At 44.5% G+C, this 97,773-nt stretch carries 94 protein-coding genes, 22 tRNA genes, 1 rRNA gene, 2 riboswitches and 4 other annotated features; of the genes, 103 read left to right on the top strand and 14 right to left on the bottom strand.

Translation table 11 applies throughout. The annotated features are described in order from the left end of the window. From rrf to EP58_RS00675, 28 genes are all read left to right on the top strand, one after another. A 5S ribosomal RNA gene (rrf, locus tag EP58_RS17845) occupies window positions 1–71 on the top strand; the annotation flags it as partial. Window positions 72–87: 16 nt separating this feature from the next. Further along, a tRNA-Val gene (locus tag EP58_RS00545) sits at window positions 88–160 on the top strand. A 9-nt stretch (window positions 161–169) separates the two neighbouring features. Continuing rightward, a tRNA-Thr gene (locus tag EP58_RS00550) sits at window positions 170–245 on the top strand. 31 nt (window positions 246–276) lie between these two features. Beyond that, window positions 277–349: transfer RNA gene (locus EP58_RS00555), tRNA-Lys, on the top strand. 5 nt (window positions 350–354) lie between these two features. Then, a tRNA-Leu gene (locus EP58_RS00560) sits at window positions 355–436 on the top strand. A gap of 12 nt (window positions 437–448) precedes the next feature. Beyond that, window positions 449–523, top strand: a tRNA-Gly gene (locus EP58_RS00565). 31 nt (window positions 524–554) lie between these two features. Beyond that, window positions 555–643 (top strand) — tRNA-Leu (locus EP58_RS00570). A 14-nt stretch (window positions 644–657) separates the two neighbouring features. Further along, window positions 658–731, top strand: a tRNA-Arg gene (locus EP58_RS00575). A gap of 4 nt (window positions 732–735) precedes the next feature. Further along, window positions 736–812: transfer RNA gene (locus EP58_RS00580), tRNA-Pro, on the top strand. 28 nt (window positions 813–840) lie between these two features. After that, window positions 841–916: transfer RNA gene (locus EP58_RS00585), tRNA-Ala, on the top strand. Window positions 917–954: 38 nt separating this feature from the next. Next, window positions 955–1,028, top strand: a tRNA-Met gene (locus EP58_RS00590). An 11-nt stretch (window positions 1,029–1,039) separates the two neighbouring features. After that, a tRNA-Ile gene (locus EP58_RS00595) sits at window positions 1,040–1,116 on the top strand. 22 nt (window positions 1,117–1,138) lie between these two features. Continuing rightward, window positions 1,139–1,228, top strand: a tRNA-Ser gene (locus EP58_RS00600). A 40-nt stretch (window positions 1,229–1,268) separates the two neighbouring features. Next, window positions 1,269–1,342 (top strand) — tRNA-Met (locus tag EP58_RS00605). A gap of 5 nt (window positions 1,343–1,347) precedes the next feature. Further along, window positions 1,348–1,420, top strand: a tRNA-Asp gene (locus tag EP58_RS00610). 10 nt (window positions 1,421–1,430) lie between these two features. Further along, a tRNA-Phe gene (locus EP58_RS00615) sits at window positions 1,431–1,503 on the top strand. A gap of 24 nt (window positions 1,504–1,527) precedes the next feature. After that, window positions 1,528–1,603 (top strand) — tRNA-Thr (locus EP58_RS00620). A 15-nt stretch (window positions 1,604–1,618) separates the two neighbouring features. Continuing rightward, a tRNA-His gene (locus EP58_RS00625) sits at window positions 1,619–1,691 on the top strand. Between the two features lie 20 nt (window positions 1,692–1,711). Next, a tRNA-Gly gene (locus tag EP58_RS00630) sits at window positions 1,712–1,782 on the top strand. A gap of 17 nt (window positions 1,783–1,799) precedes the next feature. Beyond that, window positions 1,800–1,876: transfer RNA gene (locus EP58_RS00635), tRNA-Ile, on the top strand. 6 nt (window positions 1,877–1,882) lie between these two features. Then, window positions 1,883–1,955, top strand: a tRNA-Asn gene (locus EP58_RS00640). An 18-nt stretch (window positions 1,956–1,973) separates the two neighbouring features. Next, a tRNA-Ser gene (locus EP58_RS00645) sits at window positions 1,974–2,064 on the top strand. A gap of 33 nt (window positions 2,065–2,097) precedes the next feature. Further along, window positions 2,098–2,169, top strand: a tRNA-Glu gene (locus EP58_RS00650). A gap of 72 nt (window positions 2,170–2,241) precedes the next feature. After that, a complete protein-coding gene (locus tag EP58_RS00655) occupies window positions 2,242–3,411 on the top strand; it encodes an MFS transporter (RefSeq protein WP_036088946.1) in 1,170 nt (389 codons plus the stop codon). A gap of 82 nt (window positions 3,412–3,493) precedes the next feature. Further along, window positions 3,494–3,599: riboswitch (SAM riboswitch) on the top strand. 102 nt (window positions 3,600–3,701) lie between these two features. Next, on the top strand, window positions 3,702–5,984 hold the full coding sequence (gene metE, locus EP58_RS00660; RefSeq protein WP_036088948.1) for a 5-methyltetrahydropteroyltriglutamate--homocysteine S-methyltransferase: 2,283 nt from the start codon (window positions 3,702–3,704) through the stop codon (window positions 5,982–5,984). Between the two features lie 73 nt (window positions 5,985–6,057). Further along, window positions 6,058–7,185: an aminotransferase class I/II-fold pyridoxal phosphate-dependent enzyme gene (locus EP58_RS00665; RefSeq protein ID WP_036089087.1), complete on the top strand. Its 1,128-nt coding sequence runs from the start codon at window positions 6,058–6,060 to the stop codon at window positions 7,183–7,185. Then, window positions 7,178–8,347: a cystathionine beta-lyase gene (metC, locus tag EP58_RS00670; protein ID WP_036088951.1), complete on the top strand. Its 1,170-nt coding sequence runs from the start codon at window positions 7,178–7,180 to the stop codon at window positions 8,345–8,347. The genes EP58_RS00665 and metC overlap by 8 nt, the downstream gene beginning before the upstream one ends. Then, the gene (locus tag EP58_RS00675) at window positions 8,347–10,203 is read left to right on the top strand and encodes a bifunctional homocysteine S-methyltransferase/methylenetetrahydrofolate reductase (protein WP_036088953.1); all 1,857 of its coding nucleotides are present in this window, start codon (window positions 8,347–8,349) and stop codon (window positions 10,201–10,203) included. The genes metC and EP58_RS00675 overlap by 1 nt, the downstream gene beginning before the upstream one ends. Before the next feature lie 45 nt (window positions 10,204–10,248). Here the strand turns inward: EP58_RS00675 and EP58_RS00680 are convergent, their stop codons facing one another. Next, a complete protein-coding gene (locus EP58_RS00680; protein ID WP_036088957.1) occupies window positions 10,249–11,193 on the bottom strand; it encodes a 1,4-dihydroxy-2-naphthoate polyprenyltransferase in 945 nt (314 codons plus the stop codon). A 197-nt stretch (window positions 11,194–11,390) separates the two neighbouring features. Between EP58_RS00680 and EP58_RS00685 the strand changes: the two genes are divergently transcribed. The 5 genes from EP58_RS00685 to EP58_RS00705 are packed head-to-tail and all read left to right on the top strand — an operon-like array spanning window position 11,391 to window position 17,579. Then, window positions 11,391–12,785 (top strand): isochorismate synthase, encoded by a 1,395-nt coding sequence (locus tag EP58_RS00685; protein WP_036088958.1) that lies wholly within the window; start codon window positions 11,391–11,393, stop codon window positions 12,783–12,785. Beyond that, window positions 12,772–14,514: a 2-succinyl-5-enolpyruvyl-6-hydroxy-3-cyclohexene-1-carboxylic-acid synthase gene (gene menD, locus EP58_RS00690; protein WP_036088961.1), complete on the top strand. Its 1,743-nt coding sequence runs from the start codon at window positions 12,772–12,774 to the stop codon at window positions 14,512–14,514. Before EP58_RS00685 ends, menD begins: the two co-directional genes overlap by 14 nt. Window positions 14,515–14,516: 2 nt before the next feature. Further along, window positions 14,517–15,341, top strand: coding sequence for a 2-succinyl-6-hydroxy-2,4-cyclohexadiene-1-carboxylate synthase (gene menH / locus EP58_RS00695; RefSeq protein WP_036088964.1), 825 nt, complete (start codon window positions 14,517–14,519; stop codon window positions 15,339–15,341). Next, window positions 15,341–16,159 carry a 1,4-dihydroxy-2-naphthoyl-CoA synthase gene (gene menB / locus EP58_RS00700; protein ID WP_036088967.1) on the top strand — a complete coding sequence of 273 codons (819 nt, stop codon included), beginning with the start codon at window positions 15,341–15,343 and terminating at the stop codon, window positions 16,157–16,159. Before menH ends, menB begins: the two co-directional genes overlap by 1 nt. A 16-nt stretch (window positions 16,160–16,175) precedes the next feature. Beyond that, window positions 16,176–17,579: an o-succinylbenzoate--CoA ligase gene (locus tag EP58_RS00705; RefSeq protein ID WP_036088971.1), complete on the top strand. Its 1,404-nt coding sequence runs from the start codon at window positions 16,176–16,178 to the stop codon at window positions 17,577–17,579. 49 nt (window positions 17,580–17,628) lie between these two features. Here the strand turns inward: EP58_RS00705 and EP58_RS00710 are convergent, their stop codons facing one another. Beyond that, window positions 17,629–18,579, bottom strand: coding sequence for a metal ABC transporter solute-binding protein, Zn/Mn family (locus tag EP58_RS00710; RefSeq protein ID WP_036088974.1), 951 nt, complete (start codon window positions 18,577–18,579; stop codon window positions 17,629–17,631). Window positions 18,580–18,816: 237 nt separating this feature from the next. Continuing rightward, window positions 18,817–19,074, bottom strand: coding sequence for a membrane protein insertion efficiency factor YidD (yidD, locus tag EP58_RS00715; protein WP_036089088.1), 258 nt, complete (start codon window positions 19,072–19,074; stop codon window positions 18,817–18,819). Between the two features lie 78 nt (window positions 19,075–19,152). Here yidD and ytkD point away from each other — a divergent pair, with 78 nt between their 5' ends. Together ytkD and EP58_RS00725 are read left to right on the top strand one after the other, a co-directional pair. Then, complete coding sequence (gene ytkD / locus EP58_RS00720) at window positions 19,153–19,629, top strand: RNA deprotection pyrophosphohydrolase (protein ID WP_036088977.1); 477 nt, start codon at window positions 19,153–19,155, stop codon at window positions 19,627–19,629. A 5-nt stretch (window positions 19,630–19,634) separates the two neighbouring features. Then, window positions 19,635–19,877 (top strand): DUF2584 domain-containing protein, encoded by a 243-nt coding sequence (locus EP58_RS00725; protein ID WP_036088980.1) that lies wholly within the window; start codon window positions 19,635–19,637, stop codon window positions 19,875–19,877. Between the two features lie 57 nt (window positions 19,878–19,934). On the opposite strand, the gene EP58_RS00730 is transcribed toward EP58_RS00725, so the two are convergent. Then, the gene (locus EP58_RS00730) at window positions 19,935–20,216 is read right to left on the bottom strand and encodes a hypothetical protein (RefSeq protein WP_036088981.1); all 282 of its coding nucleotides are present in this window, start codon (window positions 20,214–20,216) and stop codon (window positions 19,935–19,937) included. Between the two features lie 125 nt (window positions 20,217–20,341). Between EP58_RS00730 and EP58_RS00735 the strand changes: the two genes are divergently transcribed. The 6 genes from EP58_RS00735 (at window position 20,342) to EP58_RS00760 (ending at window position 28,937) form a co-directional block, all read left to right on the top strand. Beyond that, the gene (locus EP58_RS00735) at window positions 20,342–20,683 is read left to right on the top strand and encodes a thiol-disulfide oxidoreductase DCC family protein (RefSeq protein WP_036088982.1); all 342 of its coding nucleotides are present in this window, start codon (window positions 20,342–20,344) and stop codon (window positions 20,681–20,683) included. 75 nt (window positions 20,684–20,758) lie between these two features. After that, window positions 20,759–20,863, top strand: a riboswitch (SAM riboswitch). 191 nt (window positions 20,864–21,054) lie between these two features. Continuing rightward, on the top strand, window positions 21,055–22,269 hold the full coding sequence (gene metK / locus EP58_RS00740; protein ID WP_036088984.1) for a methionine adenosyltransferase: 1,215 nt from the start codon (window positions 21,055–21,057) through the stop codon (window positions 22,267–22,269). 158 nt (window positions 22,270–22,427) lie between these two features. Next, entirely contained in the window at window positions 22,428–23,204 is a 777-nt protein-coding gene (locus EP58_RS00745; RefSeq protein WP_036088986.1) for a carbonic anhydrase, read from the top strand. Window positions 23,205–23,521: 317 nt separating this feature from the next. After that, entirely contained in the window at window positions 23,522–25,387 is a 1,866-nt protein-coding gene (gene asnB, locus EP58_RS00750) for an asparagine synthase (glutamine-hydrolyzing) (protein WP_036088988.1), read from the top strand. 908 nt (window positions 25,388–26,295) lie between these two features. Beyond that, the gene (locus EP58_RS00755) at window positions 26,296–27,558 is read left to right on the top strand and encodes a glycosyltransferase family 2 protein (RefSeq protein ID WP_036088990.1); all 1,263 of its coding nucleotides are present in this window, start codon (window positions 26,296–26,298) and stop codon (window positions 27,556–27,558) included. 23 nt (window positions 27,559–27,581) lie between these two features. Beyond that, a complete protein-coding gene (locus tag EP58_RS00760; protein ID WP_036088992.1) occupies window positions 27,582–28,937 on the top strand; it encodes a nucleotide sugar dehydrogenase in 1,356 nt (451 codons plus the stop codon). Window positions 28,938–29,019: 82 nt separating this feature from the next. Here the strand turns inward: EP58_RS00760 and EP58_RS00765 are convergent, their stop codons facing one another. From EP58_RS00765 to mnmL, 3 genes are all read right to left on the bottom strand, one after another. Continuing rightward, window positions 29,020–30,081 (bottom strand): MupG family TIM beta-alpha barrel fold protein, encoded by a 1,062-nt coding sequence (locus EP58_RS00765; RefSeq protein ID WP_036088994.1) that lies wholly within the window; start codon window positions 30,079–30,081, stop codon window positions 29,020–29,022. Window positions 30,082–30,163: 82 nt separating this feature from the next. Then, window positions 30,164–30,754, bottom strand: a complete 591-nt coding sequence (gene mnmM / locus EP58_RS00770; RefSeq protein WP_036088996.1) for a tRNA 5-(aminomethyl)-2-thiouridylate-methyltransferase MnmM — start codon at window positions 30,752–30,754, stop codon at window positions 30,164–30,166. Next, on the bottom strand, window positions 30,751–31,710 hold the full coding sequence (gene mnmL, locus EP58_RS00775; RefSeq protein ID WP_036088998.1) for a tRNA modification radical SAM protein MnmL/YtqA: 960 nt from the start codon (window positions 31,708–31,710) through the stop codon (window positions 30,751–30,753). Before mnmL ends, mnmM begins: the two co-directional genes overlap by 4 nt. A 144-nt stretch (window positions 31,711–31,854) precedes the next feature. Here mnmL and EP58_RS00780 point away from each other — a divergent pair, with 144 nt between their 5' ends. The 22 genes from EP58_RS00780 (at window position 31,855) to EP58_RS00880 (ending at window position 55,142) form a co-directional block, all read left to right on the top strand. Then, window positions 31,855–33,261: an amino acid permease gene (locus EP58_RS00780; protein WP_036089000.1), complete on the top strand. Its 1,407-nt coding sequence runs from the start codon at window positions 31,855–31,857 to the stop codon at window positions 33,259–33,261. Between the two features lie 80 nt (window positions 33,262–33,341). Continuing rightward, the gene (locus EP58_RS00785; RefSeq protein WP_036089001.1) at window positions 33,342–33,974 is read left to right on the top strand and encodes a hypothetical protein; all 633 of its coding nucleotides are present in this window, start codon (window positions 33,342–33,344) and stop codon (window positions 33,972–33,974) included. 43 nt (window positions 33,975–34,017) lie between these two features. Then, window positions 34,018–34,228, top strand: a binding site (T-box leader). 60 nt (window positions 34,229–34,288) lie between these two features. After that, entirely contained in the window at window positions 34,289–36,703 is a 2,415-nt protein-coding gene (gene leuS, locus EP58_RS00790) for a leucine--tRNA ligase (protein ID WP_036089003.1), read from the top strand. Between the two features lie 144 nt (window positions 36,704–36,847). Further along, window positions 36,848–37,495 carry a response regulator transcription factor gene (locus tag EP58_RS00795; RefSeq protein WP_036089005.1) on the top strand — a complete coding sequence of 216 codons (648 nt, stop codon included), beginning with the start codon at window positions 36,848–36,850 and terminating at the stop codon, window positions 37,493–37,495. Next, window positions 37,488–38,861: a sensor histidine kinase gene (locus EP58_RS00800; RefSeq protein ID WP_036089007.1), complete on the top strand. Its 1,374-nt coding sequence runs from the start codon at window positions 37,488–37,490 to the stop codon at window positions 38,859–38,861. Before EP58_RS00795 ends, EP58_RS00800 begins: the two co-directional genes overlap by 8 nt. An 18-nt stretch (window positions 38,862–38,879) precedes the next feature. Next, window positions 38,880–39,023, top strand: coding sequence for a hypothetical protein (locus EP58_RS17405; RefSeq protein ID WP_156110611.1), 144 nt, complete (start codon window positions 38,880–38,882; stop codon window positions 39,021–39,023). After that, window positions 39,020–39,529 carry a transglycosylase SLT domain-containing protein gene (locus EP58_RS00805; protein WP_036089008.1) on the top strand — a complete coding sequence of 170 codons (510 nt, stop codon included), beginning with the start codon at window positions 39,020–39,022 and terminating at the stop codon, window positions 39,527–39,529. Before EP58_RS17405 ends, EP58_RS00805 begins: the two co-directional genes overlap by 4 nt. Window positions 39,530–39,665: 136 nt before the next feature. Continuing rightward, window positions 39,666–40,553 (top strand): N-acetylmuramic acid 6-phosphate etherase, encoded by an 888-nt coding sequence (murQ, locus tag EP58_RS00810; protein ID WP_036089009.1) that lies wholly within the window; start codon window positions 39,666–39,668, stop codon window positions 40,551–40,553. Between the two features lie 15 nt (window positions 40,554–40,568). Then, window positions 40,569–42,032, top strand: coding sequence for a PTS transporter subunit EIIC (locus tag EP58_RS00815; protein ID WP_036089010.1), 1,464 nt, complete (start codon window positions 40,569–40,571; stop codon window positions 42,030–42,032). A gap of 106 nt (window positions 42,033–42,138) precedes the next feature. Beyond that, window positions 42,139–42,987 carry a MurR/RpiR family transcriptional regulator gene (locus tag EP58_RS00820; protein WP_036089011.1) on the top strand — a complete coding sequence of 283 codons (849 nt, stop codon included), beginning with the start codon at window positions 42,139–42,141 and terminating at the stop codon, window positions 42,985–42,987. A 156-nt stretch (window positions 42,988–43,143) separates the two neighbouring features. Further along, window positions 43,144–43,812: a hypothetical protein gene (locus tag EP58_RS00825; protein ID WP_036089012.1), complete on the top strand. Its 669-nt coding sequence runs from the start codon at window positions 43,144–43,146 to the stop codon at window positions 43,810–43,812. Continuing rightward, the gene (locus EP58_RS00830; protein WP_036089013.1) at window positions 43,812–44,798 is read left to right on the top strand and encodes a nucleotidyl transferase AbiEii/AbiGii toxin family protein; all 987 of its coding nucleotides are present in this window, start codon (window positions 43,812–43,814) and stop codon (window positions 44,796–44,798) included. The genes EP58_RS00825 and EP58_RS00830 overlap by 1 nt, the downstream gene beginning before the upstream one ends. Window positions 44,799–44,848: 50 nt before the next feature. Further along, window positions 44,849–45,092 (top strand) — a binding site (T-box leader). Window positions 45,093–45,323: 231 nt separating this feature from the next. Next, window positions 45,324–45,566, top strand: a binding site (T-box leader). A gap of 67 nt (window positions 45,567–45,633) precedes the next feature. Further along, a complete protein-coding gene (gene trpE, locus EP58_RS00835) occupies window positions 45,634–47,001 on the top strand; it encodes an anthranilate synthase component I (RefSeq protein ID WP_036089014.1) in 1,368 nt (455 codons plus the stop codon). Next, entirely contained in the window at window positions 46,998–47,612 is a 615-nt protein-coding gene (locus tag EP58_RS00840; RefSeq protein ID WP_036089015.1) for an anthranilate synthase component II, read from the top strand. The genes trpE and EP58_RS00840 overlap by 4 nt, the downstream gene beginning before the upstream one ends. Next, window positions 47,584–48,603: an anthranilate phosphoribosyltransferase gene (gene trpD / locus EP58_RS00845; RefSeq protein WP_036089016.1), complete on the top strand. Its 1,020-nt coding sequence runs from the start codon at window positions 47,584–47,586 to the stop codon at window positions 48,601–48,603. Before EP58_RS00840 ends, trpD begins: the two co-directional genes overlap by 29 nt. Continuing rightward, entirely contained in the window at window positions 48,600–49,364 is a 765-nt protein-coding gene (gene trpC / locus EP58_RS00850; protein ID WP_036089017.1) for an indole-3-glycerol phosphate synthase TrpC, read from the top strand. Before trpD ends, trpC begins: the two co-directional genes overlap by 4 nt. Continuing rightward, window positions 49,361–49,957: a phosphoribosylanthranilate isomerase gene (locus EP58_RS00855; RefSeq protein WP_036089019.1), complete on the top strand. Its 597-nt coding sequence runs from the start codon at window positions 49,361–49,363 to the stop codon at window positions 49,955–49,957. Before trpC ends, EP58_RS00855 begins: the two co-directional genes overlap by 4 nt. Before the next feature lie 2 nt (window positions 49,958–49,959). Then, complete coding sequence (gene trpB, locus EP58_RS00860; RefSeq protein ID WP_036089021.1) at window positions 49,960–51,162, top strand: tryptophan synthase subunit beta; 1,203 nt, start codon at window positions 49,960–49,962, stop codon at window positions 51,160–51,162. Then, window positions 51,159–51,914 carry a tryptophan synthase subunit alpha gene (gene trpA / locus EP58_RS00865; protein ID WP_103034930.1) on the top strand — a complete coding sequence of 252 codons (756 nt, stop codon included), beginning with the start codon at window positions 51,159–51,161 and terminating at the stop codon, window positions 51,912–51,914. The genes trpB and trpA overlap by 4 nt, the downstream gene beginning before the upstream one ends. A 347-nt stretch (window positions 51,915–52,261) precedes the next feature. Beyond that, entirely contained in the window at window positions 52,262–53,884 is a 1,623-nt protein-coding gene (locus tag EP58_RS00870) for a putative polysaccharide biosynthesis protein (RefSeq protein WP_036089022.1), read from the top strand. Between the two features lie 18 nt (window positions 53,885–53,902). Continuing rightward, window positions 53,903–54,100, top strand: a complete 198-nt coding sequence (locus EP58_RS00875; RefSeq protein WP_036089024.1) for a hypothetical protein — start codon at window positions 53,903–53,905, stop codon at window positions 54,098–54,100. Between the two features lie 586 nt (window positions 54,101–54,686). After that, complete coding sequence (locus tag EP58_RS00880; protein WP_036089026.1) at window positions 54,687–55,142, top strand: hypothetical protein; 456 nt, start codon at window positions 54,687–54,689, stop codon at window positions 55,140–55,142. A gap of 51 nt (window positions 55,143–55,193) precedes the next feature. Here the strand turns inward: EP58_RS00880 and EP58_RS00885 are convergent, their stop codons facing one another. Continuing rightward, the gene (locus EP58_RS00885) at window positions 55,194–56,036 is read right to left on the bottom strand and encodes an NAD(P)H-hydrate dehydratase (protein WP_036089028.1); all 843 of its coding nucleotides are present in this window, start codon (window positions 56,034–56,036) and stop codon (window positions 55,194–55,196) included. A 119-nt stretch (window positions 56,037–56,155) separates the two neighbouring features. Between EP58_RS00885 and EP58_RS00890 the strand changes: the two genes are divergently transcribed. The 10 genes from EP58_RS00890 to EP58_RS00935 all read left to right on the top strand — a co-directional run bounded on the left by EP58_RS00890 (window position 56,156) and on the right by EP58_RS00935 (window position 64,728). Then, complete coding sequence (locus tag EP58_RS00890) at window positions 56,156–56,563, top strand: NUDIX hydrolase (RefSeq protein WP_036089029.1); 408 nt, start codon at window positions 56,156–56,158, stop codon at window positions 56,561–56,563. 82 nt (window positions 56,564–56,645) lie between these two features. Further along, on the top strand, window positions 56,646–58,058 hold the full coding sequence (pepV, locus tag EP58_RS00895; protein WP_036089030.1) for a dipeptidase PepV: 1,413 nt from the start codon (window positions 56,646–56,648) through the stop codon (window positions 58,056–58,058). A gap of 134 nt (window positions 58,059–58,192) precedes the next feature. Next, the gene (gene dat, locus EP58_RS00900) at window positions 58,193–59,056 is read left to right on the top strand and encodes a D-amino-acid transaminase (protein ID WP_036089032.1); all 864 of its coding nucleotides are present in this window, start codon (window positions 58,193–58,195) and stop codon (window positions 59,054–59,056) included. A 69-nt stretch (window positions 59,057–59,125) separates the two neighbouring features. Beyond that, a complete protein-coding gene (locus EP58_RS00905; RefSeq protein ID WP_036089034.1) occupies window positions 59,126–59,476 on the top strand; it encodes a nuclear transport factor 2 family protein in 351 nt (116 codons plus the stop codon). A 158-nt stretch (window positions 59,477–59,634) separates the two neighbouring features. Then, window positions 59,635–60,078: a MarR family winged helix-turn-helix transcriptional regulator gene (locus tag EP58_RS00910; protein WP_036089036.1), complete on the top strand. Its 444-nt coding sequence runs from the start codon at window positions 59,635–59,637 to the stop codon at window positions 60,076–60,078. Beyond that, window positions 60,075–61,550 (top strand): multidrug efflux MFS transporter MdrM, encoded by a 1,476-nt coding sequence (gene mdrM / locus EP58_RS00915; protein ID WP_036089039.1) that lies wholly within the window; start codon window positions 60,075–60,077, stop codon window positions 61,548–61,550. The genes EP58_RS00910 and mdrM overlap by 4 nt, the downstream gene beginning before the upstream one ends. 472 nt (window positions 61,551–62,022) lie before the next feature. Continuing rightward, complete coding sequence (locus EP58_RS00920) at window positions 62,023–62,835, top strand: phosphotransferase family protein (protein WP_036089040.1); 813 nt, start codon at window positions 62,023–62,025, stop codon at window positions 62,833–62,835. Further along, complete coding sequence (gene trmB / locus EP58_RS00925; RefSeq protein ID WP_036089042.1) at window positions 62,826–63,467, top strand: tRNA (guanosine(46)-N7)-methyltransferase TrmB; 642 nt, start codon at window positions 62,826–62,828, stop codon at window positions 63,465–63,467. The genes EP58_RS00920 and trmB overlap by 10 nt, the downstream gene beginning before the upstream one ends. A 67-nt stretch (window positions 63,468–63,534) precedes the next feature. Next, a complete protein-coding gene (locus EP58_RS00930; protein WP_036089044.1) occupies window positions 63,535–64,401 on the top strand; it encodes an MBL fold metallo-hydrolase in 867 nt (288 codons plus the stop codon). A 93-nt stretch (window positions 64,402–64,494) separates the two neighbouring features. After that, window positions 64,495–64,728, top strand: coding sequence for a metal-sensing transcriptional repressor (locus EP58_RS00935; RefSeq protein WP_036089045.1), 234 nt, complete (start codon window positions 64,495–64,497; stop codon window positions 64,726–64,728). Window positions 64,729–64,771: 43 nt separating this feature from the next. Here EP58_RS00935 and EP58_RS00940 read toward each other — a convergent pair whose 3' ends face one another. Beyond that, a complete protein-coding gene (locus tag EP58_RS00940) occupies window positions 64,772–65,083 on the bottom strand; it encodes a PepSY domain-containing protein (RefSeq protein WP_036089047.1) in 312 nt (103 codons plus the stop codon). Window positions 65,084–65,270: 187 nt separating this feature from the next. Here EP58_RS00940 and EP58_RS00945 point away from each other — a divergent pair, with 187 nt between their 5' ends. Together EP58_RS00945 and EP58_RS00950 are read left to right on the top strand one after the other, a co-directional pair. Further along, on the top strand, window positions 65,271–66,344 hold the full coding sequence (locus tag EP58_RS00945; protein ID WP_036089049.1) for a M42 family metallopeptidase: 1,074 nt from the start codon (window positions 65,271–65,273) through the stop codon (window positions 66,342–66,344). Beyond that, entirely contained in the window at window positions 66,337–66,561 is a 225-nt protein-coding gene (locus EP58_RS00950) for a hypothetical protein (RefSeq protein ID WP_036089050.1), read from the top strand. The genes EP58_RS00945 and EP58_RS00950 overlap by 8 nt, the downstream gene beginning before the upstream one ends. 21 nt (window positions 66,562–66,582) lie before the next feature. On the opposite strand, the gene EP58_RS00955 is transcribed toward EP58_RS00950, so the two are convergent. After that, the gene (locus tag EP58_RS00955) at window positions 66,583–67,026 is read right to left on the bottom strand and encodes a YtoQ family protein (RefSeq protein ID WP_036089052.1); all 444 of its coding nucleotides are present in this window, start codon (window positions 67,024–67,026) and stop codon (window positions 66,583–66,585) included. Window positions 67,027–67,160: 134 nt separating this feature from the next. Here EP58_RS00955 and EP58_RS00960 point away from each other — a divergent pair, with 134 nt between their 5' ends. The 5 genes from EP58_RS00960 to murC all read left to right on the top strand — a co-directional run bounded on the left by EP58_RS00960 (window position 67,161) and on the right by murC (window position 73,063). Then, window positions 67,161–67,472 (top strand): thioredoxin family protein, encoded by a 312-nt coding sequence (locus EP58_RS00960; protein ID WP_036089053.1) that lies wholly within the window; start codon window positions 67,161–67,163, stop codon window positions 67,470–67,472. Between the two features lie 21 nt (window positions 67,473–67,493). Next, window positions 67,494–68,291, top strand: coding sequence for a DUF1444 domain-containing protein (locus EP58_RS00965; RefSeq protein ID WP_036089055.1), 798 nt, complete (start codon window positions 67,494–67,496; stop codon window positions 68,289–68,291). 5 nt (window positions 68,292–68,296) lie between these two features. After that, window positions 68,297–68,908, top strand: a complete 612-nt coding sequence (gene ytpR, locus EP58_RS00970; RefSeq protein WP_036089056.1) for a YtpR family tRNA-binding protein — start codon at window positions 68,297–68,299, stop codon at window positions 68,906–68,908. 255 nt (window positions 68,909–69,163) lie between these two features. Further along, the gene (locus EP58_RS00975) at window positions 69,164–71,431 is read left to right on the top strand and encodes a DNA translocase FtsK (protein WP_036089057.1); all 2,268 of its coding nucleotides are present in this window, start codon (window positions 69,164–69,166) and stop codon (window positions 71,429–71,431) included. 294 nt (window positions 71,432–71,725) lie between these two features. Beyond that, window positions 71,726–73,063, top strand: a complete 1,338-nt coding sequence (gene murC / locus EP58_RS00980) for a UDP-N-acetylmuramate--L-alanine ligase (protein WP_036089058.1) — start codon at window positions 71,726–71,728, stop codon at window positions 73,061–73,063. A gap of 107 nt (window positions 73,064–73,170) precedes the next feature. On the opposite strand, the gene EP58_RS00985 is transcribed toward murC, so the two are convergent. Then, entirely contained in the window at window positions 73,171–74,283 is a 1,113-nt protein-coding gene (locus EP58_RS00985; RefSeq protein ID WP_036089059.1) for an aminopeptidase, read from the bottom strand. Window positions 74,284–74,512: 229 nt separating this feature from the next. Between EP58_RS00985 and EP58_RS00990 the strand changes: the two genes are divergently transcribed. The 6 genes from EP58_RS00990 (at window position 74,513) to EP58_RS01015 (ending at window position 80,406) form a co-directional block, all read left to right on the top strand. After that, entirely contained in the window at window positions 74,513–74,971 is a 459-nt protein-coding gene (locus EP58_RS00990; protein ID WP_036079392.1) for a DUF948 domain-containing protein, read from the top strand. 22 nt (window positions 74,972–74,993) lie between these two features. Next, window positions 74,994–75,521, top strand: a complete 528-nt coding sequence (locus EP58_RS00995; protein ID WP_036089060.1) for a YtxH domain-containing protein — start codon at window positions 74,994–74,996, stop codon at window positions 75,519–75,521. A gap of 262 nt (window positions 75,522–75,783) precedes the next feature. Beyond that, entirely contained in the window at window positions 75,784–76,869 is a 1,086-nt protein-coding gene (locus tag EP58_RS01000) for a bifunctional 3-deoxy-7-phosphoheptulonate synthase/chorismate mutase (protein ID WP_036089061.1), read from the top strand. Between the two features lie 470 nt (window positions 76,870–77,339). Then, the gene (gene ccpA / locus EP58_RS01005) at window positions 77,340–78,338 is read left to right on the top strand and encodes a catabolite control protein A (RefSeq protein WP_036072480.1); all 999 of its coding nucleotides are present in this window, start codon (window positions 77,340–77,342) and stop codon (window positions 78,336–78,338) included. 107 nt (window positions 78,339–78,445) lie between these two features. Beyond that, window positions 78,446–78,648: a binding site (T-box leader), on the top strand. 44 nt (window positions 78,649–78,692) lie between these two features. After that, on the top strand, window positions 78,693–79,952 hold the full coding sequence (gene tyrS / locus EP58_RS01010; RefSeq protein WP_036089063.1) for a tyrosine--tRNA ligase: 1,260 nt from the start codon (window positions 78,693–78,695) through the stop codon (window positions 79,950–79,952). Beyond that, on the top strand, window positions 79,945–80,406 hold the full coding sequence (locus tag EP58_RS01015) for a GNAT family N-acetyltransferase (protein ID WP_052165058.1): 462 nt from the start codon (window positions 79,945–79,947) through the stop codon (window positions 80,404–80,406). The genes tyrS and EP58_RS01015 overlap by 8 nt, the downstream gene beginning before the upstream one ends. A gap of 111 nt (window positions 80,407–80,517) precedes the next feature. Here the strand turns inward: EP58_RS01015 and rpsD are convergent, their stop codons facing one another. After that, a complete protein-coding gene (gene rpsD / locus EP58_RS01020) occupies window positions 80,518–81,120 on the bottom strand; it encodes a 30S ribosomal protein S4 (protein WP_036072475.1) in 603 nt (200 codons plus the stop codon). A gap of 218 nt (window positions 81,121–81,338) precedes the next feature. Next, the gene (locus tag EP58_RS01025) at window positions 81,339–81,827 is read right to left on the bottom strand and encodes a GAF domain-containing protein (RefSeq protein ID WP_036089066.1); all 489 of its coding nucleotides are present in this window, start codon (window positions 81,825–81,827) and stop codon (window positions 81,339–81,341) included. Window positions 81,828–81,995: 168 nt separating this feature from the next. On the opposite strand from EP58_RS01025, the gene EP58_RS01030 reads away from it, so the two are divergent. The 14 genes from EP58_RS01030 to EP58_RS01095 all read left to right on the top strand — a co-directional run bounded on the left by EP58_RS01030 (window position 81,996) and on the right by EP58_RS01095 (window position 94,189). Continuing rightward, the gene (locus tag EP58_RS01030; protein ID WP_036089068.1) at window positions 81,996–83,717 is read left to right on the top strand and encodes a septation ring formation regulator EzrA; all 1,722 of its coding nucleotides are present in this window, start codon (window positions 81,996–81,998) and stop codon (window positions 83,715–83,717) included. Between the two features lie 148 nt (window positions 83,718–83,865). Beyond that, entirely contained in the window at window positions 83,866–85,002 is a 1,137-nt protein-coding gene (locus EP58_RS01035) for a cysteine desulfurase family protein (protein ID WP_036089069.1), read from the top strand. Beyond that, window positions 85,002–86,213, top strand: coding sequence for a tRNA uracil 4-sulfurtransferase ThiI (gene thiI / locus EP58_RS01040; protein ID WP_036089070.1), 1,212 nt, complete (start codon window positions 85,002–85,004; stop codon window positions 86,211–86,213). Before EP58_RS01035 ends, thiI begins: the two co-directional genes overlap by 1 nt. 163 nt (window positions 86,214–86,376) lie before the next feature. Continuing rightward, window positions 86,377–86,580, top strand: a complete 204-nt coding sequence (locus tag EP58_RS01045) for a CsbD family protein (protein ID WP_036089071.1) — start codon at window positions 86,377–86,379, stop codon at window positions 86,578–86,580. 200 nt (window positions 86,581–86,780) lie between these two features. Further along, entirely contained in the window at window positions 86,781–87,809 is a 1,029-nt protein-coding gene (gene argC, locus EP58_RS01050) for an N-acetyl-gamma-glutamyl-phosphate reductase (protein WP_036089072.1), read from the top strand. Window positions 87,810–87,854: 45 nt separating this feature from the next. Continuing rightward, on the top strand, window positions 87,855–89,051 hold the full coding sequence (argJ, locus tag EP58_RS01055; RefSeq protein WP_036089093.1) for a bifunctional glutamate N-acetyltransferase/amino-acid acetyltransferase ArgJ: 1,197 nt from the start codon (window positions 87,855–87,857) through the stop codon (window positions 89,049–89,051). A gap of 16 nt (window positions 89,052–89,067) precedes the next feature. Next, the gene (argB, locus tag EP58_RS01060; RefSeq protein WP_036089073.1) at window positions 89,068–89,820 is read left to right on the top strand and encodes an acetylglutamate kinase; all 753 of its coding nucleotides are present in this window, start codon (window positions 89,068–89,070) and stop codon (window positions 89,818–89,820) included. Further along, window positions 89,817–90,965, top strand: coding sequence for an acetylornithine transaminase (locus tag EP58_RS01065; RefSeq protein WP_036089074.1), 1,149 nt, complete (start codon window positions 89,817–89,819; stop codon window positions 90,963–90,965). Before argB ends, EP58_RS01065 begins: the two co-directional genes overlap by 4 nt. Next, entirely contained in the window at window positions 90,965–91,903 is a 939-nt protein-coding gene (gene argF / locus EP58_RS01070; RefSeq protein ID WP_036089075.1) for an ornithine carbamoyltransferase, read from the top strand. Before EP58_RS01065 ends, argF begins: the two co-directional genes overlap by 1 nt. Window positions 91,904–92,064: 161 nt before the next feature. Next, window positions 92,065–92,262, top strand: a complete 198-nt coding sequence (locus EP58_RS01075) for a hypothetical protein (RefSeq protein WP_036089076.1) — start codon at window positions 92,065–92,067, stop codon at window positions 92,260–92,262. Window positions 92,263–92,427: 165 nt separating this feature from the next. Continuing rightward, window positions 92,428–92,844: a hypothetical protein gene (locus tag EP58_RS01080; protein WP_036089077.1), complete on the top strand. Its 417-nt coding sequence runs from the start codon at window positions 92,428–92,430 to the stop codon at window positions 92,842–92,844. Window positions 92,845–92,984: 140 nt separating this feature from the next. After that, on the top strand, window positions 92,985–93,413 hold the full coding sequence (locus tag EP58_RS01085; RefSeq protein WP_036089079.1) for a dUTP diphosphatase: 429 nt from the start codon (window positions 92,985–92,987) through the stop codon (window positions 93,411–93,413). A gap of 5 nt (window positions 93,414–93,418) precedes the next feature. Then, the gene (locus EP58_RS01090; protein WP_036089080.1) at window positions 93,419–93,742 is read left to right on the top strand and encodes an arsenic metallochaperone ArsD family protein; all 324 of its coding nucleotides are present in this window, start codon (window positions 93,419–93,421) and stop codon (window positions 93,740–93,742) included. 105 nt (window positions 93,743–93,847) lie between these two features. Continuing rightward, window positions 93,848–94,189 (top strand): homing endonuclease associated repeat-containing protein, encoded by a 342-nt coding sequence (locus EP58_RS01095; RefSeq protein ID WP_036089081.1) that lies wholly within the window; start codon window positions 93,848–93,850, stop codon window positions 94,187–94,189. A 108-nt stretch (window positions 94,190–94,297) separates the two neighbouring features. Here the strand turns inward: EP58_RS01095 and EP58_RS01100 are convergent, their stop codons facing one another. Then, the gene (locus tag EP58_RS01100) at window positions 94,298–95,098 is read right to left on the bottom strand and encodes an NAD kinase (RefSeq protein ID WP_036089082.1); all 801 of its coding nucleotides are present in this window, start codon (window positions 95,096–95,098) and stop codon (window positions 94,298–94,300) included. Between the two features lie 162 nt (window positions 95,099–95,260). Between EP58_RS01100 and sppA the strand changes: the two genes are divergently transcribed. The 3 genes from sppA to EP58_RS01115 all read left to right on the top strand — a co-directional run bounded on the left by sppA (window position 95,261) and on the right by EP58_RS01115 (window position 97,730). Then, window positions 95,261–96,283 carry a signal peptide peptidase SppA gene (gene sppA / locus EP58_RS01105; RefSeq protein ID WP_036089083.1) on the top strand — a complete coding sequence of 341 codons (1,023 nt, stop codon included), beginning with the start codon at window positions 95,261–95,263 and terminating at the stop codon, window positions 96,281–96,283. 13 nt (window positions 96,284–96,296) lie between these two features. Then, on the top strand, window positions 96,297–96,815 hold the full coding sequence (locus tag EP58_RS01110) for an RDD family protein (protein WP_036089086.1): 519 nt from the start codon (window positions 96,297–96,299) through the stop codon (window positions 96,813–96,815). A gap of 69 nt (window positions 96,816–96,884) precedes the next feature. Beyond that, the gene (locus tag EP58_RS01115) at window positions 96,885–97,730 is read left to right on the top strand and encodes a phosphotransferase (RefSeq protein ID WP_241480993.1); all 846 of its coding nucleotides are present in this window, start codon (window positions 96,885–96,887) and stop codon (window positions 97,728–97,730) included. The last annotated feature ends 43 nt before the right edge of the window (window positions 97,731–97,773 follow it).

Consider the following 97,773-nt stretch of genomic DNA (forward strand, 5'->3'; position numbering starts at 1 on the left):
ACGGAAGTTAAGCTTTTCAGCGCCGATGGTAGTAGGGGGCTTCCCCCTGTGAGAGTAGGTCGTCGCCGGGCAATGTACATATTTTTAGGGGGCTTAGCTCAGCTGGGAGAGCATCTGCCTTACAAGCAGAGGGTCAGCGGTTCGATCCCGTTAGCCCCCATTTAATCAGGCCGGCTTAGCTCAGTTGGTAGAGCAACTGATTTGTAATCAGTAGGTCGCGAGTTCGACTCTTGCAGCCGGCACCATATATTTCTCATAGTATCGTTTTTGTATTGTGAGCCGTTAGCTCAGTTGGTAGAGCATCTGACTTTTAATCAGACGGTCGATGGTTCGAGCCCATCACGGCTCATTTTTGCGGGTGTGGCGGAATTGGCAGACGCACCAGATTTAGGATCTGGCGCCGCGAGGCGTGAAGGTTCAAGTCCTTTCACCCGCATTCTATAATGATGCGGAAGTAGCTCAGTGGTAGAGCACCACCTTGCCAAGGTGGGGGTCGCGGGTTCGAACCCCGTCTTCCGCTCCAAAATGTAAGTTGCCATTATAAAGTTTCTAACGCCGGGGTGGCGGAACTGGCAGACGCACAGGACTTAAAATCCTGCGGATAGTGATATCCGTACCGGTTCGATTCCGGTCCTCGGCACCATATACTTATATAATGCGCCCGTAGCTCAACTGGATAGAGTACTTGACTACGAATCAAGCGGTTAGAGGTTCGAATCCTCTCGGGCGCACTTTCGGGAAGTAGCTCAGCTTGGTAGAGCACTTGGTTTGGGACCAAGGGGTCGCAGGTTCGAATCCTGTCTTCCCGACCATTAAGAAAATATCCCATATTTTTATGAAGGGGCCTTAGCTCAGCTGGGAGAGCGCCTGCTTTGCACGCAGGAGGTCAGCGGTTCGATCCCGCTAGGCTCCACCAAATTTTTTGTGAGTAAAGGTACGCTTATCTATTATATTGGCGGTGTAGCTCAGATGGCTAGAGCATTCGGTTCATACCCGAAAGGTCGTGGGTTCGACTCCCTCCGCCGCTACCTTTTAATTTGGACCTTTAGCTCAGTTGGTTAGAGCAGACGGCTCATAACCGTCCGGTCGCAGGTTCGAGTCCTGCAAGGTCCACCAATCACTATTTTTATTATATCATGGAGGAATACCCAAGTTTGGCTGAAGGGATCGGTCTTGAAAACCGACAGGCGGGTAAGACCGCGCGGGGGTTCGAATCCCTCTTCCTCCTTTTTCTTCTTAGTGATTTGTGGATAAAATAATATTATTGTCGCGGGGTGGAGCAGTCTGGTAGCTCGTCGGGCTCATAACCCGAAGGTCGCAGGTTCAAATCCTGTCCCCGCAATTGGTGGTTCCGTGGTGTAGGGGTTAACATGCCTGCCTGTCACGCAGGAGATCGCGGGTTCAAATCCCGTCGGGACCGCTTTACTTATGGCTTGGTAGCTCAGTTGGTAGAGCACTTGATTGAAGCTCAAGGTGTCGGCAGTTCGATTCTGTCCCAAGCCACCTTTATAGTTGTTTGTATCTTAAGCCGGCTTAGCTCAGTTGGTAGAGCAACTGATTTGTAATCAGTAGGTCGCGAGTTCGACTCTTGCAGCCGGCACCATATTTAGCGATAGCGGCGGCTATGGCGAAGTGGTTAACGCACCTGATTGTGGTTCAGGCATGCGTGGGTTCGATTCCCACTAGCCGCCTTTATGAAATTTTGGATAATGCGGGTGTAGTTTAGTGGTAAAACTACAGCCTTCCAAGCTGTTGTCGTGGGTTCGATTCCCATCACCCGCTCTTTATTTTTTTATTGTGGGCCTATAGCTCAGCTGGTTAGAGCGCACGCCTGATAAGCGTGAGGTCGATGGTTCGAGTCCATTTAGGCCCACCATATTATTCCACAGTAGCTCAGTTGGTAGAGCAATCGGCTGTTAACCGATCGGTCGCAAGTTCGAGTCTTGCCTGTGGAGCTTGTAATTGTTTATATTGGGGAAGTACTCAAGTGGCTGAAGAGGTGCCCCTGCTAAGGGTATAGGTCGTTAACGCGGCGCGAGGGTTCAAATCCCTCCTTCTCCGCCAGTATAAAAGATGCGAAACTAGAATTAATATTTAGGCCCGTTGGTCAAGCGGTTAAGACACCGCCCTTTCACGGCGGTAACACGGGTTCGAATCCCGTACGGGTCATCGCTGATTATAAGAACAATGTCATTTATGGCATTGTTCTTTTTAATGCAAAAAATGCATAGGAGGATAGGTATGAAAAGCAATAGATTTAAATTTTGGATTTTGACAGTGGTTGTTGCTATATCTGGTTTATCTCAAGGCTTATTGTTGCCTTTGATTTCGATTATATTTGAGGGAAATGGGATTTCTTCGGGATTGAATGGGCTCCATGCTACTGGGATATATATAGGGGTCTTATTAGTATCGCCATTTATTGAGGCGCCATTACACCGATTTGGATACAAACCTATTATTATTGTTGGTGGTGGGATTGTAGCGGTTGCTTTATTACTATTTCCACTGTGGTTTAATTTATATTTTTGGTTTATTTTGCGACTGCTGATTGGTGTGGGGGATCATATGTTGCACTTTTCTTCGCAGACTTGGATTGGTGCTATGAGTCATCCTTCTAAGCGTGGACGTAATATGGCTATCTATGGTCTGTTTTTTTCGTTGGGGTTTGCTGTTGGACCACAACTCGTGAATTTAATGGAGATTAATGTGAACTTGCCGTTCTTTATATCGGGGATTATGGTGATTATTGCTTGGGGGCTTGTGTGGTTTCTTAGGAATGAGTTTGTTGCTGAGAAGGCAGTTATACGCGAAATTTCGTTTTTTGGAAGTATAAAGCGATTTTCGGACGTATTTAGGCTTGCTTGGATTTCGATGATTCCGCCTTTTGTTTATGGCATATTGGAGACGGCGCTTAATGCTACTTTTCCGATTGTGGGGCTTCGGGATGGGATTCCGCAGGCGATGGTTGTGACGATTATTTCTTCCTTTTCTGTTGGGACGATTTTATTCCAGGTTCCGATTGGGATTTTGAGTGATAGGATTGGTAGGGCAAAGGTTTTGCCTATTTTTGTGGGGGTGGGGGCTGTTTTGTTTTTTGTGACGGCTTTTGTTTCTAATAGTATTGTATTGATTGGGATGTTTTTTGTTCTGGGGATTTTTCTGGGGTCGATGTATTCGCTTGGATTGTCTTATATGACGGATTTGACGCCACTGGAGCTTTTGCCTGCGGGGAATATTTTAGTCGGGATGAGCTTTAGTTTGGGGAGTATTATTGGGCCTTCTGCGACGGGAATTATGATTGGTTTGTTTGGTAATGATGTGTTTTATTTTGTGATTACAGGGCTTCTGGTTGTAGCGTTTGTAGCGTTGTTTTTCGGGAATGCTCGAAAAAGTTTGACAATGCCGTGATTTTTTAGTTGACAGGAATTTCGTGGGATGGTAATATAAGTTCAATACATCGGAACTGGATGTAATTAATTTCATATAATAACTCTTATTGTGAGTGGTAGAGGGACTGGCCCTGTGAAACCCGGCAACCTTTCAGTTTTTGAAAAGGTGCTAAATCCTGCGAAGTATGATGCTTCGAAAGATAAGAGAGTGAATGCGTGTCTGTAAAATTCGGATATTCGTAGCCTCTCTGGTTCTTTGCTGGGGAGGCTTTTTATATGAAAAAAATAATGAGGGAATGGTGATGTGAAATGGCGAAAGTTCAAAGTTCAAATTTAGGGTATCCGCGTTTAGGTGAGAAACGGGAGTGGAAGAAGGCACTTGAGAATTATTGGAACCATAAGATTTCTGAAGAGCAATTACTTTCTGAAACTAAAGAATTGCGTTTACAAGCTTTGAAGAAACAGCAGGACAAAGGGATTGATTTGATTCCAGTTGGGGACTTTTCTTTTTATGATCACATTTTAGATACGAGTATTACGTTTGGAATTGTGCCGAAACGGTTTAATTATGAGGCTGGGAAAGTGGATCTTGATACATATTTCGAGGTTGCGCGTGGGAATGATGGTGCGGTTGCTTCGGAGATGACGAAGTGGTTTAATACGAATTATCATTATATTGTGCCGGAGCTTGTGGATGCGAAGCCGCAGTTGACGGAGAATCGGGCATTGTTTTATTATGAGGAAGCGAAAAAAGAGCTTGGTATTGATGGGAAGCCAGTGCTTGTTGGACCGATTACGTATTTGAAATTGGCGAAGGGGAATGATGATTTTAAAGGGTTGTTGGATCAGCTGGTTCCGCTTTATGGTCAAATTTTGAAGGAGTTGCAAGATGCTGGTGCAAAATGGGTGCAGATTGATGAGCCTTACTTAGCGACTAGTTTTGATAAGGAAGAGTTGGCATTGTTTGAAGAGGTTTATGCTTCATTTAAGAATGTTGCACCTGATTTGAAGATTGAATTGCAAACCTATTTCGAAAGTCTTGATTATTTTGAAGAGGTTGTGAAACTGCCGGTGGATGCGATTGGTGTGGATTTTGTGCATGATCATGGTGAGTCGATCGAAGCGCTTGAAAAATTTGGATTCCCGGAGGATAAAATTTTGGCGGCTGGAGTGATTGATGGTCGTAATGTATGGCGTGCGGATTTGGATGCGAAATTAGGACTTCTTGAGCGGATTGCAAAAGTGGTGCCGAAAGAGCGGTTAATTGTGCAGCCGTCGAGTTCATTACTGCATGTGCCGGTGACGAAAGCGAGTGAGCCTGATTTGGATGGGGTGTTGCTTGGTGGGTTGTCATTCGCGGATGAGAAGTTGGTGGAGTTAGTGGCGCTGACGGAGGCATTGAATGGGGAAGATGTGACGGCGGAATTTACGGATGCGAGGGCGGCGCTGGGTGCGATTAATGGTTCGCATCACCGGAATAATGCGGAGGTGCAGGAAGCGATTCGTAATTTAGAGAACGTGGAAGTGAAGCGTGATTTACCGTTTGCGGAGCGGATTAAGTTGCAACATGAGTGGTTGCAGTTGCCGTTATTGCCAACGACGACGATTGGTAGTTTTCCGCAATCGCCTGAGGTCCGGAAGAAGCGTTCGGATTGGTTGAAGAAAGTGATTACGGACGCGGAATATGAGAAATTTATTGAGACGGAGACGGAACGCTGGATTCGGATTCAAGAGGATTTGGACTTGGATGTGCTGGTGCACGGTGAGTTTGAAAGAACGGATATGGTGGAGTATTTTGGTCAGAAGTTGGATGGTTTCCAAGCGACGAAATTTGGTTGGGTGCAGTCTTATGGGTCGCGCGCGGTGCGTCCGCCATTGGTATACGGGGATGTGGCGTTTACGGAAGCTATTACGGTGAAGGAAAGCGTTTATGCACAATCGTTAACGGATCGGCCTGTGAAGGGGATGCTGACGGCGCCGGTGACGATTATCAACTGGTCGTTTGTGCGTGATGATGTGCCGGATTATGTGGTTGCGAATCAAGTTGGTTTGGCGCTGCGTAAAGAGGTGGAGGCGCTTGAGGAGGCTGGAATTCGCGTGATTCAGGTCGATGAGCCGGCGCTGCGTGAAGGGTTGCCGCTCAAGCGTTCGAGATGGCAGAAGTACTTGGATGATGCGGTTTATTCGTTCAAGTTAACGACGACTTCGGTTAAGAATGATACGCAAATTCATACGCATATGTGTTATGCCGAGTTTGAGGATATTATCGATACGATTAGTGCGCTAGATGCGGATGTAATCTCGATTGAGACGTCTCGTAGCCACGGTGAAATTATAGAAACGTTTGAGAAGGTTGGTTATGATAAAGAGATTGGTCTGGGTGTATATGATATTCATAGCCCGCGTGTTCCAACGACTGGCGAAATTCAAGAAAATATCCGTCGTGCTTTAAAAGTGATTGACGCGCGCCAGTTCTGGGTGAATCCGGACTGTGGTTTGAAAACGCGTAAAGAGAAGGAAACGGTTGAGGCGCTTCGAGATATGGTCAATGCGACGAAGGAAATTCGTGAAGCGTATAAAGTGATAAAATAATAGGGAATTAGGCGCTAGGAACGGCATCATGTTGCTACTCCTGGCGCTTTTTAAATTGATGGAGGGGATTGGAATGACAAAGTTAAAGAAAGAAACAATTGTAGCGCAAATTGGAAATCGAAAAAGTGGAGCGACTGGTGCTGTGAACATGCCGATATATTTGTCGACTGCATACCGTCATGAAGATCTGGGTGTTTCGACAGGGTATGATTATACGAGAACGGGAAATCCGACGCGTGAGGTTTTGGAGGAGTCACTCGCGACACTTGAAAATGGAACGGCTGGTTTTGCGACGAGTTCGGGTATGAGTGCGATTCAGCTTATTTTTACGTTGTTTGCGAGTGGCGATCATATTATTTCTTCACGGGATTTATATGGTGGTACATATCGTTATTTTGAATTGATTGCGAAAAAGTATAACATTGATTTTTCTTATTGGGAGTCGACGGATTTGGCTGATTTGGAAGGTTTGTTGACACCGGCGACGAAGGCTGTGTTTATTGAAACGCCGACGAATCCTTTGATGGTGGAAACGGATCTTGCGGCCGTTGTGGCTTTTGCTAAGAAGCATGATTTGCTGGTGATTGTGGATAATACGTTTTTGACGCCGATTTTGCAGCAGCCGCTGGATTTGGGTGCGGATATCGTTTTTCATAGTGCGACGAAGTATCTTGGTGGGCATAATGATGTGCTTGCGGGTGCGGTGATTGTGAAAGATGAGGCGTTGGCTGTGCAGTTGCGCGATTTCCATAATTCGATTGGTGCGGTACTTTCGCCATTTGACAGTTGGTTATTGATGCGTGGGTTGAAGACGCTTGTTTTGCGGGTGGAGCAACATCAGAAAAATGCGCGGAAAGTGGCGGCGTTTTTGGAGGGTCACGAGGCTGTGACGAAGGTGCTGTATCCTGGAAAGGGCGGCATGGTGAGTTTCTTGATTAAGGATGCTACGCTTGTTTCGCCGTTATTGCGTAGCTTGGAGTTGTTTACGTTTGCGGAGAGTTTGGGTGGCGTAGAGAGTTTGATCACGTATCCAGTGACGCAGACGCATGCGGATGTGCCGCACGAACTTCGGGAATCTTATGGGCTGACGGATGAGCTTTTACGGATTTCGGTTGGGATTGAAAATAGTGATGACTTAATTGCTGATTTGGATCAGGCTTTTGCGGCTGTTTTAAAAGAAGGGGTGAGCGTGCATGAGTGAGGAGTTTTCTTTTAATACGAAGGTTGTGCATGCGAGTCTTGGCATTGATGAGGCGACTGGTGCGCTGAATACGCCGCTTCATTTGTCATCGACGTTTCATCAGCCGGATTTTGATAATTATCATGAGTTCGATTATGCGAGATCGGGGAATCCGACGCGTCAGGCTGTGGAGGAAGCGATTGCTAAGTTGGAAAATGGGACGCATGGTTTTGCGTTTGCGACTGGGATGGCTGCGATTTCAGCGGCGCTTTTGACTTTGTCGCAGGGCGATCATTTTATTATTTCTGGGGATGTGTATGGCGGTACGTTTCGGTTGACGGAGCAGGTTTTGCCACGGTTTGGGATTACGCATACGTTTGTGGATATGGGTGATTTGGATGCTGTTGCGGCGGCTTTTCAGGAGAATACGAAGTTGGTTTACGTGGAGACGCCTTCGAATCCGTTGATGCGTGTGACGGATATTGCGGCGGTGGCGCGACTTGCGAAGGAACATGATTGTTATACGTTTGTGGATAATACGTTTTTGACGCCGGCTTTGCAACGACCGCTTGATTTGGGCGCGGATTTGGTGGTGCATAGTGCAACGAAATTTATCGGGGGCCATAGCGATATTTTGGCGGGGCTTGTGGTGACGAATAATGAGGAGCTCGCGAAACAGGTTTATTTCATGCAAAATTCGACGGGTGGCGTGCTCGGCGTTCAGGATTGCTGGTTGTTGTTGCGTGGCCTCAAGACGCTTGCTGTGCGGATGAGTGTGGGCAAGGCGTCAGCGCAAAAACTGGCGGAATTTTTGCAAGCGGATGATCGGGTGAAGGCGGTTTTTTATCCTGGGCTTACGAGTCATCCGGATTACGATATTCAGCAGAGACAGGCGGATTCGGCGGGCGCGGTGTTGTCGTTTGACCTTGGTAGTGAGGAGGCGGCGCGCCAGTTTGTGAATCATGCGAAATTGCCGGTGTTTTCAGTGAGTTTGGGTGCAGTGGAGAGTATTTTGTCGTATCCAGCGAGGATGTCTCATGCGGCGATTCCAGAAGAAGAACGGTTGAAACTCGGCATTACGCCAGGATTATTACGCTTTTCGGCGGGGCTTGAGGATATCGCGGATGTGATCAAAGACTTCGAACAAGCGCTTACCTATACAGTGGAAAGGAGTGCTCGTTGATGAATTTACGCCGCGATTTAAGTGAAAAAGTTTTAATTGCTGATGGTGCAATGGGTACGTTGCTGTATTCTTACGGGGTTGATCGCTCCTTTGAAGAGTTGAATTTATCGCATCCAGATGATATTGTTGCGATCCATCGGGCTTATATCGAGGCTGGAGCGGATATTATTCAAACAAATACCTACAGCGCGAACTATATTAAGCTGTCGCGTTACGGTTTACAAGATGATATTAAAAAAATTAATCAGGCGGCTGTGCGGCATGCGAAAGAGGCGGCGCGGGGAACTGGTGTGTATATTTTTGGCACGATTGGCGGGATTAACGGGGCGAATGATGCCCGAATTGCGGCGCCGAGTTTGGAGGAGATTAAGCGTAGTTTCCGGGAGCAATTGTACTGTCTGTTGCTTGAAGGCGTGGATGCGATTTTGCTGGAGACGTATTATGATCTTGACGAACTAAAAACGGTGTTAAAAATTACACGCGAAACGACGGACTTGCCGATAGTCGCGAATGTTTCGATGCATGAACCGGGGCTTTTGCAAAGTGGGCAGACGTTGGCATCGGCGTTACAGGAATTGGCGGATTTGGGAGCGGATGTCGTTGGCGCGAATTGTCGACTTGGTCCCTATCATATGTCCAAAGCGCTTGAGAGTGTGCCGTTGCTGGAAAATGCTTATTTGGCGGCGTATCCGAATGCTAGTTTACCGCAGATGGATGAGGGAAAAGTCGTTTATCAGACGGAAACGGATTATTTTGAGCAGTATGGCGAGATTTTCAGGCAGGAAGGTGTGCGTTTGATCGGTGGTTGTTGTGGCACGACGCCGGATCATATTCGGGCATTGCGAAGAGGTTTGAAATCGATAAAACCGGTGACGTCAAAAGTGGTTCATCCGATTTTGGAATTGGCGGAGTTGGATGCAGCGGAAGACGCGGGTGTGAGGCTTACGGATAAGGTGAAGGAGCAGTATACGGTGTTGGTGGAACTTGACCCGCCGCGGACATTTGATACGGCGGAATTTTTTGAAGGGGCGCAGAAGCTCGATGCTGCGGGTGTGGATGCGATCACGATTTCGGATAATTCGCTGGCGACACCGCGGATTAGTAACATGGCACTTGCTGCGATTTTGAAGCAGGAGTATGATATTCGGCCGCTCATTCATTTGACGACGCGGGATCATAATCTGATCGGGATGCATTCGCATATCATGGGCTTTCATAAGTTGGGGATTCAGGATGTGCTGGCGGTGACGGGAGATCCGAGTAAAGTTGGCGATTTTCCAGGCGCGTCATCGGTGTTTGATTTGCGATCGGTGGAGCTTGTGCAGTTGATTAAGAAGTTCAATGATGGGATTTCTTATACTGGGAAGTCGTTGAAAGAGAAGGCGCGATTCCAAGTGGCGGCAGCGTTTAATCCGAATGTGTTGAAGCTAGATAAGGCAGTTCGGTTGATTGAACGAAAGGTTGAATATGGTGCGGATTATATCATCACGCAACCGATTTATGATACGGAAAAGGCGGTGCAATTGAAAGAGGCGCTGGTCGAAGCTGGGATTACGGTTCCTGTTTTTGTTGGTGTGATGCCGTTACTTTCTAGTCGGAATGCCGAGTTTCTCCATAATGAAGTTCCAGGTATTCGTTTGACGGATGAGGTTCGGGAGCGGATGCGAGAAGCGGATAAAAGCGGGACTGGGCGTGAGGAAGGCATGGCGATTGCGAAGGAAATACTCGACGCGATTTGTGAGCATTTTAATGGTGTGTATATTATTACGCCGTTCTTACGGTACGATTTGTCGATTGAGTTGACGAAATATGTGCAGAGCAAAGAAACGATTGCAGAAGTCAGTTCGCAAAATTAAAAAGTACCAGCAAGCCGTGATAGGTTTGCTGGTACTTTTTGCGGTTTAAAAATCAACCATATTCGCGCTTAGTAAACTGATTAAAAACGCGATGGCTAGTAGTATTCCGAAGAATGTTAAGGCCTTGCTCGTTGCTTTCATCGCTGGAACCATTGTGATTGGCACGCTTTTTCCGATGAAGCGGCGAACGGCTTTGATTGCTTCGGGAACGCTGAGTAGAATAATCAGAATCCACGGAGTTGCTTCCACCGTGAAGATTAGCGCGATTTCCCATACGTACGCGAAAATGAAGGCGGAGGTGAAGAGGATAAGTGCTCCTTTTCGGCCTAGTAAAATCGCCAATGTGAGGCGTCCGTTTGCTTTGTCGGGCTCTAAATCGCGAATGCTGTTTGCTAGAAGTAAGTTGCCGACAAGTACCATCACTGGAATCGAAACGTAGACGATGAAAGAACTGATAAATCCGGCTTGAATATAGAAGGAAATGAATGTGATAATACCTCCCATGAAAAAACCAGCCATGATTTCGCCGAACGGTGTGTAGGCAATCGGGTATGGTCCGCCAGTGTATAAATAACCGACAACCATCGAGATAATGCCGAGTAGACCGATCCACCAATTATTCACGTCCATGCATAAGTAAACGCCACCTAGAATAGCTAATACGTATAGAAAAATGGCTAGGAATAAAATAAAGCCTGGTTTCATCCCGTTTCGGACAATTGCGCCACCGTTTCCTACTGTATGCTCATCGTCTTGCCCTTTTTTGAAATCGTAGTATTCGTTAAATAGGTTGGCAGAGGTTTGAATGAGGAAACACGATATTAGCATGACTAAAAAGCGCGTAAAATGAAAACTTTCGTAGCTCATTGCGACGGTGGTTCCTAAAAATACTGGTACGAATGATGCAACCAGTGTGTGCGGACGGAGTAACATCCACCATTTATGGAATCCAGAGTGTCTTACAATAGCTGATTTTGTGCCGTGTGCCATTAGTTTCTCTCCTTTTATAAAAGCTTTGTACTTGTACAATTTTAGGCAATGTTTGTCTATTAGTCAATGAATATAGATGATTTCTTTTTCGGATGGGGAGCTGGGCTGTTTTTTCGGGAGTGTCTAGAGGTGTAAAAACGGATGGCTTTTGTTATAATGGGTAGGTGAGTGAAGGCAATGAAGGAGAGATGAGTTATATGGGTTTAACATTGCCAATAGAGCTGTTTCAGCAGGCAAAACGTAGATTAAATTCGCAACAGGAGAACGTGTTATTAAGCTGGGTTTGTGAGCTTCCTGGTGGTATGGCAAAACGTGTTTTTGATCAGGGAAACGGGTTTTTTAAAGGCGAGCGTTTCTTCTGGCAAAATAAAGAGCGAACGTTGCGACTTGCGGGGCTTGGCGCGATGGATCAGCTTCGAGTGGAGCAGGGGCAGGACCGGTTTTTGGCGTTACATACGAGAAAAGAGCAGGTGCTTGAATGGACGGTAACGAACAGTGAGGAAACTGCTTGTGGTGCCGTTTATTTTGGTGGATTTAGTTTTGATGATCAGCAGGATGCGTCGCCGGAATGGGAAAAGTTCGGGGAAGGATTTTTTTATTTGCCGCTTTTCTTGGTGACGGAGAAGGAGGATCGCTGTTATTTATCGGTGAATCTGTGGCTTTCGGAGGACGATGATTATGCGAAAGTCGAGGCTGTGATGGCGCAGTGGGATAGGGTTGCCGCGTCGTCGGTTGTGCAGGATCCGGAAGTGGCTTGTATTTTGGAGGAGCGCTTGGCGGAGGATGCTTGGTTGCGGGCTGCGACGGATGTTGTGGCGTTGTTGCAGGAATCGCCGAATATGCAGAAAGTGGTATTGGCTCGGCGGATGCGACTGGGATTCGATGGTTTTCTTTCGAGTAGCCGGATTATCGCGCATATGGAAGAGCAGCAGGCAAATAGTTACTGTTTCGTGCTGGAAAATGGGACGAGTACTTTCTTTGGTGCCACGCCGGAACGGTTATTGATGGCGGATGCGTTTCATTTGGAGTCGGCTTGCGTGGCGGGTTCGATTGCGCGCGGGGAGACGGCGAGTGAGGATGCGATGCTTGGTGATGCGCTACTTAGCGATGCGAAAAACTTGGCGGAACATCATTTCGTTGTGGAGATGATTCAGGGCACGATGGCGCGTTTTTGCGAGGATGTGCAGGTTTCGGCGAGTCCGGTATTGCTTAAGAATCGGGATATTCAGCATTTGTATATGACGGTTTCAGGACGCCGAGGCGAGGCGAAGTTGTTGGACGTGTTGCGTGCGCTTCATCCGACGCCGGCGCTTGGTGGTTGGCCGCAAGCGGAGGCGATGACGGTGATTCGTTTGAAAGAAGAGATGGATCGCGGTTTTTATGGGGCTCCGATTGGTTGGATTGATCCGCTTGATCGTGGTGAATTTGCGGTCGCGATTCGTTCGGCGCTTGCGATAGATACGAATGCGTTGTTGTATGCTGGATGCGGGATTGTGGCGGATTCGGTGCCAGCGGAGGAACTTGCGGAGACGGCGATTAAGTTTCAGCCGATGCTACGGGTATTAGGAGGTAAGGTACATGAACGATCATAGACAGGTCATGACGGAATATTTGGCGGCTTTTGTGGAAGAATTGGTGCAGGCTGGCGTGAAAGAGGCGGTTATTAGCCCAGGTTCGCGTTCGACGCCGATTGCTTTATTGATGGCAGAACATCCGACGCTAAAAATTTATGTGGACGTGGATGAGCGCTCGGCAGGATTTTTTGCGCTGGGAATTGCGAAGGCTTCGAAAAGACCGGTTGTACTTTTATGTACGTCGGGAACGGCCGCGGCGAATTATTTTCCTGCGGTGGCTGAGGCTAATTTATCGCAGGTTCCGTTGCTTGTTTTGACGGCGGATCGGCCGCATGAACTGCGAAATGTTGGGGCGCCGCAAGCGATGGATCAGGTTCGCTTATTCGGATCGCATGTGAAGGATTTTACGGATATGGCATTGCCTGAGAATTCGACGGAGATGTTGCGTTTTGCAAAATGGCATGGTTCGAAGGCTGTGGATATTGCGATGAATGCGCCGCGTGGACCGGTTCATTTGAATTTTCCGTTGCGCGAGCCGTTGATGCCGATTTTGGAGCCGTCGCCGTTTGCGGTTACGGAGAAGAAGCGGCGTCACGTGCATATTTATTATACACATGAGGTGTTAGAGGATGCAGTGATTGCGCAGATTATAGGGGCTTGTGCTGGGAAGCGTGGCGTTTTTGTGGCGGGTCCTTTGGATAAAAAGGCGTTTTCACCGAAATTGGTGGCGCTCGCGGAACAGATTGGTTGGCCGATTTTGGCGGATCCGTTGTCGCAGTTGCGTAGTTATGGTGCGCTGAGCGATGCGGTGATTGACCAGTATGATGCGATTTTGCAGGAGGAATTGGCGCGTGAGGCATTGCGTCCGGAAGTTGTGATTCGCTTTGGGGCGATGCCGGTTTCGAAGCCGCTCATGAAGTGGCTGGAGGCTTTGGAGGACGTGATGTTCTACGTGGTTGACCCTGGCGCGGCGTGGAAGGATCCGATTAAAGCGGTGACGAACATGATTCACTGTGACGAGCATTTCTTGGTGGGCGCGCTTACGGACGGCTGGCAGGAGAAGACTGCGGCGGACTGGGCGGGAACTTGGCAACATTTGAATGCAAAAGTGAAGATGGTTATCAAGGGGCATATGGAGACGCTTGAGACGCTGGATGAAGGGAAGCTTGTGTACGAACTGCGCGAGTGGATTCCTGAAAAAGCTGGTTTGTTTATCGGGAACAGTATGCCGATTCGTGATATTGATACGTATTTTGCGCAGGTCGATAAACAGGTTCGGATGCTTGCTAATCGGGGCGCAAACGGGATTGATGGCGTGGTTTCTTCGGCGCTTGGTGCAAGTTTGACGGAGCAACCGATGTATTTATTGATTGGTGATTTGTCGTTTTATCATGATATGAACGGTCTTTTGATGGCGAAAAAATATGGGCTTAATTTGACGATTATTGTGGTGAATAATAATGGTGGCGGGATCTTCTCGTTCTTACCGCAGGCGTCAGATCCGAAGTATTTTGAGTCGTTATTTGGGACGGGGACGGATCTTGATTTTCGCTATACGGCGGCGCTTTATGAGGGGGATTTTCATGAGGCGGCGGATTGGGATGAGTTCCATGATGCGCTTGATCAGGCCCACTTCCACAAGGGGCTGGATATTATTGAAGTGAAGACGAATCGATATGAAAATGTGGATGCTCACCGGGCGTTGTGGGAAGCGATTAAGACGGCGATTCGTTCGGAGTTGAAATAAGGATGCGGATTCGGGGCGTGGATTACCATGTTGTGGAGACGAATGCTGGGGCTTTACGGGGAACGCTGTTGTTGCTCCACGGCTTTACTGGTTCGCATGCGACGTATGATGCGATTTTGCCGATTTTGGCGGCGGATTGGCATTGTGTGACGGTGGACTTGTTGGGGCACGGTGAGACGGATGCGCCGCTTGATGTGACGCGATACGGGATGGAAGAGCAGGCGGCGGATTTGATGGCGATTTTGGATCAGGTTGGCGCGCAGAAAGCTTCGGTACTCGGATATTCGATGGGTGGCCGGCTAGCTTTGGGGCTTGCAACGCTTTACCCTGAGCGAATCCAGACGCTTGTTCTGCAGAGTGCTTCGCCGGGTTTGGAGTTGGAACAAGAGCGCGAGGCACGAATTTTGAAAGATACGGCGCTTGCTGATAAAATTAAAAAGCAAGGCGTGGCCGATTTTGTCGTAGATTGGGAGAAGTTGCCACTTTTTGCGACGCAGCGTTATCTCTCGGAAAATGTGCAGGATAAGATTCGCGCGGAACGGTTGAATCAACGTGCGCAAGGTTTGGCTGGAAGTCTTGGCGGAATGGGAACGGGTGCGCAGCCTTCTTTTTGGGAGGAGTTGCCGGCGCTTCACATGCCGATGCTACTTTTAGCGGGGCAAGAGGATCAGAAATTTTGCGGGATTGCGGTGGCTATGAAAATGGCGCTTCCCGATGCAAAATACATTACTTTTTCAAATGCGGGACATACGATACATATCGAGCAACCGGAGGCTTTTGGTTACGCGGTCCGCAATTGGTTACGAATTAGAGGAGGAACGAACTAATGGGTTTTGAGTGGAAAAAAGAGAAGGATTATACGGAAATTAAGTACGAAACATACGAAGGCATCGCGAAAATTACGATTGATCGTCCGCAAGTGCACAATGCATTTACACCAAAAACGGTCATTGAAATGATTGATGCGTTTACGATTGCGCGCGAGGATTCGAAGGTTGGCGTGATTATTTTAACGGGCGAAGGCGAGAAAGCGTTTTGTTCTGGTGGAGATCAGAAGGTTCGGGGGAATGGCGGCTACGTTGGCGAGGACAATATTCCGCGCTTGAACGTGCTTGATTTGCAGCGTTTGATTCGTGTGATTCCGAAACCGGTGATCGCGATGGTTGCTGGTTGGTCGATTGGCGGCGGAAACGTGTTGCAACTCGTATGTGACTTGACGATTGCGGCGGATAATGCAAAATTTGGTCAAACGGGACCGAATGTTGGTAGTTTTGACGCCGGTTATGGTTCTGGCTACTTGGCGCGCGTGATTGGTCATAAGAAAGCGAAGGAAGTTTGGTTCATGTGTCGTCAATATACGGCTGCTGAGGCGCTTGAAATGGGCTGGATTAACACGGTTGTGCCACTTGCGGATTTGGAAACAGAGACGGTTGCTTGGGCGAAGGAAATGTTGAAGAAAAGTCCGACGGCGCTTCGTTTTATTAAGGCAGCATTTAACGCGGACACTGACGGCTTGGCGGGTATTCAACAGCTTGCTGGTGACGCGACGCTTCTTTATTACACAACGGATGAGGCGAAAGAGGGGCGTGACGCGTTCAAAGAAAAACGTGACCCAGACTTCGATCAATTCCCGAAATTCCCTTGATTGTTGGTGAAAAATGATGGAACTAACCAATTGGTTGGAAAAACGAGTGCGGCTTTCTCCAGGGAAGACCGCGCTCGTTTTTCAGGATAAGCAGGAAACTTTTTTAGAGATATATGAAGCGGTGCAAGAAGTGGCTGGAAAATTGGCGTCGTTTGGTGTTCGGGACGGGATGTATGTCGCATTGCTTGGCAGGAATGACCGAGAGACGTTTTTGATGATTCATGCGTTGCAGCAGCTGGGGGCACGGACGGTATTTTTGAATAATCGGTTGACGGCGACGGAGATTTTGTTTCAAACGCAGGATGCGCAGGTGGAGCGGTGTTTTTACGCGGATGGGTTTGCGGAAAAAGTGGATGGAATTCCTGCGGTGCCTTTTACGTCTGTGATGGAGGCGCCGATTTTGAATGTTCCGCTCGTTTCCCATTTTGCGATGGAGGATGTGGCTTCGGTCATGTATACGTCGGGCACGACTGGGCAGCCTAAAGGGGTGATGCAGACGTTCGGGAATCATTGGTGGAGCGCGACTGGCTCGATGCTGAATCTTGGTTTGCAAGCCGGAGATAGTTGGCTCTGTGCGGTGCCGATTTTCCACATTAGTGGTCTGTCGATTTTGATGCGCTCGGTGATTTACGGGATTCCGGTTTATTTGGAGGAACATTTTGATGAGGCGCGGGTTGATGCCTTTTTGCGTAGCGGTGAGGTGACGTTGATTTCTGTGGTAACGACGATGGCGCAGCGTTTGCTGGACGTTTTTACGACGCGATATCATCCGAATTTCCGCTGCATGCTACTTGGCGGCGGCCCTGCGAACAAATCGATGCTTGAGGCTTGTTTTGAAAAAGGAATTCCGCTGGTGCAATCGTTTGGCATGACGGAAACGGCTTCACAAATCGTGACGCTACCACCGGAAGAGGCACTTTTAAAAATTGGCTCGGCAGGAAAACCTTTGTTTCCAGCAGAAATCAAGATTAGTGAACATGGCGAAATTTTGCTAAAAGGACCTTCCATCATGGCGGGGTATTTGCACAATGAATCCGCCACAAAGGCAGCATTTGACGAGGATGACTGGTTTCAGACGGGAGATATTGGTTACCTAGATGACGACGGTTTCCTGTTCGTGCTGGATAGGCGTTCCGATTTGATTATATCTGGCGGCGAAAATATTTACCCAACAGAAATCGAGCATGTTTTGATGGCGCACCCGAATATTGTAGAGGTGGCTGTGGTCGCTGCATCGGACGAAAAATGGGGCGAGGTACCGGTCGCTTTTATTGTAGCAAAGGAGGCGATGGATACGGCGCTACTTTCCGAATTTTGTCAGCAAAGGCTTGCGAAGTTTAAAATACCACGCCAATTTCATTTTTTAGACAAGCTTCCGAGAACCGCCTCCCAAAAAATTCAGCGTCATCGCTTAAAATAATAGCATACAAAAAGGCCGAGCGTTTCGCACACTCGGCCTTTCCTATACCTTAATAATTCAACGCCTTATCTAACGCCGCTAAATTATCTTTCATAATCGACATATAGTCACGTTTTGCATCGATATCTTTTTGCGTCAACGTTTCTAAATTGTGAAGCTTCATCGTCTTTGTGTCCGTTTCTTTCTGGATAACGTCGGCAATCTTGGAATTCGTATTTTGCTCCAACAAAATGTATGGAATCTTATCTTTTTTAATCGTGTTCACAATCGAAGTCAATTTCTTCTGAGAAGGTTCGTCACTCGTTGAAATACCGGCAATCGGAATTTGTTTGAAGCCGTATTCTTGCTCCCAGTAACCATACGCCGCGTGTGCCGTCACGAAATCTTTATGTTTCGCACTCGAAGCCATCGTTTTGTAATCGTTATTCAATGTTTTTAATTGAGATACAACGTCTTCATAATTCTTCTCAAACGTTGCTTTTTGTGCAGGAAGCTCTTTGCTTAAATTGTCCCGCACAACGCCTGCCATCGTCACCATATAATTCGGATCCAGCCAAACGTGCGGATTCACATCGCCATGATCGTGGTCATCATCCTCGTCCTCATGGTCATGATCTTCCTCTTCATGCGCGATAGTCGGCAGTTTCAAGCCATCCGTCGTCACGACAAATTTCACGTTCTCATTTTTAAGCGATTGTTTCGCTTTATCAACAAAACCTTCCATACCAAGTCCAATATAGAAAAATAGGTCGCTATCTGCAATATTCATCATGTCTTTTTGTGAGGGGTCAAAGCTGTGGGCGTCCGAACCAGCAGGATATACCGAATTTGCATCGACATATTTGCCACCAATTTGGGCCGCTAAGTATTGTAATGGATAAACCGTCGTGTAAACCGTCAACTTATCCGCATCTTTCGTCTTCGCGTCGCTATTGCCACAGCCGACCATGAAAACAGAAACAAGCAGAAGCGTACTAAGTAAAATTGCTATTTTCTTCATGAAAAAAGGAACCTCCTAAATCGAAATGATTCTTATTTGATGCTAAAAAATAATAAATCGTAGCCATTACGATTTAATATCAGAAATTCATAATACCGCAAATAAGATAAAAAGGCAAGTAGTTTCTTGTAGAAAATGATAAAAAATATAAAACCTCAAAACGTAAGTGCGACGAGCAATGTTTTATTTCTAGGCAAAAGCAGTACTACTCGTCGCGCTGAATCCTTGCGCCTACTCTTATTTTTCATTATAATGAGGATGACGGTGGTCTTCGTGGTTGCACTTCATCGGCACTAAATCCACACCGCCTTTATGGAAAGGATGGCATTTAGAAATCCGCTTCACTGTTAACCAGCCGCCTTTTAAAGCGCCATGCTCTGTAATGGCTTCCATACCATATTGCGAGCAAGTAGGGTAGAACCGGCAAGTTCCAGGTTTTAAGGGTGAAATATAGTTGCGATAAAGACGAATACCGCCCAACATGATTTTCTTCATTTTGCGACTCACCTTCATTTTTAGGAATTTTAACCTCTTTATCGTACCACAAATTCGAAAAAAAGAAAGGGAATAGGCATGTACACGTATCAGGATTCGCTTGGGAATGCGGTATCGATTTATTTTGATATCCAACAAGAAGCAGATGATGTGCTCGTCATCGCGAAATTTCATGACACTTGGCTGTTCACTACGCATAAAACCCGTGGCATCGAGTTTCCTGGTGGAAAAGGCGAGCTTGGGGAGTCGAACGAAGAAACGGCGAGGCGCGAAACAATGGAAGAAACCGGCGCAAAATTAGACAAATTACATATAATAGCGCAATATGAAGTAAAGACAGCAGAGCGAACGTTCAGCAAACGCGTCTATTTGGCGAATGTAGCAGGTTTTGTGAATCAGGTGGATTATATGGAGACGTTGGGTCCGAAGCTTATTGCAGGGGATTTAGCAAGCATCGTTCAGCAGGAATCATTCAGTTTTTTTATGCGCGATGAAGGAATGCAAGTCGTTATTCAAGAAACATTGCGACAACTAAAATCAAATAATTGGAGGTAATACGCATGGGAATGCCATTAGAAGTCAACACAATGATTGTAACAAAGGGAAAAGAGAAGCGGATTTCAGATAACTTTTTTGAGTTGGAGAAAGCAGGATATCGTATTTATCCCATCGATGTGCCAGTGGAAGTTCGGACAACAAGAGAAAGCGAAACAAATGGTATTGCTGTGCCACTTAAGCTCATCTGGGAGAACGATACGACGATCATTACATACGAACTAGTGTCGCTGAATTCCAGTAATTAGGCAACAAAAAAAGTTGAGCCCGCAATGCGTGAGGCCCAACTTTTTTCAGATGCTTCATTAAACGTTTTTCTTAGCCGACATGCGGCGAATCCAAGCAACGATGCTAATAATAAGAGAGAAAATATACTCTCCAAGTGTAGCGATGAAAATCGAAATCGCGATCTCAGCTTGCGAAACTCCGCCGCCGTAGAAGCTAATAAAGAAAATAACTGCACTTGCAATCAAGCCCATTGTTGCTAAAAAGTACTTGAACCAGCGCCATTTTAAAACAAATTCAAAAATGCATACAGCGATAATAAAAATCGCAAAAATAAGCAAAGTTAACGTCGAAAATATCATAGTTTCTTCTCCTTTGGTGAACCAAGCATTCATACAATCTGGGAAATCCCAATGTATAAAATTCATTTTAACATAGTTTGGCGAGAATGGTAAACAAGAAACGTCATTTAAGGAGTTGAGTAAGAATGAAGGATATCGTTTTATACGATCAAAATTGTCGGTTTTGCAAAGCTACGAAACGCGTGTTTGAAAGGCTAGACTGGATGCATGTCATCGACTGGAGGCCACTTCAAGAAGCAGTTGATATCGGTTTTTCACAAGAAGAACTGATGCGTGAAATTCACCTTATCACACCAGATGGAAGCGCCAAGAAAGGTTTTTTCGCGATTCGTCGGATGTTGTTGCGTTTTCCGCTGACAGGACTCATTGGCTTAATTATGTATTTGCCATTTCTCAAGCCTGCAGGACGTTTTGGATACAGTGTAGTGGCAGATAATCGGACATGTGATATTCGAAAAAAGAAGTAGGGGCGAGCGTGCAAAATTTTTTGTGCGTGACAATAAGTTTGAAACATGTTACAATAACGTGAAAACTAAATTAAACTCTTATCCAGAGCGGTAGAGGGACTGGCCCTTTGAAACCCGGCAACCTACATGTATTGTAAGGTGCTAACCTGTGGCAGGAATTGATTTCCTGATCGATGAGAGCGAAGGTATTGTAAATAATAGCCTTCTCTCTATTCCGCGCGCAATTGGCAAATAGGGAGAAGGCTTTTTTGTTGGCATGGAGCTAAAACATGTCGCAATAAAAGCGTGAACGAGACTACAAGGAAACAGACGATAAGTTCGCATTTTTGCAAACCACTTCGCGATGGAGAAGAAAAAGGAGGAAACAAAGAATGGCAAGAAACCGTCATTTATTTACGTCAGAATCTGTTTCTGATGGACATCCAGACAAGATTGCAGATCAGATTTCAGATGCAATTTTGGATGCGATTTTAACGAAAGATGCTGATGCTCGTGTGGCTTGTGAGACGACAGTGACAACAGGATTGGTACTCGTAGCGGGAGAAATAACAACGTCTACTTACGTGGATATTCCGAAAATCGTGCGCGATACGATTAAAGAAATTGGCTACACCCGTGCAAAATATGGTTTTGATGCAGAAACGTGTGCTGTTTTGACAGCCATTGATGAGCAGTCACCAGATATCGCACAAGGTGTGGATGTCGCTTTAGAATCTCGTGGTGGTTCGGCCGAAGACGCGGCAATCGATGCGATCGGGGCAGGAGACCAAGGCTTGATGTTCGGTTTTGCAACAGATGAAACCGAAGAATTAATGCCACTTCCAATCTCACTAGCACATGCATTATCCCGTAAAATCGCGGAATTACGCAAAAATAATGTGTTGACCTATCTACGTCCAGATGCGAAAACACAAGTTACCATAGAATATGATAATAATAATCAACCAATTCGCGTCGATACAATCGTTATTTCGACGCAACATCATCCAGACATTTCACAAGAACAAATCGCAACAGACTTGCATAAACTAGTTATAGAAGAAGTGATTGATGCAAGGCTTCTTGACGCGGAAACGAAATACTTCATCAATCCAACTGGCCGCTTTGTTATCGGCGGACCTCAAGGAGACGCTGGTTTAACAGGTCGCAAAATTATCGTAGACACATATGGCGGTTACGCACGTCATGGAGGAGGCGCATTTTCTGGTAAGGATCCTACAAAAGTGGACCGTTCAGGCGCTTATGCCGCACGTTACGTTGCTAAAAACATCGTCGCAGCCGGGCTTGCTAAAAAAGTAGAGGTGCAGCTAGCTTATGCCATTGGAGTTGCCCACCCCGTATCAATCTCAATCGATACCTACGGAACAAGCGATTACAGCGAGCAAGACCTAATCAATGCAGTCAATAAATTTTTCGATCTACGCCCAGCAGGAATTATCAAAATGCTTGACTTGCGTCGTCCCATCTACCGTCAAACCGCGGCATTTGGTCATTTCGGCAGGTTAGATTTAGACTTACCGTGGGAAAAAGTGGACAAAGCGTCACAAATGAAAGAATTTTTATCCCAAACTGCAAATATAAATTAATATTTTAAAACCTAGCTTTGGAGCCAATCCAGCTAGGTTTTTTACATTAATGGCTGTTTTTTCTCAAAAATATCATGATTTCGTCACAAAAAGTACACACACATATGAACCATTATGTAATATAATAATTAAGTTACTTAACGAAAGGAGTTTTCAACATGAAAACAAAATTATTAGCAGCTTCAGCAATTGCAGCATCACTTATTCTCGTAGCAGGTTGTGGCAATAGCGATGCAAGCGACACGAAAAAAGAAGAAAAAACAGCAAAAACAGAAACAACAGCGAAACACGAGGATCACTTAGACTATCATGATCAAAAATCGTGGCAATTTGAAGCAGGCGACACACAGTCCCCAATCAACATTGAAACAGCAAAAACAGAGCCGATGAAGGACACTGGGACTATTGAATTAAATTACAATCAAAAAGTGACCGACGAAGTAGACAATGGCCACAGTATCCAAGTGGATGACGGTGGACAAGCGACTATCAACGGACGCAAATTTGAATTAAATCAATTCCATTTCCATGCAGAAAGTGAGCATACAGTAGATGGTAAACATTATCCAATCGAAGCCCACTTTGTAAATGAAAATCAAGATAGCCGTCTAGCAGTTATCGGCGTTTTCTTCACAGAAGGTAAAGCAAATCCGGCTTTCCAAAGCATTTTAAACAATGTTAAAAAAGGCGAAAAAACAACAGTTAGCGAGCCAATTGACGTAGCAGCATTACTTCCAACAAACAAATCATACTATCACTATCTAGGTTCATTAACAACACCACCACTATCTGAAAACGTGGAATGGTATGTTATGTCGACACCAGTAGAAGTTTCAAAAGAACAAATTGCAGAATTCAACAAATACTACGATGGTAACAACCGTAAAGTTCAACCGTTACACGATCGTCCAGTACTAAAACACACAGACAATTAAAATCTTCCAGCGGACCGCACAAGTCTCATCTCCGTCGTTAAAAGCTGTGTTCCGGTGCTCACGTTTTAGTACGTTCCGCTCCGGTACGCGCTTTTGCCTAGGATCTAAGCCTTGTGCGGCCCGCTGGTTTTTCGCGGTGCATTCATGAATAGGCATAAAACATCATTTTTAATAAAGGATCCAGGAAATTCATGTTTACGTGATTTTTCTGGGTCTTTTTTTGCGGGATGCTGTTCAAACAAACCCTATTTATGATATGATAGACGTTGTTGAAAAAGTGGACATAAATAGTTTAAAAATAGAGGAGAAATGTGACGATGTGTGGATTTATTGGATGCGTACATGACCGCATTGCTGAAATTACTGGCGAAGAGAAGGAAACGTTTAAGCAAATGAACGACATGATTACACACCGTGGCCCTGATGATGAGGGTTATTTTACGGATGAGCATGTTCAGTTTGGTTTCCGTCGCCTCAGCATTATTGATGTGGAGAACGGTCATCAGCCGCTAACGTATGAGAATGAGCGGTACTGGATAATTTTTAATGGTGAAATTTATAATTATGTGGAGCTGCGCGAGAACTTGGTGAACGAAGGTATGACGTTTGAGACGAGCAGTGATACGGAGGTTATTATTGCTACATATGCCAAATATAAGGAAAAAACGGCGGAACAATTGCGCGGTATGTTTGGTTTTGTTATTTGGGATAAAGAAGAGGAGAAAATTTACGGTGCCCGCGATCCATTCGGTATTAAACCGTTTTTCTATGCAGAGGAAGATGGAAAACTTTACATGGGTTCTGAGAAGAAATCGATCTTGCATGCGCTGAAATCTACAAAATTGGACGAAGTGTCTTTACAAAATTACATGACGTTCCAGTTTGTTCCGGAACCAGACTCTTTGACGCAAGGTGTGAAACGCCTAGAACCAGGTCATTATTTCACGAAGAAAATCGGCGAATCGATGCAGATTAGTCAATATTGGAAGGCGAAATTCCAACCAGTTGCGAAATCAGAAGATACGTTTATTAAAGAAATTCGCGATGTAATGTATGATTCTGTAAAAATGCACATGCGCAGTGACGTGCCAGTCGGTTCATTCTTATCGGGTGGGATTGATTCCTCGATTATTGCTGCCATTGCGAAAGAATATCATCCTGCGATTAAAACTTTCTCTGTTGGCTTTGAACGCGATGGCTTCAGTGAGGTCGATGTAGCTAAGGAAACAGCCGAGAAGCTAGGCGTCGAGAATATCAGTTACATCATTACGCCGCAAGAATACATGGATGAATTGCCGAAAATTGTTTGGCATATGGATGATCCGTTGGCAGATCCAGCAGCGATTCCGCTTTATTTCCTATCCCGTGAAGCACGTAAGCACGTGACGGTGGCTTTATCAGGAGAAGGCGCAGATGAACTTTTCGGTGGGTATAATATTTATAACGAGCCGAATTCGCTGTCCATGTTTAACAAAATGCCAGGTGTTTTGAAGTCGATGCTTCGCGGTGTCGCAAATGTTATGCCTGAGGGAATGCGCGGTAAGAGCTTCCTTGAGCGCGGAACAACGCCGATGGAAGAACGTTATATTGGTAATGCGAAGATGTTTACGGAAGCCGAGAAAAAAATCTTGTTGCCGAAATATCAAGCAGGCCATGATTACACAAAAATTACCGATCCACTATATGCGGAGACAGTTGGTTACAATCCAGTGGAGCGGATGCAGTACATCGATATTCATACGTGGATGCGCGGCGATATCTTGCTAAAAGCCGATAGAATGACAATGGCGAACTCGTTAGAAGTCCGTGTGCCATTCTTGGATAAAGAAGTATTCCGTGTCGCAAAAGATATCCCAGCGTCGCTTAAAACAACGAATGGTACAACGAAATACGTGTTGCGTAAAGCAGCAGAAGCATTCGTACCTGACCACGTTTTAAATCGCCGGAAACTTGGATTCCCAGTGCCGATTCGTCATTGGTTGAAAGACGAGATGAATCAGTGGGTCAAAGATATTATTCGCGATTCACCGACAGATCACCTCATCAATAAAAAATATGTCTTGCAATTGCTAGACGATCATTGTGCCGGAAAACAAGATTATAGCCGTAAAATTTGGACGGTCGTTATTTTCATGATTTGGTATGATGTGTATGTTGAAAACAAGTATGATTTTGGGAAATAATAAGATAAATGTGGAAGCACCGAGCCTTTTGGGCGAGGTGCTTTTTGCGATTTTGGTGCAAAATAGAGGGTGATTCCAAAAAAAAACATACGATGTAAGTGCTAACATTCACTCTTCAAGCAGCCTTTGTGAACGTCTAGTGAATCTTTTTACGAAAGCTTGAATAGATAGAGTTTGGACTGTATAATCAATAGGAGATCAGCATGAAGCTTTCTTTTCATTCTTTTGATTTTTAGAAAATAAGTTTTGAATATAACAATTTGAAATTTCGTATACTTTATATGGATATCGACAAAGGATAAGTAGTTATAGTGATAACTTTTTGATTTGTAATGTGATAAAAAGTAAATAAATTCACAAAAAGATAATTCTTTCTTTTTAATTATCGATTATTGGATTCAAAAAAGCTTGATTTAAAAAAAAATAACTAAAATAGGTATCAGAGATGGTGTTGATCATACAAAAACAGCCCAAATATGTACAAAAGGTGAAACATTTTGGAATCTATTGTATATGAGGGCATGGCTATGTATAATAATGAAGGTAAAGCGTTGTGATGAGTAAAGGAGCGTCATAGGGATCTTCGAAAGATTTAATAGGTTTGCTCGATAGACTATTTCATTTGATAACTAGGTGTGAAAAATTAGGCTAGTTACGTTACTTCTTTTATTGTTAGTGCATGCTATATTTCATTTCTATATTATCTAATGTTGATTCATATAAAAATTGTTGGGATATGCAATTTTTGATATGTCTAAGATAATTAGATGTATAATTTCAATAACATTTTAATAACTTAATTAGATGCCATTGATTATTGTCTGAATAATCTTTCTTGTTCTAATTACGGTTTATATAAAAAGAATATTGCTATTTTTCGCAATTAAATAATTAAGGGAGTTGGCATAATGTTTGAAGAGGGAAGAAAGAAGTCATCCTTCATTATTTCGCTATTTGGTTTTGTGCTTTGTGTAGCGATGCTGGAGATGATTGGTTTTTGGAGGACGGGGAATATTTCGACATCGTTTAGTATTTATGGATGGGGGATGGTCATTTATCTTATTATTAAAATGACGCTATCTATGTTCTACAAGCCGAAGAAAAATGAACCGCCGAATTTGAAAGTAACGGTTGTTATTCCAGCCTATAATGAGTCAAGTGATGCCATTCTTCGGCTGATGGAGACGATTCAGAAGCAAACCTATCCAATACATGAAATCTTTTTCGTGGATGATGGTAGTAAGTCAAAAGAGGCAGTTATTGCTTTGAGGAAATATGTAGCTGAAGCAGATTTGCCAAATACGAAAAATATTATTATTCATGAAATGGAGAAGAACCAAGGAAAGCGCCATGCACAAGCCTATGCTTTTGAGCACTCTACGGGGGACATATTTTTCACTATGGATTCTGATGGTGAGATTTTTCCGGATACGCTTTATGAATTAATGCGACCATTTGCTGATGAGAAAGTGATGGCAGCGACGGGTCATATTAATGCTCGTAATCGTGATACGAACTTGTTAACACGTCTTTTGGATATGCGTTATGACAATGCTTTTCGTGTGGAGCGTGCCTCGCAGTCAGTAACTGGACATATTCTTGTTTGTTCGGGACCAATTAGTTGCTATCGACGCGAGGTTGTTACGGATAATCTACAGCGATATTTGAACCAAACAGTTCTGGGGGTTCCAGCGTCTGTTGGGGATGACCGTTGTCTGACAAACTATGCGATTGAGAAAGGTACCACGATTTATCAATCAACGGCAGAATGTATTACAGATGTTCCGGATACGATGCGTGTTTTTTTAAAACAACAAACGAGATGGAGTAAGTCATTTTTTAGAGAGACATTTATATCGATGCGTATGATTTTCACACATCCAATTGTATTTTTATGGTCTTTCGTTGAGATTGTCTTATGGATTATTTTCCTGGCAGCTGTTGGTTATAATATTATTTGGCATTTCTGGGATTTAACATGGGTCGATTGGGTATTTTACTTGATTCTAGCTTGCCTATCAGCTTATGCAAGGAATGTGCATTATATGTTTAAGTATCCACTTTGTTATTTAATGGCTCCGATTTATGGACTGATCCATTTTTTCACTATTCATATTGTTCGATTAACTGCATTAGCAACATTACGTGTCGATAAATGGGGAACACGTTAAGGCATATAAAAAGGAGTAATGGGATGAATAATTTCAAGAAAATAAAGAATAGTTTGAATGAAAAAGAAGCGGTTATCGCGGTTATGGGGCTTGGCTATGTTGGTTTGCCACTAGCTATTTCCTTTGCCGAAGCAGGTTTTCAAGTCATTGGCTTTGATCCAAGCGAGCCAAAAGTGACGCTTGTTAATCAAGGGAAGTCTGATATTATGGATATCACATCAGAACGTTTATCAAAATTGATTGGAAAGAAACGGCTTGTTGCGACTACAGATTCTGAAAGTTTAGCAAAAGCAGATGCCATCATTATTTGTGTACCAACACCACTTACAAAATCGTATGAACCGGATATTTCATATATTGTGAGCGCTGTGGATATGATTCGAGCGAACATGACACCTAATACGGTTGTGGTATTGGAAAGCACGACATATCCGGGTACTTCTAAGGAATTGCTTTATGCGCCGATTGAGAAAGATGGGTGGAAGCTTGACGAAGATTTCTATGTCTGTTATTCACCAGAGCGAGTAGATCCGGGGAATAAAACCTATCAAACTGAAAATACACCGAAAGTTTTAGGTGGTATGACGCCGATTTCGATGCAAGTGGGGACGGCCTTATATGAACAAGTTATTGATTATGTAGTGCCAGTAGCATCAACAGAAGTCGCAGAGATGAGTAAACTTCTTGAAAATACGTTTCGCAGTATCAACATCGCGTTTATTAATGAAATGTCCCTGTTATGCGAAAAATTAGATATTGATGTTTGGGAAACTATTGAAGCATCTAGTACCAAACCATTTGGATTTATGCGATTTAATCCAGGTCCAGGAATTGGAGGGCACTGTATTCCACTAGATCCAATTTACCTATCTTGGAAAGCAAAAGAAGTTAATTTTTTCAGTCGCTTTATTGAGTTAGCGCAGGAAACAAATCATCAAATGCCTGAGCATGTTGTTCACAAAGCAATGAAAACTTTAAACAGTAAACAAAAAGCATTGAGTGGTTCGCGAGTCTTACTGTTAGGGATGGCATATAAGGAGAATATTGATGATCTCCGTGAATCGCCAAGTATCTCAGTTTATGAAAATCTTGTAAAAGCAGGAGCTAGCGTCGATTTTTGTGATCCATTAGCAACGAAGTATCGGGACTATGATGGTACCATCCAAGAAACGATTCCGCTTGATTACAGCAGTTTTGCATCTTATGACTTAGTTATCATGCTGACATGTCACGACTTGTTTGATAAAGAACAGATACTCGCGAATAGCGCTTTAATTTTAGATACGAAAAATGTGATGTCTTCATTTGGTTCAAGTAAGGTTACTCGCTTCGGTGGTGGACCAGTTATAGATGTTGAAAAATCATTGATGGCACAGTAAACTTGGGTGCCTTGAAGGTTGATAGATAGAAAGAAGATTCTGCTCGTGTTAAAGTGAGCAGAATTTTCTTTGGTTATACTGATTAATTATGTTGTCTCAATTGAAGTGCCTGTCCAGGTTTTATGAAGGGGAGTATGGCAATTGATTCTGGTGTGACTTGACCGATAATATTCGTTTTTTGCTCAGCGGTCAGATCACGGAGAGCAATCGTAATTTCTCCTTGATAGCGTCCAAACAGGTTATTGTCAATCAAGATGCTACCGATATGACGTTTGTTTGATGGAATCGGTGCTATATCAATTTTCCCCAAAGCTGGTCGGGATTTTTCTAAGCGAATGAGATCGCGTGCTGGGTCCATGCGATTATTATCTGGTCTTAGTAGGTGTTTTTGAATCTCTGGGTCAAGATTTGGAGCTAGTTGGCAGTCGAGTAAGAGCATGCCGTCTTTAGCGAAGGCGGCGAATTGTTCGGTTGTTCGTGCTTGCAGCGCTGGATCGCCGATGTAGATGTTGTCGACGCCGAGTGTTTCTAATTCAAGTGCTGCGGCGAATGGGTTGCTGTGACGGTGGTTTTCGAGTGTCGGTAAGCCTGCGAATAAGGGCTGGCGTTTCTCACCGTCGCCGGGCACGAAAGCTGCGATTTTTAAGCCGTGAAGGTGTAGAAAATCATTCGTTTGCTTGAAAAAGGGAATATCGAGACCTGTGTGCGGTTTTGGATAGTAGTTATGGAAGGCTTCCACTTGCGAAATATCGACCCCGGCTTGTATAAGTGCTTCTAAAAAGGTGCTGTCAATCGTGCTGGCGTTTAGGTAGATTTTGATTTTCTTGGCGAGTTTTGCGATTTCTTCTGTGGTGAGGCCGTAATCGACGCGCAAGCCGGTAACGCCGAGATTAGTCAGTTGGTCGGCGTTGTCGATTGTGAGTCCGATGTGTGCAAGTGATTCAGCGGAAATATCGAGGACTAACTGCATGTCGTGTGTTTTTGCTGTCGCGCCTAGTCGTATTAGCAAGTGTCGATAGTTTGCAGGGTTTTCTTCTGGGATATGTAAGGAGCTGAAAATGAGCGAAAAGCCGTTTTTAGATGCATGCTGGATTGTTGTTTCAAAGTCATTGTCGCTGGATAAGTAAACCGAGATACCGAACATTTGAATCACCGTACTTTCTGGATATTTTAATTTAAGTATACAGTTAGTGAAATTTTATTTCAAACAAAAACCAGTTCCCGGATTATTTCGTGGGAACTGGTTTTGTTTTTCGTTTTTCAATGGCAATCACAAAAGGTGGGTTGTTGCGCTGGTTGATGAAGCGGTATTCTAAGACGTGAAACTGTTCTTGGGGAAGCGCTTCGGCGTAATTTAACACGGCTGCTTTCTCGCTTTGGCCTTCGGGGTGTCCGTGATAAATGACTAGAATCACGATGCCGCCAACAGTAAGTAGGGATAGGGCGGCATTGATGGCTTTTATAGTAGAATCAGCGAGCGTTGTAATTGTTTTGTCGCCGCCTGGGAGATAGCCGAGATTGAAGATAGCTACTTTGATCTCGGTTTGTTGCGGTAGGAGCTCCGCCATGTTTGCATGACTCTCGTGTAGCAGCGTGACTTGGCTGGCAACGCGTTTCTCGGTGAGCAGTTGCGTCGTAGCGTCAATCGCTTCTTGTTGGATATCAAAACCGAATACACGACCATTAACGCCAACTAAATCCGCTAAAAAAACCGTATCGTGACCATTTCCAATCGTAGCATCAACAACAGTATCACCAGGCAGGATAATACGAGTCAGCAAGTCGTGACTAAATGGTAAAATGCTTTTTAAGTTCATGCCTCGTTCCCAACCTTTGCTGTTTTGTAAAATTTACCTTGCCAACTGTCACGTCTTACGAGCTCAGCATCGATCGAGTTCAGCACTTCCCATTTATTCAAACTCCAAATCGGACCAATCAAGTCTTCGATGGCGCCGTCCCCCGTAATGCGATGAATCACCATCTCAGGAGGCAGTATTTCGAGCTGATCACACACAAGGCTAACATAATCATCCTTCGTTAAAAATTTCAGTTCGCCGTTCTTATACTGCTGAACCATTGGTGTGCCTTTTAGCAAATGTAATAAATGAATTTTGATGCCTGCAACGCCGCTTTCCACGACTTTTTGCACGGTTTCCAACATCATTTCTGGTGTTTCGCGAGGCAGACCGTTGATAATGTGCGTGCAAACACGAATGCCGCGAGCGTGTAATTTTTCGACGCCTTCCACGTAGCAATCGTAGTCATGCGCTCGGTTGATCAGTACACCAGTCTCGTTGTGCGCGCTTTGGAGGCCGAGTTCCACCCAGAGGTAGATTCGCTCGTTTAACTCGGCTAAATAGTCTACAACGTCGTCAGGAAGGCAATCGGGACGCGTCGCAATCGAAAGTCCCACGACACCTGGCTCGTTCAGCACAGATTCGTATTTTTCGCGCAGTTCGGCAACAGGGGCGTGCGTATTCGTGAACGCTTGAAAATAGGCCATATATTTGCCGTCCTTCCATTTCGTATGCATCCGGTCCTTAATCGCGTGAAACTGGGTTTGCAGATCATCCACGCGGTCCCCAGCAAAATCACCAGACCCCGCCGCACTGCAAAAAGTACAACCACCATGCGCCACCGTACCATCGCGATTCGGACAATCAAAACCACCGTCAAGCGCCACTTTGAAAACCTTGTAGCCAAAATGGTCACGCAAGCAGTAATTCCACGTGTGGTATCGTTTATTATCGTTCGTATATGGAAATGGGTTCATTTTTTGTCAAACTCCTTCAAACTTGAAATAATCATCCCTGCTATTTTATCATATTTTTCAGGGTTGCGGAGGAGTTATCATTGTGCTATGATATAAAAATACTTTAACTTGGTAATGTGCTAAAATGACTTGGAGGCAGAGAAAATGAACAAAACGAACAAAAAAATGGGCTATCTTGTATTAACATCTCTAGTAGTAGGGAACATGATTGGATCGGGAATCTTCATGTTACCGCGGCAAATGGCAGCTGTTGCAAGCCCGCTCGGCATTATGTTGGCGTGGATTTTAACAGGGACCGGCGTTTTAATGATCGCGCTCGTATTCGGAAATTTGGCTGTGCGACGACCAGACTTAACAAGCGGTGCGCAAAGCCATGCGTTCGAATTATTTGGCAATCCAAAACTAAAGCGGCTCGCAGGATTTATCGCCGTTTGGAGTTATTGGGTCGCTAACTGGGCAGGAAACGTGTCCATCATCACCTCCTTTGCTGGGTACTTATCCGTCTTTTTCCCAGTACTTAATAGCAAAAAGGTCGTGTTCACGATGGGGTCCTATCAGCTAGGGCTCGGTCAATTATTAACATTCCTAATCTGCTCCTTGCTTTTATGGGGCGTTTGTCTGATCATCATTCAAGGTGTGAGCGGGGCTGGGCGGATTAATTTCATCGCGACTGCCGCAAAAATCATCGGCTTCTTCCTATTTATTGTCGTCGGTTTATTTGCTTTCCAATCCTCTGTGATGGGCGAGTGGTACCATCCAGTTGCTGATATGAGTGGACTGGAACACGGCTTGTTATCCCAAGTCAACAGCGCAGCAATCGTGACGCTGTGGGCATTTATCGGAATCGAGTCGGCGATGATGTTCGCTGGACGCGCTAAATCCGGGAAAACTGTTCGTGCGGCAACGATTTCAGGTCTCATCATTTCGGTTTGCCTTTACACGACAATCACGATTCTGGCGCTTGGTCTCATCCCTAAATCCAAGTTGTTGCATTCTGCGAGTCCGCTTGCCGATGCGCTAAACGTCGTCACAGGAAGCGGCGGCTCGGCAGTCATGGCCTTGCTCGCGTTAGTCTGCCTATTCGGCTCAGCGATTGGCTGGATTATGATGAGTTCCGAAGCACCATACCAAGCCGCGAAAAATGGCCTCTTTCTCCCTTTCTTAGCAAAAACGAATAAAAACGGCACGCCAGTCCTCGTTCTCATTTTGACATGTTGCGCGTCCCAATTATTTATTTTTTCGACGCTTTCCGGCAATATCGCAACGGCCTATGATTTCGTGGTTAAAGTCTCAACACTCGCGTTTCTCGTCCAGTATTTCATCTCGCCACTATTCCAATTGAAACTGACGCTAACCGGCGCAACGTACGAGACGAATTCACTCGGAAAACGTTGGTTTGACGGCTTTATCGCGGCACTTGCCCTAACATACGCCTGCTGGATTATCAAAAGTGGAACAGAAGATTGGCGCGTGTTTGCTCTGAGTCTAGGTCTATTCTTCCTAGGATTTCTACTGTATCCGTTGATGAAATATAAGCCGTTACCAAAATGACAATCGTTGCTTTATCCGCGTTTTTATGCTATTTTTAAAACATCTTTAGGTTACTTTGGGAATGCGAAAGAAGTGGGGAAATGATAATTGTGTATCTTGTGTTGGCGATTATTTGTTTAATGGTCATCACAGCTTTTTATGGAAAAATCAACATTCGAAAACATTGGATTGGCTTTGCTGCACTTGTTTTACTGGTCGCGATGATGGCGATTTTTTTCAGACAGACGTTTTTCGTAACGGGGAGTCCGTACCACGAAATCCATAAGCAGGTTGCCTCGACGGATCTTTCTTCGGAGTCGGTAAATGGGGTCAAAATCGATCAAATACTATCTACCTCAGCGCAGAAAAAAGATTTTAAATCGAAGCAAGTGTCGGACAAGAGTCTCCAAAAAGAGATAAAAGTCCTCATTCCGAAGAAAAAGGAGAAGGCGACGTACTGGGTATCTATCGAGGATGCTGACAAAAATCGCGTGATACATATCGAATATGGGAGCGATAAATTAACGACGAGCCGCGGCATCAAGTTCGGCGATTCTGTTGATAAAGTGACTAGTACGTATGGCTCAGCGTATCGTAATTTAACGAAATCCGATCGCTATGAACAGGAGCTGGTGTATGAAGATAGGGATAATAACATCGAATTACGCTTCGGTTTTTGGGATAACAAAGTCGAGATGATTTGGTTGACGGCGCTTGATAAGGCTCCAATTTAGAGGGTTGTCAAAGTGTGGCTAATAGGCTACAATAGAGCTATTGATGAAGCAAAAGAAGAGGAGTAGTAGTACAGGTTCTTGGCGTTTAGAGAGGTGACGGTTGGTGCGAGTCACACGCGAAGATGTACGAACTTGCCTCGGCACGCATAGATGTGGTGAAAACCGCCGTCCTTTTTCCGCGTTAAGGAATTCTTGAGTTGAGTGGAGACACTAATTTGGGTGGTACCGCGGGAGTTTTTACTCTCGTCCCATGGCATTTTTTTGCTGTGGGATTTTTTTGTTTTGCAGCAAGTATAGAAAGGGAGTTATGGATTATGACATTTAATCACAAAGAGATGGAGCCGAAATGGCAGAAGAAATGGGAAGACGAGAAGATTTTCAAAACGACGGAGGACGCGGATAAGTCGAATTTTTATGCACTCGATATGTTTCCTTATCCATCAGGCTCAGGCCTCCACGTGGGACATCCAGAAGGGTACACGGCGACGGATATTATTTCGCGAATGAAGCGGATGCAAGGTTTCAACGTGCTTCATCCGATTGGTTGGGATGCATTTGGCCTGCCAGCGGAGCAGTACGCGATTGATACAGGGAATGATCCTGCTGAATTTACAGCGCATAATATTGAGAATTTCACGCGCCAAATCAAGTCGCTCGGTTTCTCTTATGATTGGGATCGCGAAATTAATACGACCGATCCGAGCTACTACAAATGGACGCAATGGATTTTCATGAAACTATACGAAAAAGGTCTCGCGTACGAGGCGGAGGTTGCGGTAAACTGGTGCCCAGCGCTTGGTACGGTGCTCGCGAATGAAGAAGTTATCGATGGCAAAAGTGAGCGCGGCGGGCACCCTGTTTTCCGTAAACCGATGCGTCAATGGATGCTAAAAATTACGGCGTACGCGGATCGTTTGCTGGACGATTTGGATTTGGTGGATTGGCCGGAGAATATTAAAGATATGCAGCGCAATTGGATTGGGCGTTCAGAAGGTGCGGAAGTCGCGTTTGAAGTGAAAGACAACGATGCGAATTTCACCGTATTTACGACGCGTCCGGATACACTTTTTGGAGCAACGTATGCAGTTCTAGCGCCAGAGCACGATTTGGTGGATAAAATTGTCACGGCAGATCAAAAAGAAGCGGTGACGGCGTATCAGAAGCAAGTCGAGCTTAAAAGCGAGTTGGAGCGTACGGATCTTGCGAAAGACAAGACGGGCGTTTTCACGGGGGCTTATGCGATTAACCCGGTGAACGGCGAAGAGATGCCAATTTGGATTGCCGATTATGTCTTGATTCAGTATGGAACGGGTGCGATTATGGCGGTTCCAGCACATGATGAGCGCGATTACGCGTTTGCAAAACAATTCGATTTGGAAATTAAAGCGGTTCTTGCTGGTGGAAATGTGGCAGAAGAAGCTTATACAGGCGATGGCGACCACATTAATTCTGGGTTCCTCGATGGCCTAAACAAAGACGACGCGATTACTAAAATCATTGATTGGCTAGAAGAAAATAAAGCTGGTACACGCAAAATTAGTTTCCGTCTACGTGACTGGTTGTTCAGCCGCCAGCGTTATTGGGGCGAGCCGATTCCCGTCATTCATTGGGAAGATGGCGAAACAACAACGATTCCAGAACAAGAATTGCCACTACTTCTTCCAAAAGCAACGGAAATCAAGCCATCTGGAACAGGTGAATCGCCACTTGCAAACCTGACAGACTGGGTAAATGTTGTCGATGCGAATGGTCGCAAAGGGGTTCGCGAAACGAATACGATGCCGCAATGGGCTGGCTCTAGTTGGTACTTCTTGCGTTATATTGATCCAGAAAACGAGACAGTTTTGGCGGATAAAGAGAAGCTTGAAAAATGGCTGCCAGTCGATGTGTATATCGGTGGCGCCGAGCATGCCGTTCTGCATTTGCTTTACGCGCGATTCTGGCACAAATTCTTGTACGATATCGGCGTAGTACCAACGAAAGAACCGTTCCAAAAACTATTTAACCAAGGTATGATTTTGGGCGACAATAACGAGAAAATGAGTAAGTCTCGTGGCAATGTTGTCAATCCAGATGACGTGGTGGAGCAATACGGTGCGGACACACTACGCCTTTACGAAATGTTCATGGGACCGCTTGAAGCATCGATTCCTTGGAACGCGAACGGCCTAGAAGGGGCGCGCAAATTCCTAGACCGCGTTTGGCGCTTGTTCATCGAGGAAGAAACAGGCGAAATCAACGCTAAAATCACGACAGAAGCCAACGTTGACCTTGAGAAGTCGTACCATCAAATGGTGAAAATGGTTTCCGAACACTACGAAAACCTGCGCTTCAATACAGGCATTTCGCAGTTGATGATTTTCATAAATGATGCGTATAAAGCAACGACCGTTCCGAAAAACTATGCGGAAGGTTTCGTACAACTCCTTTCACCAATTGCGCCACATTTGGCCGAAGAACTATGGAGCCGTCTAGGTCACGCCGAAACGATCACGTATGAGTCATGGCCAACATTTGACGCATCAAAATTGGTAGAAGATGAAGTCGAAATCGTGCTACAAGTAAACGGTAAAGTGAGAGCTAAAGTCACTGTAGCTAAAGATTTGAGCCGAGATGAGCTAGAACAAATCGCTCGCGCCAACGACAAAATCACCGAAGAAATCGAGGGCAAAACAGTCCGCAAAGTCATCGCTGTACCTGGTAAATTGGTGAATATCGTAGCGAATTAAATGTAATAAATAGCTTGCCTAACTCGATTCATGGTTAGGTGGGCTATTTTAATTTTAAAGAATTTCTAAAGGTTTGTTTTTTGTCAAATTCGCGTCATAAATCTATGGTATGATGGAAAAAATGAACCACTAGGATGATGAAGAATGAATGTGCTAATTGCGGATGATCAAAAAGATATGTTGAAAATTTTATGTGCTTATTTTAAAAAAGAAGGCTTTACTGTTTTTCAAGCGGAAAATGGGGAAGAAGCTTTAGAAATATTTTATCGTGAGAAATTGGATTTAGCGGTGTTAGATTGGATGATGCCGGGCGTGAACGGAGTCGAAGTTTGCAAGGAAATGAAGGCGTCGGGTTCTGTGAAAGTGATGATGTTGACGGCGAAAAGTGAGGGCGAGGATGAATGTTACGCGCTGGAATCTGGAGCGGATGACTATGTCAAGAAGCCGTTTTTCCCGAAGGCGTTGCTGGTTCGCGCGAAGAACTTGACGGGTTTTCAGAACTGCTTTGAAGTGGCGGATATCACGATTGACACATATGCCAAGAAGTTATTTAAACAAGGTATGGATATTAATGCCACGAAAACAGAGTACGAATTAATGCGCGTTTTAAGTCAAAATAAGGGCGCGATTCTGAATCGAAATCAGTTGCTAGACATCGTTTGGGGCATCGATTATGAAGGCGAGGAGCGCACGGTGGATACGCATATTAGGCGGCTTCGCGAAAAAGTTGGTGACGGGCTGATTAAGACGCATCGCGGGATGGGTTACAGTATCGAGGTCGGCAATGAGTAAGCTTGGCCGGAAACTGACATGGCGGATTTCGGCAGTCGTGATTGGTGTTTTTGCGCTATCGATGCTCTTGAATCAATTTTTCCTGCCGAAATACTATCATTTTGAGATGAATCAAAAAGTGACGCAGGCGATGAAAGAGGTCGACAAATGGGATAAGAAGCGGATTGAGAATGATCTCGGCATCCTAGAAGCGAAATATGACGTGACGATTGTGGCTGAGAAAATGAGCAATAATGTCGACGATTTGAATGAGATGCTGCGGCTAGACTTGGCGCAGAAACGCATTGCGCTGAATCGTTTTTGGGTGACTGGTGAGACGCTGGATGATCTTAAAAAAGGCGCGATTATTACGAAACTATATGACCAAGGTAAGCAGAAATCGAGTTTTTTGGTGAGCCTGAATGAGAAGGATGGTTTGCTCATTGTGGCGGGGATTTCGATTGCGAATTACGATGAAACCGCCAAAATTATTAATGAATTCAACTTGATGTTGATGCTGTTTGGTTCCATTTTAGTCGTTGCGCTCACTGGTTTCTTCTCTCGGAAAATTACGAAACCGCTAGAAGAATTGAAAAGTGTTGCCGACCAAATTTCGAAGTTGGAATTTGAAAAGGTAAGCATTGAAACGCGGGATGAATTGCAAGATTTGGCGACGAGTATCAACGTCATGAGTGATGATTTGAAGAAGGCGCATCATGCTTTGCTACGTCGAAATAAAGAGTTGAAGCATTTCACAGCGGACTTAACGCATGAATTGAAGACGCCGCTCGCGCTGATCAAAGCCTACAGTATGGGTATTCAGGATGGTTTGGACGATGGCACGTATATGGCGACAATCGTGAAACAGACGGACCAAATATCGATGCTTATTGAAGAACTATTACGTTTTTCCAAAATGGAAGTAGATCCGCTACATCTAGAAAAAATCCAAGTTCGGATGCTTTTTGAGGAATTGCTCGCGAATTATCAAGAGACGACGGGGCTAGATATTCGTACAAAATCAGAAATCAGTCCAGAGGTCGTTATTTTAGCGGATAAAGTGAAACTGGAAATGGTATTTAATAACGTCATCACGAATGCAGTGAAATACGCAACGACGAATCAAATTAAAATCGAATGGGCAGAACGAAACAATAAAGTCTATTTTGCAATTAAGAATGAAACAACGATCCGTGACGCGCAGACATTGGAACATATTTGGATGCCGTTTTATGTGAGAGAAGCTTCGCGCAATAAGAATTTTTCAGGGACGGGGCTTGGGCTTGCGATTGTGCAAACCGTGATGGAACAACATGAATGGGAGTATGGCGCGAAATTGGAAGATGGCTGGATAACGTTCTATCTGGTTTTTGATCAAATCGAGTGAGAGAGGGGGGAGGCAAGCGTGAAAACAAAAAATATCGTCGTGAGTATCGTACTTGTCTTCGTCCTCGCGATCTTACTGATTTTACAAATTTGGCAACCGCATGAGGACATGCCAGAACAGGGGTTTACGAAAATACACACTAATGAGAGGTTAAGGCTATGAAAAGAGAAACATTTATTTTTATATTAGGCGTATTAGCAGCAGCTGCACTGGTGTTTCACTTCTACGATCAACATCAACAGCGCGTGGCAATGATGGATATGATTAAGGAAACAGCGAAAAAACACGATATACCGGCTTGGATTCCACTCTCGATTGCCGAAACTGAGAGCGGATTCGACCCAAAAACGATTGGTGATGCGGGAACTTCTTATGGCTTATTCCAGTTACATCGCGGCGGTTTAGCACCAGAAGAAATGACCGAAGATGAGTTGTTGAAACCCGAAGAAAATATCGAAATCGCGATTACAAACATGACGAGAGCCTACGAACGCGCGCAGGTGAAAGGGCTTGAGGGTATTGAAATGCTGACCTATATCGCTAATACCTCTGGCTGGCCGACCCAGCGTGGAACCGATTGGACGGATCAAAATACGAATTACAATAAAAAACTAGCGAAAAATTTCAAAAAGCATATTAAAATAAAGGAATTGGCGGTATTAGAATAAGACGAGAAGCGGCTTGACAAAACAGTTGAGCTGCTTTTATTGTGTTTGTTAATGAAACTTTATTTCATTATTTTAAAATAGTTATTGAAATATAATTCCGAATGCGTTACAATAAACGTATGAAAGAGGTGTTTTTATGTTAGAGAATTTATCAACGGAAAAGCGAAATGAAAAAACGACATCTTTAGATACGCTAACTGTAAAAGAAGCATTGCAGATTATGAATGAAGAAGATGCGAAAGTACCGGTTGCTATTGCGGCGAATCTTGCTTCAATTGAAACCGTTATCAATGGTGTGATAGAGAGTTTTAAAAAAGGCGGACGCTTGGTTTATATTGGCGCAGGAACGAGTGGGCGTCTTGGTGTTTTGGATGCCGCAGAATGTGTGCCGACGTTTGGTGTGCCGGCGACAATGGTTGTTGGACTAATCGCAGGCGGTGAGAAAGCGTTTTTAAAAGCGGTGGAAGGTGCAGAAGACTCGGCTATTTTGGGGAAAGAAGATTTACAAGGTATCGCTTTGACAGCGAATGATTACGTGTTGGGAATCGCGGCAAGTGGCCGTACGCCTTACGTGATTGGCGCGCTTGATTACGCGAAAGAAATTGGCGCGAAAACGGGTGCTTTGTCTTGCAACACGAACGCAGCGATTTCAAAACACGCGGACACAGCGATCGAAGTGGATTGCGGCCCTGAAATTTTGACAGGATCGACGCGTTTGAAAGCCGGAACAGCACAAAAGCTCGTTTTAAATATGATTTCGACGGTTTCGATGATTGGAATCGGAAAAGTATATAAAAACTTGATGGTCGACGTGATGCCAACGAACGAGAAATTGGTGGAACGCTCAAAACGCATCATCATGGAAGCAACAGAATGTGATTACGAAACAGCAGAAAAGCATTTTGAATTAGCAGGACAGCACGTGAAACCAGCAATTGTCATGATTTTAACGAATACAGACCTTGCGACAGCCACGGAAAAATTAGCAGCAGCGGATGGTTTTATTAGACGCACATTAGACTAAAGGGAGGTACGAAACATGAGTAAAGAACAAGATTTAGGCCAAAAGATTTTTGAAGAAGTTGGCGGTATGGGGAACGTTTCTAAAATCGCACATTGTATGACGCGCGTACGTTTAGGAATTAAAGATACAGATAAAGTCAACGTAGAAGGATTAAAAGCGGCACCAGGAGTACTTGGCGTCGTAGAAGATGACACGCTCCAAATCATTGTTGGACCAGGATTCGTTAACAAAGTAGCCGGTGCGATGTGTGAGATGGCAGGCGTGAAACTAGGCGAAACATTGCCGGATAATTTAGATGAGAATTTGACACAAACATCCACAAAAACTGGGAAAGAGCTGGTTGAGGAGAAAGCAGCGGCAACAAAAGCTGCGCTGAAAAAGAAACAAAATAATACATCTGGATTCAAGCGTCTATTGAAATCGATTGCGAACATTTTCGTTCCGCTAATTCCAGGTTTCGTTGGTGCCGGTTTAATCGCTGGTATCGCGGCGATTCTTTTTAACAATATTCAAGCTGGTAATCTAGATGCCGGAACATGGATGCAATATGTTACACTTTTAAATGTTATTAAGAATGGTATTTTCTACTTCCTTGTTATTTATGTTGGTATCAATACAGCGCAAGAATTCGGTGGAACGCCAGTGCTTGGTGGGGCCGTCGGTGGTATAACGCTACTTATAGGCGTAACACCTGAATTGCCAATCAAGAATATTTTTAATGGTAGTGATATGGTTGCAGGACAAGGTGGTATTATCGGTGTACTTCTAGCGGTTTACTTACTTTGCGTACTGGAGAAATTTTTACGTAAATGGATTCCGAATTCGCTCGACATCATTTTAACACCGATGTTAGCGTTACTCATCATTGGTTTGTTCACGATTTTCATCATCATGCCATTTGCTGGCGTTATTTCAACGAGCTTGGTTGGAAGCATCAACTGGATTATCGCAAAAGGTGGACTGTTCGCCGGATTCGTTCTGGGGACGCTATTCCTGCCAATGGTTATGCTTGGACTTCATCAAGTATTGACGCCAATCCACGTTGAAATGATTGCACAAAATGGCTACACAATATTGCTTCCAATGCTTGCGATGGCAGGTGGCGGACAAGTCGGCGCATCAATCGCAATCTGGATGCGTTGTCGCAAAAATAAACCTTTAGTTACGATGATTAAAGGCGGTTTGCCAGTCGGGATTCTCGGCATTGGTGAACCATTAATCTACGGTGTTACTGTCCCGCTTGGGCGTCCGTTTATCACGGCGTGTCTCGGCGGCGGTATCGGTGGAGCTATTATTGGCTTCTTCGGTAATGTTGGCGCCATCGCAATTGGCCCATCAGGCGTAGCGCTCATTCCGCTTATCGCTAATAACACATGGTTTGAATACGTTATCGGCTTACTAGCAGCCTACCTTGGCGGTTTCATCCTCACGTATCTATGGGGCGTGCCAAAAGATGCAATGGAAGCAGTAGAAGAGTAAAACAACGAAAGTGGGGCAAATGCGTCTCACTTTTTTTGTTGTATCGCATTGCCACATGGTATAATCAAAGCATGGAATGTATTCGAAGGAGGCGGCAACAAACATAATGGGAAGTGTGATTAATCGAATTCAAGGTATTTTAGAAGAACTGCCGAAATCAGAGGCAAAAGTAGGTCGCGCAATATTAGCCGACCCTAGTAAAGTGGTAAAAATGTCGATTCATGAACTGGCGGAAAGTTCGGGCGCGAGTGGCGCTGCGGTGATTCGTTTTTGCCATTCGATGGGGTTAGAAGGCTTTCCAGAGTTAAAAATGAAGTTATCCGTCGAGCTTGTTCGGCCTGAAAAAGTAGGCTATTATGACATCGAGCCCAATGAAGATTTTGAGGAAATTACCCGGAAGCTAGTTTCTAACACGGTACAAACATTGAACGACACGGTTGGGCAGTTAGAGAAAGAAAAAATTATGGATGCATGCGAAATTCTGTATAAAGCGGATACAATCTATGCGTACGGTGTTGGCGCTTCGTGGCTAATTGCTGAGGATATTGCGCAAAAATGGATGCGCGCTGGAAAACACGCGATTGCGATTGCAGATCCCCATATTTTAGCGATGGCTTTTGCGGCGGGCTCTAAAAATGCGGTTTTCTTTGCGATTTCCAATAGCGGCGAAACGAGTGAAGTGTTGCAGTTAGCCGATGAGGCGCTGAACAATGGTTTGGAATTGCTCAGTCTGACTCGTTTCGGGCAGAATAAATTGAAGCAACGAGCGGCGGTTGCGCTGGAAACATCACGCGCGCCAGAAAGCGAGCTTAGAAGTGCGGCAACGAGTTCGCGACAAGCGCAGTTTTTAGTGATTGATATCTTGTTCTACTTCTATGCCTCGCACCATTATGAGGAAATGATTGAGCAGATAAGGACTTCACGGGAAGCGACGAATCGATTTAGGGAATCTTGATTTGTTTGCTACATAATTTCAAAAAGGTAGGCCAAATGTGGCTTATCTTTTTTAGTTGCCTTTTTAGGTTAAACGAAGAGTCTGTGGTATAATAAAGGAAACTTGATGAAGTAGGTGATAATGATGGGGGACGACTTGGGTACGAAGAGAGTATTAATGGAAGAAATAGAAGGATTAGCCTTGGAATATCAGGTTGGGGAGCCGATTTTCACGAAGGAGATTAAGCAACAAGTAAAGGAGCAGTTTGAAGCAGCCAGTAACGATAGTTTTACGAGAACAGTGAATGAATATTTGCGTAGATTGGAAAAAAGAGGCGTGATTTCTAAATATGATGATGGCATTTATTTTCGTAGCAAAGAGACTAAGTTTGGGCGAAGTGCTATCGACAAAGAGAAGCTTATTAAGAAGGCGTACATCATGGATGAGCAAGAGGATGAAGTGATTGGATACGTTGTGGGGGCTTCTTTTCTTAGTGCTAATGGTTTTTCTAATAATATGACGAATCGACGGGAAATCGTGACAAATAATTACAACGTGAAGAAACCGATTCATAAATTTAGTAACCCACCAATCATTAAAAAGCCTAAAGTGCCAATTTCTAAACATAATTATCGTTATTTTCAGTTGTTGGATACGTTGCGAGATATCGGTCAGTATCATGTGTTGGATGCCTCTTTTTATATGTCGCTTTATGACTATATGGAACGCGAGCGAATCGATGGCTTTAAACTACTGGGCTACGCAAAGAAATATTATAATCAAAAAGTAATGCACGTACTGGATGAACTAGCGGAGGCTGCTCTAGACAGGGAGCTGATTGGTTAATGTACTATACTTTGCACCACGATCGACATGCGTTTAGGGATTTACTAGAATCCATTTTTAATGAGCACGATATATTACCAGAGATTTTAGAGAAAGATTATTATGTATGTTTAATGTTGCAGGAAATAGCTACTGTACAGCGAGAGTATGACGTATATTTTAAAGGCGGGACGGCATTGTATAAATGTTTGAAAAGGATTAATCGCTTTTCAGAAGATATCGATTTAACATTTAATAATGAAAAATTTGTTTCTAAAACGAGTAAAAGTAATGCGCTGAAGAAAGTGACTTCGCGTTATACACAATTGGAGTTAAATACGGTACATCCACAAAGTGTCTCAGGAAGCGGTTCGAGGACATCGGTTTATGAGTATGATACTTTATTTGAGACTGGCTTTTCAAGGAAAGATTCGCTACGAAGAGTCGGGACAGTCAAGGTTGAGACAACGGCTTTTACGACGTTTGAGCCATATTGTGCGTATCTGATGGAACCTATTATATTAACATTAGCATCAGATTCGGTTAAGCAAATTTTGAATGTGGAATATAATATGAAGCCATTTGAAATGAACGTGATGAAGATAGAACGGATATTTGTTGATAAACTATTTGCTGTGGAAGATTATTATTTGGGATCAGCTGGGATAGGTAGGTTTATTGAAATGGGGAAACATTTATATGACTTGATTATATTATTTGAGTTAACTTCCATTCAAAAATTGCTTTTGGAATCAGAGACAGAATTGCATTTTATTGTTGAGCAAAAGAGGATAGAACAGGACTTGAGGCATGAAGCCAAGACTCTAGGGAAAACCATTAGTAACTTCCAATATTGGGAGTGTCTGGAGACGGATTGGGATATTGAAAAGGGCTATAATAGAATGCAGAATGTGTATATTTTCTTGGATGAAGACAGGAGAAGATTCGAATATGTTCTTGAAAAATGTGCCCATATTCACAAATGGTTTATGGAGAATTCATTGTAAAAAAAGCTTGACTTTAGCGGTAACATCGGCTAACATAAAGTTTATATTAAATGAATGCGTGGATGAAGAGTAAGTAACATGATGGATGTTTTAAGAGAGCTGATGGTTGGTGTGAATCAGTAGCAGAGATGATGTGAATGGACTTCGGAGCAACTAAGCTGAACGGGATTTTTCCTCAGTAGGAGTTAGCGATTAGGCCTTATCGTTACACAAGGCACCCCATATTCGTTGTGGGATTGAGTGAATCGTTTTTTCGGTTAATTAAGGTGGTACCACGGGTCTCCCGTCCTTATCTAGTTACTAGATATGGAGGGAGGCCCTATTTTTTTGACAGATTTTAGCCAGAGTAAATCGGCGGCAAACGTTCGCATTCCAACAGTTTGGTGGACTTCCGGTTCTCACATACACAAGTATGCTCCGCTTCCGGCTTCCACCAAACTGTTGGAATACAAACGCTTTCGCTCGATTTGTGTAAAGCGATAAATTATTCTTATACGAAGAGAATAAAAATTAAAAAATATATAATCTAAAACATAAAGCAAGAAGAGTAAGCAAACATAATTTTCGCAGAGAGTCAGTGGTTGGTGTGAACTGATAAAGTTATTTTGCCGAAGTGGTCCTTGCGCGTGCGGCTTTGAACAAAAAAGTAGGAGCTGCCGGGTTCTCCCGTTATTGAGATAGAGTATGTGATTCGTACTCGAATGAGATGGAACTTTTTATGGTTCCAATATGAGGTGGTACCGCGGTATTTGATTATTCGCCCTCTAAAGAAAACAGTGATTTGGCTGCGTTCTTTAGGGGGCTTTTTTGTATTCTGGAATTGGAGGAATGAGAGATGAAATTAACGAGAAAAATAAATGCGGACACGATTACGGCTATTTTGGCTTATGAGCGATTGGATGGGAAAAATAAGGCGTTACTTGAGGGCGCGGCTCGTGATGCGGATGCGGGACGGTATTCGATTGTTGCGATGGACCCGGTGCATGAGATTAAGGTTTATGGTCAGCGATTCGTGTTGGATGGTGTGGAGAGAACGGTGGTTGATCCGCTGGCGGAGCTTGATAAGGTGATTCGGACGGCGCCAAAACAGACGGATTCGCTTCCTTTTGAGGCTGGTGCAATTGGTTATGTTGGCTATGATACGATTGCGCTCTATGAGGATTTGGGTGAGATGCCACGGGAAACGCGCGAGGGATTGGCGGATATTCATTTTATGGTATATGAGTCGTTTTTGATTATGGATCATCAGGCGGAGGAAATGACGCTGGTGCAGGATAATTGCTACTCGGGTCGGACGGAGGATGTGATGCGGGAGGCGCTGGATCGGATGCAGGAGCAGTTGGTGACGGCGGGTGAGCGCGAGATGCGGGACGTTGTGGTGACGCCGATGGAATACACGAGTAATGTGACGAAGGCGGAGTATATGACGCAGGTCGAGCGGGCGAAGGCGCATATCAGGAACGGGGACTTTTTCCAAATTGTGTTGTCGCAGCGTTTGGAGGCGCCGTTTACGGGTGATGCGTTTGATTATTATCGAAAATTGCGATTGTTGAATCCTTCGCCGTACTTGTTTTTCGTTGATTTTGATGATACGACGTTGATTGGGTCTTCTCCGGAGAGTTTGGTGAGTGTGACGAATGATGTGGTTGTGACGAATCCGATTGCTGGGACGCGCAAACGTGGGGCGACGAAACAGGAGGATGAACGCTTGGCGGAGGAACTTTTGCATGATGAAAAGGAACTCGCGGAACACCGGATGTTGGTGGATTTGGGGCGTAATGATATTGGAAAAGTGGCGGTGACGGGGAGTGTGAGTGTCCCGGTTTACTTGACGATTGAGCGGTATCGCTTTTTGATGCATTTGGTGTCGGTCGTGGAAGGTGTGCTGAAACCGGAGTTGACGGCGATGGATGCGCTGAAATCGGTGTTGCCCGCTGGGACGGTGAGCGGGGCGCCGAAGATTCGAGCGATGGAACGGATTTATGAATGGGAAAATGTGAAACGTGGTCCTTATGCGGGTGCGGTCGGGTATTTGACGCATCAAGGGGATTGTGATTTTGCGCTGGCGATCCGGACGATGGTGTTGCATCAAGGAACGGCGTATGTGCAGGCTGGTGCGGGTATTGTTTATGATTCGGATCCTGAGAGTGAATATTTAGAAACGTTGCAAAAAGCAAAGGCGTTACTGGAGGTTGGAAAATGATTTTATTAGTCGATAATTATGATTCGTTTACGTATAATTTGGAGCAGTATTTGGCGGAATTTACGGATGAGGTCGTGGTTTGCCGGAATGATGCGGCGGATTTGATGGCATTGGCGGCGAACGCGACGGGGATTGTGTTATCGCCGGGGCCTGGAAAACCGAGTGAGGCGGGGCTTTTGGAAGAGGTCGTGCGGCAGTTCGCGGATAAGAAGCCGATGTTGGGAATTTGCCTAGGACATCAGGCGATTGGCGAGGTGTTTGGCGGAACGGTGAGTCAGGCTGGTGCGATTCGGCATGGGAAGGTTTCGATGATGCGACAAACGGCGGACAGTGCGATTTTTGCGGGGTTAGATGAGGAGCTGGAAATTATGCGGTATCATTCGCTGATTGTGGAGAAAGACGGTTTTCCAGAGGCTTTGGAAATTTTGGCGCGGTCGCTGGATGATGATGAGATTATGGCGATGCAGTTGCGCGGGTTTCCGGTTTATGGGTTGCAGTTTCACCCGGAATCGATTGGGACGCTTGACGGCAAACGGATGATGGCGAATTTTGTAGCGATTGTGGAAAAGGAGGGTGAGCGAGATGGAAGCGTATTTGCAAAAAGTGTATGATCAACAGAATTTGACGCGAGTGGAGATGCAGGAAGTTGCTTCGGCGATTTTTGCGGGGGAATTAAGTCAGGCGCAAATCGCGGCTTTCTTGATGGCTCTGAAAATTAAAGGGGAAACGATTGAGGAGATGCAGGCGATCGCGGAAACGATGCAGGGCGTGGCGTTGCAGTTACCGATGGCGTCTGAAAATACGATGGATAATTGCGGAACTGGCGGGGATAAATCGCTCAGCTTCAATGTGAGTACGACATCGGCTTTTGTTTTGGCGGCGGCGGGCATTAAGGTCGCAAAACATGGAAACCGCAGTATTTCGAGCAAGTCGGGAAGCGCGGACGTTTGCCAGGAGTTGGGCATTGATATTTCGCTTGGCACGGAGGATATGGTATATTTACTGGAGAATGCTGGTATTGCTTTCTTGTTCGCGCCACATGTGCATCCGAATATGAAATATGTGATGGAAGTGCGGCGGGAGCTGAATACGCCGACGATTTTCAACTTGATTGGGCCACTGACGAATCCGGTAAAATTGGAGACGCAATTGATGGGGATTTACCGTCGTGATTTGTTGGAGCAAACCGCGCAAGTGCTTGGGAAACTAGGCAGGAAGCGTGCAATCGTGGTGAATGGCGGTGGTTTTATGGATGAGGCGTCGCTTGCGGGTGAGAATCATTACGCGCTTCTCGAAAATGGTGAGGTGACGATGCATCGTTTTTCGCCAGAGGATGTTGGCTTAGAAAGTCGTGATTTGGCGGCGATTCAAGGCGGCGATGCGAAACGGAACGCGGAAATTTTGCTATCGGTTTTAAAAGCGGAGCCGAGTGCGTATTACGATACGGTGGTTTTGAATGCTGGACTTGGCTTGCTGGCGCACGGAAAAGTAACGTCGCTTGTTTCGGGCATTGAGATGGCGCGTGATTTGATTGATAGTGGTGCGTCGTATGCGAAATTAACACAATTATTAGCTTGTCAAAAGGAGCGATTAGTAGGATGACATTTTTAGAAGAGATTTTAGCGAAAAAAGCGCAGGAAGTGGCGGAAATACCGGTTGAAAAGGTGGAATTAGACCGACAAAAACCGTATTTTCATGATTTTTTAAAGGCGAATAAAGATACGGTGCAGTTGATTGCGGAAGTAAAGCGAGCGTCTCCATCGAAGGGCACGATTAATCTAGATGTCGATCCCGTTGCCCAGGCGAAAAGTTACGAAGCGGCTGGTGCAGGCGCGATTTCAGTTTTGACGGATCAGCAGTTTTTTAAAGGAGATATTGAGGATTTGCGGGCTGTGGCGGAGGCGGTGAGCATTCCGGTTTTGTGTAAAGACTTTATTATCAGTGAGAAACAGTTGATTCGCGCCAAAAATGCGGGGGCTTCGATTGTGTTGTTGATTGTGGCGGCTTTGTCGGAGGAAGACTTGACGGCGCTTTACAAACAGGCCACAGCGCTTGATTTAGAGGTTCTCGTGGAAGTGCATAATGAAGTCGAATTGGAGACTGCTGAACGACTAGGTGCAACATTGATTGGCGTGAATAACCGCGACTTACATAGTTTTGTTGTGGACATTGCGGTGAGTGAGCGCGTGGCAGAGGAATTTTCACTTGCGGAGACGTTTTATATCAGTGAAAGTGGTTTCCGTGAACCGGCGGATGTGGCGCGCGTAGCGAAAGCGTTTAGTGTCGTACTTGTCGGTGAAGCGTTGATGCGAGCGGAAAATGTGGAGCAAGCGGCGAGTGCATTGAAGGTGAGTCGCGTATGACACAGGTCAAAATTTGCGGGCTGAAATATCGTCCTGATATCGAGGTTGCGGTCGCGAATGGAGCGGTGATGATTGGTTTCGTGTTTGCGCCGAGTAAGCGCCAAGTGACGCCGGATCAGGCTCGAATTTTAGCGCAAGGCATACCAGACTCGGTCAAAAAGGTAGGCGTTTTTGTAAATGAAAAACCTGCGGAAATCAACAGAATTGCGGCAATGGTCCCGCTTGATATCGTGCAATGTCACGGCCAGGAAACGGCGGTTGATTTAGCGGAAATAGAACACCCAACGATCAAGGCTTTTCAAGTCAAGGATGGCAAGGTAAATGGGGATCTAACCGCGTTTCCAGATAGTCTGATTTTACTCGACGCGCCAATTGCGGGGCTCGGTAAAACGTTTGATTGGCAGGCGATTGTGAACAGCGAATTGCCCAAGGAACGGCTTATTATCGCGGGTGGCTTGAACATTGACAATGTCACCGCAGCAATCGAGCAGTTCCAGCCATTTGCCGTCGACGTTTCCTCGGGTGTTGAAACGAACGGCACGAAAGATCTTGAAAAAATAATAACATTCATTCAAAAAGCGAAGGAGTCCTGAAAATGAGTTATGATGCACCGAATAAAGCAGGTTTTTATGGGAATTATGGTGGGAAATTTGTCCCGGAAACATTGATGAAAGCTGTCACGGAACTAGAAGAGGCATACGAAATTTCGAAAACAGATGAGGCGTTTCAGCAAGAATTGAGCTATTATTTGCGAGATTACGTTGGGCGCGAGTCTCCGCTTTATTTTGCGGAACAATTGACGGCACACGCGGGTGGCGCCAAAATTTACTTGAAACGGGAAGATTTGAACCATACCGGTGCGCACAAAATCAATAATTGCATCGGGCAAGCTTTGTTGACACGCCAAATGGGGAAAAAGAAAGTCGTGGCGGAAACGGGAGCTGGGCAACATGGTGTAGCGACGGCGACTGTGGCGGCTCTGTTTAACTTAGAATGCACGATTTTTATGGGGGAAGAGGATATTAGGCGTCAGCAGTTGAACGTTTTCCGGATGGAGTTGCTTGGCGCGAAAGTGGTCAGCGTTTCTGGTGGGAATGGCACGTTAAAAGATGCTGTGAATGAGGCGCTGCGCTATTGGGTGGCGAATGTGGAAGATACGCATTACATCATGGGTTCTGTTTTAGGGCCGCATCCGTTTCCACAAATTGTTCGCGATTTCCAAAGCGTGATTGGAGCCGAGGCCCGCGAGCAGCATTTGGAAAAGGAGGACCGTTTGCCGGATGCCGTCGTTGCTTGTATTGGTGGTGGCAGTAACTCGATGGGACTTTTTTATCCCTTTGTGAACGATACGACGGTCAAAATGTACGGTGTCGAAGCGGCGGGATCTGGTCTGGATACTGCTTTTCACGCAGCGTCCCTTTCAAAAGGTGAAATTGGCGTCCTGCACGGCGCGATGATGCATATTTTGCAAGATGATGCTGGTCAAATTCAGGAAGCTTATTCCATTTCGGCAGGCTTAGATTATCCGGGAATCGGACCCGAACATAGTTTTTTAAGAGACGAAGGGCGCGCCAAGTATGCCTCTGTGACCGATGACGAGGCCGTAGAAGCGTTCCAATTGCTTTGCCGTACAGAAGGCATCATTCCGGCGTTAGAAAGCTCACACGCGATCTCCTTCGCCGTAGAACTCGCCGGCAAAATGAGCCCAGAAGAAAGCATCGTCGTTTGCCTATCTGGTCGTGGCGATAAAGACGTGGACCAAATCCGCGCACGTTTGAAAGGAGCAGATGACAAATGATGTTACAAAACGCAATCGAAAAAGCTAATTTAGCCGTAGTTCTTTATATTATGGCGGGGGATGGCGGCCTCGACCAGCTAGAAAATCAGATGCAACTACTGAGCGACGCTGGTGCGACAGCGATTGAGCTCGGTATCCCATTCTCCGATCCAGTAGCCGATGGATCAGTGATTCAGAAAGCTGGCGCGCGTGCTTTGGCGGCGAACATTAGCCTTGCGCAGATTTTAGAAACGCTGACCACGAGCAAAATCGATATTCCGCTAGTCGTAATGAGTTATTTCAATCCGATTTATCACCTCGGCGTTGAAAAATTCATTGAACTTGCTAAAAAAACACCGATTAAGGGACTGATTATTCCCGATTTGCCGTATGAACATCGCGATTTAATTTTGCCACATTTAGAAAATAGCGACATTGCCCTGATTCCGTTGATTTCGCTGACGAGTCCGAAAGAGCGAATGGAATTGATTGCGAAACAAGCACAAGGATTCATTTACGCGGTGACAGTGAATGGGACAACAGGCGAGCGCGCAGTATTCGGCGATAAGATTGATGAAAATTTGACGTACTTAAAAAAGATTAGTCCTGTGCCGGTTTTGGCAGGTTTCGGCATTTCAAACTTGGATCATGTGGCGAGATTTGCCGCCGTGTGTGACGGGGTGATTGTGGGAAGTAAGGTTGTGCAATTGTTGTATGATGGGAAGTATGAAGAGCTGAGTGGATTTATTACTGGGGCAAGTCAGGTTAAATAAACTATTAACGAAGAGAAAGAAGTTTTTTATTTTTTTAAGTAGGATGTATATTTTGCTTTACACGAATCGAGCGAAAGCGTTTGTATTCAGGTGAGTTAGGGAAAGCCGGAAGCGGAGCATACTTGTGTATGTGAGAACCGGAAGTTCGCTAACTCACCTGAATGCGAGCGCTTGTCGCCGATTTTTTTTGCTTATGGACCAAACTTTTTTCAACTAATCATTGCAAGCTTGTGCAAGAAGGAGTAAACTAAAATTTAGTTGAGTTTTAAACAAATCAGTATTTCATGAAAAACGAGAGTTAATAATCGGCTCAGGAAACGAGCACTTCACAATAAAGGACGAGGTCTATGTCTTCATCAAAACTACTTCGAGGAACTTTCATTTTAACGTTGGGAACTTTTATTTCTAAATTTTTAGGTCTGTTTTATGTCATTCCGTTTTATTGGATTATGGGTGGCGCTGGACCGATGACATTGTACAATTTCGGGTATGTCCCGTATCAAATTTTTCTAGGTATCGCAACGGCTGGTGTTCCGCTTGCGGTCGCGAAATATGTTGCGAAATATAACGCGATTGGCGAGTACGAAATCGGGCGTCGTTTATTCCGAACGGGCGTTTACTTAATGCTTGCAACGGGGGTTGTCAGCTTTATCGCCATGTATGCGTTAGCGCCTGTACTCGCTGGGCTGCAGTCGATTGAAGGTAGCGGTTATACGGTCGAGGACGTGACGGGGGTTATTCGTGCGGTTAGTTTCGCGCTCATCGTTATCCCGGTTATGAGCCTGATTCGTGGATTTTTCCAAGGGTACCAATCGATGGGTCCCTCAGCGGTTTCTCAAGTTATCGAGCAAATTGTCCGCATTGCGTTCCTGCTTGTCGGTTCAGCAACCGTGCTGTATATCCTGCACGGTACCATCGTTAGCGCCATTAGTATCGCCACATTCGCAGCCTTCATCGGCGCATTGGCGAGTCTGGCCTGCCTACTTTGGTACTTCTTCAAACGCAAAAAAGGTCTCGATGCCCTGTTACGAACGAGTAAAGGCGAAGTGACGGTCTCATTACCGTCGATGTACAAAGATATTTTCATTACGGCGGTGCCATTCGTTGTTGTCGGCATTGCCAGCTCACTTTACCAACAAATTGACCAGTTCACGTTTGGCCGAATTTTGACATGGATTGGCTACAGCGGTCATGAAGCGGAGAATTTACTCGGTATCGTTAACTTCAGTGCGCAAAAATTAGTCATCATTCCAGTCAGTTTAGCGACTGCGTTTTCGATGACGATTGTGCCACTTGTGACGGCGGCTTATGTGCGTGGCGAACAGGAAAACGTGAAAAAGCAACTAAACGATGTTTTCCAAGTACTACTTTTCATCACGTTACCGGCATGTATCGGGATGTCCTTACTCGCAGAACCGCTTTACACAGTGTTTTATGAACATGATCCAGCAGGGATTCAAATCTTGGCGTTCTATGCGCCAGTCGCGATTTTGCTATCTTTATTCAGTGTAACAGCGGCGATTTTGCAAGGAATTGATGAACAGCGATTCACGATTTTGAGCCTGCTTATCGGTTTATTGACGAAATCCGTTTTTCAAATGCCGCTAATGATGTGGATGGGAGCGCGCGGTTCCGTTGCTGCGACTGGACTTGGCTACACTGTGTCCGTTATTTTCGCGATGATCATCATTCGGAAATACGCGAACTACAATTTCAGCGTTATCCTAAGAAGAACAGTCTTAATGTTACTCCTGAATTTAGCGATGGCAATCTCCGTATTGCTCGTATATCAAGGGTTGACGATGTTTATTAATCCAGAAACGAAATTCAATTCGATGATTCTACTCATCCTTTGTGGTGGGGTAGGCGCGCTCGTGTACGGCTATCTGAGCTTGCGACTACGTCTATTCGACAAAGTATTTGGCCCAAGAGCCGCAACAATTCGCCGGAAACTGCGCATGAAAGCATAAAAGGGAGGCAAACGCATCATGGAAAAACGAACAAGAAAGCGGTCAAAAGAAGCACGGCGAGCTCGCATATTTTTGATACTCGGCGTACTCTGTGTCATCGCAGGGCTGGGCGCACTATTTCTAGACTACACTTGGGTTGCCGTTCCATTCGCCATGCTCGCTGCATTACTAGTTGGCATGACGATTGGATTAAAACTTCCAAGAACGAAAGAATAACGAATAAAGCTTGCAGGTCGAATTCAGACATCGCAAGCTTTTTTTGCGCTATTAAAAAAGGTTAGGAGATGCTATAATTAGAAATATGGAAAATTGTAAAAAGGAGCTATACATATGAAAAATTTGGGTCATGCAATCACAGAACAGCTCAGCTATCAAAGGAAATCAAGACGACTTCTCTGGCTACTTTTCGGTATTTTAGTTGTTTGTTGTCTGTCCAGTTTCAATCAATACGAGGCTTGGAAGTCGCCGAATGAGGATTTGAAGGCGACGCTTGCATCCAATAAGAGCATTGGTTATACGCTTGAGCAAGCACTCGCAGCGGATCAAGTGATTACGAAAGTAGATGGCGTTGAATCCAGTGACAATCCGATTAAATATTTTTATTATGAAGCTAAGACGCAAAAAGCTGCGTTAAATCCTTGGAATGCGCCGAATCAATTTTTCACATCTTTGGCGGTGGTTGTGTTGCCCGTTATGTGGGGACTATACTGTATTTTAACGACATTAGGCACGAATAAAGCGGGGCACGAGATTCGGAGTTACCGCAGTTCTTTTTTTTGGAAAACTAATCGCACTCTGCATCGTGGGCATCGGAGTAGTCACATTTGCAACGATTCTATCGATTATTGTCCAGTTTGTGGCCAACGCAATGCTTGGTATTCACGTGCATGCGCCAGCGCCAGACCTCGCTCAATTGCCGATTCAAACGGCGTACCAATGCCTTGTTTTCACGCTATTCGCGAGCTTCTTTTTCTTCCTAGCAACGTGGACGAAATCGCAAAAAATCAGTATTCTCACACTAGCAATCTACATGCTCCTCATCCCAAATCTAGGCGGTTTTGATCTTAAAAATCTGCTTTTGCTATCGCTTGATAATATTTACAACACGTCCGCCTCCACGATGGATATCATGAAAGGCCAGCCGACCGATATGTGGCTCGGCTACACCATTATCGTCTGCCTATGGATCGGTTTTGGCTTTTTCACCTATCACTATACAAAATTAAAACAAGACCCTAAAGCAACTGTTCCGCGCTGAAAATAGCAAAAAAGCTTACACGCGCAATGGAAAACGTGTAGGCTTTATTAATTAATATGGATTGTCGTCAGTTTCGCTAAACTTCTTCAAATAATACGGAATTTGTTCGGCGACTTCGGTTGGCAAAACAACATATTTCTTTTTCGCCAGCGTTTCACCGATATAACTATGCAAAAATACAGCGGTGAGGACGGCGTGTTTCGGTTTTTCTAGCTGTCCGAGTAATCCGGCGATCATTCCGGCCAGCGTGTCGCCCATACCGCCCGTTGCCATCGCTGGTGTACCGTATATATTTTGCCAAATATCTTCGCCGATATAGACACGCGTGCGGTGATCCTTCAACACAACAATCGCATCGAAATCAGTCGCAAAATCTTGATTCTTCATGTCATCCAGATTCTCCGTCTCCATATGCGTCAATCGTTCCCATTCCTTACGATGAGGCGTAAAAATGAGCGTCGCATCCGGCTTTTTGAAATTTTGCGAAGCGTACAACGTAATCCCGTCCCCATCAATCACAACCCGCTGCTCGGCATGCGCATACTCACAAACGATCTCTAAAAGCTGTCCCGCCGTTTCATTCACACCCAGGCCAGGCCCAATCAAAATCGTATCAAATTGCGGCAAAACTTCCATCAAATAATCCGTATCATTAAAATCGAGGCACATCGCTTCGGGCAGTCTCGCATGAAGCGCCGAACGATTCACTGGATGCGTCGCGACCGTTACAAGCCCAGCACCGCTATAAATCGCGCCTTGCGCAGCCATAATGATCGCGCCGCCAAGCCGTTCATTCCCGCCAATCAATAAAACACGACCATAATCACCTTTATTCGACTCATCTTCGCGCTGCTTAATCCAAGCACAGATAACCTTTGGCGTGATTTTCTTCATTTTTGCAACATCCTTTCTCGATTTTCTTTTTCAGTATGTATTATATAGTATTCATTATAAACCTACTTGCCAAATTGTCCAATTTAGTATAACCTATGCAGAAAAGGAGTGAAAGTAAAATGAAACCAATTTTTCCAGCAGTAAAAGCAGTTATTATACATAACGGTCACTTTTTAGTTTTGAAGAAAGCGGGCGTGGAAGGGGATGTGTGGGAACTTCCTGGTGGTCGGATGAACTTCGGCGAAACGAAAGGCGAGGCATTATTCCGCGAGGTGCAAGAAGAAACGGGGCTTCAAGTCCAGCCGTTTATTCTCTACGATACGTGGGAATTTTTCCAACCAGAATATCAAATTACAGGCGTGATTTACTTGTGCGAAAAACCGGATGGCGAAGTGCGGCTTTCGAGTGAACACCAAGCGTACGACTGGTTTCCACTGGAAGCGAGCAGTCTAGAACGAATGGACGTTGTGTTTGCGTCGCGGATGGTACGATGGGATTTTGAGGCGATTCAAGGATTTATGGCGTAATTCACCTCAAAATGCTTTCATACGAGTGCAAAAGGGTATACAATGGAGAAGGTAAACTAACTGTTGAAGGGATTGTTATAATATGAGTACGATCAATTGGCAAGAGGAAGTAGAGAAACGCCGCGAGGATTTCAAACGTGATTTATTTGCGATTTTGAGCATTCCAAGTGTGCGCGATGATTCCAAAGCAACGGAGGACGCACCGTTTGGCCCCGACGTGAAAAAAGCATTGGATTTTGCTTTAGAACTAGCGGCAAAAGACGGTTTTACAACGAAAGAAGTTGGCAATGTTGCAGGTCATGCGGAGTTCGGTCAAGGCGAAGAATTAGTCGCAGCGCTTGGTCACGTAGATGTGGTGCCGGTTGGCGATGATTGGTCACACGATCCATTTGATCCAATTTTAAAAGACGGTAAGGTGTTCGCACGAGGCTCAGCGGATGACAAAGGCCCAGCGATGGCTGCTTACTACGCGATGAAAATTATTAAAGAACTAGATTTACCGCTATCACGCCGCGTTCGGATGATTTACGGTTCAGATGAAGAAAGCGGTATGTCTTGTGTGGAACGCTATTTCGAAACGGAAGAACAGCCAACGATGGGCTTTGTTCCAGATGCTGAATTCCCGATTATCCACGCTGAAAAAGGTATTTCTGAACTTGATATTTCGTTCAAAGATGGCGAAAAAGAAGGAAACGCTGATTTCCGCCTTATCAGTTTTGAATCTGGCGCGCGTTACAACATGGTTCCAGATCACGCGAAAGCTGTTTTGGAAAACGTGAAGGATTTCGACGTCCTTTCTAAAAATTTCGCAGCGTATCAAAAAGAAACAAAATTAGCTGGTGAACTAGTAGAATCAGGTAATTCTGTGACGATTTCTATGGTCGGTAAAGCGGCGCATGCGATGGAGCCGAACAATGGTATCAATGCAGGACTTCATTTAGTAGCATTCCTTGGCAAATTCACGCAAACGGGAGCTGCAAGTGATTTTATAACATTTGGTAAAGATTACTTATATGGCGATTCGCGTGCGATGAAACTTGGCATTCGTTATGAAGACGATGAGAGTGGCGAATTGACAATGAACGTTGGTGTGATCCGTTATAGCGTGGAAGAAGGCGGCCGTTATGGCTTGAATTTCCGTTATCCGGTAACCGCGAACATGGATCAGCTGAAGCTTAAAATGGAAACAGTCGTTAATGAATACAATGGTCAATATACGCATTACGACGATTCTAAACCGCTATTCGTGCCAAAAGACCATCCACTAATCCAAACGTTGCAAGAAGTTTACACGAACCAAACGGGCGAAGAAGCAACATTACTCGCTATTGGTGGCGGAACTTATGCGCGTCACATGGAGACTGGGGTTGCGTTTGGAGCGCTATTCCCAGGCCGCGAAGACACGATGCACCAAAAAGATGAGTTCGCGTATTTCGACGATTTAATTAAAACAATCGCAATTTACGCCGAAGCCCTTTACAAACTAGCGAAGTAAAGTATATAATTGAAAAAAATTAAGATTCAGACTGAATGTAGCAGAGGAACGAAACGCTGGTTTTAACCTCTGCTTTGGTCTTGATTGGAATTTTTAGATAGTTGCAAAAACATTCGCGAAGGAGTGCTGAAGAGATGAAAGTATTAGTGAAGAACCAATTAATAGAACGTGATGAAGCAAAAGTTGATGTTGAAGATAGAGGTTACCAGTTCGGAGACGGGGTTTACGAGGTTATTCGTATGTATAATGGCCAATTTTTTACATATGATGAGCATATCGAGCGTTTGTATGCGAGCGCGGCTAAAATTGATCTTGTGATTCCTTATAGCAAGCCGGAATTGCGTGCGCTTGTGGACAGTTTGATGGAAGCGAACAATATTGGGACTGGTAATGTGTATCTTCAAATCACGCGTGGGGAGCAGTCGCCACGTAATCATGTGATTCCAAGCACGCCGCCGGAAGCTGTGCTCACCGCCTCTGCTAGTGAAGTTCCGCGTGATACGACGCTATTTGAGAACGGCCGCAAAGCGATTCTGGAAGAGGACGTTCGCTGGTTGCGTTGCGATATTAAGAGCCTTAATTTACTGGGAAATTCGATTGCAAAAAATAAAGCGCATCAAGCTGGGGCGTTTGAAGCAATTCTGCATCGCGGGGAAAACGTGACGGAAGGCTCTGCGGCGAATGCTTACATGATTAAAGATGGTAAATTAATCACGCATGCCTCTAACAACCTGATTTTAGAGGGAATTACACGCCAGGTTATTTTGCGAGTGGCAGAAGAGAACGGGATTCCTGTTGTTGAATCTGGCTTTACGCTCACGGATTTGGCTGCGGCGGATGAGGTATTCATTTCCAGCACGACGATTGAAGTGACGCCGATTATTGAAATTGACGGGAAAGTCGTTGGCGATGGCAAACGTGGACCGATAACGAAGAAATTGCACGACGCCTTCACAAAAGAGATTATGAAGCAATGTGGCGAATTGGCAGTAAACTAAAAATAACGAGACCGGATGGGTTCATGAGTAGATGAATCGATTCGGTTTTTTGATGGGGAGGTTTTAAAAATGGATCCTTCACTAAAAGCGCATTTGCAATATTTGGAGGAGCAGTTGCTACAACCAGAAGTTCGATCGTCTCGGGAAGCGTTACAGCGTATCTTGGCGGAGAATTTTTTTGAGTTCGGGAGTTCTGGGCGCGTGCTTTACAAAAATGAGTCGATTGGTGAAGAGGGAATTGGGGAAGTGGAGATGGCTTTGAGCGATTTTGAAATTCAGGAATTAGCGGAAGATGTTGTTTTGGCGACGTATCGCATTTTTAATGTCACGCAAAAGCAAGAATCACTACGAAGCTCAATCTGGAAATTCAAGGATGCTAGATGGCAACTCGTTTTTCATCAGGGAACGAAATGTATATAAATAATGACATATAAAAAATATTCGTTGCTATACGGTTATTGTGCCCGCTTTCATGAAAAAAGCTACTTGACATCGTGCGTAATCGGCGTATAATAAGCGTTGTTAATAGTTCGCATACGAATCTTTCGCTTGTGAACATTAAAGGAGGAGAACAGAATTTGGACGAGAAATTAATACGCGAGGTGGTTCTCTCATTTCGAACGATGCAGCAAAAAATACACCATTATTTACAAGAAGAGGCAACGAAGCGTGACATTACAACTGTGCAATTATTTTCGCTAGGTACGTTGAAAAGAGAGCCACATTTAACGCTTGGGGAACTGGCAGAGCGTGTACGCGTGAATAAAAGCACGATGAGCGGGATTGTCGATCGATTGGTGAAGGCGAATTACTTAACGCGGGGACGTGATGAAGGGAATCGTCGGGCGCTGAATTTACAGCTAACCCAAGAAGGCCTCGCAAAAGTGGACGAAACGTATGATGTTTTTTTTAACCGTTTAGAGGCGGTTTTGGAAATAGACTCGGAAGAACTGAGGGCAATGCTCGCAACACATGACAAAATGATTGCGTTACTAGAACGAAAAGGAGAAACGAAACAATGAATATGAAAGCAGCAAGTGATGGAATTAAAACAAACGGTATCTTAATCGTAATGCTGATGGGGGCATTTGTCACGATCTTGAACCAGACGCTTATGAACGTGGCACTACCAAGCATTATGACGGACTTCAATATTACGGCGAGTCAAGGACAATGGTTGACAACAGGATTTATGCTGGTCAATGGTGTCATGATTCCGATGACGGCCTTTTTAATTGAGCGATTTACGACAAGACAACTATACTTATTTGCGATGATTACGTTTGCCATTGGTACGACGATTTCTGGTTTTGCAGGGGATTACACCGTACTTATTATCGGGCGGATGGTGCAAGCGATTGGTGCGGGTATCGTGATGCCGCTTTTGACCGTGGTTGTACTTAATCTCTTTCCGATGGAGCGGCGCGGTAGAGCGATGGGTTTGATTGGCCTTGCGATGAACTTTGCGCCAGCGATCGGACCGACTTTATCTGGTTGGATTGTGCAAGAATATGATTGGCGAAATCTTTTTTACATTATTATTCCATTCGCGATTCTCGATGTTGTCGTGGCCTTTTTCTTACTAAAAAATGTCGGGAAACGTACTTTTCCAAAATTGGATTTCCTCGGGGTTATTTTATCGACCATCGGGTTTGGTAGTTTATTACTAGGATTCAGTAACGCAGGGGATCATGATTTCCTATCTGCAAAAGTGCTAGGATTCGTCTTATTAGGATTTGTTGTTTTAGCAGTATTTATTTGGTATCAAGGTCGCGCGAAAGCACCTTTGCTAAACTTCAACGTGTTTAAACACAGAACATTTACTTTGACAACAACGATTAGTTTCTTCGTCATGATGGGATTATATGGCGGTATGTTATTATTCCCGATTTTCTTACAAAGTGTACGACATTTTACACCGCTAGAATCAGGGCTCGTGCTTTTACCGGGGGCTGTGATGACCGCGGCACTTTCACCGGTAACGGGAATTATGTTTGACCGATTTGGTGCGAAATATTTGTCATTAATTGGGCTTGTTATCATGGCTGTAACGACATTCATGTTTACAAACCTTGATGAAAGCACGACTTTAACGTATATCGTCGTTGTGCAAACGATTCGGGCAAGCGGGATGGCGATGGTCATGATGCCGCTCCAAACAGCCGCGCTCAACTCGTTACCACTATCAATGGCGGCACACGGCTCGGCAATGTTTAACACCGTCCGGCAAATTGCGGGGTCGCTCGGAACGGCGCTACTCATAACCACTATGTCAAAAAGTGCGAAAAGCTTCGGCGAGAACTTGACGGCGGCGGATGTTGCAGGTAAAACGAAAGAACAGATTGCGAATCATGTGTTGATTCACGGGATTGAGACAGCATTCTTGGTTTCCTCGATTCTTTCTGTGATTGCTGTCATTTTGGCGATATTTATTAAGAAGAAAAAACAATCATTGGCTCCCATTGTGACTAAAACGGAAGTCATCGAACATTAATGTGGATCTCTGGACTTGGCTTTTGGCTGGGTTTGGAGGTTTTTTGTTTTTGGCATATCGGGTTTTTGGGTATGTTAGTTCGAACAACTGGGGTGGATTACATGCTTGCTTCGTTCTCATGCATATTGGGCTCGTAATTCACTTTGTTCAAACGATCGGGAAGGATTACATGCTCACTTCGCTCTCATGCATATTGGAACTGTAATTCACTTTGTTTCAAACAGTTCCAACAAATACGAACATACGTTGACTTGACGGGAGGGGCGAAGAGAAGTAAAATTTAAAAGGTAGCTATTAAGGAATTGTGATAGCTCTTTTTTTATCCATCTTTCTAAAGTACATAGTATTGCGCTGGAATTTTATTATATCTCGAAATTTTTGGCGTACCAACAGGGGTTGTGTAAGAGCTAGATTCGTCGTTAATAATAATGAAATATAGAAAGACAACGACGTAAGTGAAGGTGAATGTAGAATGGAAGATAATTTGTTTGGGCAAGATTGGGAAATAGAGCCGGCGGGCGGGGAAACTGGAAAGGCCTTCGTCGCGATTCATGAAGACGAAAAATTCTTTTTAAAAAAGAATTCCTCGCCTTTTTTAGCTGCGCTTTCTGTTGAAAATATTGTGCCGAAATTAATCTGGACGCGGCGGGTTGAAAACGGGGATGTCATTACGGCGCAGAAATGGATTAATAATGGGCAGACATTGACGGCAAAAGAGATGCGAGAACCGCGTGTGGCTAGATTGCTCGGAAAAATTCACCAATCGGAGGCGTTGCGGGATATGCTGCAACGTATTGAAAAAAAGGACTATTCTTGCTTCCATTTGCTAGAAAAAGTGACGGATGGTATTGGTAATCTGAATCCACTGGATACGAAAGTTTCGGAGGCATACCGTTATTTGCTGGCGAATGTGGATGAACTGGAAGAGGGGCGCCACGTTGTCTGTCACGGTGATGTGAACCATAATAATTGGTTGCTTTCAGAAGGAAACGAGCTGTATCTTGTTGACTGGGATGGCGCGATGCTTGCTGATCCTGCGAATGATCTGGGCGTTTTATTGTATCAGTATGTTCCGTATGATGAGTGGGACGGTTGGCTTAGCGAATATGGTCAGGAGTTGACGCGCGCTTTTTATACACGGGTGAAATGGTTTTCTATCTGTCAGGTTTTGATGGCGATGAATTGGCAATTTGAGCATGACCGGAAACCGGAACTTGCTCGTTTGGAAATACTTTTGAAAAAAATAATGGAAGATAATGAGGTGTACGCAACGTTATGCGAGTAAAACATAAACCGTGGGCGCGGGAGAAAATTCTGGCTCACCCAGAAGTATGTGTGGCAAATCCTGAGGAGTTAAAGGGGAAATGGCACCAACTGTTTGGAAACGAGAATCCGATTCATATTGAAATTGGGACTGGAAAAGGTCAGTTTGTGACAGGAATGGCGCAGGCGAATCCGGATATTAATTATATTGGTATTGAAGTCGTGGAAAGTGTGTTGATTACAGCGCTCGACAAGGCGCTTGCGGCGGGAATTCCGAATTTGCGCTTGCTATCTGTGGATGGTGCGGATTTATTGGAGTATTTCGAAGTCGGTGAAGTTGCGCGGGTTTATTTGAATTTTTCTGATCCGTGGCCGAAGAAGCGGCATGCGAAACGTCGATTGACACATCCGCGCTTTTTGGATATTTATAAAGCGTTGTTGCCGACGGAGGGCGAGATTCATTTCAAAACGGATAATCGCAGTTTATTTGAATATTCGCTGGTGGCGTTTTCGGAGTATGGTGTTTTGTTAACTTACTTGTCGCTTGATCTTCATAACAGCTCGTTTGAAGGGAATATTATGACGGAGTATGAAGAGAAGTTTTCAGCACAAGGTTTTCCGATTTATCGTTTAGAGGCGACATTTAAATCATAGTGAAAGGCTAGAGTTTCCAGCGATTATGGTTACTCTGGCTTTTTTTAGTTTAAAGGAGGACAAAAAAATGGATACTTTGCGGGTAGGGGAGATAACGTTTCATTGGTTGCGCGGCGGTGTGACGCATTTCGATGGTGGCGCGATGTTTGGCGCTGTCCCGAAGGCATTATGGAGCAAAAAACATGAGGTGAACGAGAAAAATCAGATTCGCTGTGTGACGGATCCGATGTATTTTGAATATCAGGGCAAGCATTATCTTATTGATGCGGGTATTGGCGTTTGTCGGTTGACGGAGAAGCAAAAACGTAATTTCGGTGTCGTGGAAGAATCGTTTATTTTGGAAGATTTAGCGACGCTTGGTGTGCGGCCGGAAGATATTGATTGTATCCTGATGACGCATCTGCATTTCGATCATATCGTTGGCTTGACGGATACGAACGGAGAAAGCATTTTCAAGAACGCGACGATTTACACGACGGAAGCGGAATGGCAAGAAATTCGCGAACCAAATATTCGTTCCAAAGCAACATACTGGCCTGAAAATTGGCAGGGAATCGCGAGCCAAATACAGACATATGCGCAACATCTGGAATTAAATGACGCAATTTCATTAGAGAAAACTGGCGGACATAGCAATGGGCACGCGGTGATTCGGATTGATAGTCAAGGCGAATCGGCTATTCATATGGCGGATATTTTCCCGACGCATGCCCATCAAAATGTGCTATGGGTGACAGCGTATGATGATTATCCAATGGACTCAATTTTTGCGAAGGAGCGGATTCGGAATGAGCTGGACGGGACGGGGAAATGGTTGCTCTTTTATCATGACTCTTTCTATCGCGCTTTGCAATTCGATGTGGATGGAAATGTGACGGATAAAGTAATAGCGGACAGGGGAATTTATTATACCTCCATATGGTATATGAATTAGTAACCTGTATAGGGGGTTGTGACGAACATTATCTATGAATGGTTTTTTGGGACATGAATAAAAATTAGATTCTTATCGCTAGGGGGTATACCTATGTCAGAGGTTAGAAAATCAATTTCCAACCGGTTCGCTAAAATCGAAGGGCATGTGAGATCCATCAAGAAAATGACGGATGAGGAGCGTTCATATGAAGAAATTATGCTACAAGTTGCTGCGGTGAAAAAAGCGTTGCAAAGTGCCGAAAAAGTCATTTTCAGCGAACAGATGAAAGATATGGTGGACAGCGGCACGTATGATCAAAAACGCGTGGATAGTTTTATTAAATAAAAAAACTGCAGGCGCATCATTGGCCTGCAGTTTCGTATTTCTATCAGGTTAAGTAAACGTCAATAACTGTTCCAGTCGTCGCGTCTGCGATAAATTCGAATTGTTTCTTCTCGCCATCACGAATCGCTGTGATACCACCGTGATACACGAACGTATCCATCGCGAATTTTTTGTAATGTTGTTTTTTCAGTTGAATCCACGAGCCTTCGATTGGCCCTTCTTTTTTGAATGCTTCTTTGACGTTTTCAAGAATTACATCGCCTGAAATGGTCTTTGGCTCGAGTAGGTAATGGTTGATAAGATGACCCGCGGCTGCTCCTGCTGCAACACCTGTAATAAATACTTTCCAGTTCATTGTTTGCCTCCCTAAATCTTACTTGTCTTCTCTTTTTTAGCTTTACTGTGTCTTATTATACCCTCTAAACTAAAAATATAAAAGCCTTTACATCGAAGGGCGCCGATTTGGTTAGCCGAATTCTTAGACGTAACGTTTCTGGAAGTGGTATAATGCTAGAGATATCACCGAAAAGGACTGATGATAAGTGGAAAAAGAAACGTTGGAGTTATTTAAAACATTAACGGAGTTGCCAGGCACGTCTGGAAACGAGCAGTTTGTGAGAGATTTTGTAAGAAAAGAAATTACGCCGGTCTCTGATGAAGTGATTCAAGACGGTTTAGGCGGTATTTTTGGTGTGCGTCATGGCGCGGAAGATGGGCCGAGAATCCTTGTTGCTGGCCATTTGGATGAGGTTGGTTTCATGGTGACGCGGATTACGGATAATGGGATGATCGCTTTCCAAACGCTTGGTGGCTGGAATCCGCAAGTTCTGCAAGCGCAACGAGTGCAACTGATTACGGCGAATGGGCCGGTTATTGGTGTGGTAGCGTCTGTTCCGCCGCATTTGTTGACCGAAGCAGAACGAAGCAAGCCGACAGATCCGAAAAACTTGTTAATCGATATTGGTGCGGATGATCGTGACGATGCGATTGCGATTGGCGTGAAACCTGGACAACAAATCGTTCCGGTTGCTGAATTTACACCACTTGCTAACCCGAAAAAAATCATGGCAAAAGCGTGGGATAATCGCTACGGCGTCGGTCTTGCAATCGAGCTTTTAAAAGCGGTGAAGGATGATACGTTGCCAAATACGCTGTTTGCGGGCGCGAATGTGCAAGAAGAAGTTGGGCTTCGTGGCGCTGGTGTTAGTGCGCATATGATTCAGCCGGATATCTTTTTCGCGCTTGATGCGAGTCCGGCGAATGATACGACAGGTGATAAGACGCAGTTCGGCCAAATAGGGCAAGGCTTCTTAATGCGGATTTTTGATCGGACGATGATTATGCATCGCGGTATGCGTGAATTCCTGCTGGATACCGCGGAGTCCAACAAGATTCCGTATCAATATTTCATTTCGCCAGGTGGAACGGATGCTGGGAAAGTACACACGTCGAACAGTGGGATTCCGAGCGCGGTTATCGGTGTTCCGGCGCGTTACATCCATTCCTCCAACTCGATTTTGCACGTGGATGATTACGCGGCGGCAAAAGAAATGATTACAACAATTGTTCGTACCCTTGATAAAACAACATGGGAAACGATTCGCAATAATGCTTAAAAAATGGTGGCGGCATCCAGTTATTCTGACGGGGAGTATCATGTTCCTCTCGGCGCTCGTTTTCTTGATAGGGTATTTCTTTCACGTTCCTTATTTGAAAGAAACGGAGCTCGGGTGGATTTTGACAACGCTTATCGGTGGCGTACTCGTCTTGGGATTCGGCTTTATGTGGTATTGGAAAGATCAAGTAAACGCGAAAAAGCGCCTCCGTGAATGAGGTGCTTTTTCATGGGAAAGACTATGCAAAAATGTAATCGATAACTTGCGCGGCTTGTTCGATCGTATCCACGGTGACATTTGCTTTCTCAGATAGCTCTTTTAACGGATGGTGTAGCGATTCTGGGCGGATAACAATCGTTGGTTTCCCAAGTGCGATTGCAGTTGCAGCATCTGTGGCGGTGTTCCATTGCTTGAATTTCTCGCCGAATAGAGCAATTACTAAATCTGCTTTTTTCAAATGTAGTTCGGTACGTAGGTTATTGATTTTTGAAGCTTGTAAATCCTTGTAGACGGCATTCGGTTGTTCGCCTAGCACGTGTTCGCCGATTGCGTCGGATAGATCGTGATTTTCTTGCGGTCCATAAAAATGGAAGTGAACACCTGGTTTTTCCTTCAGGCTAGCTCGCAATTGATCGCGCCAATCCGAATGAATTTCGCCTGCTAAATAAATATGATAGTCCATCAAAAAACGCCTCCTTTCTTGCTATAATAGAAGAAAATGCATCCGATAGCAACTTTTGTGAGCGTAATTCTTTACTAATTTTCGTGGGGGCTTTAGGATTAAGTAAGTAGGAACAAGAAGGAGTCGAGTGAGTGATGAAACATTTAGAAACAATGGAAGAATTTAATGCGTTAAAAAATAATGGTAAAACGATTTTTATGTTCAGTGCGGATTGGTGTGGGGATTGTAAATTTATCGAGCCGGTGATGCCTGAAATTGAGGCGGAACATGATGATTTTACGTTTTCGCATGTGGATCGTGACCAGTTTATCGACCTCTGCGCTGACTTGGCGATTTTCGGTATTCCGAGTTTCTTGGTGTTTGAAGATGGCGAGGAAATCGGTCGGTTTGTCAGTAAGGATCGCAAAACGAAAGAAGAAATTACGGATTTTATTGACGCGTTATAAGGAAGAGGGGAGGGCGCTACGATGAAAATGACAACGATGAAGATGAAGGAAAGGCTCGAAAAAGAGCTTGCTGGCGCGAACCGTACATTCCGTTATAATCGGGAGAAGGATACGCTAAAAGTGACGGAAGCGGGCAATTCAATCACGCTTTCCATCCCGCAAATTATCGCGAATTGGGAAGAACAGGCGGACGTAGCGGTTGAAAAAATCGTGTATTATGTCGAGGAAGGTTTGAAAGCGTCGCAGCATACGATGGATATTCAGGCGAGTTTGCCGAACGTTTATCCGGTCATTCGGGCGACGTCTTTTCCGCAAAAAACGAAAGACGGGAAGGCGCTTTTGACTGAAAAACACACAGCGGAAACGGCGATTTTTTACGTGGTGGATGTCGGTGCTTCGTATCGCTTTATCGAGGAAGAGAGCTTGGAAAACACGGATGTGACGATAGACGATGTCAGGCTGGCGGCGTTTGCGAACTTGCGCACGCGGGCGACGACAACGAAAAAAGATTCGGTGAGCGGTAATGATTATTATTTCGTGCGAACAAATGATGGGTATGATGCAAGTCGGATTTTGAATGAGCCGTTTTTAGAGGAAATGCGTGCGCGTATCGATGGAGAAATGGTGCTCGCTGTGCCGCATCAGGACGTGTTGATCATCGCGGATATTAGAAATAATACAGGCTATGACGTGTTGGCGCACATGACGATGCAGTTTTTTGCGGACGGCCTTGCACCAATTACCTCTTTACCTCTCGTGTATAATGATGGTAAACTAGAACCGATCTTTATTATGGCCAAAAACAGACCAAAGGAGTAGTTAACGTGATTGTAAATGCATTTTATAACGAAAAAGGAGTAGGGGACACGCTTTTAGTCCACCTCAAGGATGTAGAAAAAACGGATTTTGAATCAAAAGGAAATGTAACGCGTATCTTTGACGTTGAAACAGGCGAAACGGTTGCGATTAATATTTTCGACGTATCGAAAAAGCGCGCGTTTGATGCGGTTGGCAAGGTTTCGCTGACGCTTGAAGATGTGGCGTTTATCAACAAAGAGTTAGCGGATAACGGCTTTGATTTTGTGGTTGAAGCGGATCTTTCGCCTAAATTCGTCGTTGGTTATGTGGTGTCGAAGGAAAAACATCCGAATGCGGACAAATTAAATGTATGCCAAGTTGATTTGGGAGATAAAACAGTGCAAATCGTATGCGGTGCGCCAAATGTTGATGCAGGACAAAAAGTAGTCGTTGCAAAAATAGGCGCGGTAATGCCGAGTGGTCTGATTATTAAACCGTCCAATCTTCGCGGGGAAGACTCGTTTGGAATGATCTGTGCGGCGCGCGAATTGGCGATTCCGAATGCGCCAGAAGAAAAAGGAATCATGGTCTTGGATGCTGATTATGAAGTTGGCGCAGCCTTTCCCGTTTCCTTCTAGTGCTTGAATAAAGCAGCTTTTTTAACGAAAAGCTGTTTTATTTTCGTGGTATATCGTATACAATATGGATTTAAATTGTTCTTTTTCTCGAGTTGTGTCTGGATATAAGTTTAAGTTATGCACGCATTAACGCTTATATATAGCCGTTTTTCACAGTTTTTCGACGAGCTACCACATTCATAATAGCTTTATCTAAATTTCTCTGTTAGAATCAGTTTAAGAAATGGTTAAAAAAATAATAGGTAGTGATATAGTATGGGATGGTTTAAAGAATTTTTCTTCGCTGATCGAGATGCGGAGTATGAAGAAGTAGAAGTGGCTAAGCCGAAAAAAGAGGCAGAAACAGCGCCACCAGTTCAATTAGCAGCCGTAAAGGAAATTAAGAAAACGACAAATACACCGCGTGGCAATACGCAATCAACGAAACAAAAGCGTGAAGTCCACGCTAAAGTGATGTATCAATATCCAAAAGGCGAGTTCCGCTTTCCGCTCATTCCTGATGGACAAAAACAAGTAGAAACAAAACAAGAACTACATAAAACCCCGATACCGCGCCAAACACCGAGAACCCAATCACCAAATACAGTGGCGCCGAAATTTGAGAAGAAACGTCCGTTTAGACCAACCGATGTCCCTTCTCCAGTTTTTGCTTTCCAAAAAAGACCAAGTCGTTTTGAGTTTGATATCACAAAAGAACCAGAAACGAGTGATGCGGTTCATGAAGTGATCGAGGAGCTAGTAGCTGTTGTTGAACCGATGCATGAGGAAGTTGCTCCTGAGTTTGTAGCTGACTTTGAGGTCGAAGCAGAGCCTGTTGTTGTAGAAGAAATCGAGGAAATCCCGCCGGTTGTGGAAGAGGAAATTTTACAAGAAGAAGAGGTTCCTGTTGCGCCACAACGTATTGAGCTCATTCATGAGGCGCCGAAACCGGAGAAAGTAGAACAACGAGAGCACAGTGCACCGCCGAAAACGAGGATTCCATTTAATGTGATGATGGTGAATCAAGACAAGCAACACGTCGAACAGAAAAAAGCAGAAGTGGTAGCGGTGGAAGAACCAGAAATAGCCCCTGTTTTCCCGACAGAACAACATCTGAGAGAAGACGCGAGCGGCTATTATTTCCCATCCCTAGATTTGCTAAAACCACCTGTCTTTGAAAATGAGGACGAGGAGTGGTTGGCGTTTCAAGAGGAACTTTTGAATGAGACGCTAGAGAATTTTAACGTGTCTGCAAAAGTCGTTAACGTTACGCAAGGTCCAGCGGTAACGCGTTTTGAAGTCCAGCCAGAAAAAGGCGTGAAGGTCAGCAAAATCACGAATTTGACGGATGATATCAAGTTAAGCCTCGCTGCAAAAGATATTCGAATCGAGGCGCCAATCCCTGGGAAGAGCACGATCGGGATTGAAATTCCGAATGAAACGAGCCGCCCTGTGATGCTGTCAGAAATTATGAATAGTCAGGCGTTCCAAACGAGTAAGTCACCGTTAACGGCGGCGCTTGGACTCGATATTTCTGGTATGCCAATCGTGACGGACTTGCAAACGATGCCGCATGGATTAATCGCTGGGGCAACGGGTTCGGGTAAGAGTGTATGCATCAACTCGTTACTCATTAGTCTGCTCTATAAAGCGACGCCGGACGAGTTGAAGTTATTACTTATCGATCCGAAAATGGTCGAACTTGCCCCGTACAATCGCATTCCGCATCTTGTCAGCCCGGTTATTACTGACGCCAAAGCCGCAACAGCCGCGCTTAAATGGGCAGTCGAAGAAATGGAGCGCAGGTATCAGTTATTTTCACATGCGGGCGTTCGAAATATGGAGAAATTTAACGAATATTCTTCCCATCCAGAACATTCCGGTGAAAAATTACCGTATATCCTGATTATTATCGATGAATTAGCCGATTTGATGATGGTGGCGCCAAATGATGTAGAAGAAGCCATTAGTCGGATTGCACAAAAAGCAAGAGCTTGTGGTATCCATATGATTGTCGCGACGCAGAGGCCTTCTGTAGACGTTATAACAGGGCTCATCAAGGCGAATATCCCGACGCGTGTTTCATTCTCTGTATCCTCTCAAATAGACTCCAGAACGATCATCGATACCGGTGGAGCCGAGAAATTACTTGGAAAAGGGGACATGCTCTTCTTACCAAGTGGGTCATCGAAGCCCGTCCGTTTACAAGGCACATACGTTGGCGATCAAGAAATCGACGCCGTCATTGCCCATGTGCGGAATCAGGCAGAACCGAACTATTTATTTAAACAAGAAGAACTCCTCGAACGCGAAATTGCCAAAGAAGAAGAGGATGATTTATTCGATGAAGCGTGCGATTTTGTACTGTCACAAAATGGTGCTTCGACGTCGCTTTTGCAACGTCATTTTCGAATTGGCTATAATCGTGCCGCAAGATTGATGGAGGCATTAGAAAAGCATAGTATTGTTTCAGAAACGAATGGGTCGAAACCGCGAGACGTCATTATCACCCGAGAACAATTAGAAAAAATACGTGATAATTAATACATCAGTAGTTCTATTAGCGTATAAAAATGTACTTTATTTCGAATAAAAGCGTAAAAACATAAGTCCTTGGATATAAATTTCCCACAAGGATTTCTAAATGGGCGAGAAAGTGCTATAATTACCTAGTGAGATTTTCGGTCACAGCGTAGATAAACATCAAACACACGTTTAAACAGTAATACAAGAAGATGTCTAGAAATAATAAAAATAATGAAAATGCTTTTTTTAGTTGGGCAACACACTATTTTTTAGGCTACCTCTTCAAAGATTAAAATTCTGGGGGTTCAATTAATGACGACGTATCATTTTGTTGGGATTAAAGGGTCAGGTATGAGTGCGCTGGCTCAAATTATGTTTGATAAAGGTTTCTGTGTGCAAGGAAGCGATGTTGAGAAATACTTCTTTACACAGAAAGCACTAGAAGACGATGGCATTAAGATTTTACCATTTTCTGAAGATAATATTCGTGAAGGCTTAACTATCATCGCTGGGAACGCGTTTAAGGACGAACATCCAGAGATTAAGAAAGCAATGGATATGGGATTACCGGTTATTCGTTATCACAAGTTTTTAGGGCAATTAATTGATGGTTATACAAGTATCGCTGTCACTGGTTCGCACGGAAAAACATCGACGACGGGGCTTCTTTCTCATGTGCTAGAAGAGTTACGCCCGACATCTTATTTGATTGGCGATGGCACTGGAAAAGGTAATCGTGATGCTGAGTATTTTGCTCTGGAGGCGTGTGAGTACCAACGTCATTTCCTAGCTTATTCCCCGACATATGCTATTATGACGAATATTGATTGGGACCATCCCGATTATTTCAAGAGCGAGGATGACGTTTTTAGTGCGTTTGAATCGTTTGGGAAACAAGTGAAGAAAGCCGTTTTTGCATTGGGCGATGATAAGCAGTTACGTCGTTTGAAACTAGATATTCCGATTGTTTATTTCGGTTTCGGAGACGATAATGAGTTCCAAGCTAAAAACATTATTAAAGAGACGACGGGTTCGACGTTTGACGTGTATCATAACGGCGAATTTTATGGTAATTTCGTCATTCCAACATACGGTGATCATAACGTACTTAACGCGCTCAGTGTTATTGCGCTTAGTGAATATGAAAAAATTGCAGCCGCAGATGTAGCGAAAGAATTACGTACATTTGAAGGTGTGAAGCGCCGTTTTAGCATCACGGAGAAAAAGGATCAAGTGCTAGTGGACGATTATGCACACCATCCTTCTGAAATCAGAGCGACGGTTAATGCAGCGAGACAAAAATATCCAGATCGTCAAGTCGTGGCCGTTTTCCAACCACATACATTTACGCGTACACAAGCATTCTTGCAAGGTTTTGCGGATAGCTTGAACTTGGCTGACGAAGTATATTTATGTGATATTTTCGGCTCAGCCCGTGAAAATCGAGGCACACTAACGATTCAAGATTTAGCCGCGAAAACAAAAGGCAATCACGTGATTCAAGAACAACACACCGAAAGCCTGTTAGCATACCCGAATGCAGTTATCCTATTTATGGGAGCTGGAGACGTTCAAAAGTTCCAAGCAGCATATGAAGGTGTTCTCGACGCAGGTGTGGAAATAATGGAAGAAAAGCGAGCAGTAAATTAATAGAATGAATGAGGAACTGTAGATTAGGGGTATTCCTGGTTTGCAGTTCTTTTTTTGTGCATCAAAAAAGGAATCCCGTTGCTGAAATTGGGATTCCTTGTCGATATTTAAATTAAGTTTTCCGGGTTTAACTTCTCAAGTTCTGGAATCACGAATCGGCCGTCTTTGCGAATAAGCACATCGTCAAAGTAAATTTCGCCGCCACCGTATTCCGGACGTTGAATGTTCACGAGATCCCAGTGAATCGCGGAATCATTACCGTTTGGTGCTTCGTCGTAACATTGACCAGGCGTGAAGTGGAAGCTACCCTCGATTTTTTCATCGAATAGGATATCTTGCATCGGCTCATGGATAAATGGATTCACGCCAATCGCGAACTCGCCAATAAAGCGTGCGCCTTCATCTGTGTCCAAAATTTTGTTAATGCGTTCGGTGTCATTTGCAGTAGCCTTCACGATTTTCCCGTTTTCAAAAGTAAAGGAAACATTTTCAAAAACGAAACCTTGGTAAGGGGATGGCGTGTTGTATGTGATGGTTCCGTTGATAGAATCGCGCACAGGAGCCGTATAAACCTCGCCATCAGGAATATTTAATTGACCAGCACATTTGATTGCAGGAATGTCTTTAATCGAAAAACGCAGGTCTGTGCCTTCTCCAACGAGGCGAACGCGGTCGGTTTGATTCATCAACGTCACGAGACTCTCCATCGCTTCACCCATTTTGCTGTAATCAAGGGTACAAACTTGGAAATAGAAGTCCTCGAAGCCAACTGTGCTCATCTTAGACAATTGTGCCATCGAAGCGCTTGGATAACGCAAGACAACCCATTTCGTTTGCTTCACGCGGATACTCGTATGCATTTTACCGACTGTTTCGCCGTTGATTTTCAATTTCTCAGCAGGAACATCGGATAGCTCATTGATATTATCGCCAGCACGCAAACCAATGTACGCGTCCATTTCCTTCATGACATTGCCTTCAAATTCAGCAATCTTCGCATATTGTTCTGGATTTGCGCCCAGCATCATTTCCCGGTCAATTTGCGGTTCCTTCAAGGATACGAATGGAAATCCGCCAGCTTTATAGGCTTCCGAAACAAGCGACGTCACCAATTCCTTTTGTACGCCGAAGTTTTCAATAAGTACTTTTTCGCCTGGTTGTAGGCTTATAGAGTAGTTGATTAAGTTATACGCTAGTTTTTCAATACGTGGATCTTTCAAGAAAATCACTCCATTTCATTTTTTCCACCGTTTCGCGGCACCCCTATAGTTTACTCCAAATCGTCGAAATATGCTTCCAAAAAGAATTTATCTTGTTGCCGCCATGCTATTTTACTTCCCTTTTTCGCATAATATTGCTAAAATGAAGACAGCCCGTTCTTCAAAAATGGTCGTTTTACATAGACGCATTAGGGGTAAAGTGTTAGATATATGTGGAGGTGTGGAGAAGGTGGAAATAATTTTATACATTGCGGCTCTAATTGCAGCAATCGCGCTACTTGTCATTGCGGTTTATCTAGGCATGACGCTTAAATCAACCTCAAAAACAATGGATGAAGTGGCCAAATCGCTCGAAGAAATGACAGGTGAGGTCAAGGGGATTACGGATCAGGCCGAGAAATTAATGAGCAAAACGAACGATCTTCTCGAAGATATCAATGGCAAAGTGGCAAAAGTAGATCCAGTTTTCGACGCGGTTGGAGACATCGGAGTATCGCTTCTTGGGCTAAGTCAATCCGTTCGTGAACTAGCAACACTTGCGACGAATAAAGTCCACACAAATGAGACTAAAATCGTACAAGCCGTATCATTTAGTAACTCCATTTTATCATTCCGTGATAAGATGAAAGCCAATAAAGCTGCCAAACAAGCTGCGGCGGAAGCGAAAGAAGAAACAATCACTTTATAAAATGAAGATGGAGGGAAAATATATGTCTGGAAAAGATGGAATTAACGTAAAAGATTTTCTAATCGGTGGTTTAATCGGAGGTATCGTAGGTTCGGTAACGGCACTACTTTTAGCTCCAAAATCAGGTAAAGAACTACGCGGCGACCTAAACGAGCATGTCGAAGTTGTGAAAGAAAAAGGGGCGCAATGGAAAGATGTTGCCTACGAAAAAGGAATCGAAATTGGCAATGTAGCCAAAGATAAGAAAGATGCCCTTGTCGATTCTGCATCCGGTTTTGTCGGTGTAGTAAAAGACAAATCAGGTCAGCTGTATGAAACGGTTTCTAAGCAAACAAAAACTGTGAAAGATACAGCCGTAGCAGGCGTTGAAGCAACAAAACAAGCAGCGCAAAAAGCAGGCGAAACATTCAAATCCGAAGCGAAAGATGTGGGCGCTGACGTGAAGAAAGCGGCTGACAAATCAAAGGAAGAAGTAGAAGAAGCTTCTAAAACAGCAAAAGACAAAACAGAAAAAATTGTAGATGACGCGAAAAAAGAATTGAAAAAATAAAAGATGGGTTATAAATGAGGTGTGAGAACACTTTGTTTATAACCTTTTTTTCTTGCGAGTAACCGATTTTTGGAAGCGATGACGAAAAATTAGCTTGCATTTGGCGAGAAGGGATGTTAGTATTAATCTTGTAACATTCACTTTAACACTTAAAAGCGCTTAAGTAGAAAAGCGATATGGTGACAAATGAATCGTTTTCATCTATAATGATAAAATATACTGTAAAAAGATATACAGGGAAATTGGAGAGGTGGCAAAAAACATGGGTAATCCAAATTTAGAAGAATTACGCGCACAGGTTGATAGCTTAAACATAGAGGTTTTGGAGGCTATTAATAAACGAGCAAATTTAGTACAAGAAATCGGTAAAATTAAAGGCATGCAAGGTGTTATTCGCTTTGACCCAGTTCGTGAGCGTCAAATGTTGAACGCAATTACAGATGCGAACAAAGGGCCATTTGAAGATAGCACGATCGAGAAGCTTTTTAAAGAAATTTTCAAGGCTGGTCTAGAATTGCAAGAAGACGATAATTCGAAAGCATTGCTTGTTTCTCGTAAAAATAAGAAAGAGGACACCGTTGTCAATGTGAATGGCGTGCCAATCGGAAACGGTGTACCAACATTCGTATTCGGTCCGTGTTCTGTAGAATCTTACGAGCAAGTAGCAACGGTGGCTGGTGCAGTTCGTGATAAAGGCCTGAAATTACTTCGTGGTGGCGCATTTAAGCCGCGTACAAGCCCGTACGATTTCCAAGGACTTGGCGTGGAAGGATTACAAATTTTGAAACGTGTTGCTGACGAATTTGGCCTAGGCGTGATCAGTGAAATCGTGACGCCTCGTGATATCGAAGTGGCGCTAGATCACATCGATGTTATCCAAATCGGTGCACGAAACATGCAAAATTTTGAACTTCTAAAAGCGGTGGGTCAAGTAGACAAGCCAATCTTGCTAAAACGTGGATTATCTGCGACGATTGAAGAATTTGTTGGTGCTGCCGAATACATCATGGCGCAAGGGAACGACCAAATTATTCTTTGCGAACGCGGTATCCGTACGTACGAAAAAGCAACACGCAATACATTAGATATTTCTGCTGTTCCAATTTTGAAACAAGAAACACATTTACCAGTTATGGTCGACGTGACGCATTCTACGGGACGTAAAGATTTACTACTTCCATGTGCAAAAGCAGCGTTGGCAATCGGCGCGGACGGCGTTATGGCTGAGGTGCATCCAGACCCAGCAGTAGCCTTGTCTGATTCAGCGCAACAAATGGACTTGAAAGAGTTCGACGCATTCTGGGAAGCGATTTTGAAATCGAAGTTAGTCCCATCCAACATCCAATAAAGTCTTCAGCGTGGCGACAAACGATCATCTCCGTCGTTAAAAGCTGTGTTCCGATGCTCACATACACCAGTATGCTCCGCTTCGGTACTCGCTTTTGCCTAGGATCTAATCATTTGTCGCCACGCTGAGGTTTGGTGGGGAGTCGGATTTTTTAGTAAATAGTTATGCAGAGAGTGGTTAGGAAATGATTTCCTAGCTGCTTTTTTTGTGTGTATAAAGGGAGAGTGAATTGGTTTACGTGGAGTTATGTAAGGGAATACATTAGCTGTGGGAAGGGGTTTGCTGGATTTTGTGATGGAATAGTCGAATGAAACGCTTTCTTCTGAATTTTTAGTAATGTAAATAATAAGTGAAAACAATTGCATAACGAAAAAAACTATCGTATTATTAAGTGTAGGCACGATTGTGTACGTTTACAATGGTTACATATGGCTAACCGTTAAAATAAATGAATCTGGAGAGTGAAATGAATGAATATAACAATTTATGATGTGGCGCGTGAGGCGAATGTTTCGATGGCAACTGTTTCTCGTGTTGTCAATGGGAATCCGAATGTGAAGCCGGTTACTAGAAAGAAAGTATTAGATGTTATTAAACAGCTCGGATATCGTCCGAACGCGGTGGCTAGAGGGTTAGCTAGTAAGAAGACGACGACGGTTGGTGTGATGATTCCTGATATTTCGAACGTTTTTTATGCGGAATTGGCGCGTGGGATTGAAGATATCGCGACGATGTATAAATATAATATCATTTTGAGTAATTCGGATGAGAACGAAGATAAGGAATTGCAAGTGTTGAATACGTTACTTGGTAAGCAAGTGGATGGTATTATTTACATGGGTGAGCGTATTTCTGAGCAGTTGCAAGAGGAATTCGATCGTTCGCCAGCACCGGTTGTTTTGGCGGGTTCTGTGGATGCGGCAAACAAAATTGCATCGGTGAATATCGATTATAAACAAGCAAGTTATGAGGCTGTGTCTCGCTTTACGAAGAATGGTCATAAAAAAGTGGCGTTCATTAGTGGTTCGCTAGATGAGCCGGTAAACAGTGAGTTGAAATTAGGCGGGTATCGTGAGGCGCTTAAAGAAGCCAAAATTAAATTTAACGAAGACTATGTGTTGGAAGCGGCTTATAATTATGAGGCTGGTGTCAAAGCTTGGGCGCAGTTAAGTAGCTTGAAAGCAACGCCTGACGCGATTTATGTGGCAGATGACGAGCTTGCGATGGGTGTCTTGAATGCCGCGCTTGATGCTGGTGTGAAAGTGCCGGAAGAGCTTGAAATCGTGACTTCCAATAATACGAAATTGACATTGATGGCGCGTCCACAATTGTCAACGGTGGTTCAGCCTCTGTATGATATCGGTGCCGTAGCGATGCGTTTATTGACGAAATTAATGGCAAACGAAGAAGTAGAAGAAAAAACAGTTATTTTACCACATAGCGAAAAAATGCGCGGAACAACGCGTTAATTTTATGGAGAGTCGGGCAGTCTAGAAATAGATTTGCTCGGCTTTTTTAATATTGTTTCTTGACATCTGTTTTGGGCTGTGTTAAAAATAGAAGTACAATATTATATCGAAAAGCTATGAACGGACGAAGTAGTCGCTTATCCCTGTGGAAAAGAGAGCTGGTGGTCGCTGCAAACCAGTACAAATAAGGCGGACGAATTACATCCCGGAGCATATTTGCATTTGCAAACGGTTTTTGCCGTTATCTTAATGAAGCGAGGAAGATTTTTTCCTAAGTTGGGTGGTACCACGTATATTTTGCGTCCCTTCGTCAGTAGACGGAGGGACTTTTTTTATGGAAAAGGAGAGAATGAGATGAATATTATTGATGAGTTAGAGTGGCGTGGCGCGATTTACCAGCAGACTGATGAAGCTGGACTTCGTGAATTAACGGAAAAGGAATCGATTTCGTTGTACTGCGGGATTGATCCGACGGGAGATTCGATGCATATTGGGCATTTGATTCCATTTATGATTTTGCGTCGCTTCCAAAACAAAGGGCATCGTCCGATTATTTTAGTTGGCGGTGCAACAGGATCGATTGGTGATCCGAGTGGTAAGAAAGAAGAGCGCCAACTGCAATCGATCGAACAGGTCAATAAAAACGTTGAAAGCCTGCGTGGCCAGTTAGAAACAATTTTTGATTTTGCTGGTGACAATGGCGCGATTATGGTGAATAATTATGATTGGACGAAAGATTTGACGGTGCTTGACTTCTTGCGTGATTTTGGTAAAAATTTCAATGTCAATACGATGCTGGCAAAAGATATCGTGGCGAATCGTCTGGAAGTTGGGATTTCGTTCACGGAGTTCTCATACCAAATTTTGCAAGCGATGGATTACAATGAGTTGTATGAAAAGCACAATTGTCGTCTGCAAATTGGCGGTAGTGATCAGTGGGGAAATATTACGGCAGGGCTTGACTTGATTCGTAAAAAACAAGGCGAGGGCTCTAAAGCGTTTGGTTTGACGATTCCGTTGTTAACAAAAGCAGATGGCACGAAATTTGGTAAGACAGAGGGTGGCGCGATTTGGTTGAATCCGGAGAAGACGACGCCGTACGAGTTCTACCAATTCTGGATTAACACGGATGATCGCGATGTTGTGAAATACTTGAAATATTTCACGTTCTTAGATCAAGGCGAAATTAGCGATTTGGAATCAGCGGTCAAATTGGAACCGCATCGCCGTGCCGCGCAACGTTCTTTAGCTGCTGAAATGACGCGTTTCATTCATGGCCAAGAGGCGTTAGATCAAGCAATTAAGATTTCGGAAGCTTTATTCAGTGGGGATGTGAAAGTGCTGACGGCGGATGAGATTGAGCAAGGTTTTAAAGATGTGCCAACGTTTGAGGCGGGCCAAGAGGAGAAACTGCTTGTAGACTGGCTTGTTGATCTTGGTATCGAGCCTTCCAAGCGCCAATCACGTGAGGATATTGGGAATGGCGCGATTTATATCAATGGCGAGCGTGTGCAGGATCTTGAAAAAGTAGTGACGAAAGCGGATCGTGTGGAAGATCGCTTCACCATTGTTCGCCGCGGTAAGAAAAAATATTTCTTGGTGCGCTATGTCTGAGGGATTACGTTTAACAGCGATGCCAAAAGAGCATTTCTCTGATTTTGCGGAGTCGCTTAGTGTGGGTTATGCGAAGGATCAAGCGGATGCAGGAATTTGGCCGCGCGATGAAGCGTTGTTCAAGGCAAGAATGACGACGATGGAATTGCTTCCTGATGGCGTTGCAACAAAGGATCATTTTCTTTGGGAAGTCATGCAAGGGGAAGCGTTTGTCGGGACGTTATGGGTTTTTCAAGAAGAGAAAACCTATTTTATCTATGATATTCTGATTTTCGATGCGTTTCAAAATAAAGGTCTCGGCAGTGCGTTGTTAGTTTTGCTTGAGGAAAATGCAAAAGAACGAGGAATTACCGAGATATCGCTGCATGCCTTTGCGCACAATAAGCGGGCGGTCCATGTCTATAAAAAGATGGGTTTTGAAGTCGTAGATATTACCATGAGAAAATATGTATAAAGTGTTTATTTTGTTTGAGTAAGATATCATGTTTCCTTCGTGATATCTTACTCTTTTTTTGCCGCAACAAAAAACCACGAATGCGAGTTGCATTCGTGGTTTTTAAGGCGATTAACGTGAATAGAATTCTACGATAAATGCTTCGTTGATTTCAGCGTGTAATTCTGAACGTTCTGGCAGGCGGCTTAATGTACCTGTCAGTTTTTCAGCGTCGAAAGTTAGGTATTCAGGCACGAATGCCGCAACGTCTAAGCTTTCAGCGATTGCTGATAATTTAAGAGATTTTTCGCGAACACTGATTACTTGACCAGGTGATACTTGGTAAGAAGGGATGTCTACGCGTTTTGAATCTACTAAAATGTGACCGTGGTTTACTAATTGACGTGCTGCACGACGAGTGCGAGCAAGACCTAAACGGTATACCACGTTGTCAAGGCGTTGTTCTAGCAAGATCATGAAGTTCTCACCGTGTTTACCTTGTAATTTTCCAGCTTTTACGAACGTGTTTTTGAATTGACGTTCTGTTAAGCCGTACATGTGACGTAATTTTTGTTTCTCTGCTTGTTGTAAACCGTACTCAGAGATTTTTTTACGTTGTGTCGGACCGTGTTGCCCTGGAGCGTACGGACGACGTTCTAATTCTTTACCTGTTCCTGAAAGTGATAACCCTAAACGACGGGAAATTTTCCAGCTTGGACCTGTATAACGAGCCATCGATTGACTCCTCCTTTAAATTTGTTTTAGCATAAAACAAACAAGTGTGACCAACCAAATACGTGCAGTTTATCTTCATGTATCTTCGCCCTTGCAGCAGCAGGTTACAGGATACACCACGAAAAAATCGGGGATAAACAACGGTCATATTCATCATCACTCAAGCTGCATTTTACACGCTTTCTAGTATAGTACATTTTGCGTACTCTTGTCAAACTTTATTGTATCGACGCTTTTAAAATAGTGACGACTTGCTCTAAGTACTGTTGGTCGGTTTCGTCAAAACGGTTCAAGGAAGGGCTGTCGACGTCTAAAACGCCAAGCAGTTTTCCATCATGGACAATTGGAATAACGATTTCGGAATTGGATGCTGTGTCACAAGCGATGTGTCCAGGGAAATCGTGAACGTTTTGGACGAGGTACGTTTTTTGTTCTGCGGCGGCTGACCCACAAACACCGCGACCTAGTGGAATACGGATGCATGCTGGGAGGCCTTGGAATGGACCGAGGACAAGTTGGTTGCTCGTTTCTTCATATAAATAGAAGCCAACCCAGTTAATGTCGGTTAGCGCTTGGTTTAATAGAGCGGAGATGTTGCTGATATTGGCTAGGAAGTTAGGCTCACCCGCGATCATTGCTTCGACTTGTTTGACGCATAATTGATAGTTTTCTGCTTTTGTTCCAGTGAATTTTGGAATTTCAATCATTTTTTTCACCACTTTTTCATAATTTTTGATTTTAAATAAGGCAAATACAGCGGAATCGTGTTAGAATAGTGTATGTGTATAATGAATTAGTATAGCATGGATTTGTCATTTGTACTTAATGAAGTGATTTAAAAAAATAGAGATAATGGGATAATAGGAGGAAACGACATGTTTGTTTGGTATTTGGTCGGCTTTGTAGTCATTGTAGCCGTTGTTTTTGCGGTTGGATACATAATGAAGAAAAAGCATTATCAGCGAATTAACGCGCTTGAGGAGCAGAAAATAGAATTGATGGAGCGTCCGGTGATTGATGAGCTCACGAAGGTGAAGAAGTTGCGGCTTACCGGGCAGACGGAGGACTTGTTTGAATCGTGGCGCGACTCGTGGGACGATATTGCGACGAAATTATTTCCAAACTTGGAAGAGTATATTCTTGGCGCGGAGCAACATACGGATCGCTATCAGTTCCGCCAAGCGACGCAGATGGAAAATCAGGTGGAGCAGGTGATTCATGAGATCGATACGCAAATGAAGCAAATTTTGCGTGGATTGAAGGAATTGATTGCTAGTGAGGAACGCAATGCGCAGGATATTCGGATGGCGAAGGATAAATTCACGACGTTGCGCCGTGAGGTTTTGAGTAATGGGTATAAGCTTGGTGACGCGTTACATAGCGTGGAAGGCGAGTTAGATACGATTGCGGAGAACTTGAATCGGTTTGATATGTTGACGGATCAAGGGGATTATTTGGAGGCACGGGAAGTGGTGTTGAATGTCCAACATGATCTGGAGAAATTAGGCGTGAAACTGGAAAAAATTCCTGTTTTGCTGCGTGAGAGCGATGTTGTTTTACCGGACGAAATGGGCAAGTTGCAAGCGGGTTATGATGAAATGGCGCAACAAGGCTATTTCTTGGAGCAATTGCAACTGGCTGCGGAATTGGACCGGATGAGCAATCGGGTGACGGATTTGAAAGACAAGATTGTGGCAGGGGAACTAGAAGCCGTGGAAAGCGGTGTGGCAGAACTGCATACGGAAATTAACTTGTTTTACGATACATTGGAGCATGAGGTTGAGGCGCGCCATTTTGTGAAGGAAAATCGTATTGTGGTGGAAGCGAAACTGGAGAAACAGCTCGATGTGTCGGACGCGTTAGCTGAGCAGATTAAAGAAGTGAAGCAGACGTATCATGTGACGGAAGAGGATTTGGCAAGCTATTTGAAAATTGCAAGCCAGTTAGAGCTCCAGAAAGAACAGTTGGCGACCGTTACGGAACGACTTTCTGAGGTTAAAATTGCGTATTCGGCGGCAGAGGATGCGTTGAAAGAAATTGATGCGGTTGTGTCGACGATTTCCTTAGAGCAAGACGCATTTGCAGAAGAATTGCGTTCGCTACGAAAAGATGAGCTAGAGGCGCGTGAAGATGCAGATAGAATGCGTCGGGCGATTCTGAATTTGAACCGTAGATTGGATCGTGAGCGACTTCCTGGTAAGCCAGAGGACTACTTGGCGCTATGTGAGCACATGGAGGCGTCGATTTCTAAGCTAGAACAGAAGTTGGAAGAGAAGCCGCTGAATATGAAATCGGTGAATCACGAGTGGCAGGTGGCGCAAGAGGATTTGGAGCATTTGACCGAGAAAGCGGATGAAATGATTGAGAACGCGCATTTAGTGGAGCACGTGATTCAATATGCGAACCGTTATCGTTTACAGACGCCGGATCTTGCAATAGCATTACGTCAAGCGGAAGACCATTTTTATGATGATTATCAATATAAGAAAGCGCTGGAACTTGCAGTAACGGCTTTGGAAAAAGTAGAGCCGAGTGCGTTTAAGAAGATTGAGAAGGCGTATGAAATGAAGATAAATGTGGATGAAGTAGAGGAATAATGAAGCGAGAAATGTCGTCTTATCCGAGTAAGAAGGATGGGACGATTTTTCTTTGTTCCGAGCGCGGATTTTTTTGAAATGTATGCGCGCGGTTGGTGATTCTGTGATAGAATAATGAATGAGAATTAATTCATGGGGGCTTTTTTGGATGATTTATTTTGATAATAGTGCGACGACAAAGCCGCTGAATGCTTGTGTGGAGACATATGCAAAAGTAGCGACGAACTATTTTGCGAATCCGTCCTCTCTTCATGGCTATGGTTCGAAGGTTAGTGAGTTGCACGAACAGGCGCGGATTCTTGTGGCTGGGATGCTCGGGACGCTGCCTGAGGAAATTATTTTTACATCTGGTGGGACGGAAAGTAATAATATGGCGATTAAGGGCGTGACGGGATTTTATCGTAATCGCGGGAAGCATGTGATTACGACGGCGATTGAACATCCCTCGGTCCAAAATACGATGCATAGCTTAGAGGCGCAAGGATTTGAAGTAACGCGGTTGCCAGTCGATGCGTCGGGCGTTGTTTCGGTGGAAGATTTGAAAAGTGCGCTGCGGGAAGATACGATTTTGGTGTCGGTGATGCATGTGAATAATGAGGTTGGCTCTGTGCAGCCGATTGGAGCGATTGCGGAGGTACTGAAAACGCGACCGCAGACCTTTTTTCATGTGGATCATGTGCAGGGATTGACGAAGGTGGCGCTGGATGTTGCGGACGTCGACTTGGTGAGTATTTCTGGACATAAGATACATGGCTTGAATGGGACTGGCGTTTTGATAAAGAAGAAGCACGTATCGGTGATGCCGCTTTTGGATGGTGGTGGGCAGGAATTTGGTCTGCGAAACGGGACGGAAAATACGGCTGGTGTCGTGGCTTTTGCGAAGGCGTTGCGGATTGGTTTGGAAGAGCAGAAAGCACATGTTGCTGATCTAGAAGCGATTCGCGATTATTTGCTAGACGCGCTTGCGGGTATTCCAGAGGTTTCGATTCATACGGATAAAAACCAGGCGGCACCGCATATTTGTTGTTTTTCTGTCGTTGGGCATCGTGGCGAAATTTTGGTGCATGCGTTGGAGAAATATGAGATATATGTTTCGACGACGAGTGCTTGTTCTTCGCGTGCCAAGCTTGCTAGCAGTACGTTAAAAGCGATGCGGGTGACGGATGAAGAAGCTGTGGGCGCCGTTCGTGTGAGCTTGTCTTACCAGAATGCGATGGCGGAAGCAGAGCGTTTTATGGAAGCAATACAAGAGATTATCAAAAATTTGAATGAAGTGGTGAAATGATGAAATATGATCGTATAGTCGTTCGGTATGGCGAGTTATCAACAAAAGGCCGGAACCGGAAACAGTTTATTAAAAAATTAGCGCATAATGTGAAACGAGCGATTGCAGATTTTCCAGAAGTGAAAGTGTTCGGAGAGCGTGATCGGATGTATTTACTATTAAATGGAGCGGATGATCAGGTTATTTTAGAGCGGTTGCGTCCGATTTTTGGGATTCAGTCGTTTAGTCCGGCAGTTCGGGTACCTCAGGATTTGGAGGAGATGAAGCAAGCTGGATTGTCACTTGTTCGCGCGATGCATCAGGCTGGCGGGAGTTTCAAAGTGAATGCGCGGCGTGCGGATCGGTCATTTGAGCTGGATACGAATGGGATTAATCACGAGCTCGGCGGGTTTATTTTGCAAAATATCGATGACTTGCATGTCGATGTGAAAAATCCAGATGTGAAGTTACTTGTTGACGTTCGTAGTGAAGGAATCTTTTTGTCGTGTCAGACAATTCAAGGCGCGGGCGGTTTGCCGGTGAGTTCTTCGGGGCGCGCGATGTTGATGCTTTCGGGTGGGATTGATAGTCCTGTTGCGGGATATTTGGCGATGAAACGTGGTGTGGAGGTTGAGGCGGTGCATTTTCATAGTCCGCCGTATACGAGTGAGCGCGCGAAACAAAAAGCTGTTGATTTAGCTGGAAAATTGGCGCAGTATAGCGGGCAGGTGCAGATGCATGTGGTGCCGTTTACCGCGATTCAAGAAATGATTAAAAAGCAAATTCCGGAAGGGTTCACGATGACGGTGACGCGTCGGATGATGTTGCGGGTTACGGACGAGCTGCGCCGACGCCGGGAAGGTTTGGCGATTGTGAATGGTGAGAGTTTAGGCCAGGTGGCGAGTCAGACGCTGGAGAGTATGCTGGCGATTAATGCTGTGACGACAACGCCGATTATTCGTCCTGTGGTATCGATGGATAAAAATGAGATTATCGAGATTGCGCAGGCGATTGACACGTATGATATTTCTGTGCAACCATTCGAGGATTGCTGCACGATTTTCACGCCACCATCTCCGAAAACACGTCCTAAATTAGATAAAGTGGAGCGTTATGAAAGCTTTATAGATTTTGAGGCGTTGGTGCAGGAAGCGGTGGATGCGACAGAAACTTTTTCTGTGGAAGTTGCAGATGCGAAAAAAGTACAGGATGAATTTTCAGATCTATTTTAACAAGGGAGACGATGCCGATTGTGGTGTCGTTTTTTTATTGGTGGGAATCGTTTCATATTTCAGATATGTTTTTCTTATAACTAACAGGGTAAAAATGAAGTAGAGGCAAGGAAATGTTTTTGACAATGCATCACGGTTAAAAATAGAAGGAGGAATGAATTTTATGGTAGACGATAAAGGCAAGAAGGAACAAGTAAAGGGTGGAGTGAAGGAAAAGACAGGGAAATTGACTGGCGATAAGGAAAAGCAGACTGAGGGCTTTTTGGAAAAAGCGAAGGGCAAGGTGAAAGAAGCGGCATCGGATGCGAAGGAAACAGCAGAAGGCGTGAAGAATGCTGTGAAGAAGGACTCGGATAAAGAGAAATGATATATTGCGTGATGGAGGGCCGTTCTGATGAGCGGTCTTTTTTGATGGGGATTTGTGAATGTGTTTTGCATAAAAAAAGAACGAATATGCATATATAGTGCATAAAAATAGTTTTATAATTTATAAAAAACCATTTGACATTATAAATATACAAGTTTATAATAAGTTTTATCATAAAAAATAAGAAGGGTGGGAAAATCATGAAAGTTTCGATTATTGGAGCAACAGGTTATGGAGGGCTCGAATTACTTCGACTATTGCATCAACATCCGCAAGTTGAGATTGCTTCTTTGCATAGTTTTTCCGCTCAGACGGATGATATTTCGCGATTTTACCCGCATTTACATACGGTTTACCATCATGAGCTGGCCGAGATTGACGTGGCGAAAATAGCGGAGGAAAGTGAGGCGGTTTTTCTTGCAACGCCTAGCGGGGTCGCGAAGGAGGCGGCGCAACCGTTTATCGATGCGGGGATGAAGGTTATTGATTTGTCCGGGGATTTCAGGTTGACGAAGGAGAAATATGAGAAGTGGTATAACAAGGACGCAGCGCCGGTTGCTTACTTGAATCAGGCGGAATACGGGTTGGCGGAATGGCGGGAGAACGTGGACACGACGTTTATTTCGAATCCTGGTTGTTATGCGACGGCAACTTTGCTTGGTTTAGCGCCACTTGTGATGCATGGCAAGGTCGAGGCGGATTCTATTATTGTGGATGCGAAATCGGGCATTTCTGGGGCGGGTAAGACGCCGAGCGCGAATACGCATTTTCCGGAGACGAACGAGAACATGACGCTGTATCGGATGAACCAGCATCAGCATATTCCAGAGATTATTCGGCAGTTGCGCGTGTGGGACGCGGGCATTGATGCGATTACGTTTTCGACATCGCTTATTCCGGTGACGCGAGGCATTTTTGCAACGATTTATGTGAAGGCAAAAGGCGAGACTTCGACGGAGGAACTGCTTGCGCTTTACCGAGAAAGCTACGATGGAAAGCCATTTGTTCGTATTCAGGATAAGGATGTTTATCCGACGCTCAAACAAGTGACGGCTTCGAACTTTTGCGATATTGGGCTTTGTTATAATGAAAGAACGAATATGATTACGATTGTTGTAGTGATTGATAATTTGGTCAAAGGGGCCGCGGGACAAGCGATTCAGAATTTGAATTTGATGGCCGGATTTGAGGAGACGGCTGGGCTTGATTTTATACCGGTTTATCCTTGATTAGGGGGAAATACGATGGAGAAGGTATTGGAAAAAGAGGATTGGATAACGGTTGAAAATGGCACGATTGCGACGCCGCTCGGTTTTTTCGCGGATGGGAAGCATTGTGGTTTAAAGCGTAAAAAGAAGGATATCGGGATTATTTTTTCGGAAAAGCCAGCGGAGGCAGCAGCGGTTTACACGATGAATCAGATGCAGGCGGCGCCGATTTTTATAACAAAGGATAGCTTGGCGGCGAATCAGACGTTGCAGGCGATTGTGGTCAATAGTGGTGTGGCGAATGCGTGCACTGGGAAGCGCGGCTTGGAAGATGGCTTTGCAATGCGGGCGCTGGCGGCGAAACATTTAGGCATCGCGGATACGGATGTGGCGGTTGCGTCAACAGGCGTGATTGGCGACTACTTACCAATGGAAAAAGTGGAGGCAGGCATTGCGTCATTGGATGCGAAGTCGGGTGTGAGCGCTGATTTTCACGAAGCTATTTTAACGACGGATACGGTACAAAAAGAGCTTACATTGCAAGCAAAAATTGGCGGTAAAACGATTACGATTTCAGGTGTAGCAAAGGGATCAGGGATGATTCATCCGAATATGGCGACGATGCTCTCATTCATTACGACAGACGCAGCGGTACCAGCTAAACTATTGCAAAAATTGCTAAAACAAAAAGTAGATCAAACGTTCAATCAAATAACGGTGGACGGGGACACATCAACGAATGATATGGTTGTCGTGATGGCTAACGGCTGCGCGGGAAATACCGCTTTTTCAGAAGGTACACCAGAGTTTGCGACATTTACCAAAATGTTTTACGCGGTGTGCCAACATTTAGCGAAAAGCATTGCGAGAGACGGCGAAGGAGCGACGAAACTCATTGAAGCCCAAGTGAAAGGCGCAACATCAAAAGAAGACGCGAGGATGATCGCGAAACAAATTGTATCGTCAAGCCTTGTGAAAACAGCGATGTTCGGCGAGGATGCGAATTGGGGCCGAATAATTTGCGCGATTGGCTACAGTGGCGGGCGTTTTTCACCAGATAATATCACGATTCGAATTGGTGAGACTGTGATTTTAGAAAAAAGTGAGACGGCAGCGTACAATCCGGATGTACTGGCTGATTATTTGCAAAAAGAAAATATCCTAATCGAGGTGAATCTGCATAGTGGCTTGGAAGCAGGAACCGCTTGGGGATGCGATTTAAGCTATGATTATGTCAAAATAAATGCGTGTTATCGGACGTGAAAAAGGGGTGAATGAGATGAGTGGAATTATTGTGGTGAAAATAGGTGGCGTCGCGGGAAGTCATCTCCATGAAAATTTTTTCAAGCAAATCAAAACGTGGCAGGCGGATGGCAAACAGGTTGTCTTGGTTCACGGTGGTGGCGTTCAGATTAGCAAAATGATGGAGGCGCTGCAGATTCCAGTTGAAACGAAGGCGGGGTTGCGTATCACGACGAAAGAAACGTTAGCGGTGACGAAAATGGTCTTGATTGGGCAGGTGCAACCGGAAATCGTCACAGCGCTTGAACAGCAGGATATCTCGGCGGTTGGCTTACATGCGGGTGACGCGGGCTTGATGCAAGCGGAACAATTAACGGACGGCGAGCTGGGATTTGTTGGCGAAATTACGCATGTGAAGACGGACTTGATTGAGAGTTTAATTGCGCAACAAATCGTGCCAGTGATTGCGCCTCTTGGCTTGGCGATGTCGACGCAATGGCTGAATGTGAATGCTGATTTGGCGGCGTGTGCGGTGGCGGCAGCTCTTCAAGCGGAGGAATTGATTTTGCTGACAGATGTGGCCGGGGTTCTTAATGCGGGCGAGGTGGTGTCGCATATTGATACGGCCGAATTGGACGATTTATTCGCGACAGAAATCATCACAGGTGGTATGATTCCCAAACTCAAAAGTGCGAAAAACGCAGTCACGCAAGGCGTTGGACAAGTCATTATTACGAATGAAATGACGGCTAAAGGAACGATAATAAGCGAAGGGGTGAAGATAGGATGAGTGATTTATTTCCAACATACGCCAAATTCCCAATCGAGATCGTGGAAGGGAAAGGAACGGTTGTGAAGGATGCTAACGGGAAGGAATATCTGGATTTCACCTCGGGTATCGCGGTTTGCAACTTGGGGCATTGCCATGAAACGGTTCTAGCCGCTGTGCAAAAACAACTTGGTCAAATTTGGCACACGTCGAATCTTTTTGAAAGTAGTATTCAAGAGCAAGTCGCGACAAAATTAACAGCGGACGCGGATCGTGTGGTATTTTTCTGCAATAGTGGGGCTGAAGCAAATGAGGCTGCTCTGAAACTCGCGAAAAAACATACGGGTTGTGATGAGATTATCACGTTTCAGCAGTCGTTTCACGGCCGAACAATTGCGACGATGACGGCGACGGGACAAGGAAAAATTCACGACGGTTTCGGCGCACTGCTTCCAGGTTTTACATACTTACCGTACAATGATTTGGCAGCTTTAGAAAACACGATTTCGGCAAAAACAGCGGCTGTGATGTTGGAAGTTATTCAAGGTGAAGGTGGCGTACTACCAGCAACGACGGCGTTCTTAGTTGGTGCCTCCGAGCTATGTCAAAGACACGGCGCGCTACTCATTATCGATGAGGTTCAAACTGGAATCGGGCGCACTGGAAAACGTTTCGCTTTTGAGCATGCAGGAATCGAACCAGATATTTTCACATTAGCAAAAGGGCTTGGAAACGGCTTGCCAGTTGGAGCGATGGTTGGTAAATCTGAGCTTGCCGCAACATTTGGACCTGGCGTTCACGGCTCGACTTTTGGCGGGAATAAAATTGTGATGGCAGCAGCAGACGCGGTTATGGATATCGTTTTTGATGAAGTATTTCTCGCAGATGTGGCTGAAAAAGGCGCCTATTTCCAACAACTGCTTACCGAAAAAGTAGCGGCAAATGTCGTGGAAATTCGTGGAGAAGGCTTGATGCTTGGAATCGCGTTAGAATTTGGAGCGGGAGATGTTGTCAAAGCGTTGCAAGAGCTAGGATTACTTACGTTGACAGCTGGGCCGAACGTATTGCGAATTTTACCACCATTAACGGTGACAAAAGAAGAACTGGAACGCGCGGCGAATTTGATCGAATCAGTGTTGATAAAACAGGAAGTAGGGATGAAATAATGACGTATTATAAAGAAACGACTAAAGGGAAAGATATGCTGAGTTTACTGGAATGGAGCAATGAGGAAATCGCGGAATTAGTGCAGTTGGCGCTTGCGATTAAGACGAATCCGGCGCATTATAGCCATACGTTAAGCGGACAGATTTTAGGGATGATTTTCGATAAACCGTCGACGCGGACGCGTATTTCTTTTGAAGCAGGAATTTTGCAATTAGGTGGGCAGGCGATTGTGATGTCTTCCAAAGAGCTACAAATTGGGCGTGGCGAGCCGATTAAGGATACCGCGCACGTTTTGAGTGAGTATATAAATGCCGTGATGATTCGGACGTTCAGCCATGAAGGCGTGGAGGAGCTTGCGGAACATGCGTCGATTCCGATTATTAATGGCTTGACGGATCTGCATCACCCGTGCCAAGCGCTGGCGGATTTGTTGACGATTTTTGAAGTGAAAAACACGTTTGAAGGCGTGAAACTCGCGTATATCGGTGATGGAAACAATGTGTGCCATTCGCTGTTACTTGCGGCCGCAATGGTTGGATTAGATATCTCGTGCGCGATGCCAGTTGGATATGAGCCGGACGAAACGGTGTTGCACCAAGCTTTGCAAATCGCGGCTAAAACCGGTGCGACAATCGAGATCACGACGGATCCTGTTCTTGCGGTTTCTGACGCGGATTTTGTGTATACAGATGTGTGGACGAGCATGGGGCAAGAAGAGGAGAATGCGAAACGTTTTGCTGATTTTGAAGGATACGCGGTGACGGGCGAGTTAGTGGCGCATGCCAAATCAGACTATCACTTCTTGCACTGTTTACCAGCACATCGCGAGGAAGAGGTCGCGACAGCTGTTATCGATGGCAAACAATCGCTCGTATACCAACAAGCTGGAAACAGGCTCCACGCACAGAAAGCCTTGCTAGTGATGATTTTAGGCTGAAAATTGGGAATCCAATGCATGATTCATTCATGTGCATTGGATTTTGTATTATATTTGACAGTGCTTACATAGAAAGGTAAAATGGAAATGCATGGGAATGTTGTTATATCTCATAATTTTTTAGAATGTTATAAAAATAACGGAAGGGAGGAATTGCTAAAATGGAGCGTGTTGTAGCAGTTTTCAAACGCTTCCAAATACACACGAACTATTCTACTATTCTGAATGAAATTGGAAGTATCAGACTCAAAGTACAAGATGACAAGATACCTAGATTTATTCATACGATAAACACGGAAACAGACTGTCGGGCAGCGCTTAGCCCATCCGCAGAGTATGTGGAGATAAGCAAGATATAAGAAGATAATCTCGGGAAATGCTAGATAATGCTAGCGATACCGAGATTATTTTTTATGCCAGATTATTGTCACATAGATGTAACGATTCTATGTTACGCTTTTAAAGTAGTTAGGAGTGCCATTCCTTCTACAAAAAAATAAAGAAAGTAGGAGATTTTTATGCACATGAAAAAAAGAATTGTTGGACTCTCCGTTGCTGTTTTTTTTGGACTTTCTTCGGTTATTGGTGTCAGTTTGGTGAATACGGGACATGTAAGTTTGGATAAAAGCCTAGGCGTAATTGGAGCGGAAGCAGCAGGCATAGGTGGAAACACAAAAATAAATGGAGTTAACTATAAATGGGTGGAAACATCATGGAGTAAGAATAGAGGGTTAACGTTTAATCCTGGTAATCATGTTTATCAATTTTCGCCAAATCCTCATAATGATCCGTGGTACAATAAAAATCAAAAGAAATTCTATGATTCAGCCGTAGATCAAATTACAAAACAAGGGAATGCTGGTAAATGGGATCAAAAATCATGGCCAAGCTCGATAAAAGTTACGATGAATGGTATTGACTATACATTAGCGCCGAGATGACTTAAATAGGAGGCTTGAGTGTTCGTCTTTTACATAGGCGCTACATTCAGGCTTCTTTTTTAGAGAAAGTAATTCCCGAAACGCTCCAACTATGATAGGATTAGCAGTGTAGAGAATTCAACTATTTGGAGTGATATGAAATGGAAATTAAAGTGAAATACGCGGCGGATCAAGATGCTAGATTAAATAAAATCGAGCAAGGTGATTGGATTGATTTACATGCAAACGAAGAAGTCCACCTAGCTGCTGGTGACTACAAATTAATCGAACTTGGCGTCGCGATGGAGCTGCCAAAAGGGTATGAAGCCCATGTCGTGCCTCGTTCTAGTACATATAAACATTTTGGGATTATCCAATCGAATAGCATGGGAGTTATCGATGAGAGCTATTGCGGCGAAAATGATTTCTGGAAATTCCCAGCGATTGCCATGCGCGATACCGTTATCGAAAAAGGGGATCGAATCTGCCAGTTCAGAATTATGGCGAAGATGCCAGAGGTTAAAATTACAGAGGTTACAACGCTTGGTAATACCGATCGTGGCGGTTTTGGTTCCACGGGGAAAAAATAAACGAGATGGATATTAGCTATTTTTGCTTACAGGATAATGGCAATCTCGAACTGGAAGTGTTCAAAAGTATACACAATGACGCGTTCAGAAATACGCATCTCGTTTTTGCAGGGGAAGAGCTTCAAACACATGTGCATGTGATGTCAGAATCGGAACTACCATTTATCCAAAATAAGTTAGTACACGCGGAACTTACAGAAAATGGTCAAAAAGTTTTGCCTATCATTATTGTTAATGGTATGATTGTGAGACGTGGTGGATTGTTCAGTCCAGATGAATTGTCTGAACTTCTAGCCATTGGAATAGATATCCAGATAGAGGAATCTTAAAGCACGGAAAAATTTTGCGGAATCTAGGGCTATCTAGTGACGGTGGAAAGAATCATATGGTACAATAATCCTTGTGAATACTTTAATAGCGAAAGGTTGATTAAATTGGCGGCAAAACGATATACGGATGAATATTTAATAGATGAAGTAAAACGCATTACAAAAGTACTTGGCAGGCCACCAATAGGCGCTGCATCAGAGTTTCCAGGTGTTGGGGCGGCAACGAAGAGTTTTGGCTCATGGGAACAATTTTTGAACGCGGCAGATTTGTCGCTAACAGCTCCGGAAGGGGAAGGCAAAGAGATTAAGGAACGCTATATTAAAGAAGCAAACGAAATTATCCGAATTCTAGGCAGAGCGCCGAAAATGACGGACTTTGACGACTATCGCGTGGTCAAGTATTACTTCGGTAGCTGGCAGGAATTTAAGGATTGTTGGAATAAATAAGGATATGTGCTCCGTTCTAGAAAACTTGGAACGGGGCTTTTTCATGACAAAAAAAGCTTATTCGCACACGCCTGATTTGGCAGTACGAACAAGCTTTAATTCGGATTTTTACAAGAAATTACGCTTCACTTTATCCCAGAATGAATTATTATGCAGTTTGATAATATTCACAAAGCGGTCGCCAACTTCAAGCTTAATCTCATCAACGTGTTGGATGCTAAGCGCTTCGGAATCCATCCCCATAATCGGGAAGTCGTTTACGCCGTTCGCACGCATATCTAAACGCAATTTACGTTTTGGGCTCAAAATGAACGAAGAGCCAAGCGTCCGGAAACGGTTATTATTAATCGAAGCTAGTTCACTCACTTGCATTGAAGGTAGTAATGGATCCACAATCGAGCCGTTAATCGACTTATTGTAAGCTGTACTTCCTGTTGGCGTCGAAATAACCATGCCATCACCGCGGAACGTTTCAAATAGGCTGTCATTAATATACACATCGATTTGCAGCGTACGAATAATCGATGAACGAATATTGAACTCGTTTAGTACGTAAAAAGCCTTCGAATTGTTGACCGTACCGTAAATCGTTGGGTAACGGCGAACAAGCCAGCGATCTTCTGCCGCGGCCTTAATAATTTCATCGATTTGGTGTACGTGAAAATCGCAATATTGTCCAAGTTGTTCCGTCAAGGCGATGCCCGCATATAAACAATCGGAGCGGAAACCAGTTTCGCGCACGGATTTCAAGAAAGCGCCGTCTCCACCAATACTAATAATCGCTGTTGCAGCTTCGAAATTATCGGTTACTTCAAAACCGTATTCTTCCGTTACTTTTTTTAGTTCATCGGCATGTTTTTGTAATTCTTCTGTTTTGCGATAGGAAAAGTAAAAAATTGTCTCAGCCATACTAAAACCTCCAGAGTTCTTAATTAATTCAATCTCCACCCCATTATAACACGAATGCTCACTACTAATCTTGTAAAAAATAAGAATTTTTCAAGTTTCGCTGTAAAAAGTAGCTGTTTTCCGTTATGATAGTTCTATGGTAATAAAAAAGGGGGAAATAATGTGAATGCAAAAAGATGGATTGCGATCGGGATTGTCGCCGCTTTATTAGTAGTGAGCGGGATTACGAAGATTACGAGTACGCTCCTAGCAAGCGATGATGAGTACAAAATGTCGTGGGCGGAATCACTGACCGCGATGGATACAGAAATGACCGAATTGGTGCTTGAGGATGGGAGCCAAGATAAGCGGATTGCTGTGCTACATATTGATGGCGCAATCCAAGACACAGGTTCGAGCGACTCGCTTCTTGGCGGTAGTGAAGGCTACAACCATACGGATTTCATGGATCAGTTGGAACAAATTCGGGAAGATGACACAGTTGCCGGAGTTATTCTAAACGTCAATTCACCAGGTGGCGGCGTTGTAGAATCCGCGCAAATTCGCGATAAAATTTTACAGATCAAGAAAGAGAAGAAGTTGCCAATCTATGTTTCGTTCGGTAGCATGGCTGCATCTGGCGGTTATTACGTTTCCGCGCCAGCCGACAAAATTTTTGCAAGTCCTGAAACACTGACTGGTTCGATCGGCGTTATCATGCAAGGTTATGATTTTAGCGAATTGATGAAGAAAGTCGGAATTTCGGATAATACGATTAAAAGTGGGGAATTCAAGGATATTATGAGTTCGTCGCGCCCGATGACGGCAGAAGAAAAAGCTATTATGCAGTCGATGATTGATGATTCTTACGGCCAATTTGTAAAAGTTGTCGCGGAAGGTCGTCACATGACAGAAGCTGAGGTTCGAAAAATTGCAGACGGTCGGATTTACGATGGCCGCCAAGCGAAGGCGAATGGTTTAATCGACGCATTCGGATATGAAGAAAATGCCTTGAATGCTTTGAAAAAAGAGCAAGATTTGAAAGGCGCACAAGTATTTGAATACGATTCGAGCGGTGGCGGTTTAGCATCGATTTTCTCTACGTCGATCAGCCAAATCGTAGGCCAAAAAAGCGAGGCGCATCAAGCGTTACAGCTAATGAACATGATGGAAGCGCCGCGTCTGATGTACTTGTATGGAAAATAAAGGAGGAGTTCAAATGGAACAGGAAACGTTGCAACACACGGAGCGTCCAGTTTTTAAATATGAGCCTCCAAAAGAAGAACAAAACGGTTTTCCATCCCAATATTACGCAGGATTCTGGATTCGTTTCATGGCGTATCTTGTAGATTTACTCGCAACGACGGCAGTTGCGGCTATCATCATCAGCCCGATTTTCAGACTAGCAGATTGGCAAATGGACGGTTCGTTTTTCGCGATTTACGGTGCGCTCGTGACGCTTGTTTTTCTTGCTTATTTTATCGTGATGACGAAGTTCTGGGGGCAGACGCTCGGAAAAATGATTTTTGGGATCCGCGTTGTGTCATTGAAAACGGGAACGTTGACATGGGGAACGGTGTTGTTTCGCGAGGGTGCTTTGCGCTTCGTCACTTCTGTCGTTTGGGGACTATACGTAGTCTGTGCCTTCACGCCGAAAAAACAAGGAATCGCGGATTTACTGGAAAGCACGGCGGTTGTGCATGAAGGGTATTTGAAACTAGATAAAGATTGGAAGTAGTATGTTAAAATGGGGACTTACGAGCTTGGCTTGTAGGTTCTTTTTTGGAAGGGAGTGGGTTCGGTGGGTATGAAATCAATGATCGACGAATTGTTGCGAGAAAACGTGTTAGGTTCGGAAATTATCACGTGGGATCATTTGCGTGGTGGGACGTCGAGCGCGGTTGCCAAAATACAATGTGAAGACGGCAAAACCTATGTTGTGAAGGGAAATGAGGCGAATCTGATTTATTGGGAAGCAACATTTCTGCGGTTTTATAAGGATAGCGCTTTGTTGCCAAGATTGGTGTACGACGCGAAAGATTATTTAGTGTATACATTTATGAAAGGGGATACATTAGGCGCTCGATCTGAAAAAGCGAAGATGCTGCAAGATTTGACGGTAGGCTTAATCAATGAATACAAGCCGATTATGCGCGGTTGGGGTTGGCATGAAAAGTTCACCTGGCATAAGTTTTTGCAACAGGAAATTATGGGAGCTGAGGCTATTATTGGCAAGCATTTACCAAATGAAGATGCCGTTCTCGTTAGGAAAGTGGTCAAGGATCAGCCTCGTGAGCGCTTATATTTTCTACATGGCGATTGCGGCGTACATAATTTTCTGTTTCAAGACGGGCAGTTGTGCGGCGTTATTGATCCACTTCATCTTTTTGGACCGCCGATGTATGATCTTATTTTTGCGTTTTGTTCTTCACCAGATAGTCTGGATGAGAAAACCTTGCAGGACGCGCTATTATTTTTCAATGGGGAGATTCCAGGGGAGCTCTACGGTTCGGTTTTGATTGGGTTATACATTCGGATTGCGCGCTGTCTTTTGCATCATCCAGAGGACTTGGCGGCGTATTTAGAGGCTTGGACCTATTGGAAAGCGCTTTACTATAGCTTGAATTTACAATTGAAGTGCAACGGTAACTAAAAAAGAGACTCATAATGAAAATCCGAGTAAAATAGTAATTGCG

It is taken from the genome of Paenilisteria newyorkensis (assembly GCF_000766145.1).
Taxonomy (GTDB): domain Bacteria; phylum Bacillota; class Bacilli; order Lactobacillales; family Listeriaceae; genus Listeria_A; species Listeria_A newyorkensis.

Coding starts and splice junctions, on each gene's coding strand:
- EP58_RS00655 (WP_036088946.1), top strand. CDS start 2,242: ATGAAAAGCAATAGATTTAAATTTTGGATTTTGACAGTGGTTGTTGCT.
- metE (WP_036088948.1), top strand. CDS start 3,702: ATGGCGAAAGTTCAAAGTTCAAATTTAGGGTATCCGCGTTTAGGTGAG.
- EP58_RS00665 (WP_036089087.1), top strand. CDS start 6,058: ATGACAAAGTTAAAGAAAGAAACAATTGTAGCGCAAATTGGAAATCGA.
- metC (WP_036088951.1), top strand. CDS start 7,178: ATGAGTGAGGAGTTTTCTTTTAATACGAAGGTTGTGCATGCGAGTCTT.
- EP58_RS00675 (WP_036088953.1), top strand. CDS start 8,347: ATGAATTTACGCCGCGATTTAAGTGAAAAAGTTTTAATTGCTGATGGT.
- EP58_RS00680 (WP_036088957.1), bottom strand. CDS start 11,193: ATGGCACACGGCACAAAATCAGCTATTGTAAGACACTCTGGATTCCAT.
- EP58_RS00685 (WP_036088958.1), top strand. CDS start 11,391: ATGGGTTTAACATTGCCAATAGAGCTGTTTCAGCAGGCAAAACGTAGA.
- menD (WP_036088961.1), top strand. CDS start 12,772: ATGAACGATCATAGACAGGTCATGACGGAATATTTGGCGGCTTTTGTG.
- menH (WP_036088964.1), top strand. CDS start 14,517: ATGCGGATTCGGGGCGTGGATTACCATGTTGTGGAGACGAATGCTGGG.
- menB (WP_036088967.1), top strand. CDS start 15,341: ATGGGTTTTGAGTGGAAAAAAGAGAAGGATTATACGGAAATTAAGTAC.
- EP58_RS00705 (WP_036088971.1), top strand. CDS start 16,176: ATGGAACTAACCAATTGGTTGGAAAAACGAGTGCGGCTTTCTCCAGGG.
- EP58_RS00710 (WP_036088974.1), bottom strand. CDS start 18,579: ATGAAGAAAATAGCAATTTTACTTAGTACGCTTCTGCTTGTTTCTGTT.
- yidD (WP_036089088.1), bottom strand. CDS start 19,074: ATGAAGAAAATCATGTTGGGCGGTATTCGTCTTTATCGCAACTATATT.
- ytkD (WP_036088977.1), top strand. CDS start 19,153: ATGTACACGTATCAGGATTCGCTTGGGAATGCGGTATCGATTTATTTT.
- EP58_RS00725 (WP_036088980.1), top strand. CDS start 19,635: ATGGGAATGCCATTAGAAGTCAACACAATGATTGTAACAAAGGGAAAA.
- EP58_RS00730 (WP_036088981.1), bottom strand. CDS start 20,216: ATGATATTTTCGACGTTAACTTTGCTTATTTTTGCGATTTTTATTATC.
- EP58_RS00735 (WP_036088982.1), top strand. CDS start 20,342: ATGAAGGATATCGTTTTATACGATCAAAATTGTCGGTTTTGCAAAGCT.
- metK (WP_036088984.1), top strand. CDS start 21,055: ATGGCAAGAAACCGTCATTTATTTACGTCAGAATCTGTTTCTGATGGA.
- EP58_RS00745 (WP_036088986.1), top strand. CDS start 22,428: ATGAAAACAAAATTATTAGCAGCTTCAGCAATTGCAGCATCACTTATT.
- asnB (WP_036088988.1), top strand. CDS start 23,522: ATGTGTGGATTTATTGGATGCGTACATGACCGCATTGCTGAAATTACT.
- EP58_RS00755 (WP_036088990.1), top strand. CDS start 26,296: ATGTTTGAAGAGGGAAGAAAGAAGTCATCCTTCATTATTTCGCTATTT.
- EP58_RS00760 (WP_036088992.1), top strand. CDS start 27,582: ATGAATAATTTCAAGAAAATAAAGAATAGTTTGAATGAAAAAGAAGCG.
- EP58_RS00765 (WP_036088994.1), bottom strand. CDS start 30,081: ATGTTCGGTATCTCGGTTTACTTATCCAGCGACAATGACTTTGAAACA.
- mnmM (WP_036088996.1), bottom strand. CDS start 30,754: ATGAACTTAAAAAGCATTTTACCATTTAGTCACGACTTGCTGACTCGT.
- mnmL (WP_036088998.1), bottom strand. CDS start 31,710: ATGAACCCATTTCCATATACGAACGATAATAAACGATACCACACGTGG.
- EP58_RS00780 (WP_036089000.1), top strand. CDS start 31,855: ATGAACAAAACGAACAAAAAAATGGGCTATCTTGTATTAACATCTCTA.
- EP58_RS00785 (WP_036089001.1), top strand. CDS start 33,342: ATGATAATTGTGTATCTTGTGTTGGCGATTATTTGTTTAATGGTCATC.
- leuS (WP_036089003.1), top strand. CDS start 34,289: ATGACATTTAATCACAAAGAGATGGAGCCGAAATGGCAGAAGAAATGG.
- EP58_RS00795 (WP_036089005.1), top strand. CDS start 36,848: ATGAATGTGCTAATTGCGGATGATCAAAAAGATATGTTGAAAATTTTA.
- EP58_RS00800 (WP_036089007.1), top strand. CDS start 37,488: ATGAGTAAGCTTGGCCGGAAACTGACATGGCGGATTTCGGCAGTCGTG.
- EP58_RS00805 (WP_036089008.1), top strand. CDS start 39,020: ATGAAAAGAGAAACATTTATTTTTATATTAGGCGTATTAGCAGCAGCT.
- murQ (WP_036089009.1), top strand. CDS start 39,666: ATGTTAGAGAATTTATCAACGGAAAAGCGAAATGAAAAAACGACATCT.
- EP58_RS00815 (WP_036089010.1), top strand. CDS start 40,569: ATGAGTAAAGAACAAGATTTAGGCCAAAAGATTTTTGAAGAAGTTGGC.
- EP58_RS00820 (WP_036089011.1), top strand. CDS start 42,139: ATGGGAAGTGTGATTAATCGAATTCAAGGTATTTTAGAAGAACTGCCG.
- EP58_RS00825 (WP_036089012.1), top strand. CDS start 43,144: ATGGAAGAAATAGAAGGATTAGCCTTGGAATATCAGGTTGGGGAGCCG.
- EP58_RS00830 (WP_036089013.1), top strand. CDS start 43,812: ATGTACTATACTTTGCACCACGATCGACATGCGTTTAGGGATTTACTA.
- trpE (WP_036089014.1), top strand. CDS start 45,634: ATGAAATTAACGAGAAAAATAAATGCGGACACGATTACGGCTATTTTG.
- EP58_RS00840 (WP_036089015.1), top strand. CDS start 46,998: ATGATTTTATTAGTCGATAATTATGATTCGTTTACGTATAATTTGGAG.
- trpD (WP_036089016.1), top strand. CDS start 47,584: ATGGAAGCGTATTTGCAAAAAGTGTATGATCAACAGAATTTGACGCGA.
- trpC (WP_036089017.1), top strand. CDS start 48,600: ATGACATTTTTAGAAGAGATTTTAGCGAAAAAAGCGCAGGAAGTGGCG.
- EP58_RS00855 (WP_036089019.1), top strand. CDS start 49,361: ATGACACAGGTCAAAATTTGCGGGCTGAAATATCGTCCTGATATCGAG.
- trpB (WP_036089021.1), top strand. CDS start 49,960: ATGAGTTATGATGCACCGAATAAAGCAGGTTTTTATGGGAATTATGGT.
- trpA (WP_103034930.1), top strand. CDS start 51,159: ATGATGTTACAAAACGCAATCGAAAAAGCTAATTTAGCCGTAGTTCTT.
- EP58_RS00870 (WP_036089022.1), top strand. CDS start 52,262: ATGTCTTCATCAAAACTACTTCGAGGAACTTTCATTTTAACGTTGGGA.
- EP58_RS00875 (WP_036089024.1), top strand. CDS start 53,903: ATGGAAAAACGAACAAGAAAGCGGTCAAAAGAAGCACGGCGAGCTCGC.
- EP58_RS00885 (WP_036089028.1), bottom strand. CDS start 56,036: ATGAAGAAAATCACGCCAAAGGTTATCTGTGCTTGGATTAAGCAGCGC.
- EP58_RS00890 (WP_036089029.1), top strand. CDS start 56,156: ATGAAACCAATTTTTCCAGCAGTAAAAGCAGTTATTATACATAACGGT.
- pepV (WP_036089030.1), top strand. CDS start 56,646: ATGAGTACGATCAATTGGCAAGAGGAAGTAGAGAAACGCCGCGAGGAT.
- dat (WP_036089032.1), top strand. CDS start 58,193: ATGAAAGTATTAGTGAAGAACCAATTAATAGAACGTGATGAAGCAAAA.
- EP58_RS00905 (WP_036089034.1), top strand. CDS start 59,126: ATGGATCCTTCACTAAAAGCGCATTTGCAATATTTGGAGGAGCAGTTG.
- mdrM (WP_036089039.1), top strand. CDS start 60,075: ATGAATATGAAAGCAGCAAGTGATGGAATTAAAACAAACGGTATCTTA.
- EP58_RS00920 (WP_036089040.1), top strand. CDS start 62,023: ATGGAAGATAATTTGTTTGGGCAAGATTGGGAAATAGAGCCGGCGGGC.
- trmB (WP_036089042.1), top strand. CDS start 62,826: ATGCGAGTAAAACATAAACCGTGGGCGCGGGAGAAAATTCTGGCTCAC.
- EP58_RS00930 (WP_036089044.1), top strand. CDS start 63,535: ATGGATACTTTGCGGGTAGGGGAGATAACGTTTCATTGGTTGCGCGGC.
- EP58_RS00935 (WP_036089045.1), top strand. CDS start 64,495: ATGTCAGAGGTTAGAAAATCAATTTCCAACCGGTTCGCTAAAATCGAA.
- EP58_RS00940 (WP_036089047.1), bottom strand. CDS start 65,083: ATGAACTGGAAAGTATTTATTACAGGTGTTGCAGCAGGAGCAGCCGCG.
- EP58_RS00950 (WP_036089050.1), top strand. CDS start 66,337: ATGCTTAAAAAATGGTGGCGGCATCCAGTTATTCTGACGGGGAGTATC.
- EP58_RS00955 (WP_036089052.1), bottom strand. CDS start 67,026: ATGGACTATCATATTTATTTAGCAGGCGAAATTCATTCGGATTGGCGC.
- EP58_RS00960 (WP_036089053.1), top strand. CDS start 67,161: ATGAAACATTTAGAAACAATGGAAGAATTTAATGCGTTAAAAAATAAT.
- EP58_RS00965 (WP_036089055.1), top strand. CDS start 67,494: ATGAAAATGACAACGATGAAGATGAAGGAAAGGCTCGAAAAAGAGCTT.
- EP58_RS00975 (WP_036089057.1), top strand. CDS start 69,164: ATGGGATGGTTTAAAGAATTTTTCTTCGCTGATCGAGATGCGGAGTAT.
- murC (WP_036089058.1), top strand. CDS start 71,726: ATGACGACGTATCATTTTGTTGGGATTAAAGGGTCAGGTATGAGTGCG.
- EP58_RS00995 (WP_036089060.1), top strand. CDS start 74,994: ATGTCTGGAAAAGATGGAATTAACGTAAAAGATTTTCTAATCGGTGGT.
- EP58_RS01000 (WP_036089061.1), top strand. CDS start 75,784: ATGGGTAATCCAAATTTAGAAGAATTACGCGCACAGGTTGATAGCTTA.
- ccpA (WP_036072480.1), top strand. CDS start 77,340: ATGAATATAACAATTTATGATGTGGCGCGTGAGGCGAATGTTTCGATG.
- tyrS (WP_036089063.1), top strand. CDS start 78,693: ATGAATATTATTGATGAGTTAGAGTGGCGTGGCGCGATTTACCAGCAG.
- EP58_RS01015 (WP_052165058.1), top strand. CDS start 79,945: ATGTCTGAGGGATTACGTTTAACAGCGATGCCAAAAGAGCATTTCTCT.
- rpsD (WP_036072475.1), bottom strand. CDS start 81,120: ATGGCTCGTTATACAGGTCCAAGCTGGAAAATTTCCCGTCGTTTAGGG.
- EP58_RS01025 (WP_036089066.1), bottom strand. CDS start 81,827: ATGATTGAAATTCCAAAATTCACTGGAACAAAAGCAGAAAACTATCAA.
- EP58_RS01030 (WP_036089068.1), top strand. CDS start 81,996: ATGTTTGTTTGGTATTTGGTCGGCTTTGTAGTCATTGTAGCCGTTGTT.
- EP58_RS01035 (WP_036089069.1), top strand. CDS start 83,866: ATGATTTATTTTGATAATAGTGCGACGACAAAGCCGCTGAATGCTTGT.
- thiI (WP_036089070.1), top strand. CDS start 85,002: ATGAAATATGATCGTATAGTCGTTCGGTATGGCGAGTTATCAACAAAA.
- EP58_RS01045 (WP_036089071.1), top strand. CDS start 86,377: ATGGTAGACGATAAAGGCAAGAAGGAACAAGTAAAGGGTGGAGTGAAG.
- argC (WP_036089072.1), top strand. CDS start 86,781: ATGAAAGTTTCGATTATTGGAGCAACAGGTTATGGAGGGCTCGAATTA.
- argB (WP_036089073.1), top strand. CDS start 89,068: ATGAGTGGAATTATTGTGGTGAAAATAGGTGGCGTCGCGGGAAGTCAT.
- EP58_RS01065 (WP_036089074.1), top strand. CDS start 89,817: ATGAGTGATTTATTTCCAACATACGCCAAATTCCCAATCGAGATCGTG.
- argF (WP_036089075.1), top strand. CDS start 90,965: ATGACGTATTATAAAGAAACGACTAAAGGGAAAGATATGCTGAGTTTA.
- EP58_RS01075 (WP_036089076.1), top strand. CDS start 92,065: ATGGAGCGTGTTGTAGCAGTTTTCAAACGCTTCCAAATACACACGAAC.
- EP58_RS01080 (WP_036089077.1), top strand. CDS start 92,428: ATGAAAAAAAGAATTGTTGGACTCTCCGTTGCTGTTTTTTTTGGACTT.
- EP58_RS01085 (WP_036089079.1), top strand. CDS start 92,985: ATGGAAATTAAAGTGAAATACGCGGCGGATCAAGATGCTAGATTAAAT.
- EP58_RS01090 (WP_036089080.1), top strand. CDS start 93,419: ATGGATATTAGCTATTTTTGCTTACAGGATAATGGCAATCTCGAACTG.
- EP58_RS01100 (WP_036089082.1), bottom strand. CDS start 95,098: ATGGCTGAGACAATTTTTTACTTTTCCTATCGCAAAACAGAAGAATTA.
- EP58_RS01110 (WP_036089086.1), top strand. CDS start 96,297: ATGGAACAGGAAACGTTGCAACACACGGAGCGTCCAGTTTTTAAATAT.
- EP58_RS01115 (WP_241480993.1), top strand. CDS start 96,885: ATGAAATCAATGATCGACGAATTGTTGCGAGAAAACGTGTTAGGTTCG.